Origin of the sequence: Proteus cibi, assembly GCF_003144405.1 — a bacterium.
GTDB classification, from domain to species: domain Bacteria; phylum Pseudomonadota; class Gammaproteobacteria; order Enterobacterales; family Enterobacteriaceae; genus Proteus; species Proteus cibi.
In genome coordinates this window covers 1-115,343 of the sequence record NZ_PENW01000008.1, presented here as the reverse complement: position 1 = coordinate 115,343, position 115,343 = coordinate 1, and the positions used below count along the sequence as shown (strand labels likewise).

The window sequence follows — 115,343 nt, the reverse complement described above, 5'->3', positions numbered from 1 at the left end:
TCAAAATGGTTTTCAATTGAGTTTTTAGATGAATGAGTAACAAGCACAATTTCATTAATACCCGCTGCAATACATTCATTCACGACATATTGAATAAGAGGCTTATCAACCACTGGCAACATCTCTTTAGGGATCGCCTTGGTTGCAGGTAGCATTCTTGTTCCTAATCCAGCAACAGGGATCACCGCTTTTCTAACTTTACGTACTGCTGATGACATTATACTTCTCCTGCAATTCGTACCGTTCTACTTTCAGATGTGAATGGGTACAATTAAAAAATAATCGCCAGAGTATACCAGCTAATATCTAAGGATAAACAGAGTCCTACCCGTTAATTGAGATAGTTCTTCATTTATGTTTAATATATGCTCGATATGCTATTTTTATTTAATCTACATTTAACTTTTATAGATAGGGGAAAACATTAATTTAATCTGATTTGTGTTATCCCAAATTTTACATTGCCAATTCGTTCCCTCACATTTTACTTGATTAATATATAAAAGCTGCAATGTACCTAAGGGGATACCGCTATTTAATTCAAATTTTTTACTTTCGGTTTTTATTTCGGCTTTTAAACCTGCTGAAGCTAATAGTATATTTTTTTTCTGAGTATGATAATAACCCAGTGTAATAGGAAATTGTCCTTTCACCCCAATCTCATTAAGCATTTTATTTAATTTATTCAACATATTATACATACTTGGCAAAGATCGTGCTTTTTCTGATGATTTTAATACGTCATTAAAAACAACCCGTAAGAGTAAAGCGACCAAAAGCCCGTTCTCATCATCTCTCGATATATCGACACAATAGAAAATAATTTGATCTTCGGATAAAGCCGCAATATCAAATAACAAACCCATTTTAGCTATATCATTTAATTGACGATAATTAACACAATATCCTGCAACAATCTGTTTAACCTGAGGTTGCATCTGTTTTATGAACGACTGAATATAATGGGTATCTTTTCGTAAGCTATTCCAAAGCGGTTCTAAATGTATACCTTCGATTAATACGGATTCAAAAAAGCCAGGGCATAATACTTCAATGACTTTTTGTTTTAATTTATCAAGATGTGTTATTGGCTTAAGAAAAATCTCTTGTGCTCCTAATCGCAACATATCATCTATTTCAGCCATATTATCTGTACATGAAATAGCAATAACTGGAATAGACAGTTTACGTTGTTCAAGATGACACAAAAAAGTGGGCCCATTCATTACTGGCATACGGATATCACATAAAATCAGATCAGGGAGTAATCCTCCTTCTAATAAAGATAATGCTTGGCTACCATTATCTGTTGTATAAACGCAAGCCTTCTCATGTGAGAAATATTCCGTCAACATTGTACGAAAAACGACCTCGTCATCAATTATTAAGATTTTTTTACCCACTAAGGCTTTGTTCATTGGTGACTCCGGTAACTATCGTTTCACATGCTGATTAATTAGCGCTACATTATTAGTTTAGTTCAACATTGACGTTAATTATTCCCAATCGTTACTTTTTTCAGTCTATGGGGAAATCGTCATACAGATAACGTGAGTTAGGACATTATTTTGTCAAGTTTATGCCCCTGCAATAGTCAATTATTCTATTCTGATTGCTGTGAGCCTTACCATTTAGGTCAAAAAAATGCCGCAACAGCAGAAGCATTGATGCGTTCGCGTTATAGCGCATTCGTTAAACATAATGCTGATTACTTAATAAAAACGTGGCATCCCTCTTGTCGTGTTGCGTCCTTGCATGATGAATTAGTTTCAGGCTTTCCAAATACACAATGGCTTGGACTTAATGTTATTTCATCGCAAGCGAGTACAAATAAAAATGAGGCATTTGTTGAATTCTCGGCTTGCTTTATTGAAAGAAATGCCGATGATAAACAGTACTTACATGAACGCTCTCGTTTTCTAAAAATAGATGGCTGCTGGTTTTATATTGACGGTCTGAAACCGAAAGTGGGACGAAACGATCCCTGCCCTTGTGGTTCAGGACGTAAATACAAAAAATGTTGTGAAAATAACATCAAATAATTGCAAACACAGAAGTAAAAGAAAGGATTTATCCATACATGCAACACCAAAATACTCAAAAAAAAATACTGCGTACTATTTGCCCTGATGCAAAAGGACTTATCGCTAAAATCACGAATATTTGCTACAAACATCAATTAAATATTGTTCAAAATAGTGAGTTTGTTGATCATCGTACTGGTCGTTTTTTTATGCGCACTGAGCTGGAAGGTATCTTTAATGATGAAACCTTTCTTGCTGATTTAGATGATGCCTTACCACAAGGTTCTAAACGTGAATTAAATACTGCAGGCCGTCGTCGCATTGTCATTATGGTGACAAAAGAAGCACACTGCCTGGGTGACTTATTAATGAAAAGCGCATTTGGTGATTTAGATGTTGAAATTGCCGCCGTCATTGGTAACCATGACACGTTACAACATCTAGTCGAACAATTTGGTATTCCTTTCCATCTTGTTAGCCATGAAGGCTTAACCCGCGATCAACATGATGAAAAGTTAATTGCACAAATTAATCAATACAAACCTGATTATGTTGTACTCGCAAAATACATGCGTGTATTAACACCGGCATTTGTACAAAACTTCCCAAATCAAATTATCAATATTCATCACTCCTTCTTACCTGCCTTTATTGGTGCACGTCCTTACCATCAGGCTTATGAGCGTGGCGTGAAGATCATTGGTGCAACAGCACACTACGTAAATGATAATTTAGATGAAGGCCCAATCATCACGCAAAATGTGATTAATGTTGACCATACATTTTCTGCTGAAGATATGATGAGAGCCGGTCGAGATGTTGAAAAGAACGTTCTTAGCCATGCTTTATATTGGGTACTTTCACAACGTGTCTTCGTTTACGGCAACAGAACAATCATTTTATAAGCTTTCTGTCACTAATAACGAAAACATTATGACTATCTAAAAATAAACCGCGATATAAAACCTATCGCGGTTTATTTTTTATTTCTGATTAACAGAGATGATATTGCTTAAAATCAATACGATAGCGCATAAATCTTGAACGATGCGCACATTTTTACAGCAGTCAGTCTTATTTTAGTAAAATAGCACTTTACAGATTTCCGGTATTTGGTATTATTGCGCCCGCTGTCACGGACAGCAAAACAATTTAATGTTGGTGGGATACCCAAGCGGCCAAAGGGAGCAGACTGTAAATCTGCCGTCACAGACTTCGAAGGTTCGAATCCTTCTCCCACCACCATCTCCTCTTAGTTCTACTTTCTGAAAATTCTTTTTATTCCATTTTATCAATCAAGTCCAAAAATCGATTCAAAACGCTTGAATGATACTTAGATTTATAGATATAACAGCTATATCGTATTTCAGGTTGAGTTAATGGTATAAAGCATAAACCTGTTTCACACTCATTTTTCAATGGGTTTTCATCTGTTAATAAAATAGAATGATGCGTTTGAATAAAACGTAAACAGCAATTAAGATCATCCATTATTCTGACACACACCGTCTTTCCCCTATCCCCGATGTCACTCTCTAATTTCTTTATCTTAGCTGTCTTGTATAATGCAGGATCACATAACCAAATATTTTCACTTAACAGTCTATCAAGATTATTATTCACATTATTCACAAGTGTTTTTTGACAACAAATACCTAAGTGTTTATTTTCTATTTTATGAAGAAGACTAAATTTCTCACTAATAATTTTTTCAGAACTTAATATTAATGTATTACCATCATAGTCAGGTATTTCTTCAAAGTTCTCTCTTGAAAATCGCATTATATTTATATGGGAACAATTTTTATTTGCTGCTTGATAAAACTGAGTTAAATACTGACCTTTTCCCCAATCATAATAAACATGAATGTTATTGTTTATAATTCCCGAAATATGTTTTTTCGTTATCTCTTTCTCCTGAAGATAGAGCGATTTCAAATCATTATAAAGCTCAAGCCCCTCTTGAGTTAAACTCATCCCAAATTTCTCTCGCTTAAATAAACGCTTTCCTAACACGGCTTCAAAGTCTTTGATAGACTTAGCGACAGGAGGCGTCGTGCGATTCATCACTCGCGCGGCTTTACTTAACGAGCCATTTTCGACTACAGCCATAAAGGCTTCTAACTTACGAGAAAAAAACATAATTCACCATTCCTTTGCTGTGTAGAATAAAATAATTTCATTGATTCATTTAATGAAAATAAAATAGTGATTAATTAATTTTAAAATTAATTTTATATAAACGCAGTATTATATAAATATTCCTTTCCTCCTTTTAATGAATACAAATTATAACTACAATATTATTTTTATTATGCCATCACTCTTCACATATAAAGAATAATAATACTTATATTCTTCTATCAAAGATTAGTTTATGTTTCTAGTTTGTTTAATTAATATTTTTTGTTATACAATTAATTATTTTTATTAAATTAGCGCACTTTATTTAATCGCCTTTATTTTTATCTGATTTTATCTTTCTCTTGATAAGCTGTGCCATCATTTCAGTGATTCACTTACATTCATTTTATGATCCTGCTAGTATAAGACATCCTATTATTCAATATATAAATGGTTACAGTCACATGAAATTTGTCTCTTTCAACATTAATGGTTTACGTGCTCGTCCTCACCAACTTGAAGCGATTATAGAAAAACATCAGCCAGATGTTATTGGACTTCAAGAAACGAAAGTTCATGATGATATGTTTCCATTAGATACGGTGGGTGCCTTGGGTTATCATGTTTTCTATCATGGTCAAAAAGGACATTATGGGGTTGCCTTACTCACCAAAGAAAAACCTGTCGCAGTACGTAAAGGTTTTCTTAGCGATGACGATGATGCACAACGTCGAATGATCATGGCAGATATCGAAACTCCAGCGGGCTTATTGACCGTTATGAATGGTTATTTTCCTCAAGGTGAAAGCCGTGATCATGAAACTAAATTTCCAGCAAAAGAAAAATTCTATGCTGACCTTCAAAATTACCTAAACACCAACTTAAAACCCACCTCTCCAGTTCTTATTATGGGTGATTTAAATATTAGCCCAACAGATAAAGATATTGGTATTGGCGAAAATAATATGAAACGCTGGTTAAAAACAGGTAAATGTTCTTTCCTACCAGAAGAGCGAGAATGGCTGGCAACCTTAATGGGCTGGGGATTAACAGATACATTCCGCCAGCAACATCCTGAAGCTGATGATAAATTTTCGTGGTTTGACTATCGTTCTAAAGGATTTGATGATAACCGAGGCTTACGTATTGACTTACTGCTAGCCAGTCGCTGCTTAGCGGATAATTGTATTTCAACAGGAATTGATTACGAGATCCGTGGAATGGAAAAACCCTCCGATCACGCCCCCGTTTGGGCTGAATTTAATATCTAATCAGATGAAATTTTAATTCCGTAAAAGCACTTCCTTAAATCATAGAGGAAGTGCTTTTTATTTGTGCTTAATGATCAGTCGTGGTTTCTTTACTCTGCACTTTATTTTTTGTCGTGCTTGCTTTATGAGTTCCTTTAGTTGCTACCTTGCGCTTTTTATTATGCGCCGGTGCAGGAAGGTTTCTAAACGCTTGAATATTTGGACGACGTTTCGCTTGAGTAATCAACTCACTCAAGGTGTTATTTAATGGCATCATAAAATCTTGATATTTAACTTGCTTCTCACTAATTTGCGTCAATATCGATTCCCAGTGTGCGGTCATATCCGGTAAAGTCGCCATATCTGGCAATACATGAATTAATGCTCTACCGGCGGGTGTTGAATTAATAGCGCGTCCTTTCTTTTGCAAAAAGCCTCGCTTAAATAACAGCTCAATAATTCCCGCTCTGGTCGCTTCAGTACCTAATCCATCCGTCGCTCTTAGGATTTTCTTAAGTTCTTTATCTTGAACAAAGCGCGCAATTCCAGTCATAGCAGAAAGTAATGTTGCATCAGTAAAAGGTCTAGGGGGTTGTGTTTGCTTTTCAACAATCTCGCCCTTTTCACACAGCAATTCATCACCTTTAGCCACGACTGGCAATGCAGAACCATCATTGTCAGCATCTTGCTCTTTCGCACCTAATAATACTCGCCATCCTGCTTGCGCTAAAAAACGGGCTTTAGCGATAAACTTGCCATTCTCAATATCAAGTTCAATGACGCATTTACGATAAACAGCATCCGGCATAAATTGCATGAGATATTGGCGAGCCACAAGATAATAAATATTTTTCTCATTTTCACTTAATGAGATATTACCCGTTTTTGCCGTTGGAATAATCGCATGGTGAGCATCAACTTTTTTATCATCCCAACAACGATTCTTTTTATCAATATCTAGAGTCTCTTGCGGTAATAAGCTTGCGTCATGGGTGCTAATCGCATTAATAACAGCATGGCGACCCGCAAAGTGTTCATCAGGGAGATAACGACTGTCAGAACGCGGATACGTGATTAGCTTATGTGTTTCATATAGGCGTTGGCACGTATCTAACACTTGTTGTGCACTTAAACCAAAACGTTTTGCCGCTTCAATTTGTAATGCGGAAAGTGAAAAAGGAAGTGGTGCTATTTCAGACTCTTGCTTATCTTGATAATCCGTTACATTCGCAGGTTTGCCTTTAATTCTCTCGACAACATGCTCGGCAAGTTTACGATTTAATAACCGCCCTTCCTCATCTTGCCAAGGTTCACAATGCTCACTAGGCTGCCAAATGGCAGTAAAACGCTCATCAGCTGGCGTTACAACATGTGCCTTTACTTCGAAGAAATCTTTAGGAACAAAATTTTCAATTTCTTCATCACGGCGAACGACTAAACCAAGGACCGGTGTTTGTACGCGCCCGACTGATAATACACCTTGATAACCATTGCGCTGACCTAAGAGTGTATACGCTCGGGTCATATTGATACCATAAAGCCAATCTGCTCGTGCTCTCGCTAACGCAGATACACACAATGGAATAAATTCATGGTTATAACGTAGTTTATCAATAGCCCGCGTCACCGCCGCTGGATTTAAGTCATTAATTAAGCAACGACGAGCCTGTTTTCTTTGCTCTTCGCTGATATTTAAATAGTTAAGCACTTCATCGACTAAGAGCTGCCCCTCACGATCGGGGTCACCCGCGTGGATCACTTCTTGAGCCTGCTTAAGTAGTGTTTTGATGGTTTCCAGCTGTTTTTTAACATCAGCTCGAGGCTTGAGTTGCCATTTTTCAGGAATAATCGGCAAATCATCTAACGACCAGCGGGCGTACCGCGGGTCGTATGCATCCGGCTCAGCTTGTTCAAGTAAATGACCGACACACCACGTCACATACTGGTTATCACCACAAAGAATAAAGCCATCGCCCCGTTTATGAGGCTTTGGCAATACATCAGCAATAGCGCGAGCAAGGCTGGGTTTTTCTGCAATAAATAATCTCATTACGTTAGTTAGTCACTTCAATCAACGCTTTTCCAGCTACTGGCGCAGTTAGCTCACCAATAGACGTTAATTCAATATCAAAACGTGAGGCAACGGCTTTCACTTGTTCAACCGCTTCAGGCAATACTGCTAATAATAAGCCACCTGATGTTTGTGGATCACAAAGTAATTTACGTTGCATTTCAGTGATCTCACCAATTAAATGACCATAACTTTCAAAGTTACGATTTGTACCACCCGGAACACAACCTTGTTCAATATAAGACTCTACTTCTGGCAATCTAGGGACTTGTGAGAAGTGAATAGTGGCTTGCACACTAGAGCCATCACAAATTTCGCTTAAGTGCCCTAATAAACCGAACCCTGTTACATCCGTCATTGCCGTGACGCCTTCGATATCAGAAAAATCAGCACCCGCTTTATTCATGCGGCACATAATTTCTGTCGCTAAACCTTGATGTTCTGGTTTTAATAGGCCTTTTTTCTCCGCCGTTGTTAATACACCAATGCCCAAAGGTTTAGTTAAAAAAAGCTGACATCCTGCTTTCGCTTCACTGTTTTTCTTCACTTTGCTCACAGGGACGACACCGGTTACAGCAAGACCAAAAATAGGTTCTGGCGCATCAATGGAGTGTCCACCCGCCAGTGAAATTCCTGCTTCTTGGCAAGCAGCTCGCCCCCCTTCAATTACTTCACGTGCAATTTCTGGTGCCAATTTATTAATTGGCCAGCCTAAAATAGCAATCGCCATAATAGGTTTTCCGCCCATGGCAAAAATATCGCTAATTGCATTCGTTGCAGCGATACGCCCAAAATCATAAGGGTTATCAACAATAGGCATAAAGAAATCAGTGGTGCTGATAATACCGGTACCATTTCCTAAATCATAAACAGCGGCATCGTCTTTGGTTTCATTACCGACAAGTAAATGAGGATCATGAAATTTAGCGTGTTCACTATGCAAAATGGTTTCTAAAACTTTTGGCGAGATTTTACAACCACAACCTGCACCATGACTGTATTGTGTTAAACGAATTGCTTCAGACATAACATGCCATCCTTTTTAAAAATAAGTCACAAAATCAGTTAAGTCAGCAGGAGAAACCGTCATTGGCGCTTTCAGAGCTGGCGTGCCTAAATAAAGGAAACCAATAATCTGGTCGTGTTCACCACAACCTAGTCCTTCTCTTACAACAGCATCATGAGTCCAAGAGCCTGAACGCCAAATCCCCCCAAACCCTTGGGCAACAGCGGCCATTTGCATTGCTTGTACACTACAACCGGCTGCCACAACTTGCTCCCATTCAGGCACTTTAGGATGATCTTTCACTTTCGCAATAACTGTGATGATCAATGGGGCACGAAAAGGTGCATTTTTTGCTTTTTCTTCAACTTCGGGTCCTAAATTACCCACAACCGCGGCTTTATGCAGTAATTGGCTAAAACGTTCAATGCCTTCATTTTGCATCACAACGAAATGCCAAGGCTTCAGTGCACCATGATCAGGCGCACGCATACCGGCTTGTAAAATAGTATTGAGGGCTTCACTATCGGGGGCTGGGGTAGTCAGTCGGGAAGCTGAACGGCGGTTCAAAAGCAGTGTTAATGCATCCATTTTTATTCTCCTGTCAGCATTTTATTTTAGCAAGTTCCCATTCTTATGGGGATGGACAGTTCTTATCAATTCGCAGTATAACAAACTGTTATATTACCACTATCCACAGATTTAGGCGGAAATTTTTCTAAAAATCAGCGATGTGGTTATTTAATCGTAAATTATTGTTCATAAAATGATTAATCTTAGCCTACTCCGTTAATTTATGTTTATTTTGATCTTTAATTCGATGATTTCTTATATTATTTTGATGCCTTTTTGTGTGCATTTATTTAGCTATTTTTACGTAAAATAAATGTTTACTTAATAACACCTTAAGCAAAAAGTTATCATTAGTTGTTTCTTAAAAATCAATGACAGACATTCAATAAGAGCTATATTAGAATATTCTTTCAATGTTATTGCTATTCTCTCTATTGCTAACAACATTCTTTGTTTTAATAGTATGAGATTATGTGGATGTAACCTGCTTACCAATAATTCTAGCATGACTGTTTAGGATTAAATTTTAGCTTTACATGATGTGGAGATAATATGAATAAAATTATGGAGTTAATCGGCGCAATATTAAAATTCAGTTGGCAAGCCATTAACTTTATCAGGAAATTAATCTTAAACGTTATTTTCTTTTTCCTTCTCTTTATGGTCATTGGTATTTTCTTAATTAGCAAAGAAGCACAAAAACCGATGGATTATGAAGGTGCCCTTCTTGTTGATCTTAAAGGTGTGATTGTTGACCAAACGGTAACCCAAAACCCTTTAGGTGAAGTTGGACGTGAGCTTTTAGGGGTTTCTAGTAGCCAGCTTCAAGAAAATTCATTATTTGAAGTCGTCGATACGCTACGCCGAGCGTCTCAAGATCCGAAAATTAAAGGTATGGTACTCAAACTTGACGAATTCGCAGGCGCAGATCAACCTTCATTAAATTATATTGGTAAAGCACTCAATGAATTTAAAAAGGCAGGCAAACCTATTTTTGCGGTGAGTGGTTATTACAGTCAGCCACAATATTATCTCGCTTCTTATGCAGATAAAATTTATCTCACGCCACAAGGTGCGGTGGGTGTTTATGGTTTTGGCTTTAAAAATCTCTATTACAAAACACTGTTAGAAAATTTAAAAGTGAGTACACATATTTTCCGCGTAGGAACGTATAAATCTGCCGTTGAACCATTGATGCGTAATGATATGTCTGAGGAATCGCGGGAAGCTTCATCACGTTTAGTTAATGCATTGTGGTCTACTTATTTAACCCAAGTTGCAGAAAACCGTAGCATTACCACAGAAGATGTTTTCCCAGGTGCGAAAGAGATGATTGCACAGCTACGCAATGCAGATGGAGATAACGCAACGTATGCGCTAAATCGTAAATTAGTAGACTCTGTAAGTTCATACGCTCAATTTGAAGCCGATATGACAGAAACCTTCCAGTGGGATAAAAAGAACCAGCAATTTAATAATATTAGCATTTATGATTATGCTGATACGTTAACTTCATCATTACCTGCAAATGATGAAGGTAATATTGCTGTAGTTGTTGTCCAAGGTGCCATTATTGATGGTGAAAGTATCCCAGGTTCTGCTGGTGGTTCAACTATTGCGAATCAAATTCGCCAAGCACGTTTAGATCCAAATATTAAGGCACTTGTATTACGTGTAAATAGTCCTGGTGGTAGTGTTTCGGCATCAGAGCAAATACGCAGTGAAGTTGCTGCCTTTAAACAACAGAAAAAACATGTGGTTGTTTCAATGGGGGGTTTAGCCGCATCGGGTGGATATTGGATCTCAACCCCTGCAAATAAAATTATTGCTAGCCCATCAACATTAACAGGTTCAATTGGTATTTTTGGCGTTATTAATACTTTTGAAAACAGCCTAGAATCTATTGGTGTTTATACTGATGGTGTCACAACATCACCATTAGCCGGATTATCTGTCACAAATAAACTACCTGAAGAATTTGCAGAGCTTTTACAGCTAAATATCGAAAGTGGTTATAAAACGTTTATTAATTTAGTAGCAGAATCTCGTAAAAAAACACCTGCCCAAGTTGATCGTATTGCTCAAGGGCGAGTGTGGGTAGGAATAGATGCAAAGAATGTGGGTTTAGTTGATGAGTTTGGTGATTTTGATGACGCTATTGATGCGGTTGCTAAAATGGCAAAAATTGAACACCCTATTATTGATTGGATGAAACCCGAATTAAGCCTGTCAGAGCAGATCATTATGAGCTTATCATCTAACGCAAAGGCACTCCTCCCTGATCCGCTACAAGCGTATATACCGGCACCTGTTTTAAAAGAAGTTAAAACACAGACAGAATTTTATCGCAACATGAATGATCCGTTAAATCGCTATACATATTGTTTATCTTGTGGAGATATTCAATAATCTTTTCTACTCATACACCTGTTCACTCTGAATAGGTGTATTTCTCTCTTTTTTCTGATTTTTTATAGAATAATATTCTGATGAATGAGATTTGTTCGTTTGTCTTTATGCTATTTTTAACACAATGATTTAAAGCAAATATTAGTTGTTCTCTATTTTCTTTTTTTAGCATCCTTTCCTTTTTTTATTCTGCAAACTCCCTATAATCAGGTATTTCTCACAGCTTAATAAGAGTGCTTTGTCTGATGCAAAAGAAATCAATCTACGTTGTTTATACTGGCGGTACTATTGGTATGCAACATTCTGAACATGGCTATATTCCTGTATCAGGACATTTACAACGCCAATTAGCTAAAATGCCAGAATTCCACCGTGAGGAGATGCCTGACTTTACAATCAAAGAGCACCTTCCTTTAATTGATTCTTCAAATATCACACCAGAAGATTGGCAATCTATCGCTGATGATATTAATGAAAATTATCACAACTATGATGGATTCGTTATTCTTCATGGTACTGATACCATGGCATTTACCGCATCAGCACTCTCTTTTATGTTTGAGGATCTTAGCAAGCCAATTATCGTTACTGGCTCTCAAATTCCTTTAGAAGCCTTACGATCTGACGGACAAACAAACCTATTAAATGCGCTTTATCTCGCTGCACATCATCCCATTAATGAAGTGGCTCTATTTTTCAATAACACGCTGTATCGCGGAAACCGCACAATAAAAGCACATGCTGATGGTTTTAATGCCTTTGCATCGCCGAATAGCGCACCGCTACTCGAAGCTGGCATTAATATTAAACAATTTAAAATTAATTCTTTTCCAAAAGGAAATGGTGAATTTACTACACATAATATTACGCCTCAGCCTATTGGTGTTGTCACAATTTATCCGGGTCTTTCCGATGAAGTGGTGAAAAATATCCTGATGCAACCAGTGAAAGCCTTAATATTGCGCTCTTATGGTGTTGGTAATGCCCCCTCACACCCTGCTCTACTTTCTACCCTACGTGAAGCAACAGAGCGTGGTATTGTTGTTATCAACCTTACACAATGTATTTCTGGTCGAGTGAATATGGAAGGTTATGCAACAGGTCAAGCATTAGCGGAAGTAGGTGTGATCAGTGGTTTTGATATGACATTTGAAGCAACATTAACTAAACTGCATTATCTCCTTAGCCAACAATATAATTACACTGAAATCTGCCAACTAATGCAACAAAACCTACGCGGTGAAATGACATTAGACGATAACGACTAAGTTTAATCTAAAGGTAAAATTGGTGAAAAATTCTGCGCTGTTATTGGTTGATATACAAAACGATTTTTGTACAGGTGGTGCATTAGCTGTTAATGAAAGCGACATCGTTATACAAACAGCCAACCAACTTATTCATGATTTCAACCAATCTAAAAATCCTATTATTGCCAGTTTAGATTGGCACCCAGCCGATCATCTTAGCTTTGCTGAAAACTCAGGTACTACGGTAGGCGAAATCGGCATACTTAATGGATTACCACAAGTTTGGTGGCCCGTTCATTGCGTACAACATTCTTATGGTGCTGCATTTCATCCTGAATTAAACCAAGCACTCATTAATCACATTATTTATAAAGGGCAAAATCCCCTTATTGATAGTTATAGTGCTTTTTTTGATAACGACCATGAATATCAAACAGGCTTACACACACTTTTACAGACGCTTAATATAAAACATCTTTATATTTTAGGAATTGCTACAGATTACTGTGTCAAATTTACAGTGCTAGATGCGCTGTTATTGGGATATCAAGTCACAGTCATTACAGACGGTTGTCGCGGTGTCAATATTCAAAATGACGATAGCGAAAAAGCACTGGAAGAGATGCAGGCAAAAGGTGCAACATTAATTGATTCAGCGCATTGGCTTAATCGTAACAATCAATAAGTTCGTAATAATTTGACCGTAAAAAAACAGCAATAAATCATTAATTGATTTGTTGCTGTATGACTTTATCCGCAACTTTGCCAAAAAACTGTTTAGTTAAAGAATAGAATGGCGACAGACCATTTTGGTTATCACAAGAAACCAACTCTAAATAACATAACTGCTCAAAATCCCAATTTTTCTCCAAATGCTCTTCATATAATTCGTCTAAATCATCCCAATGTTGTTTTCGTAAATTTATTAAAAAGTGGCAGTTTAGATTCAATAAATTAATTGTATATTCTGCTTTGTCTTTTTTATTTGGATCTAAATTTTTTTGGGAACAATTCTACCATCAGATAAAAAAGCAAAGTAATGCTCACAATCATTCTGATAGCAAGATACAAAACGTGTTATATCAACACTTGTTTGCTTTGCAAGAGTATGCCCACCAAATATGTCCTCTTTTTGTAATTTTTTGAGGCAGTCGCTACTAAATATACTTGCTGCAAGATTTGATTCATCAAATGTGCGAGTTGGATTCTGACTTTTATTTTCAATATGTTCGATATGATATTCCAATCCGAGTTTATCCGCTCTTACCTCACTATAACAACATAATTGACATTGTTGCCTACATAATCTTTGTAAAACTTCCGTTTTATAGCCAAAAGATGACCAGCGGCTTGTTGACTCTGCTTGTATAGTCGGTGGATTTTCATTTGCTTGCGTTAATCCATATACATTCAATGGTGACTGTTTGATGAATCTCATTGCTTCCCTTCTAAATCAGAGAAATGCTTCTGCCTACGAATACTTCTTTGTAGGCGTTGCAGTTGAGGATGGGATTTACCTAAAAGACACGTTAACTCATTCAGCAATGATTGAACTGAGTCAGTATGACTTTCTCCTTGATCGATCAGCTCAGTCAGTTTATTTAACATCTCTTTTTCTTTAATGGGTGGCTGAGGATCAACATGCATAACACTTTCAAGAACTTGATTGCTTGGATTACCATATGTATTAGCAAGTGGTTTTGATGCGATCGCTTCACCTTTATGATCCTCACCAATCACTCGGATACAATCCGAATGAACGGTACTAATAACTTGTGGGCTATGAGTTGTCACAATAAACTGAATATTGGGGAATGCTTCCATTAACGATGATAGTACCGTTTGCTGCCAAGTAGGATGGAGAAACATATCCACTTCATCAATGAGCACGATACCTGAAGTTTTAACTGCCGCCATCTCACCAAGGTGTGGGTTTAATTTAATACAGCGAAATGCAATATCCGAGATCATTGCTACCATATTACGTAAACCATCACTTAATAAAGAAAGCGGTATGTAACCTTGCTCGGGATGCAACATAACAAGTTGTTGCCCCATGCTGGCTCTATATTGTAAATCATGCCAGCCTGTCAGCTTTTGAGTTAACTTATTAATAGAAGTTTGCACAACGTTAATTGCAGCAGAAAAATTTTTTTGGGCGACTTCATCTTGTGGTGTTAATTGGCTCTCTAATTGTGTTATTTGTAGCTCTCTGTGACTACGATAGACCCAACTATACCAAGTCAGAAACTGCTTATAACTTGATGTGGCAGTTAAACAGTTTTGATATCCCCAAAAACGAGAGTGAACACTGTTATCCAGTTTTTTATCTTGTGTTTCTGAACTGTATCGTCCTTGATACCATAATCGCCCAGTCCCTAAATACACGATCAGAGGCAAGTTAGTATTTTCTTGAGTAAGGGACTCTTTAGCAATTTTAGAAGATTTATAAATCTCACTTTGATACTTTTTAGCGATATTAGTCAGGACTGTAGTAAGTTTGTCCCCTTTAGTCCCTGTTTTCGGCGTTACCTTTTCGCGAAACTGTAACCAAGATGCAGGTAATATATCGTCTTTTTGATTAGAAAATGCCTCTATTTCTGAGGGTAAGGCAGGTTCCATGTTTTGATCAAGGCGCCTTAATCGGACATCATCAATTTGTATTGTTGCAGCTTTACCTGTTTGACTGCCTAAATCAAAACCTTTAACAAAAGGCCACAGCGCAATACGAACAGCATCAAGAATTGTTGTTTTTCCAGCACCATTAGGTGCTATAAGGACGGTCATTTGAGGATGAAAAGTGACTTCAAGTTGCTCAAAACAACGAAAGTTTTTTATTATTACTTTATCTATTTTCATTTCATCCCCTCTCAATTTATCGTTTCTTATTCTCCCACAGATAAGAACTATTAAAAATACTCTTACCTATAATATAAAGGTCTACAACAATCTTATTTATACTATAAGAATTTAATCATCATTCATTGGCTTTAGTGTTGCTAAACGTTCAGATTGAAACTGAGCTTTTAATTCTTGTTTGCTCTTCATGGTAATTTGTCCATTAGTGCCTACTGTCATATGCTCAGGCGTGTGGTTATTTTTCGCCTGCCATAATAAAACAATCTGCATGCAATGCTCTTTTTGCTCATCAGTCAATGCAACACCATCAGGCCATTTACCTAGTTCAACTGCCGTTGAAATACGTTGGTAAATTTCAGGGGTTACCATTGAAATAAGTTCATTAACTTCCATTGATTGCTCCATAAGCTAAATAATCACTTGAAATAGCTGAATCGTTTTTTCACTTGTTATTATTTTGTTAATTCAACGGAGTTAACCGACTTGTTTTTCGCCTGTTTCACTATTCGTAAATGAAAGTGATGCTGAATTAACACAATAACGCTCCCCTGTTGGGGCTGGACCATCATTAAAAACATGACCTAAATGTGCATCACATTGCTGGCAACGGATTTCAGTTCTTTTCATATTATGAGAAAAATCATCAATATAGCGAATCGCACTATCACTAACGGGTTGATAAAAGCTAGGCCAACCACATCCTGCATCAAATTTCGTCTCTGAATAAAACAGAGGAGCGGAACAACATAAGCAGTGATAAATTCCTGTTTGGCGATTGTGTAATAATTTACCACTAAACGGAGGTTCTGTGCCTTGCTGTTGAGTCACATAACGTTGCATTTCGTTGAGTGTTGATAAATCAAGGTGATTGTTATTACTTGAAATATTCACTTTCTTTTCATTATCTGCCATATCGACCTCTTGCCCAGAAAAATGCTTTTTAAAACAACAGTGAATAATAACAAAGATTTAACAACAAATCTGAAAAATATAGTCTAAAATCATCAAGAGTAATCTTTAGTTTTTGAAATGTGATGAGTTTCACATAACGGAGCAAAGGTAACTTCATTTATTGGCGTTGATCCCGATAATACACAGCGTAACATTTAGCTAAAACGACCAATCTTTAAGCGAAAAGTGTTTTTTTAATTGATTTTTTGCAATTATTGACACGATTCCGCTTGACGATTGGCGCGGTTTTGGTAACTTTAGAAGCAACTTTTTAATTCACTAAATTAAAGCTGGTGGAATACATATGACTATCAAAGTAGGTATTAATGGTTTTGGTCGTATCGGCCGCATCGTTTTCCGTGCTGCTCAAGAACGTTCAGATATCGAGATCGTAGGTATTAACGATCTGTTAGACGCAGACTACATGGCATACATGCTGAAATACGATTCAACTCATGGCCGTTTCAACGGTACTGTTGAAGTAAAAGATGGCCACCTCGTTGTTAATGGTAAAACCATCCGCGTAACTTCAGAAAGAGATCCAGCAAATCTGAAATGGAACGAAGTCGGTGCTGACGTTGTTGCAGAAGCAACAGGTCTGTTCTTAACTGACGAAACTGCTCGTAAACACATCCAAGCTGGCGCGAAAAAAGTTGTTCTGACTGGTCCTTCAAAAGACAGCACTCCAATGTTCGTTATGGGCGTAAACCATAAATCATACGCAGGCCAAGACATCGTTTCTAACGCATCTTGTACTACTAACTGCTTAGCGCCTTTAGCTAAAGTTATCAACGACAACTTCGGTATCGTTGAAGGTCTGATGACTACTGTTCACGCAACAACTGCAACTCAACGTACTGTTGATGGTCCATCTGCAAAAGACTGGCGTGGTGGTCGTGGTGCTTCTCAAAACATCATCCCATCATCAACTGGTGCTGCTAAAGCTGTAGGTAAAGTTATTCCTGAGCTGAACGGTAAACTGACTGGTATGTCTTTCCGTGTTCCTACTCCTAACGTTTCTGTTGTTGACCTGACTGCACGTCTGGAAAAACCAGCAACTTACGCACAAATCTGTGACGCTATCAAAGCAGCAGCTGAAGGCGAACTGAAAGGCGTTCTGGGTTACACTGAAGATGCAGTTGTTTCAACTGACTTCAACGGCGAAGTTCTGACTTCAGTATTTGATGCTAAAGCAGGTATCGCTCTGAACGACAACTTTGTTAAATTAGTTGCTTGGTACGATAACGAAGTGGGTTATTCAAACAAAGTTCTGGATCTGATTTCTCATATCTCTAAATAATTAGAGTTTAGAAAGTCACGATTTCTTTAGAGCCACCTTTTCGGTGGCTCTTTTATTTTCTAGCCAGTCAGTTTATTGTATTGAAATAGTCAGTGACATAAGGTCATAAGATAATGAATGAGAAAATTTTTTCTTTGCCGATTATTGAACAAATATCACCTTACTTAAGTCGTCGGCAATTAGGCGAACTCCCTATCCTTGTTATTTCACATCCAAAAGTACGCGCAGCAATCAGCCTTCAAGGTGCTCATTTAATTGCTTGGCAACCCGCACAAGAACATCCTGTATTTTGGGTAAGCGAAGCCTCTCTCTTCACTCCTGGCGTTGCTATTCGTGGCGGTATTCCTATTTGCTGGCCTTGGTTTGCTTCAGCAGGTACACCAAGTCATGGATTTGCGCGAATTCTTCCTTGGGAGTTTAGTGCCCATACAGAACAAGATGATGGTGTTCTCATCACCATGACATTAAAAGAGAGCCAACAAACACAAAAATATTGGCCTCATCCCTTTACTGTTATTGCTCGTTTTAAATTAGGAGCAACCTGTGAAGTTGAATTAGAATCTTACGGTGATTATGAAGCGACAGCTGCCCTCCACTCTTATTTTAATGTGAGTGACATTGATAATGTTTCTGTAACAGGCCTAGGAAGCCACTACATTGACACCGTGGCAGATAAAGAGGTTTATACTGATGAAACCTCATTGCGCTTTAATGGGCGTACTGACAGGCTTTATACCGAGCCTGATGATTTTAATCTTATTCATGATGATGGCTGGGATCGTACAATTGAAGTTCATCATTACCATCATAGTGATGTCGTCTGTTGGAACCCCGGTGCAGAACTTGCAAGTTCAATGAAAGATATGAGCACAGGTGGCTATCGTAAAATGGCTTGTGTAGAAACGGCGCGCATTCACCAACCATTAAAACCAGATAACGTTCATCCTGGCCGCTTATCTCTGGTCGTTCGTGTTCGTAAAAATATAGCCGAAAAATAAAGTATTACTGGCATCTTACACAATAAAAAGCTTCGAGTTTAAATCGAAGCTTTTTATTATCGTAGATCTCACTAAATGCCAGTTCGATTTTAGCTAGTTAGAATGTGTAAGTCACACCTGTCCACAAAATTGCAGTCACCGATTTATTCACCATTGGGCTGTCTTTCACTTCACTTGGCAAATGGTCAACACGTCCCATCGCAAAGAAATTCCAGTTTTCAGCAAACTTATAGTTCGCCGACAGCTCTACATACGGTCTCCAGCTATCATTTGGCGTATATTCTGCTAAACCACTGCGTTGTGATTCTGCGTGGCTAATTCCATAAGCATAACGGTTTTGTTTTTTGTTTTCCCAAACAACACCCGCTCCGGGTTGTAAAGACCAGTTACCAAATTTGAAAGGATATAAATAAGCAGCGTCAGCGATAATACCGTTACTTTTTCCTAGCATATCACCCGATACGATTGCTCTTAAGCTCCCCCATGATTCATGGTGTTTATATGTAAAACCCCCCATCATGGTGTCACGACGACGATTCAGTTTCTTCATTTGCTCATCGTCACTATCGCTTGGTTTATAAGCCTGAGGATAATAGTGTAAATCAACAGAGAGTTGATCTTTAGGTGTATTCCACAAGTAATATCCCGCTGCTAACGTTGCAAAATAGAAATTCTCTGACTGGTAGTTAACTTGTGGTACTGGTAATAAATAATCTTTTGATTTAGCGCCTTTATAAGGAGTAACTTGCGCTAAGACTGAACCCCCTATTGACCATTCTCCAGCAAATGCTACTGGTGTGCTTAGCCCAGCGATAACGGCTAAAGAAATGATAATCTTCTTATTACTCACGATGATTTTCCATATTGTCATTAATAAAGTAGTAACCAAAAACCTATTTCAGTTACAAATAACTAAAGTTGGTATTATTTTACCTATAATCATTTTAATTTTGCATTAAATGTGTAGCAATCAGTGCTTGCCCTAATGCAATACCACCGTCTCCGGTAGGTAACATCATAGGAGAGAGTACTTTTTTATTGTTTAATTTTTTCTTAAACAGCTGTTTGAGTAATGTATTATTTAATACACCACCAGTAAGGACAATCGTATCAATCTGATATTTATCAGCATATCGTAATGCAATATTGCCTAAACTTTCAGCTAGTAGATAATGAAATAGCCATGCTTTTTCACTGACATTAAGCTTTACACTTTCCCATTGAGACCAAAAAACAGACAGATCCAGCACGTTGTTTTTTATCGGCATTAAATGCCCATATTGCTTAATAATTTCCGTTTGTTTTTCTTTCTGACACGCTAATGCCGCTGTTTGTAAGTAACATGCGGCTTCCCCTTCCCAGCTTATCTCTTTAGGCGCTAATCCTAATGATGCCGAAACTGCATCAAAAAGACGCCCACAAGAAGAGGCTTTAGGTGAATTTAAGCCACGCTCTACGGCATTATTTAATATCTGCAAATCATTGATAGGTATCATTTGGGTGATAACACTACTTCGCCAATTTTCAGAAAAATTAGCTAAATGTGCGAACCAATTTCGCCAGGGTTGCACAGAGGCAAGATTACCTCCAGGCATCGCAACCGCAGGAAGCCCACCAATTCGCTCTGAATGTTGATAGTCCACCAGCAGACATTCCCCTCCCCATAGCGTGCCATCTTGCCCAAAACCTAATCCATCAAGTGCAATACCAATGACAGCGCCTTGTTGATGTGTATGACCATGTTCAGCAAGACAAGAAACAATATGTGCATGGTGATGAGAGACTTCAATAACAGGAATATTTTGCTCTTGAGCAAATTGCTTACCCAACTGGTGACTGATGTAGTTAGGATGTGCATCTATTGCAATCGCTTTAGGTGAAAAACGATAAATCTGTTGGAAGAGAGCCAACGATTTTACCAACTGTTGCCGCACACTTAAATCATCAAGATCCCCTAGATGAGGTCCCATAATGGCTTGATGCTGACGTAATAAGCAAAATACATTTTTGAGATCCCCTCCCATAGCAAGCACTGAGGGTTGTGACCCAAAATCTTCAGGTAGTGAAATCGCATCAGGAACATAACCACGAGAGCGTCTGATCATAACGCTCTGTTTACCCTCAATGCGAACTAATGAGTCATCAGCTCTTTGTATAATTTCTCTATTATGCATTAAAAATAAATCTGCACTATTTTTCAATTGCATTAAAGCATCTTCGTTATTTAATGCCGGTGTATGACCTGATGCATTTCCGGATGTCATAACAAGAGGAATATTCGTGCCTCGCGCTAATAGATGTTGTAGTGGATTGGCTGGCAACATAACACCTATTTCAGTCAATCCTGGCGCAATAAGATCCGCAAGTTTAGGTGTAACAGTTTTAGGGACTAATACAATTGGGGCAGCCGTACTTTGCAATGTTTGAATAGCTGTTGGAAGAAAATCGGGATCTTGCTTATCTGCTTTAATTTGATCAATTCCCGTGATCATCACCGCTAATGGCTTTGCTGGTCGATATTTGCGTTCACGTAACAATGCAACGCTTTCATTATTGCGTGCATCACACACTAAATGAAAACCACCAATACCTTTAACTGCAATAATCTTTCCCGCAAGTAACGCTTCACAAGCTTGAGTTAATGCAAGCTCTTTTGTTGCTAACTCTTTACCCTGATTATCTGCAAGCCAGATATGAGGTCCACATACAGGACATGCATTAGGTTGAGCATGAAACCGCCTATCCGCAGGATCTTCATATTCATGTTTACATTCAGGGCAGAATGGGAATTCAGACATTGAAGTAAAAGGCCTGTCATAAGGCATTTTTTTTATGATAGTAAAACGAGGGCCACAATGTGTGCAGTTAATAAAAGGATAATGATAACGACGATTGTGTGGATCAAACAATTCATCAATGCAAGCTTGGCAGGTTGTTGCATCGGGCACAACTTGTGTATCCATTTCACCACCACCGCTTTTTACAATAATAAAGTCAGTCGGTGGCTGTTCCCATTGATAAGGTGATTCTTCTATACGTTCAATGTGTGCTAATGGTGGACATTCTTCTTTTAAGGCTTCTATAAAGAGTGCATTTTTAGGTGAAAGCGTTAAATGCACCAACACACCCAAACTATCATTGCTCACTTGCCCTAATAAACCAAAACGATGGGCTAATTGCCAAACAAATGGGCGAAACCCAACGCCTTGAACTTTTCCTTTCACACGCAATGTAATGCCGTTACTCATAGGATCACCAAATCAAAATAAATTTAATCTTATTCTAGTTTAGTGATTATCAACAACTTTCATTTAGATCAGAAAAAGTGGAATTAGGTAAATTAATCATCACCTCGACAGTGACTCTTGGTGCTATTGCACACAATAATTCGTAACCAATAGTGCCACATGCCGTTGCAACATCATCAATAGGAAGTTTTTCCCCCCATAACTCAACTGAGCTACCATAATTGACATCAGGAAAATCCGTAACATCAATGGTTAGCATATCCATAGAAATACGCCCTACCAGTTGTGTTTTATGACCATTCACAATAACAGGTGTGCCATCTGGCGCATGCCTTGGATAACCATCAGCATACCCACAGGCGACAACACCGATCCGCATATCACGCTCAGCAGTATATCGGCTACCATAACCTATCTGCCCACCTTTTTTGACTTGCTGAATAGCTAATATTTCACTATTAAATGTCATTACGGGTTGTAAATCGAAATCGGCAATATCTTGCCAAACACCCGAAGGTGAAACACCATATAAAATGATGCCAGGGCGCACCCAATCTTGGTAAGTTTCAGGATCAAATAACGTTGCCGCTGAATTTGCCAAACACCGAGGTAATTCATTTACCATTGCCTGATTAATGGCCGCCTTTTGTGCATTCATGTTCAAGCCAGTATCCGCATTAGCAAAATGCGACATTTGGATAATAGACCCAATGTTTTTGATACTTTTTGCACGAGCAATTGCTTGTTGATAAGCATCAGGACGATAACCTAAACGGTTCATTCCACTATTAAGCTTAAGATAAATATTGATAGGTCTTTCTAATTGTGCTTTTTCTATCGCTTCAAATTGCCAATCTGAATGCACTGCGGTGGTAAGTGAATAGCGCTCAAGTAAATAGACATCTTCTGGTTTAAAAAAACCTTCAAGCAAAAGGATAGGACCAACCCATCCTTGCTCTCTTAACATAATAGCTTTGTCTAACTCGATTAATGCGAAACCATCAGTATGACTCAATGCAGGCCAAACACAGGATAATCCATGTCCATAAGCATCTGCTTTCACAACAGACCACACTTTGCTACCTTTCACTCTCTCTTTAATAACAGACAGATTATGACTTAATGCATCGAGGTTAATGGTTACTTTTGTGGGTCTGGACATGATTTTTCCTCAATTAATAAGCTGCATCAAGTTTTTGCCCCGGTAAGAGCAATTTAGTATTAAAACCATCGATATACCGAAACACGGATAAATCATCAGCGGCAATAGCCGGTTTATTCCCTGAAATTAAATCAGCCAGCAATTGTCCGGAGCCACACGCCATTGTCCAACCTAATGTGCCGTGCCCTGTATTTAACGATAAATTACGATAAGCTGTAGGTCCTACAATCGGTGTACCATCAGGTGTCATCGGTCTTAAACCTGTCCAAAATGTAGCTTTCTCAATATCACCACCACCTTGATAAAGATCTTGTACAACCATTTTTAATGTTTCACAGCGTGATTTTAAAACATTCAGATTAAAACCAACGACTTCAGCCATTCCACCGACACGAATTCGCTCATCAAAACGTGTTACCGCAATTTTATAAGTTTCATCTAAAATCGTGGATATTGGTGCTCTTGAAGCATCAATAATCGGCATCGTAAGTGAATAACCTTTAAGGGGATAAACAGGAATGGCGACTTTGTTTTTCAAAAACTCTGTTGAATAAGAGCCCATGGCAACAACATAATGATCAGCAGTTAATAATCCATCATGGCATTGAACGCCCGCTACTTTATCACCATCAAATAACAAATGTTTGATTTCTTTGTTAAACAAGAATGTAACACCCGCATCTTCTGCCATTTTAGCGAGTTTTTTCGTGAAAATTTGGCAATCACCGGTTTCATCATTGGGTAAACGTAAACCCCCTGTCAATTTGTGGCTAACATGCTCAAGTGCTGGTTCTGCTAATTTTAGTTGATCTGCCGTTAACAATTCATAAGCAACACCCTCTTGCTTTAATACAGCAATATCATTGGCTGCATTATCAAATTGCTTTTGATCGCGGAAAAGTTGCAGTGTACCACCTTGGCGCCCTTCGTATTCAATGCCCGTGTCTTGGCGTAATTGACGAATGCAATCACGGCTATATTCAGCAATACGCACCATACGGCTTTTATTCATGGTGTAATGTGACGCATCACAATTACGTAACATTTGCCACATCCAACGTAATTGGAAAAGTGAGCCATCAGGTTTAATCGCTAATGGGGCATGCTTTTGGAACATCCATTTCACTGCTTTTAATGGGATACCTGGTGCTCCCCAAGGCGTTGCATATCCCGGAGAGATTTGACCTGCATTACCTGCACTTGTCTCTTCTGCTGCACTATTTTGTCTATCAACAACAATAACTTCATGACCTTGTTGTACAAGATACCACGCACTCGTTACACCAATAACGCCGCCACCTAAGATGATCACTTTCATGGCAAGACTCCAATAATTTACATTGATATAACATAAGAATAATATTCCATACACAAAAAGCCAATATAGAATAATCATCTAGGTCAATAAAAAGACAGATTTTAGAGTTAAGTCACACTTGATTGTTATTTGATAATAAATTTACAAAAAAAATTATTAAATTATTTCACAAAATCAATGAGATATAATTTTTAATGCAAATTATAAAAATATCGATTAATAAATCATTTTAAATTGAAGAGAGTTTAAGGCGTAAGAGAAAGAAATTAGCGTTTTATTAAAATCTAAAAATCAATTTAATTGAAGATGATAATGCTTAAATTAACTCACTTTAGTTACTCTTTTTACTAAAAATAACCGATTTAAAGCATTGCCTAAAAAAATGACCTACTGGGCTTTTTAAATGCATAAAAAAACCAGCATCACAAATTATATGAATACTGGTTTTTTTTGAGATAAAGCAACAAACTTAATTAGCGCTTTACTTCTTCTAGGTCACTCGGTAATGGTGATTGTAAACTTTGCCAGATAATACCACTGTCCTTACCATATTGGCGGACACATTCCATGACATGCTCGACATCTTTTTGTTCGCATAATACAGCCAGTTTTTTATAAAATGCTAACGCGAGTTCTTTGGCTTGAATATTTGAGAAATAATAACGTCCTACACGAGTATAAAGCCCTTTTAAGCCATTTAAGATAAGGCCATAAATTGGGTTACCTGATGCAAACGCCAATCCACGAAAAATGTTGTAATCCAATTCACTAAACTCATCAGCACTATTTTCAGTGGTAAGCTCATGGTTTAAAACTGCAATACATTTTTCAGGGCTATTTCTAAATGCTGTACGTATAAAAATAGCCGAGATATTGGTTCTGACTGCTAATAAATTATCTATTAATTGTGGTACTCGATCATGATCAAGGCGAGCAACTGTTTCAAGGATATTAAGGCCAGAGGTTTCCCAGAAATTGTTTACCTTCGTTGGCTTTCCGTGCTGAATAGTTAACCAACCATCACGAGCAAGGCGTTGTAATACTTCTCTTAATGTGGTTCTTGTAACACCAATTAATTCAGAGAGCTCACGTTCCGCTGGAAGAATAGATCCAGGAGGAAAACGATTATTCCAGATGCTTTCAACAATATACTCTTCCGCAAAACCTGCGGGGCTTTGAGCCTTAATAACCATATTTTTATTTCTTCCGAAGCGATTTTTCTGCTAATAATGGAAAAGATAATATCAGAATGCGTAATTTTGATATAGCTCAACCATCATTAAATAGTGAATGGCATCATAAAACTTGATGTCGTTTTATCAATTTATTATTACTAATGCGCTTAATTTCACAGCGATTAGCGCGTACTATGGTTAGATTGCGCGTCATTGCGCTTAAAATCTCTATTTGGAGGATGAGAAACCTAATGGATATGAGTATAAGACAAGCACTACTAAAGAATTTTATGGGGAATTCCCCAGATTGGTATAAGCTTGCTATTCTTACTTTTTTAATTATCAACCCACTCATTTTTTTCTTTGTTGACCCTTTTGTCGCCGGCTGGCTATTGGTGGTAGAATTTATTTTCACACTCGCTATGGCGCTAAAGTGTTACCCGTTACAACCCGGAGGATTACTGGCTATTGAGGCCGTCATCATTGGTATGACTAGCCCCAAACAGATTGGTCATGAAATTGCCAACAACCTTGAAGTGATTTTGCTTCTTGTTTTTATGGTTGCGGGTATCTATTTTATGAAGCAATTATTACTGTTTGCTTTTACAAAATTGCTGTTATCCATTCGTTCTAAGCGAATGTTATCTATTGCCTTTTGTTTCGCAAGTGCATTTTTATCTGCCTTTTTAGATGCTTTAACCGTTATCGCGGTTGTAATCAGTGTCTCTCTCGGTTTCTACTCTATTTATCATAATTTTGCCTCTAATCAATCAGGGACAGAATTAAATAATGATGGATTTATTGATACCGCAGAAAAAAAACAAACTTTAGAACAATTCCGTGCTTTTTTACGTAGCTTAATGATGCATGCGGGTGTTGGTACTGCATTAGGTGGCGTAATGACCATGGTGGGTGAACCACAAAACCTAATCATTGCAAAACATTTAGAATGGGATTTTGTGACTTTCTTTATCAGAATGTCACCTGTTACTATTCCTGTTTTCTTTGCGGGTCTTGCAGTGTGCTACTTTGTAGAACGCTTTAAGCTCTTTGGTTATGGTGCTGAATTACCTGATTTAGTTCGTAAAGTTCTCACTGAATACGACAAGAAAAACAGTGAAAAACGCACTTCTCAAGAAAAAGCACAACTGATGATCCAAGCATTAATTGGTATTTGGTTGATTGTTGCTTTAGCACTCCATTTAGCAGAAGTCGGTATTATCGGTTTATCTGTTATTATTCTTGCCACGGCATTTTGTGGGATCACTGAAGAACATGCTCTTGGTAAAGCATTTGAAGAAGCCTTGCCTTTCACTGCATTATTAACTGTTTTCTTCTCTATTGTTGCCGTTATTATCGATCAACAATTATTTGGTCCTATTATTCAGTTTGTTCTTCAAGCTTCAGAATCTTCACAACTGTCTCTTTTTTACCTCTTTAATGGTCTATTATCTGCTATTTCAGATAACGTGTTTGTGGGGACAGTTTATATCAGTGAAGCTTTAACTGCATTGCAAGATGGATTAATTAGCCAGTCACAATATGAGCATATTGGTGTTGCTATTAATACAGGTACAAACTTACCTTCTGTTGCAACGCCAAATGGTCAAGCTGCCTTTTTATTCTTATTAACATCTGCACTATCACCACTCATCCGTTTATCATATGGCCGTATGGTGATAATGGCTCTGCCATATACAATTGTAATGACATTACTTGGTTTACTGGCTGTTGAATTTTGGCTTGTTCCTGCAACACATTGGTTCTATGAAATTGGTTTAGTTGCTATTCCATAACAATAGATCCACAGTTACACCACATAAATAGGACTTTTATTTGATAAAAGTCCTATTTTTTTCATTTAAAAAAGCTTGAATGTAAATATTTGTGAAATAACAGGTTTTAACTTTTTTTGCGCTTGATTTTTGGGCAGAATAGACCCTTATTTAATTTAATATTTAAATGGATATTATTATGCTGACTTCTCTTCGTCACTGGTCACAAAGCCGTTTTTCATGGCTATTGCTTGCATTAACAGCAATTGGTCTTGAAGGTGCTGCATTGTATTTTCAGTACGGAATGGAATTAATGCCTTGTGTCATGTGCGTCTATCAACGCATCGCGGTATTAGGGATCTTAGTTGCTGCATTGATTGGGGCATCTGCACCTAAAATGGCACTTATGCGCATGGCGGGTGGTTTTTTATGGATTTATTCTGCATACCGAGGAATTGAACTCTCTTGGGAGCATACACAACTTATTCTAAATCCATCACCTTTTGCAACTTGTGACTTTTTTGTCACTTTACCTTCTTGGTTTGCCTTGCAAGATTGGTTCCCTGCTGTATTCCAAGCAACCGGTGATTGTTCTGTCAGTCAATGGCAATTCTTAACTCTAGAAATGCCACAATGGATGCTTATTATTTTCTCTGCTTATTTTGTTGTCGGTTTATTAGTATTAATGAGCCAAATAACAAGTTCTTTTAAAACAAAAGAATAAAAAAGAAAATAGCCTTTAGCGATAAACTAAAGGCTATTTTTATAATAGAGAAATGATGATTAAACATTCAACCCAAAATAATCTTTAACCAGGAATACAAGCCCCTTCAATTAAAGCTTGTTCACTACAACGTTTACCATTAGCAAATTGGCACACGGGCGTCTGACCACCATGTAATTCATAGTTTAAAGAAGGCACACCACCAGAAAAGACACAGGTTGCCTTGGCTGATTCATCTAAGGGAATATCAAAACCGGTTGTCGGTATTGTTCGACTTTTACTCACCACTTGTGTCGATGAATTTTGTGTCTGCGCTGAATTACTGCATCCTGCAATAAAAGCAAAGCTAGTTAATATAAATAGATAACACGCTGTTTTAATTTTCTTTTGCATCAAAGACACCCTAATTTCTTCCAGTTATTCCTATTAGTGTGAAGCACTTTTTGAAAGTAGATTTATAACTAAAACACCAGCAATAATTAAAGTCATACCAACAATGGCTGGTAAATCGAGTTTTTGTTGATAAAGAAACACCGCTGCAACAGAAACTAAAACTATCCCTAATCCACTCCATATAGCATAAGCAATACCTAATGGCATCACTCTTACCACTTGAGAAAGTGCCCAAAAAGAAAGACAGTAACCGATGACGACAACAATAGATGGATATAATCGGCTAAAACCATCAGAAGCTTTCAACATTGTAGTTGCAATGACTTCAGATATAATTGCCAACATTAAGTAAGTTAATCCATTCATTTTTTCGCCTTAATCCTATACAAAGTCAATTTTGTGAATTCTATCACAAGCTATCCTCATACAGTTTATGCAATCTAAGGCTCAATGCGCTTATTTGAGGATTACTTAGATTTAGCACTAAGTACAATGACTTATTTTGAATGATTTCTATACCCTCATCTATCTAAATTAGGTACACTTTCTAATTATTGTATAATTTAAATTTTCATCTTATAAAAATATTTTTATCTAAATTAAAAACCATGAATTTACAAACATCTTCTAATAATGTATTTAAAATAAAGCCTGAGATTACAAAAATACAGAACATCTTACTCAACCCCCATCTCTCCATCCCTGATTACCAACGCCCTTATAAATGGACAACACAACATGTTGAACAATTTTTTATTGATTTATTTCATCATCAAGATAAGGAGGCTTGGCGAATTGGTACATTAGTAATTCATCGACATTGCTTAAATGAAAAAATAATAGACGATATTGTCGATGGACAGCAAAGAATTATTACTTTAATACTGATAATTAAAGCATTTATCTACGAACGATTAGAGACCAATTTATTCGATGACAACAATGAAATCGATAAAAAACTAAAAAAACAACTTTTAGAATTAGATAAAGTTATTTTTAATCCTATTTTTGATAATAAGATTTCTCAATTTAATATTCAGACTAACTACCAACTTATTTGTCAACATATTAACCGTCCCACCTTTGGTAAAGAACAAATTGTTTTTTTATTGAACAATTGTGAGTTAGTTAAAGTAACTATTGATAATATCTCAGAAGCTTTCCAATTCTTTGATTCACAAAATGCTCGAGGACGAGATCTTGTTCCTCACGATCTTCTAAAGGCATTTCATTTACGTGAATTTAGTACTCAGGATAGTGTATTAAAAGAACATACCGTACATTTATGGGAAAATAGTAATAGTGAAACATTAAGTAACTTATTTGGAGAATACCTTTATCGAATTAAAAAGTGGATAAATGGGGAATCTGCTCGTAAATTTACTAAAAACGATATAGGCTTATTTAAAGGTGTTAATCTAGAAAAAAGTCATGCTTATCCCTGTGTTAAAGCTCTTCAAATGATACATCATGTTGTTGATGATTATAATGCTCACTACACAAGAAAAATTGATCACCAATCGATGATGTACCCATTTCAACTCGAACAAAAAATTATTAATGGTCGTCGTTTTTTTGAAATGGTTAGCTATTATCAAATGCTATTACCTCATTTAAAAAGTACTGCAGTCATGGATGAGGTACATCTTACAGAAAATGCTAGAAATATTTTAACCACGATTAACACTTATAATGCAAGACATCGTATTGGTGATAGTTATGTTCGAACGATGTTTAATTGCCTACTTCTCTACTATTATGACAAATTCGGTATTGAACAAATTTCTGAGGCCATTGAAAAGATCTTTATATGGGCTTACAGCTTACGCTTAAATTATCAAGTATTACAATTGGCCAGTATGGATAATTATGTACTCGAAAATAATCTTTTTAAATTATTGAGAAACTCGATTGAGCCCACAGATTTTTTACAATTTTACTTACCTATTGTAGAAAAAAATTATTCTAGTAAGACAAATTCTATTGAAGAGTTATTTAAAAAAATGAGGTATATGTCGTGAGCCAACCTATTTCTCTTTCTGTTAAAGATCTACTCCAACATGCTCATTACATGATCCCTATGTATCAGCGTAATTACTCTTGGGAAAAAGGTGAAATATCACAATTAATCAATGATATATTAGATTACTTACAACATAAAAATGCTAATTATTATCATATTGGTACTCTTGTTGTTTTTAAGCATGAACAACATAATAAAAAAGAAATCTATGAAGTTATTGATGGTCAACAACGTTTAACGACATTATCACTATTGATGATTTGGATACAAAAAGAATTAAAAAACAAAGACTTTTACTTTTCACCCAATATTGAATTTGAGTGCCGAGAGAGTTCACAAAACACCATTAATAGCCTTTTTAATTTAAATAAAAATAGTGACGATTTAACGTCAGAAAATATTTATCCTATCAATAATGCTATTGTAAATGGTTATAAAATAATTAATGATTCTCTTATTAAAATCCTTAACGAACGGAATTTAAGTTTAGAAAAATTTACTGATTACCTCATCAATAAAGTACAAATTCTTCGAGTTGAAGTGCCTGCACAAACTGATTTAAATCACTATTTTGAAGTGATGAATAATCGAGGAGAACAATTAGAAAAACATGAAATATTAAAAGCTAAGTTATTAAGTATTCTTGATAGAATAAAAAATGAAAAAGATAAAAAATATAGCAAATTAGCATTGGATCTAGTTTGGAATGCTTGTGCTAATATGAATAGTTACATTCAATCTGGTTTTGACTCTACGCAACGCCAACATATATTCGGTGAAAATTGGGATGATTTATTACCATCAGATATAAATTCATTTATTCAATCGTTAGAAAATGCATCGACTGATAATAAGAATAATGAAAAAATCAATGTTAATGATAACACATCAAAAAAATTAAATTTAAATGAATTAATCCAATTACCTTTTATCAAGGAAAATAAACAAAACACTCCTAATAGTGAAGGCTCTGAACGTTTCCATTCTGTTATTTCATTTCCGAATTTTTTAATCCATGTTCTTAATATTGTCACTAAAGATGAAAAAATTGCATTAGATGATAAACGACTTTTAGAATTTTTTGATCAATTTCTTTTGAAACCCTCTGAAATAAATTCAAGCGATGAAAATATCATCCATAATGTAAGAAATTTTATTTGGTCATTATTAAAATGTAAATATCTTTTTGACCAATGGATTATTAAACGAGAATATATTGAAAATAAAGATAGCTGGAGTTTAAAAACTTATCGTAAAAGTAATAGCAAAACGCATTATTATGCTAATACTCATGGTAAAGAAGATCATGATGATATGACCCAGCATTCACTTATAATGATACTTTCTGCACTTCATGTGTCGACCCCTACACAAGCATATAAATATTGGCTCAATGGCGCATTAAATTGGCTTTATAATGCCCATAAGGTACAAGGAGAGCTCTACTTAACTTATTTAGAAAAGATGACAAATAGATTCGTTTTTGATCTTTGGTTAGTACCTAACACACTCTCTTATCAAAAAATAATTTATTCTTCTGAAAGTGAAATAGAAAAGAACATTGATAAGAACAGAGAATATTTCAGCAACCTATGTGAAAATTTGCCCAATAAAGAAATTGAACATCTAGAAAACCGCTTATCTTATGGAAAAATAGCACATAATCTTATATTCAATTACTTAGATTATCTATTATGGAAAAAATATTATAATAGCGATGACGCCATAAAAAAATTTGAATTTACATTTCGAAGTTCTGTTGAACACTATTACCCACAAACCCCTATGAATGGGTATGAAAAATGGGAAACTAATAAGCTAAATAGTTTCGGCAACTTATGTTTAATTAGTCATAGTAAAAACTCACGATTAAGCAATCTCATGTTTGAAGCAAAACAAAGTTATTATCATAACAATGATATTGACAGTATTAAACAATACTTAATGATGAAAGAAAAAATTTGGAATTATGATAGCTTAGACTCACACTATAACGAAATGAAATCCACGTTAATCTCATCGCTAGATATATAATTTTATTAATAAAAAAGGCACTTTTCCTAATTGAATAAGTGCCTTTATATAGTGGAAATACTTATTTAGTGTTGATGAAGTTGATTCTTCTGGCGAGGGGTCCCCCCCATAGCCACACGATAACGATTAAAAATAAAACCACACCAAACTACTGCAATAATACTTAATATTGTTCCCGCATAGCCAAGGTTAGTCATACCGGCATGTAAAATAACCTGATTACCAATCAATGCTCCAGCACCAATACCGATATTAAAAATACCAGAATAAATAGACATCGCGATATCTGTTGCATCAGGGGCTAAATCAATCACTTTGACTTGCATCCCAAGGCCAATACACATAAAGCCAATTCCCCAGAATATAATCAACACAATAAATGCGGTTAGATCCTGGCTACTGATCATTAATAAACTTAAACAAAAAGTAAGCAATATTAAGGCTAAAAATAAGAATGATGTTGGCATTTTGGTACTATAACGACTAAATAACACACTGCCAATGATACCAGCTCCACCAAAAATCAATAAAACCAAGGTAGCAAAATTTTGGTCTAACTTTGCAATATCAACCACAAAAGGCTCGATATAGCTATAAGCCGTAAAGTGTGCAGTAACTGCGATTACCGTTAGCAGAAAAATACCCATTAATGGACCACGTTTTAATAGCACTGGCACACTTTTTAGTGATCCCGAATGCTCACTCGGCAATAAAGGTAAATAACGCATTAATGCAAACAGAGTAATTAAAGCTAAAACGCCAATTCCCATAAATGTTGCACGCCATCCTAACCACTGCCCAACAACACGACCAATAGGTAAACCTAATACTGTTGCAAGTGCAGTTCCTGTTGCTAATAAACCTAATGCCTGAGCTCGTTTACCAGCTGGCGCCACTCTAATAGCCAGCGATGCCGTAATAGACCAAAATACAGCATGAGAAAAAGCGACACCAATACGCCCTGCTATCAGCGATTTAAAATCCCATGCTACGCCAGAGAGAATATGACTCAAAATAAAAAGCATAAATAAAATAATAAGTAACTTACGTCTCTCTACTTTACTTGTCATAATCATTAAAGGCAGAGACATTAAAGCAACAACCCAAGCATATATCGTGATCATTAAGCCTGTTTCAGCAGGGATCATCCCAAAGCTTTCAGAAATATCACTTAACAATGCAACAGGAACAAATTCTGTTGTATTAAAAACGAAAGCCGCGAATGATAATATTATTACCCTGATCCACGCTGTTTGCCGGCTGACTTCATTTACATTTGATGCTGCGATATTCATAATTAATTGATATTTTCTTAAATTATATTGATATATATGCCATACTTTTTATAAAAGCTTTTATCTGATTTGCTGTGTTTACTTGTGCTAAAATTGATTTATTAGATTGAAAATAAAAAATAGTGTTGTTAAAGACAAAAACTCATCTCATGAAAAACAAAAAATAAACCAAATTATCACAAAATCTCACTGCTAAAGCGAATCAGCTATCAATTTTAGCATATTCATATCGCGACTTTAAATCCCCTTGGCAACTTCTTTTTAACGTTAACATCATCTTAGAAAAGTAAGATTATAGATATAAATAACCTATCACTGCTTTAAGTTGAAGAATAAAAATATACTCTTTTCAAGAAAAAAACATCGCAGATTCATTGAATTAAGTTAAGAGATATTAATTTAATTATCGAAAATGATCTTACTGTGGAATAAAAGATAAATAAAAACAGAGGGGATATTAAGATTACCGGCTCAAATCATTAATAACTTGAAGTGCTCGCTCGCAAGCAATGTTTTTCGTGGGTGATGTTGAACCATCAAACGCATTTTTAATAGTTGAAATTTGTTCTTTTGCTGGTTGTGGTAGCGTCAAATTTCCATTAGAAAGGGCTTTTTCAACATCATTTAGCTTTTCAGCTAACTGCTGACAACTTCCATTATTCTCTTTAGATTGATAAATAGCCATAAGCGTATCACGTTTTGCTTCTACGGTAGAAATGGCTTCACGTACTGTTGATGATGAATTTTCAATCACTTCATAGCTTTCACTCCAAAACTCAGCAGTATTTTCTTTAATGACAGACACTATTAGAATAGCAACAAGAATAGCCAGCATGATAGTCAGTGATAATATTCCTCCTGCAATAATAAGTATCTGTTTCATATTAAACTCCACATATAAATCACATCTGTTTTAATATTTATTTTTTAATATATATAGTTAAAATAAATCAGGTTCAATCTGGATTACGATTCTTTTTATTTTTTACATTTTATTACGGAGGTATACAGTTCTATTTATTCTTATTAATCGAAAAATAAGTATCTGGTTTTACTTATTTAGAATAAAAACTCGAGTTTATAAAGAGAAATAAATTGAATGTTAGTATGTAATTAATTGAATAAAATAAGTTTAAAAAGCTATTTTGTAATTACGTTATTAAAAGTAAAGAACTTTAAATTTTTAATAACATCATTGACCTTCCCCTAGGGGGAATCTTTAGAGTGATAACAATTTCACGATAAATAAAAGGAAACTGTTATGAAAAAGATTTTACCTACTGCTGTTATTTTAATGAGTGCAATCTCTTTTGGTGCGATGGCAAACAATACACATATGAACATGAATATGGATACATCTCATAACAGTTCGCCAATGCAAAAAGAACTCAATGATTCCATGAATAAAATGCATGCCGATATGGCAAAAGGGATGAACACTGATAATGCAGATGTCGCTTTTGCTGATGGTATGATTGCACACCATTTAGGTGCTATTGATATGGCTAAAATTGAGTTGAAATACGGTACTGATCCTGAAATGCGTAAACTAGCTCAAGCTATTATTGATGCACAAGGACCGGAAATAGAACAAATGCAAAAATGGTTAGAAAAAAATAAAGCTGATAAATAATAAATAGCAAAGAATAAATAATAAATTCATAAGGCTGTGATTTATTAGGCACAGCCTATTTTATTTTTAATATTTACTTTCCATATATTTTATTAAAAATAAATCAAATAATTTTCTAATATTCATCTTATACATTATAATTTTAGGATTGCTATAATGTTAATCGCTTTATCCTGTATGGAGTCTATATGAATAAATTAGAAAATATGGCGTTATTAACTCAAAAACTAGCTATCCAGATAGAAAAATGGACTCATGATACTAATCAAATTGAAACTCAAATTCCGGGGTTAATACTCACACATTGGACTTCTCCTACCCCCATTACCAGCCATACTCACAAACCAGGAATATGCCTAATTGCCCAAGGTGAAAAGAGAGTAATTTTAGGAGAAGAAAGCTTTATTTATGATACCAACCATTTTTTAATTTCTTCACTAGAACTCCCAGTGATAGCAAATATTATGAAAGCTAGCAACGATAAACCATTTTTAGGGCTAATGATGGAATTAGATCTGCAAGAACTATCGCAACTCATTGTTGATAGTGAATTAACATTTAACTCTGATTCAAACGATCTAAAAGGAATTGCTGTTGGCGAATTATCAGAACCTTTAGTCAATGCTTTTATTCGCTTACTCACTCTTCTTGATGAGCCGGATAGTATTAAAATACTTGCTCCTGGAATAAAGCGTGAAATTTTTTATCGCCTACTGATTACAGAGCAAGGTGAACGATTAAATCAAATCGTCACTGCGGATAGCCATAGTCATCAAATAGCTAAAGCGATTGATTGGTTAAAGAACAATTATATAAAGCCATTAAATATCAATAAATTAGCCTCGTGCTCTGGAATGAGTAAATCTGCTTTTTATACTCATTTTAAAACAATGACATCAATGACTCCTCTTCAATTCCAAAAAAAATTACGACTCAGTGAAGCCCGTCGATTGATGTTAACTGAAAATTTAGGTGCAATAACAACCACTTTCCGAGTTGGTTATGAAAGCCCTTCACAATTTAGTCGTGAATATAGCCGACTATTCGGTGCTCCACCAGCAACAGATATTAAAATGCTTAAAGAAACGGATCGTATTTAATCGTTATAAACTCTCTTGTTTTCCCTTACCTAATTTATATTATTCACAATCATCATTGTCGTTTTTTGGAAAAATAGGCAAGAGACTAAGAAGATCAGACATTCTTTTCTAAATGCGAAAGCGATAGTATTTTCTACAACAATTAACCTGTTCCTATCTAATTTAAAGTTAAAAGCACAATACACTTTTAATCAGATAGCCTTTAATCTGGCAATAGGATATCAAAATGCAACTCGATTTCTCTTACTATAATCCAACCACCATTCATTTTGGTAAAAATTCTCTTGGTAAATTAAATGATGAATTATCACATTATGGCGAGACTGTTATGCTGATGTATGGCCGTAATGCGATTAAGTCAAATGGGCTCTATGATGAGGTTATAGCCATCCTCCGCCATGCGGGTAAAAACATTGTTGAGTTATCAGGCGTTATGCCAAACCCAACTTATAAAAAAATGATGGAAGGTGCTCAGTTAGTTCGCGAACACAATGTCAGTTTAATATTAGCGGTTGGTGGTGGCTCTGTTATTGATTGTGCGAAAGGCATTTCCATTTCAGCTTATTGTGAAAATGAAGATCCTTTTCAAAAATACTGGGTTGAATATCAAGATGTGACAAATAAAATTATTCCTGTCGCATCAATTCTTACCATGGTAGGCACAGGCTCTGAAATGAATGGGGGTTCAGTCATTACCCATGAAGAGACTAAATATAAAATTGGACGTTTATTTCCTGCCAATGTATTTCCAAAGTTTTCAATCTTAAATCCAGAATATACGTTTACAGTTTCTCAATATCAGATGGTAAGTGGTGTATATGACACAATGTCGCACCTAATGGAACAATACTTTTCTGATCAAGGTGCAAATACAACCGATTATTTAATTGAAAGTTTATTAAAATCTTCTATTGATAACTTACGTATCGCACTGAAAAATCCAACGGATTACGAAGCAAGAAGTAATCTTATGTGGAATGCAACACTTGCATTAAATACCCTCACCGGCTTATCCAAAACGCAAGATTGGCAAGTTCATATGATTGAGCACCAATTAGGGGCTTATACAGATTGTGCACATGGAATGGGACTCGCTGCAATTTCTTTACCTTATTATCGTTTTATCTATAAATTTGGTATTGAAAAATTTGTACGCTTTGCAACTCAGGTATGGGGAGTTTCCCCAGAAGGAAAAACGCAAGATCAAATTGCCCTTGAAGGTATTGATGCACTAGAACGTTTCACAAAGGAATGTGGCATTGTTACATCATTAGAAGCCTTAGGTGCAACAAGAGAGATGCTTCCAGAAATTGCACAATCAACCACAATTATTGGCAAAGGCTATAAAAAGCTAACGACTAAAGATGTACTAGATATTTTAGAAGCGTGTTTTTAATATTTGAATAATATTCAATAAACAAAAAAAACGGACCTCAATGAGGTCCGTTTTTTATATGGTGCCCAGGGCGGGACTTGAACCCGCACAGCCTTACAGCCGAGGGATTTTAAATCCCTTGTGTCTACCGATTTCACCACCTGGGCTAAATTGTATTTATTTGTTGCACTTAGCACTTGTTTATCAAACAAATTAGATAACAAATAAATTTAAAACATTCACTTCTAAAACAGCTAACTTTATTTTTTTCGTTTTCTCTCTCTAACTTGTTGCTAGAGGAAGAAAAACGGACCTCAGTTAAGGTCCGCTATTTATATGGTGCCCAGGGCGGGACTTGAACCCGCACAGCCTTACAGCCGAGGGATTTTAAATCCCTTGTGTCTACCGATTTCACCACCTGGGCTAAATTCTGTGGTGCGTCCGTAACTTCTTTTTAAGAGAGATACTGGTATGGACGACTTATATTTATTTACTTCACAATGCCATTTACAATGGACTTTCTTTTTCGCACCAAACTCTCTATCTAAAAGAGATGGTGCCCAGGGCGGGACTTGAACCCGCACAGCCTTACAGCCGAGGGATTTTAAATCCCTTGTGTCTACCGATTTCACCACCTGGGCATTAATGGAGGCGCGTCCCGGAATCGAACCGAGGTACACGGATTTGCAATCCGCTGCATGACCACTCTGCCAACGCGCCTCAACTGCTCAATCTCATAAGAGATTGGAGCGGGAAACGAGACTCGAACTCGCGACCCCAACCTTGGCAAGGTTGTGCTCTACCAACTGAGCTATTCCCGCTTTACCGAACTTGCTGATTTACTTATTTATTTCCGTAAACCGTTGTGTCTTTCGATGCGTTGCATTCTACTGATTTCCTGAATCTAGTCAACACTATATTTGCATCTTTTTGACTGTTCGGTGAATTTTCAGTCATTTCGATCAACCTTCGCGCAAATCTGACCACGCAGCGCTCAAATATTGAAACATTGACCAGAAAGTCAGCACTGTTGCGATATATAATAAAGCGAATCCAAACCACTCTGCTTCAATAGTAGGTCGCCATAATAACACAACCAGCGATCCCATTTGTGCGGTCGTCTTCACTTTTCCTATCCAAGACACTGCAACACTGTTACGTTTTCCTAATTCAGCCATCCATTCTCTTAATGACGAGATAATAATTTCACGAGCAATCATTGTTGCTGCTGGTAAGGTTATCCACCACTCATGATAATGCTCAGTAATTAAAACAAGTGCTGTTGCAACCATTACTTTATCTGCGACTGGGTCAAGAAAAGCGCCAAAGCGGGTAGTTTGTTTCCATCTGCGTGCTAAAAAACCATCAAACCAGTCTGTTGCAGCTGCTACCATAAAAATAATAGCGCAGACTAATGGAGCATCTTTAAATGGCAAATAAAACACCAAAACAAAGAATGGAATGAGTGCGACACGAAATAGCGTTAGCCAAGTTGGGATATTTAGTTGCATAGCGTTCTACACGACCTAGAAAAGTGAGAGTTATTAATATGGTGCATCAATACACTTAGTGTTTCAACGCATTAAAAATTTTTTCTGCTAATGCAGTCGAAATTGTGGGAACTTTCGCAATTTCTTCAACACTGGCATCTCGTAAAGCTTGTAGTCCTCCCATATATTTCAACAACATTTGACGACGCTTAGGCCCTACACCTTCAATAGACTCCAACGAACTGGTATTTTTTACTTTTGCTCTACGTTGACGATGTCCTGTTATTGCATGACGATGCGATTCATCACGAATATGTTGGATCAAATGTAACGCCGGAGAATCGGAAGGTAATGCCATTCCTTCACCTTCAGGCACAAAAAACAAAGTTTCAAGCCCTGCTTTACGATCACTCCCTTTTGCAACGCCTATTAATTTAGGGTGTGATTTGTCCCAATCAACATTAAGACCATCAAATACTTCTATTGCCTGTGCTAATTGCCCTTTACCACCATCGATAAAGATAATATCAGGAACCTTACTGTCTTCTAATGATTTACCATAACGTCGAGTGAGCACTTGATTCATCGCCGCATAATCATCACCAGGGGTAATACCACTGATATTATAGCGCCTATATTCAGATTTTAATGGGCCATTCATGTCAAATACTACACATGAAGCCACAGTTTGCTCCCCCATAGTGTGACTAATATCAAAACATTCCATTCGTTTTATCTCTTTCATATCAAGAAGAGACATCAAAGAAGTATAACGTTGTGAAATTGTCGATTGCTCGACTTGTTTTGAAGCCAATGCCGTCGCTGCGTTTGTTCTCGCTAATTTCAAATAGCGCGCCCTATCACCACGCGGTTTAGTTTGAATTTGAATTTTTCTTCCTGCAATAGAAGATATCGATTCAGAAAGAATGGCTTTATCTTCTAAATTAAAATCGAGCAAAATTTCAGTTGGCAAAGTACGAATTGCACTACCTTGTAAATAAAACTGACCAATAAAAGTCTGAACAACTTCATCGATTGAGGTATTTGCAGGGACTTTAGGAAAATAACTCCGACTTCCTAACACTTTACCTTGACGGAAAAAGAGAACATAAACACAAGCAATCGCGCCATTAAAAGCAACACTGATCACATCAAGATCATCACCAATATTGGCGACAAATTGTTTTTCAGTCACTTGTCTTACAGCTTGGATTTGGTCACGAATGCGAGCTGCCTCTTCAAAACGTAATTCTTGGCTAGCGTCTTCCATACGCTTAACCAATCCGTTAATAACTTGCGTATCATCACCTGAAAGGAAAAGTCGCACATAATTCACTTGCTGGGCATATTCTTCATCAGACACATAGCCTTTTACACAAGGTGCAAGACAACGGCCTATTTGATATTGCAAACAAGGTCTTGAACGATTGCGATAAACACTGTCTTCACATTGACGAATAGGAAACAATTTTTGCATTAATGCCAATGTCTCTCTTACTGCGAATGAGTTAGGGAAAGGTCCAAAATATTCGCCCTTGGCATGTTTCGCACCACGGTAACTAGCAAGTCGGGGATGTTTATCAGCGCTTAAATAGATATATGGATAGGATTTATCATCTCGTAACAATACATTATAGCGGGGTTGATAACGCTGGATGTAGCTGTGTTCAAGCAATAAAGCTTCCGTTTCTGTATGGGTGATCGTGACATCAATATTTTTGATGCACTTCACTAACGCTTCGGTCTTACGGCTATTTACCTGAGTGCGGAAATAGCTCGAAAGTCTTTTTTTCAGATCTTTAGCTTTGCCGACATAGATTACTGTGTCTGTTGCATCATACATCCGATATACACCGGGTTTATCTGTGACTCGGCTTAAGAATGCTTTGGCGTCAAATTTGTCTTCCACTTTGTAAATGACTCTCTATCTCAATTAACCCATAACGTATTGCTATATGCGTTAATTCTACATCACCTGAGATTTTAAGTTTACTAAACATTCGGTATCGATAGCTATTTACTGTTTTGGTATTAATATTCAGCTCACTTGCAATTTGTGTGATTTTTTTCCCTCTAATGATCATTGACATAATCTGCAATTCTCTTTCAGACAGATGATGTAACGGATTGAGCTCTTGCTGTAATTTTGTTAGTGCGATTTCCATCGCTAACTCTTGGCTTATATATCGTTGACCGATACAAACCTGTCGGATAGCTTGAAGCGTATTTTCACAAGAAGTATCAGCAACAATAAAACCTTCAATACCCAATTGAAGAAGTGTTATTGATAATATAGAGTCTGTTTTTGGTGAAATAACAATAATTTTAATTGATAAGGATGATCGCTTTATTCTTTTTATAGAATCAATTAATGAGACTGAAGGTACTGAGTAAATAATAATAAGATTAACCGAAAACTGTCGGCAATAACGGAATGCATCATTTTCATCATTCACCACTTTTCGGATATTAATTTTTTTAATCTGACTAAGAAGTGTTTTTATTCCCAAACTAAATATTTCAACTCGACTTATTATCAATGTATTTATCAATAACTCTTTCCTTTTAAATTAAAACATAACAAAGAATGTTAAATCAACTGTCCATAAACTTTAACATAATTATGGTACTATAATAAAAAAGGCCCATATAGAAAAGCGCCTTTTAAAAATATAAAAAAATCAATAAATAAAATATTATTGATTAAACATATTCATAATATCTTGTTCTGTTAGCATGGGTGTTTTTTCTACAAAATTATAATAATGAGGTTTGCTATCTATATAAATTTGCATTGTCAGTTTGCTTTCTTTCGCATCAGGAAATAACCCTGCTGACACATAGTAAGTATGGGTTTCTTTTAGATGATAAAAAAGATGAGAACCACAGAGTTTACAAAATGCTCGCTCTCCCCATGAAGATGAATCATAACGTGTTATATTTTCTTCACCTTCAATCTTCAAATCTGATTTGCAATCAATTGAAAAACCTGGACCACCATTCCAACGTAAACACATACTGCAATGACAAACGCTGAGTGCAGAGATATCTTGTGTTGTCGATAGTTTAACTTTACCGCATAAACATTGACCTTTATGCATTATAGCTCTCCTTTCTGTAAAATCATGCATTAATCATTTAAGATTATATGCATGATTTAATGTCTAAAATTAAAAAAATATAAACATAACTCTTACTTACACGTTTATATTGTTACTTTGCTTTTTAGGCGGTAGTGGTGAGAAATACCCAATTAATAGAATCAGTATTGCAACACCAATAAAGGCCAATGCTCGGAGCAACCCACTACTTAATGATGTATCAATTAAGAAGAGTTTAGCAATCACCACCGCCAACAATACACCACCAATAAACCATTGTGAACGTGATTTCCTACGTGTCGCCATTACCATAGTCACTAATGCAGTAATTGCCCAAATAATGGCTAATACTGTTTGGATCACTTTGGAATTAATGATTGCATAACTAGACCAATCGATATCTGTTGCAAAGACTAATCCTCTTAATAAAATACCATTTGCCCACCAAAAAATCATAGCAGGAATAATGTAATTAAATATAGGTAAGTTATTTTTCAATAATAATTGATATTTAGGTGATTGTTTTATTACTGAAATAAATTTATAACCAACCCATATTCCAATAACCCCCATTAGATCCATCAAGTTCAATAATGGAATAAATTTAATTCCACTTTCAGTACCGTCATTAAAGTTTGCAAAGATTAAAGAAAGTGCCAGTAAACCTAAAACAGGTAAAGTGACTACCCAATAAGTATTTTGATACTCCTTTATCCAATTAACTTTCATTGCTAATAGATAGCTTATTACGATAAATAAACTTATAACAAAAATAACGCTTGCAAAATGTAAGCTTACATATAGGTACGTCACATCCATTAACCAAATAATTTCAGCAAATAAGAAGAGACCAATAAAGATAAGATATATGCTGTGGATCAATGCTTTATTGATCCTTTGTTTCGGCAATAATGTATTTACTTTAAGCAAGTAGAAACCACTCGCGAAAATTGCACACCAGAGAATCGCACTTAGCCAATTATTAATCAACGAGTCTGCGAGATAGATGTACACCAACATAATAAGCGCTGACATTGGCCATAATAAAACAGAGCAACTTGCCAACTCAGAAAATTGGGTTTTCTTCCCGACAAAGAACATACCCCAACAACTAATAAGAATAAAAGCAAAGGTAATAGATTTTCCTGCTGGAGAGAACCAATTTTCACCATATTCTTGTAAAAGCAGAACACTATATCCCCAGCTTACAACAGAAATAAACAGTGTGACATATCCAATAGCGCGATTATCAAGATGAGTAAATGGAGCTCGATACCACAATATCCCGACGGCAAATACAACGATGACTTGCGTTACAATCATGAGCCAATCACCTAACGAGATAATAGGCATGTTAAATAATAAAACAAAGGAAACCGCAACTAAAATAGTCCCTGCAATAGCCGGTTTCTTTTGCTGCTGTAAAACAGAAAATGCAAGGATCATCACCCCTTCAATTGCCCATACAATCGATGTCCATTCAGCGGAGAAAGCAAAAGGTACAGCTAAAGTGGCAAAGGTGACAGAGAGCATAAAGAAGGCAATTGCCAGTAATTTACCCTCTTCACGATAACGCTTAAGTGCAAACCAACTTAGTGCAAAATAAGCTAATCCATAAAGTGATGAAGCAATAGCAACACCATATGGCCATTCGGAAGCTAATCGATGTTGGAAGATAAAACCAATTAATGGTGTACCAAATAGTAACGTGGCATCAAAAGGAATGTTAAGTTTCAATTTATTTTTTAGTGTTGAAAGTTCCGTTGCAACACCAAAAATTAACCAATTTGCAATTAAAAATAGCTGGCAAGGTAAATAATCTGCATGAGTGTAATTTGGTATCGCCCATATAAAGCCAATACCAAAAGTAAAAGCAAAACCAATAAGATTTAATAAACGCCAAACTTGCCAATGGCTGATAATAAGAATGCCAATTGAAAGAATAAGATAATAACTAAACAAAGCAATATAATTGCCACTGCCTGTAGACAATAATACAGGCGCTAAATATCCGCCTAATGAGGCTAATACGGCTAAACTAATTGCACGATGAAGAACGGCTAAAATAACACTGACAATGCAAATAAAAACCATAATGGCTAACGCAATGCCAATAGGAATAAAATCATAAATTTTAGTCGCAGCAAAAATGGTAATGTAAATTCCACCAATGCCGCCACCTTGTAAAATTAATGCATATATCAGGTTTTTCTTTCTAAGCCACCAGCCAATACCTAATAAAGCCAAACATCCGGCTCCCGCCATCATTAAACGTGTTGATGCTGAGACAAGTTCATTCTCAATACTGTATTTAAGTAAATAAGACAGACCAAAAAAGAGTAATAACATCCCTATTTTAGCCAGCGGATTTCCTGTTACAACCCAATTCCAAATGAGTCCTAAAATCGATTTCTGTTGACGTTTGGGGCGAGGATTTAAATTAGGTCTATATTGTGATGCTGGTCTATTTACTTGTGGTGTAACATTTCCTAAATCACCTGTTTCAGATCCTGCAAGACTTGCACTTGCCATATTCACTCTATTCTCTACAAGTGGATCTGATGTTGATTCAACATATGTTTGCTTTGCCTCTTTTTGATAATGATGAGCAAAACGACTTGTTGCTACCTTAGGCTGATAAGGCTCAGATCCTTTAGGTGTAGGGACTGTTGATATTTCTGGCTTATTCGGTTGTTTGTTTTCAAGGTTAATCTCATTAACCATAGAAGATTGAACAACTGGATTTTCTTCATTAGGAAAAGCTTTATTAAATACCTTTTCTTGAGATACCTGTGCATGTTGATATGCAGGCATACCTTTATTTTCTGCCTGATTTTGCACCTGTTCTGTTATGTGAGTAGATCCAACTGTTTTAGGTTGATAAGTTGAATCCGTTGGCTGAGGCTCTCTTTTTATATCACGGGATAAATCCTTAACTTCGCTTTTCTGAGCATCAAGCTCTGTGTGGGTATCCACAGCGTTGTTTTTATTTAATAACTTAAATAATTTCTCTTGTTGCTCAGTGAGTTTTTCTTCAAGCTGTTTAATTCGATACAACAATGAATTGCTATTTGTATAAGCGTGGTATTGCCAATACAAAGATACCACGACAAATATTGTTACGATGAGCGTCAAAAAGTCATCCATAAACCTAATCCTTTTGCATTAAGCATTACATGATTTTAATCTCTAACCCTTAGTTATACTTTAATTTTCACAGATTTATCTTAGTTTATTCCTAAATAACCTATTTCAAGAACTCTTGATTTAAACCTAGCACATAATTTCGAAAAAAAGGTATGATCGGTAATCTATCTTAATCTTCCATTTATATCGCAAAACACACTCATAATATGAAATTAAATGATGAATTAACTAATGCTATCGCTTCTGTAACAGAAGCCGCGGCTATTGCAGCAATGCCTTGGATTGGAAAGCAAAATAAAAATGCAGCAGATGATGCAGCAGTCTGCGCCATGCGGGAACGTTTAAATAGCCTGAATATCAATGGCGAAATTGTCATTGGTGAAGGTGAAATAGATGAAGCACCAATGCTCTATATTGGCGAAAAAGTAGGTAATGGGAAAGGCGATAAAATAGAAATTGCAGTTGACCCAATTGACGGTACACGTATGGTCGCTACGGGTGAAAATAATTCCCTAGCTATTTTAGCCGCTGGCTTTGAGGGCAGTTTTTTACAAGCTCCCGACATGTATATGGAAAAATTAGTTGTTGGTCAGCAAGCCGCTGGTGTGATCGATCTTAACCATTGTCTCGAATATAATCTTGATGCTATTGCCCAAACATTAAATAAATCTATTGAACAGTTAACTCTCGCTATTTTAGATAAACCACGTCATCACGATATAATTAAAGATCTACGCGCTAAAGGTATTAATGTTATTACACTACCTGATGGTGATGTTTTAGCTTCTTTATATGCCACAATGCCAAATAACAGTATTGATGTTATGTATGGTATTGGAGGAGCGCCTGAAGGTGTAATTAGTGCAGCTATTGCTAAGGCATTAGGCGGTGATATGCAAGCACGTTTAATTACTCGTGATATTGCAAAAGGAAATAGTGCAGAAAATAGAGAGTATGCTGTTTCTGAAATTGCTCGTTGTCATAAAATGGGTACTGACGTAAATATTAAATTGTCATTAGATACACTAGTGCGTAACCAAGATGTTATGTTTGCTGCAACAGCGATTACCAGAGGTGATTTCTTGTCTGGTGTTAATCAACAAGCTCAATATCTACAAACACATTCTTTAGTCATTAATGGTTCAACACATTCATTACGTTATATTGAGAATTATCATTTACGTTAATGTCTAAATTTGTCTTTTTTCCTTGAGGCATAAAAAAGCGGCACTTTATTAAGATGCCGCTAAATTTACTTCAAGGGGTATATTTATTGTTATTTATTCACTTCAGATTTAAGCCAACAAATTAGCTGGATTCTCAACACATAATTTTTTGATAATCGATTTATCAACGCCACGTTGAGCCAATAATGAAAGGAACACATTAGGAACAAACCCCCAACCATTTCCCCCATTTTTTGCCCACATCTGTTTTAAAAACACATCATGGCTTAATACGATTTGGCTACCATAACCTCTTTCAATTAAGGTTACGACGGCTTCTACCGTATCCATAACACTTGGTGCTGCCCCCTCTTTAGGGAAAGAAATGTCCAGACCAATCATATCAAACTCAAGCCAAACACCGCGATCTAACATTTTGCATTGATAATCAATATCTTTACCGGATGGATCAGAATGTGCCAATGAAATCTTAGCGGGATTACACCCCATTTCTGTTAATAGAATATCTAAAACTTCATCACCACGACGCTGCCAACCCGGCATATGAATATTCATCGAAGCATGAGGATTACTATTTTGTGCAATAGCAGCGGCACGTAAGCTATTTTTCTCACCATCAGTAAAGAATGGCGAAACACCAATTTCACCGATCATACCCGCACGAATATCAGTACCATCAATACCTACATTCAATTCATCATCAATGATTTTTGCCATTGCATCAATATCATCCGCTAATCGCGCTCCTTCAAACTTTTCAATATAAAGTCCTGAAGAAGCGACAACGTTAATGCCGGTTATCTCTGCAACTTGTCTTAGTTTTCTAATATCACGTCCTATTGATGAAGAGCCTGTTGCATCAACAATTGTTCTTCCACCTAACTCTTTGAAGTTATTTAATTCAAAAATAACATCTTCAATTGGTTTCTTATCCATATTATCGCAACAGCAATATGGATCGTATTTAAGTCCCCACTGAATATCTGCGCTTACTTTTTTATCAACTAATACATGCGAGAATTCATAAAAAGGTTCATCAACAACACCTGAGAGATCATTAAAGAGGTGTTCATGGGGCAATGTTAGCCCCATATCTTCTTTTTTCACGGGACCAGTTACAGTTTGAATATAACCTTTCATTACGATACTCCTACGCTTTTGCTGACTTAGTCGCTCTAAATTCAGGGATTGTGGTTACAATCGCACCCACTAACGCAAATAATGTACCGATGATCGTCACTAAATAAACGGTATTGCCTAAAGAAGGTAATAACAAATCAATTAAGACAGAACCTAACAATTGACCTGCTGTTGAAGCAACACCCAACATCAGTAAGCCTAAACCACGCACTAAAATAGCCATTAATGCGATAGACATAAGCCCTAAAGGACCACCTAAATACATCCACCAAGTACCTGGTAATTCAAGAGTGATATGACCTAATGCCATACGAACAATAAGAGCAATCGTTAAAACAGTGAAACCAACAATAAAGTTCCAAGTGATAGACACCATCATAGAACCTGTTGCTTCTGCAACTTTAGCGTTACCAGCTGGCTGCCAACCGGCTAATAAACCAGCAAGGAAAGGCAAGATTGCTAAGTAAATAAATGAGGTTGAGTGCCATTGCGGAGAAACTACAAATAAAGTTGCAACCACCGCTAACACCGCACCTAATACACGATATGGCGTGAAATATTTTTTCTCATCAACACCCACACCAAAGCGATCACATAATAAGCCTGATAATAAGAGTGCTGAAATTAATGCGGTTTGGAAGGTTGCGATCCCTAATGCACTCGCAGAAGCGCCTTCAGAGAAAACAACCATGGCACCACAAAGACCCGCAAACCAGTTCCATAATGGAATTTTTCGCGTTTTAATTAAACTTGGAATTGAAGCAAATTGTTGGCGATACTGTTTTTTCGACATGATGATAAAAAACATTACCACTAAACCACTGGCAAAAGAGATAACTGCACTCGCATTACCATCTTTTAAAACATGCCCTAACTGCCCATTCACCGCAGACTGCATTGGTGATAGCATACCTGCTAACACAGTTGCTAACATCAGCAAGGGTGTTGATAAATTTTTTGTACTCATAAGATGTTCCTTTTGGATTATTGGCTATGAGTGATTTCTTTTTTTATTTTTCAAGTAATCGGTTTTTTATTAGCGCAGAGCGGCAACTCTGCGCTTTTTTACTTTTTATGACAGTTATTCTTAATTCAAATTAACGGGCAATTTGTTTAAGAATGTTGACCCACATATCGGCATAATGAGGCCATGCTAAAAACTCTTTACTCCCCCAGTGAGGAGAACAGTCACTCATAAAGCAACCTGTTTTTCCTTTCTCAAATTGACCAAACACCAGTAATGGATCTTCGCCAATATTTAATACAGTTTCTGTATTCTCTTTAGCTGAAACTTTGTTATAGCCAAGGAACATAGGCCATTCACCAAAACCTTTTACTGATGCATGCTCAGCATTTACCGCACTTGCAAATACACCTTCAGGTGCTTCTACGCGATCGTCACCATCCAACATTTCAACAGGCAGAACTTCTGCAAGTAATGTATTTTTGTAGTTTGCTTTAGCTTCAATACCCATAAATGACAGGTAACCACCAATCATTAATAAGCCACCGCCATTAACGACGAACTCTTTAATTAACCCTAATGCGTTAGGAATAACCTTCATGTTATAGAAAGTATCGTTTTGCAGAAGGAACGTATTTGCACCAATATCACTAATAACAATGACATCGTATTTAGCCAATGCTTCAGCCGTTTGTGGGAATGCAACCTGAACGGTATGAGCAGGCATATAATCAACTTCAACACCCTTTTCTCTTAAGCAACTTAATAAGAACGTTGAACCTTCTTCATATTTGCTGGAAGTGAAACTGTCGTAGCCTTTGGAGTGGATCATATGAATGTGCCATGACTCACCAATAAATAAGATTTTCATTTTTATTCCTCTTTCAAAAAAGATTATTTATTCAGGGGATTGGGTGACAATCTGTGAATATGTTGTTTGATTGATGCGATGCATGACATTAATATCTTCAGGCATTTCTGAAGCATTACTCGTCTCAACAGCTAATGATGAAAAAGCTGATGCATAGCGTAACGCATAAGAAAACTGCTTTCCTTTTGCCAACGAGGCAGCGAGCGCACCATTAAAGGCATCGCCTGCCCCTGCCGTATTTTTTACAACTGCCGGATATGCCGGCGAATAAATATACTTATATCCGTCATAAGCTAACGAACCTTTACTACCCAGCGTAATAACCACCTTATTTACGCCTTGTTGATAAATAGAAACTGCAGCATTTTTTGCAGATTCTAAATCGAGTACTTCTATTCCTGATAATAAACTGGCTTCTGTTTCATTAGGTGTTAATACATCTATCATTGGAAGTAGTTCATTAACTATTTTGTTATAAGGCGCTGGATTAAGAATAATAGGGATATTATTTTCGTTTCCAATAGCAATAATTTCTTTTAATGCTTCAATATTTGTTTCTAATTGAAGTAAAATTATATCTGCATCAATAATTTTATCCTTTTGGATTTTCACTTCATCAGCAGAAATATCCATATTAGAGCCAGAGTAAATAGAAATAATATTTTCCCCACTCTCTTCCGAAACAAAAATAGATGCAGTTCCTGTTTGGTAATTTTCCGTTTGATATATTGTTGATGTTTTTATTCTTGATGACGATATAAAGTTAACTGCATAATCACTAAATTGATCCGTCCCTATCTTCGTAATAAAATGTACCTGTGCATCAGCATAACTCGCTGCCAATGCTTGGTTACAGCCTTTACCTCCTGGTGAGAAGATAAATTTGTTTGATAATAAGGATTCCCCGGCTTCTGGCAATCTTGGAAGATAACTAATCATATCAACATTAAATGAACCCAGTACGCACACCTTATTTATAGCTGTCTTATTTGCTAAATCGTTTTTATCAATTTGATCATTGCATTCTAGAAATTGTATAATTTCTTTTTTAGCCACTTTATCTAAAGTTTCAAATTCTATAAAAGCGCCACCATGGCATCTTTTTATAATTCCTTTTTCTGCTAGTGTATTTAAATCTGATCGTATTGTTTCTTTGGTAACATCAAGTTCTTTAGCTAAAACAGAAACTTTTACTGCACCATTACCTTTAATCAGATTAATTATTTTTTTATGACGTTCTGCTTTCATTTAATGTTACCTCTATGGCAACAACTTTAGTTTATTAGTTGTTATGGGATTGTGATTACAATCATATGTTATTTATTAAAAGCAAAAAAAAGCAGAAATACAAAAATAAAAAACAAAAAGAAACAGAAATAAACAATGATAATAGTAAGATTATTTAATAAGTTAATTTTTGAATTATTCTTTTGTTTAGAAAACAACGAATAAATTTATCATGTTGTTTTACTTTATTAATATAAATAAATTTAATATTGTTTTTTATTTTTATACGGAAAATAATATTATTAATTTACATATAAAAATGAAATTTACTTTTATAAATAAGATATTACAAAAAAATCATTTTGTATCACGATAAACTATCCGTAATAGTGCTTAAATAAAATACAATCCAATTGAATCGAGCAATGCATTAATTATTTTTATCATCTCTGATTTTTAAAACGCATTTACCATAAAGAATTTTTAATCATTAAACACCAAAGAAAACGTTACCTTTTCACTAAAGAACATAAATTACTTAAGTAATGCAAAAGCAATGCTTAAAACACACTCAGTTTTCATCTTTCGTTTTTGTGATCTAAATAACATTTAGTTAAATAAAAACGTCATCATCTTTGTCTATTTAGCTCACCAATGAGTCAATCTTTGAGTTCATATTGTAAATTAAGAAAGATTTTCATCTATTTTTTGTGCTATCTATAAATATGATTTGTTTTTTTAATCACGCCATTCATAGCGATTACGTCCAGGGTAAGAATAAAAGCAGATAATAACACTGATAAATACATGATATTCGATATTTTAAACCAGTTACTTTTGTCAAAAAGTCTTTTTTTAGAAACATTTAGACATACTTATTTCCTCGCACTTTACCCATTTTATACTTAAATTTATTCATACCGTCAGACATAACATAAATCACTGACAAAAAGCACAACGTAAAATAAGGATATATCAATGAAAATAAAATCACTTATCGCAATCTCATTATTAAGCGCTAGCTTTTCTCTTTTTGCTGCAGAGACTTCATCAACTGCTACTAATACTCAAACTCAAGGTGTTATTCAGGCTCAAAAAGAACTTAACAACTATGAGAAAATCATGATAGAAAAAGTGTGGATAACAACTGACGCTATCGATGAAAAAGGAAATAAAACATCTCCAGATAATGCTCAAGTGAGCAACTATTTTGGACTTGCAGAATACTATCCTAATGGCACATTTATTATGTTTACGCCAGAAGGTAAACAAAAGATGCAAGGTGACTGGTCAATGTCAGACGATGGCAAAATACGCACCTTAGTTGCCAAAGATACTGAAGGTAAAACACTGTTCACCCGTGATGTAGAAAATATTACAGTTAAAAGTGATGAGTATACCTATCGTATTTATCCAAATGCTGATGATCGTAATGTCTATTTCGATATTATCCATCATGTTAAAAAGTAATTGAACACGTTGTTTTGCCTGCGAATTAATCCTATTCAATAAATAAAAAAGGGTTACTTATTTTTATAAGTAACCCTCATTTTATTTTATAACCAACTTATTATTTCACTGAAATTAACCAAATAATTAAAATATGGTCTGAGATTGACCTTCAATCCAATAAATCACTTTGTGCGCTTCTTCTGGTGTTGGTACTTCCAATTTACTCAACATACGTTCCATTACTTTAGCTGGCACAGCTTCGTTTCTTGCATTATTTTGCCTTTGCCATTGCGCATAAGGGACTTCAATATATACCAACGTAATTTTTGCATTATAACGATAAAACAAAGAGATAAGTTGATCTCGCATTTTTCTTGTTATATTGGTGGCATTCCAAACAAAAGGTTTATGCTCTCGTAAATAAATACGCGCTTGTTCTTTTGCTTGCTGTGCTATCCAACCATTAGCATCTCTGTTATCAGGTTTAATATTATGCTGACGACGGAGATCATCTAAACTCACAATCGGAAGATCTGCACAATGTTGGCGAATAAAGGTATCTTTTCCCATACCAGGTAATCCACATAACACCGTAACTTCACTTCCTTTTTCAGGATAAGGCTCATAATTACAATCTGTACTATTTTCTGTATAAAAATAGTGAAAGCGAGCATCATCTGATGGAAATGGCGCAGTCTTACGCCAACAATTTAGCTCTTCACAATAAAGTGTAAATAATGCAATCTTATCGAAAAGTGCCTGTGCATCTTCACAATCTCGCCCTAGAACATCGGCTTTAGCTAATAATGCCAACAAATAGCAATCTACTCTTAATGATGCAGCAAGTAGTGCTTTTTTAGGATCAGGTTTATCCATTACCCACAAAGGTAATCCATGAAAGCGGACTAAAGCTGCGATCTGCTCTCTATCAGCAAAGCTTAAAGGGACTTTTTCATACAGAAAAAGACGCGTTGTTAATTCACCTTTACGTGCATGACCCGGTGAAATAATACGCCCCTCTTCTTCCCGTGTTGTAGAACGTTTTTCTACATCATGAAATAGCGCCGAGATCCATAAAATTTGCTGTTCTCTTTCAGTTAACGTCGTATATTCTGGCAATGATTTAACTGAATTGATAACTCTTTGTGTATGTATTGCCACATCACCTTCTGCATGATGAATAGGATCTTGCAGAACACCAGCCATATCACTTATTTCGTCATACAGTTCACAGAGATGTTCCCATGACATTTCAGTGTGTAATTTCTTATGAAGCATCATTGAGACTCCTGTGTTTTTTCCCAAATTAAAGGGGCTCGTCGCCAATTTTTTTTCCAATGAACATCTGTTTTAACATGGTCTTTTCTAACATATTTAAAAACACGATGTGAAAAATCATCTAACGAAAATGACTGTGCATCCCGTGTAACAATTCCTTCCATCGGACTTGGTTTTTGCGTTAAAACATCATGCGATTGAAAAAAACTTGCCTGTTTGGCTTGTGAAACAATCCTATTTTCAAAATCAGTTTTATCCTGACATCTAGGCAATTTAATTTCTGGCACAGTTGGAAGATCAAATAAAGAAGCATAAAACTGCACTTCTTCCCAACTTAGCCATTTATCTTTATAACGAACTGCAAACACATAAAAGTATTCTTCTAAGCGCGCATATTCAATAGAATGAATGGCATATAGATTTTCACCGAAAATATCTAACTCACCTAAATCATTTTTCATCATTTGCCAACGTTGACGCAATTGAGATGTCCATGCTGATTGTGTTGGGGTTGCATGAGAGCGAGCAAAAACACCTATTTTATTTAGGCAATTATTTTCTCCATCTAGTTTTTCTGTATGGATAAGTTGTTTTATTTGGCAAATATCCTGCCACCATTGCGCATTTATACGATCGTCGTTTGTTGTGCCAGGTGAGAAAGGATAGTGATAGGTTCTATCATATTTTTGTGATTGATTATTCATTATTTAATACTCATTAAGTAACAGAAGATCGACCAAATTTAAAGAGAAATTCGGTAAGTTAATTTTTCTGTATTTGCACTATTCCTTCAGTGCCTTAATGCGTATTACATAATAACAACCTAAATAATCAAAAGAGAGAGGAAAATAAATTTAGACAGATACTACCTGTAAGTTTTCCAAAGAGCTAGAAAATTAATGCCATTTATTTTTGGGTTAATACTTATTGCAAGATAACGAAAATATACGTTAATGAGGATGTTAGATCAGATTTTCATTGGCTTGTTAATAAATAAAGCAAAAACCATCTCTACTTTAGCTTTTTACTTTCTTTTTAAGCATCAGTATTAATAACATTACAACAATTGAACAAACAAAAAACAATTCTATTTGTTTTCACAATATATTACAGCGTATTATTGCCTAATATTTGGATTATTTGCTTATAACACATTGCAAAAAAATACAAATAAACACTAGAAAAATTGTGATCACATACACCTTTTTGCATCATTAATGCTATTTAAGAGAAATAGAAACTGCTTTTTTATCAACAAATAGGTAATCTAGCAATCTGATTTTGATGACCAAACATGAATAGTTAAAAGGATATTTTATGTTTACTTCACAGCTCATGCTGGTCGGTTATGTGTTGTTGGTAAGTCCTTGTGGAAATGATTCTTGTGATGCAGTTCCTGTTACAGAAACAATTTATACTAAAGATGAATGCGCAACACGACTTAACTACTTAAAACAAAAAAGACCTGACCTTATTATTTTCTGTGGAGAAGTCTTAAGAGATCCTGAAGTTACTGATGAAAACCCTTATCTCACCCCACCAGATAGTGCAGACGACGTTTTCAAAATTAAGTAATTAATCTATTCATAATGTTATGATTAAGATAAAATACAATTTAATTTGTTTTCTTTTTACGATATACTCTTTGTACTTGAATATGTAAGGACACGTATTAGGAGTCACTAATGTCTATTGCGAAACGTACCAAAGATAAACGCATTGCGTTAGGTTTAACACAATCAGAACTTGCTACTTTAGCAAATACAACACAGCAATCCATAGAACAGCTAGAAAGTGGTAAAACTAAGCGTCCCCGTTTTTTACCTGAATTAGCAAAAGCATTAAATTGTGATTTAGCTTGGCTACTTGAAGGTGAAGAACAACCTAACGCGACTTCTGAAATTCCACCAGAGAATGAATGGCAACCTGTGAGTGAATGGGACAGTAATACCCCTTTAGGTGCTGATGAAGTGGAAATTCCCTATTTTAAAAGTATCGAACTCGCAGCGGGTGACGGTTGTTGTACTAACGAAGATCATAATGGATATAAATTGAGATTTTCAAAAAGCACATTACGCCGTTATGGTGCATCTTCTCAGAACGTTATTTGCTTTTCTGTTTATGGCGATAGTATGTCACCTGTTATTCCAAATGGCTCAACAGTCACTGTTGATACAGGTAACACACGTATTGTTGATGGCGGCATTTATGCTATCGAACAAGATGCCTTGTTTAGGATAAAACTACTCTATCGTCAACCGGGCGGTAAATTAATTATACGTAGTTACAATAAAGACGAATTTCCTGATGAAACAGCGGAAACTGATTCTGTAAAAATTATGGGACGTATTATCCATTGGTCAGTAATGGCTTGGTAATCAATAAACAAGATAAAATTTCATAGTATAAAGTTTTCAGTAACAACTTGTCCTTTAGACAATAAAACCGTTTTATCTGCTAGTGCTCTGATTTCACGAGGCTCATGAGTAACCATGATCATCGTTATTTCCTTAGATTTTAAGGAATCAATTAAATCCCAAAGCTGATGACGTGTTTCCCAATCCAAACTCGAAAAAGGTTCATCCAGTAGTAAAAGTTTGGGTTGGCTAATAAGCGCTCTTGCCAATGCGACACGTTGTTGCTCTCCTCCTGAAATTTGATGAGGATAACGCGTAGCAAGGTGCGCAATTCCCATTTGCTCTAATATTGCCTTTTCTCTTTCCTTACTTCGTTTCTGTTTTGCGCCATATTGTGCTAACCATAAATTTTGTATTACTGTCATAAACGGAAATAAATAAAGCCGTTGATTTAAGTATCGACAAGAACGTAACCATACCGGCTGTTCATTTATATTTTTATCTGCAAGGTAGATATCACCAGAGTATGAAATATATCCCGCAATCGCATTTAAAAGCGTTGTTTTACCACTTCCAGATGTACCGCTTATACCTAAACAGGTTCCTTTTTCTATATTCAACGAAACATCTTTTAATATACCCGTTGTTAATGAACGAATTTCTAGCATGATCTTTTCCTTTCTCGCTGTAAGCGATGTAACGCAAATAATAAAGTAATCGCAATGGCGATAAGAACAAGCGCACAGCCTATTGCCAGAGTAAAATCTCCACTAGCAATATTTAAATAAATCGCCATAGGCAACGTTTCTGTTTTTAATCTTGTTGCCCCCGCTAACATTAACGTTGCACCAAATTCACCTAATGCTCTAGAAAATGCGATGATACTTCCACTCATTAAAGCCGACCAACACAGTGGTATTTCAATCAAGAAAAATGTTTTGGTTGGTGTTAATCCTAAATTTTGTGCCGTTTGAATATAAGCGGGATCAACAGACTTAAAAGCAGAGAGGCTATTTCTCATAATAATCGCGCTGGCGACATAAGTTTGAGCAATAATAATACCCAAAGGTGAAAAGAGAGAGCGAGATAACTCAGGAAAAACGCCTGTTAAAGGACCTTGATTTCCTAACAATAATAATAAGCCGATACCGATAACTAATGGGGGAGTGACTAAAGGTAAATCTAATAACGCATCAATAAAACGATGCCCTTTAAACGGAATTCTTGCCATTGCCCATGCGGCAGGTACACCTAGGATAATTGCTAGACATAAAGAAGTTAACGCAGTACTGAGTGACATACCAATAGCAAAATGGAATTCAGGATCGGTAATAACTTGCATCAATTCAACATAAGAAAGTTGGCATATCAGTGCAATTAGCGATCCTAAGATCAGAAATAACAATAAAAAAAGTGGAATTAATGCCCATCGAAACACGTTATTTCCTTTTTTAAGATAGATAGTTATTTTGCTGTAATAATGAAAAAAGCCACCAGTGAGTTGGTGGCGAAAAAACACAATTTATGTGAGAAAAAATCTATGGTTTCGAAATTACAGGAAGAAAACCATAATCAGTAAAAGCCTTTATCCCTTCAGTGCGAGTAAAATAATCAGCAAGTAATTGTGCTTCTTTTGGATTTGCTGATGTTTTTAAAACAGCAAGTGTTGCCACTTCTTCTGGACTACCTTCAGGAACTGGAAGTAACACGAGTTTATCTTGATTTTTCATTGCATCTGCATATCCAATAATAGCGGCATCCACTTCCCCATTTAATAGATACATAAGCAATTGTTTAATGGTTGCAGTACGTACAACAACTTTATCTCGTAATTTATCCCCTTGACCTGATGCATCAATAAGTTGCTCGCCACTTTTTCCTAATGCGATAGCTTTGGCATCACCCATACCTAGTTTTAATGAACTATTAGCAAGATCTTCTAATGTTTTAATATCGCCTACTTTATCTTTACGCACAGCAATAACTGGAATATGACGAACAATAGAATATTGAGTAACGACTTGTCCTTCTTTATCTAACTTTTCCACATAATCTTGTGAACCAGGAAAGAATAAATCTCCCTGCTTAGTTAAATTAAAACGTGTTAATATTTGACCTGAGCCACCATATTCAATAGTAACTTTATTTCCTGTCTCTTTTTCAAATACACTCACAACTTGCTCTACAGGTTGTTTTAATCCCGCACCAGCATAAAGATGAAGCTCGGCTGCAAATGTATTATGACAAATTAATCCTAATGCTAATCCTAAACTAGCAAGCAATTGGCGTTTCATAAAATTGGTGATCCCAACCATCGTTATATAATTTTTTACATAATGAATGATGTCAGTGTTTAAGGCAAGAGGCTCATATTAAAAAAGATAAAAATGTAAGCAACTTATCATTTTTATCTTTTTCTTTATGTGTCAGCTTTACAAAAAAAATTATTCAAAATAAATACGTTATTAGTATCAGAGATAAATAGATCTTAAATCATCATTTGCCAACAAATCCTCGCTTTCACGAGGATTTTATTGCTAATTGTCTAGCTCTAATAATGCCAGCGCAGTCACTTCATCAATCACAATATCAGTGGCATAACCTCCTTTTATTGCCCCTATTGTTGCCTGAATATTTTCCACACCACCAGCAATAAAAAGTCGCTGTGTTATTTGTCTTAACTGAGCAAGGCTTATTCCCATTATCCTCAAGTCAATATCAGACACCAAAGGATTACCTTGCGCATCATAAAAACGTCCACAAATTACACCAACAGCACCCAAATCACGATATTGTGCCATCTCACTGCTCGTTAAAACCCCCGTGGTTACCAAAGGGTTATCATCAAATGTATTACCCACTACAAAAAGGGCTTTATTACACTGATTCAGCGCTGAAAAATTACGCCTAATAATAGGCTCTGCTTGAAGTTCCATTGCTAAACGCGCACTAGAAACCACCGCAGGCACATGCAAATTAATACTGCACCCTGACAACTTGTTTGCAATTAACGCAGCGGCTTCTGTTGTCTTAAAATCGGGTTGTGGCGCTACTGCACCTATCATTTGTAGTACTGTGATATTTTTTAATGACTTGGGTGGAAGATAATTACCCAATTTATAAATTGTTCGTCCCCAAGCAACACCGAGAATATCATCATCATTAATTATCTGAGAAAGATACATAGCCCCTGCTTTCGCTAATCTTTCTCTGTTCATATTTAAAGTATGTTGCGATTTATTCTTTTCTTCATCAGGTAAAATAAGCACATTATTAAGATCGAACTTTGCTTTTATTCTGATGGCATAATCAATCGTAGAAAATACTGATGAATCCAAGTTAATATTTACGAATCCTTTTTCTCTAGCTAGATGCAAATATTTCACGACGGTGACACGAGAAACACCCATAATATTTGCCACTTCACTTTGGCTGAGTCCGTCCTGATAGTAAAGCCACGCAGCATAGAGAACGGGATCATTATCAAATAAACTCGCGTTTTTTAGCGAATTATTATCCATTTTAAACCCCACAAATTTTTATAAATCTTATGACTAATTAGTTTATTTTATATTAGAGATATTATTGAAGATAAAAATGCTTTTAGGCAAATTAAGCCTTATAACACAAATAGATACATTTCATTAATCTACTAATAATATCGGCACCCTGATATTTTTCTTTACTACAAGAACCTTATAATACGTAAAAAGCCCTTAATAATGCCGTAAACAGTTCATATCGAGAAAGTTTTTTTTGAAAATACTGTTTTATTTCGCTAAAAATAAAAATATTAGTTTTAAGTTTTAAAAAGTTTTATTTTGATAAAATTAAAATCACCTATACCTTATTGTTACTATTAAAAATCAAATTAATTTTAAAAGGAAAAACCATGATAATTGCATACTCAACAGCACCAAATGAAACAATCGCTAATGAAATTGCTCACTACCTCATCAATAAAAAACTTGCTGCTTGTGTAAATTTAATACCGCAAGTTAAATCTATTTATCACTGGGATAATAAAATTATTGAAGATAATGAAATACTTATGATGATAAAATCCGAAAAAAGCAAACAACAAAACTTAATTGATACTCTTGTCAAAATACATCCTTATGATACTCCTGAAGTAATTATAATACCGATTAAAAATGGTTTTAAAGGTTATCTTAATTGGGTCCATGCTTCCTTGAATTAAATTAACGTTAAAATTTTAATGAAATCTCTTTTTTGATATTTTTTTCAAAGAAATGATAATTAGTTGTAAATTAGAGCATCTTGCATCATCTCAATTATGAGACAAATAACTTATTGTTAATATTAAACTAAATTTCTTATTTTTAATTATGACAAGTATTTTAAATACACTTTATCGGTGTGAGTTTTTTAAAATATATAAACAAAATAGTCTTTAATACTGAATTAATAAAGTTACTAACATCTTATTCTTTTTATTTTCTGTTATAATAGATAGGCTTTCTCTAAATTACATGAAAAAAGGAGTGAGTTGTGAAAACAAACAGAGTCGCAAGACGTATTTTAGGTTTACCTTATAATTTAAGTCGGTCTAAAAAGAAAGTGCGTTTTTCCATTATTGCCTCTACAAACGCTGAAAATATACCTGCTGAATTAAAAAATACAGCTAAAGTCTGTTTAAAACAGGATTTCAGAAAGAATGCAGAGCACAAGCGTATATATATGAAGTTAACAGATGCTTATCCAGAGTATCTTGCAACTAATTAATAGCTTTATACGCCAACGCTATTAATAAATATTTTCAGATTTAGTCTGTATACTTAAAATATTAAAAATAGCATATCCCTTACATTACGTAAGGGATATTAGTTTTCTGGGCTAATACATTTTCTACTATTTATAGAGCTCTTTTCTTATATTTATAAGAGCACTTTCTGCATATAAAGGCTCAATTTTATCTGGCAATAGACTTAGTTGAAATGAGCTTTTTATAGTCTTAATCAGAATTTCACTGCGCTCTAATAATTCATCATAACTAAACTTCCCTGCTTTAATTGCTAATAATTCATCTCTATTATCACACCAAACCTTCACTTTCCCTTCTTGTGCAATTCCTAATGCAATATAGAGCAATCTAAACGTATGCATCATATTCTTACTATCGTAACTTCTACCATGCTCGATGTTTTGTTGGTAACGAGCATCATTACGTTGTTCAACCCACTGCCAATATTCATGATATTGTTTACGATATGCGCTATAACCTTCTTTATTAAAACTAAGATAACCTTCTAGTTTTGCTGTTTTAGAAATACTACTTAGCAATACATCATTAGCATTCTCTTTTTTTATTATTCCTTGATAAGGCTCTTTATCATCATAATAAATGGTATAAAGATCTTGAGCATGGGTAAGTTTTGTTAACCCAATATGCTCTTGTTTCCAATGTCGATTTTCTAGCCACGTATTGATTAATATTGTTTTCCCATTTTCAATGACATAACAAAAATCGAGGATCGTTTTTAATTTTTTTTCGACTGGATTTACTATTTTTTTGTTTAGTCCTTGAGCTTTCTTAATTTGCCCTTGTGCATAGTGCACAAATGTTTGAACACACGTTTTAGACAAAAACCATTCTGGTTTTATCAATGACATTAAAGGATGCCGATAAATAACCATCTGCTCGGGAGAATTAAGTAACTCTAAAATATTAGGATTGGATGCACACAATAGTTCTATAAACCTTCCAAGTTCATAATAGACTATATCATTGGTTTCATTACTGACTTGTGGTATGTACTCCAACCCATAAAAAAGATCTTTAGGGAGATAAAAGACACCTTTAATATCTGTATCCGATGTTTCTGTCGCAAGATTATGAGAACGACTTCCAGCAATACTTTCAAATAAAAGGTAAGGTTTTATATCTTCAATAGTCAGTTTCATCTAATTTTTTCCTAAACCAATTATTTAAAATCTCATTATCAGGTACGATTCTTTTAGCTAATTGGACATTTGTCTCCTGCCATAAAAAAAATACGAGATGTTGCATCGCCTCTGTTGGAAACCAAGTAAAATGTTCATTTTTATCTGATTTAAATTCTACTAATCCTTTGATCGCTTTTTGTTCTTCAACAGTTAAAACGTTTATCAGCTTATCCAACTCCATAGGCGGAATATCGCCCGTTTTCACTGTCCAATAAGCAGATAAAAGAGAACGTAGCATATAGAACCATTTTTTTAATTTTATGGGCTCTGCACTCATTTCATTTTGAGGGTTATTTTCCGGAGAATAACCACTCACAACTTTAGCAATTCCTCTGTAATGGTGAACAATCACTTTGGGTTGATAATAGCGTTTTGCAAGCTCAAATAACTCTTTTTGAACATTAGGATATTGTTGATAAATGATTGGCGATTGGAGCCATTCTAATAATATACAGTTCGATTTACGTAATAAATGCAGTGCTTTTGTAATATCCCAAGCCCCTACATCAAACCAACTATTTTCTATCCATTCGAAGGTTTCTTTTGGCTTATCTATAGAAAGATAAGCATTGCGAGGACGTATAAAAATACCTCGTACATCATAATCACTATCTGTTGAAGCAAACCCCCAGGCTCGGCTACCACTTTCAGCAACATAAAGTAATTTAACTTGATGCTCTTGCTCTATTTGCGGTAACTTTTTTAATATCTCATTATGCATGATGTCCTTATCTCCTTATTGTTACTTTTTCACTAATTTATATTTTAATGCTAATATTCTATGGTTATAACACAGACATAAGCTAATACAAACTTGACTAATTTTTATTTTATCCATGTGAAATTAGGGCGTTTATAATTTAAGATGATAACCTCACAACAAGCACAAGATATCGTTCTTAATCACTGCCATTCATCACCTTACGATGAGCTATTTACTGTTTATTTTTGTGAGTTATCTCCTAAGCAAGATTTTTGGATAATCCGTTGTAACTCTGAACGTTATGTTATTTATAATCAATTAGAGCATTGTTATGTTGGTATAAATGCCTATTTAGTGGATACCTCTACGGGGAAAATTGATATCGTTGGTAGTGGAGAGAGTGTCGAGGATTTTTTACAAGATAAATATGATTTACAACGTGCTAATGGATATTTTTATGTTCTTTCACCTTCTTTTACCAAAGAGAATAAACAAGCTTTAATCAACTTTAAACAATGGCTAGCATGTGGATATAGCGAAATCATTTTATTACTCTCTTCTGATAAGAATAAATGGTTTACAGGTAGTTACCGAACATTGCAACATATACAAATTCAATTAAAAGCGGTAGAAATTGATACCAAGATTACTTTAATGGAAAAAACCGATGATGCAGTGGTTGTTGAGAGTAATATATGGTTTGAGAAAGACATTAAAGAGAGTTTAAATAAATATATAAATAAAAAACAAGTACTTTAATCCCATTGAGAATATGAACATTCTCTTTTTAATTTAAAAACGTTATGTTTTTTTTACAACTTATAAACCGACATTTATTTTCATCGAAAAATCAACTTATTATTTTTATTTTTATTTTTATTTTTATTTTTATTTTTATTTTTATTGAGTTTATTATTTACAAAAACAACCCAATTACTAAGTAATAAATGTGAAAATATATAAAAAAGCCACCAGTAACTTACTGATGGCTCTTGGTTTTTTAACCTTTATCAACTATTGCTGATAAACGGTAGTTTATTCCCACTCAATTATATTCTAGTAATTTAACTCACTGATAAATATAAATTATATTTAAATTAGATATCAACAACACCGTCACCGATACCGTCATTATGAAATCTGTCTACTTTTTCATCGGTAAGAATTGAGGAGTTTTTCCTTTGCTTCCAGCTCTGAAATACAAAGGTTGAGTGTTCTGGTGTTTTCATCTGCACGCTGAGCTTCACGCCCATATCGTTCAAGTGTTTCTCGTAGTTGTCGAGAAAGTTCACTGGCTTTGGCTTTCTCAATTCGGCAGGTATTGGTGTTATCGGTACTTGCAACTTCTGTTTGCGTGGTACTGGTTGAGAGCTGCATCCTGTCAAAGTGATTAAGAACACGATCAAGCAAAGCATCTGTGCGTATCGTATCATGCTGTTGTGCGTCATGATATATCTCCAACCTATTCTGCTGTTCATTGTCTGCGTGTTTACGCAGTTCAATATTTGTGGCCACATCCTTTTCATCTAATTGATTACCTGCAATCTGTTTATTCATTGCTCGGTTATCAAAATAAATACCGCCAGCAACAAAGCCAGCGGTAAAGGAAACAGCCAAAGCAATTAGCGCTATGACGGTTTTATTCATTAACGAACCCCATTGTGTTCTAATGAAAAATGATTACCGTCAGGACGAGTTTTAAAACGCCCGCCCCAACTTCCGCCCAATGATTCCCAATACTCACCCAGTTCTTTATAGTCGCTGGTGGCTGTAAGGTATTTTCCGTTAGCATCAAATAGGTTGAAATCGACTGCTAAACGTTGAGTATGCAGACTGTTGCTAATACCCGATCCTTTCTTTGCATTTAATTTAGCTTGTTCTTCGGTACGGTAAGCCTCACCAAACGTCAGTTTATATCCCTTCTGCTGAGCAAAAGTGATCAGCTTTGCAACCATACCTGTAAACGTATTTTGTTTATCAACTAATGACATATTCACCCCTTTATAAACTTGATGACATTGCCCTTACTGACCATCAATGTTGTGCAGATCAGGATATTGGCAAAGATGTTGTAGATATCAGCGTGATAACTAGGATCGAAGTAAGCGCGAATAGGTACGCTTGAAGAGTAAGCAAGAATGAGGAAAGCTAACCATCCACCTTTTTTACAGTGTTGTCTGCCGTCACGTTTAAAATAGAACACACGTAGAAATATGACGGTACAGATGATGGCATTAACAATAGTGAGCAATGTTTCGCATTTCATTGTTGCCCTCCTTGTTTCGGTATATCAGCCCTTCCATATGCTTTTACGCTTAACTTAACCACAAGCAAAGCGGAAACAAAAGCACCCACGGCATCGATATGTTCGATTTCGTATTGCTCAGGTTTCACACCGAAAAGACCAGTAACAGAAATAAAGATAGTTGCTGCGGGACTAAAGAATACAAGACCACAAACGAAGCTTAGAAAGGCTAATACCGATCTACGTTTAAAGCTATATTCAGTAGCAGCAGTGGTAAAGAAGATGGCCCCCAACAGTGAACCCATAACAACTTCTGCTGGAAGCCCTGCGAAGTAACCAAGAAAAGCAGTTGTGCCTATCCCAGCTTTTGTGTAGACATCTTCTTGCATGAGTGTAGTACCAGTGATTAATGAATAATCATGATACTACACAATTAATAAAATAAACAAAAATGCATAAAAGACATAAAGATCATGTTTTATGTTTAACATATAAAAATCATGAATATATAATACTGACCTATTTTTACATTAGTGGTAAAATTTCATAAATACTAAACTCAACCTTAGATTACTATGCAAAAAAAGAAATTTAGAACAGATATCAATGGAATGAGAGCAATTGCTGTCCTACTTGTTATCTTGTTTCACTTTGATAATTCACTAGCTCCAGCTGGTTTCATTGGCGTTGATATATTCTTCGTTATATCAGGCTATTTAATGACCTCTATTATTTTGACTGGTATTGAAAATAGCAGTTTTTCAATTGTTAAATTCTATTCAGCACGATGTAAAAGAATAATTCCAGCATTAATGCTTTTAATATTTATATTAGTGCTTCTATCTTATTTTTTGATTGAACCAAATGATTATAAAAAAATAGGTATTCATGCTCGTGACTCATTATTATTCATATCAAATATTACATATTTCAATGAGTCTGGGTATTTTGATGTTGAATCGATGGAGAAATTCTTACTCCATACATGGTCATTATCTGTTGAGTGGCAATTTTATTTAATATATCCATTAATAATATTAGCAATCAGTAAGATAACGACATCAAGTAACACTAGAAAGTCTTTAGTGTTTCTTTTTTTTGTTTCACTAATATTGTCTTCAGTCATAACAAAAATAGATCCAAGCCAAGCATATTACATGATACACACAAGAGCATGGGAAATGATGGCTGGTGGATTAGCATTTGCATATCCTGCAACAAAGGTTTCAGAAAAGAATAAAAAAATATTATTCTTTTTGTGCCTAATTATAATTATATTTGCTTCATATTTTTTTGATAGCAATACACCTTGGCCTAGTTTTTATGCATCAATTCCTGTAGTAGCAACAGCTATAATATTAGCTATAAATTATGAAAAAAATTTCATATTAAGTAATCCTATTTTTCAAAAAATTGGTTTATGGTCTTATTCTATTTATCTATTCCATTGGCCTTTACTTGTCATAACTAAAAAATTAAACTTAGAACTAAGTTTGATAATATACTTAACAATCACTTTTATCTTAGCTATTTCTTCATATTATTTGATAGAGAAAAGAAGACTGAAAATAGTATTTATTATTCCATTCTATATTATTATTCTTATTGCTTGCCAATATATTGCTAAAGATGGAGTAACACAAAGGATCGATAAAAAAACACAAGAATATAGCAAGAATTATAATTTTTACTACAATCCTTGGATGCTATATCGAAAGCAACAAAACGAAGTAATGTCTTTTAATGATAATAAAAATGGTAAGGAATATATCCTTACTGGAGATAGCTTTGCATTCATGTATGTTAATGCTATGAAAGATTATGGTATTAAATTTAATGTGTATGCGAATGAATCTTGTAATACATCAATGATAAACGGAGCATACAAAGGTAGTGATAATTGCCTTAAGATGAAAGGGTTATTAGATGATAGGTTGTCTAATAACAAAAGCTCTGATGTTATTATTTCCCAAAGATGGGATCTGTATTTCAAAAATATGAATTCAGAGAAAATAGAAAATGAAATAAAGTTATTTATGGATGTTTTAGTATCTAAAAACCCCAACAATACATACTATATATTAGGTACTTATCATCAACCTAGTTACAATCCATACACTTGTTTATTAAACACTCAAACAATGAATGATAATTTTTTATCTAGACTACTTAATAAAAATCAATGCGATGAGAGAGAAATTAAGAGTAAAGATGAATTTAAAGCAAGTGAAAATATTGACAAGCTATTACTAAAAGCATCATTGAATTATAAAAACATACATTATATTTCAATGAGAGAGAGCCAGTGTAATGATAAAGATTGCATTATAATCGAAAATGGTAATCCTATTATTGTTAGACCTCACTTAACAAAATTCGGTGCAGAAAAATTCACAAAAATAATAATGAACAACATATTAAGTACATCAAAATAATTTACATACATATAAAACAAACTCTTTATTTATATAACATAGGTAAAGAGTTTAATTAAATAAAAGAGAACATTAATATGCTTTCACGTAATGGAACCAATAATATAAAAGCTATTGCTATAATCTTAGTTATGTTTGGTCATTTAGTAACAACAAAAAGAATTAGTGTTGATTTTGACTTAAGGATGTTTGCAACGTTTAGTGTTGGTGCTTTTCTTGTTCTTTCTGGATATGGATTAACTCTATCTTATATTAAGAATGGGCTAAGTGGATTTATAAAAAAAAGATTACTTACTGTGGTGTACCCTTTCATTGTTATAAATATAATTTTCTATTTCTATTTCTTTGGAAAAATAAATACTTTTGATTTGTTAAAAACAATATTATTTATAAATCCAAAATTAAATATAGACCCTACAATGTGGTATGTATATTTTATTTTAATTTGGTACGTAATTTTCTTTATTATTTTTTCTTTAAAAATTAATATTAAAATTAAAATAGCTTGTTTGTTTTTTACATCAGCATTGATCTATAACATACCAGTAAATAGTGACTTCAAGGCAATTACAACTCAATTTCCATTACATTCATTTAGTTTTTCTTTAGGAGCTTTTCTAGCTTTACTAAAATTTGATGATAAAAATAAAATTAATTTTATTTTGTTATTATCTATTGTTATGTTTTTATTTATGTATAAAAATATAATAACTCCCTATCTAGTGAAAAAACAATTCTTATGCTCGATTTTATTTTCATTATCATTATTTCTATTTTTTATTATTTTTGAAGTAAAAAGTAAAATACTTGCATTTATATCTTCTATTTCGTACGAATCATATTTGATTGAAGGTGTAACATATAAAATAAAGTTTCATAACAATGAGGTGGTGAATTTGTTTGTTTATTTTTTAGTGACATTCTTTCTAGCTTATATAATTTCAATACTAATAAAAAAATCAATAAAATCAATAAAATCAATAAAATCAATAAAATCAATAAATTAAATCACACACAGAAATCTATGTGTGATTTATAATTTATAGCATTGCTATATAATTTATCTTAATTTCAATATCGGACTCCTGACTAATTGGGAGTCCGTCTATAGTCTTAGCTGTAAGCCTGAATTCATTAGCTCTTTTTATATCACAGTATGCTTTTACTTCTTTACCATAAATCATATCTACTGTAGTTATTATGATGTAATATGGCATTAATACTATTGGTGTTTTTATAAACACCTGTTCAGAAGAACTTCCTTTTTTTAAAACTAAAGAAGCCACTCCTGAAAATGAATAATCATATTTATTATTTTCTGACTTTATAACAATCTCTGTTGCATTTTTATTTGGAATCAATCCTGTAATTATTACAGAATCAGCTTGCTTACCTTTTGACGACTCTATCCAAATGGGCCGTTGTCCAGCTTTCTTAATTTGTAGTCCCGTTAAGTTAACCCCCCACCACAAATCAAATGAATCACTCCGTATTTTAATTGCGTGTTCAGTATTTTCACATTCAATTATTGAATTACTAAAATTAATAGTCCCTCCAGATAAGACTTTTGAGTTTAGTTGTGATGATATTGAACCTAAATCAATAACTCCTCTATAATTTAAACTGGGTTTATTAATAGATTTAATATAGATATTAGAAAAACTGAAATCACAACCTGACATTTCTCTAAAACCAATCGTTGGCTCTGATATATTACGTCCATTAGGATCTCCAAGTGACTCAATTATAGAACCAGATTTAATTGAGTTATGATTCCCTCCAGCAGTAACCCCTTGTATTCTACCTTCATATGAGCAATATTCAGCATTACCATGCCAGTCTGCCGCCAACTTTGAGTCTTTGCTAGTAGACAGTATTTCACCAGAAATATCACAGAATCTATTTACAATACTACCATCTTCATGATTACCTGAAATTGATACTCCATGCCTCTCTCCTGAAAACCGCCCTTTAAATGAAATACTTTGGCAATTAGCTATTCCTAAACCACTGTCCAAACCTAATGTTGCTTCACCAAAAATAGCCTGAGAATTATTAATTCCATTACCATAACAATTTACGCATCTACGTAATATAAATGATTGTGATGCTTGCTTTGTTTTTATTGATAAGCCTGAAAAATCAGAGTCATGTAATTGAATACATAATAAACCAACTGATTCTGGAGAATATGTATGCTCACCATCTAATTGAGGAAATTCAATAATAAAATCACCAGATATTTTTTTCTTTTCCATTTTTGGTTTAATTAACTTAGTTCCTGCAGGATATGTATCAAATATTCCACCTGTCAGAATAATTCTAGAGGTGCCAACGTCAGCAATAGTAACAGCCTCACCTTGACGATAATAATATCGATGATTGGAATATGAGAAATCTCGTGGGTTCCATAAAAAAATCACATCTCCTATAAATAGATTTGATGTATCATTTATAGATAAGAATGTTTGCCCTTTTTTTATTTCTACAGATGCTGTATCTAATAAAATACGTTCACTATCACCAATAACAATAGCAGGTGTTGCAGTGTTCATTTTTATTTTCACAGTACCATCAGTCAAAAGCTCATCACATTGAATATTCAGAGTTTCATCTAACACATAACTACCGCTAACAAACACCTTTTTCTCTGCTGGGAATTCCGCCCATTCTTTTAATGTATCAAAATCATCGCTGTATGCTATTTTGTCTAAACGTTCACCAACAAGATGATTTCGCCACTTGATATTATTTGCACCATTTCCTTTTAATAAATCCAGTAACACATCAGAAGCCGATCCACTCTCAGGTAAAACTGTTATTGGTTGACCATTATCATCAAACGCTAAAATTTTATTGGCGCGTTGTTCAGTGTTTGGTAACGCATTAATAGGCTTATCCTTTACCCTTAATGTCTTACTATCAATATCCTTAATACTGTTATCAACATAGTCTTTATTTACTGCATCAGCACCCAACTTAGGCGATGCTAAATTAGCAATACGATTTCCTTTTGCATCATAGTAGTTAGATAGATAGGTAGGTTTGCGTAGACTTAAAGAGAAAGTACCCAGTGCCTTTTGAATTAACATTGTTAGATAATCAAAGGCATCTTCATGTACTTCTGCAAAGAATTTCCCCTGATTGCGTAAGTCAGTTTCTTGTACAACAGGTAAGTCACGCTCTAATAATATCTTCCAGCCTTTAGCTAAAGGTTTATTTAAAACCACCTTACCGCCATGAAAAGAACCGGCTCCCACAATAGTGTAATCAGTACCATTCTTTAATGTTGTTTCATTGCCTTCGCTGTCAGCAACCACAACAATCAAATGTTTGCTTTCAAATATACGGAAACGAAAATCAAAATCCGTTGTTACGCCATTACCTACATACTCTTCATAGCTTAGTTCAGTAGATACCGTCATTGCTCATCTCCTCTGGTGTTAATGAGGACATGATACGTTCAACTATAAAATATATCCATATTTGGAATAATGGTTATCATTATTTGAATTAAATTAATCATTTGGGTGAACAATTCAATTGATTTGCGTTATTATAGTTTGTGTTACCATTTTCATTGTTGAGGATTTTTTTCATGGAAAAAAAATATAACTACCCTGCTCCAAATAATTCAGATGCTATTCACTGCAATAATGAAATAAAAAAATTACTGGCAGGTTCAGGACTATCAACACAGAGTGAATGTTCAAATTCAAGTATTGAAAAATTATTACGGCAAATGATGAATGATGGCCATGAAGTATCAGCACCATTAATTGAATTTATAGCAATGAGAAATTATATTGTTAAGACAATGAGAGGCAATGAAAATATCATTCCATTAATTGAATGTGTTTTAGCTGAACTTAAAAAGTGAAAGATTAAAGCACCGCTCAAGCGGTGCTATTTGTTACTTCATCTGCTCCTCAACTTGATTCAATAATGGTGACAAATAAAACAAGTTTTGGAAAGGTAATAGTTTGAGTAAAAATGGGTTAACATTGTGGTGTAAAAACTACATGGGTCAATCTAAATGAAAACAAAAAAATTTTTAATTTACTCACTTGTATTTGCATTAGGCGCAATTAGCTACCCACTTGTAAACATGGACTGGGAACAGATAAACAAGGATGAAAGCATCTTTCTAACTGATTCAAATGCTAATTTCTTTAAAGAATATGTAATACCACTTCCAGAAGATGAAAAACCGAATAACAATTACGATGTTTTCATCGCTTATAGTGATGATTCTAAAATAGAATTAAGTATTAAACTAAAAATGTTTACCCATGATGAAACAACTAATTTTTTAAAGTTTATCGCTAACAAACCTTCCTTAATGAAGGATTCATTACGTGAAATGTATTGTAAAAAACTAAATGGTGAACCTCTATTTCCAGACTCAACACTGTATCCATTCATAACCGCAAGAGAGAAAAATAAAAATATAATACTTAATTATTATGATAAATCAGGTGAAACGCTTATTTTTGGATTTGGTATATCCCCATTAAATTGTATATAAAAGCCGATACATATCGGCTTTCTAATAAATTTATTTCAGATTTTCTTCAACTTTATTAAGTATCGGAGCAAAGTAAGGCAGATTCTGCCCTGGTATTATTTGTCTTGCTGCTCTGATCGGACCATCATCAAAGTTACCACTTAGAATGCCACTCGATATCTCACGTAAGTTTTCTAATGTACCAAATGTTGGACCTGCAGTGGCACCAACAAGACCACGACTAGCGTAGCGTGATTGCGTACCGGTGCCTAGCGCTGGACCTAACCCTATTGTTCCTTCACTGGCTTTCTCTAATATGTTATTAAATTCCATTAATGGACCTAATATACCTGAGCGATCAACACCCTCAATAATAAGTTTCTCAGGTGACCAATCGACATCCCTGCCAGCTAATGTATTTTTAATCGCATAAGTTAATGAACCCAGCATAATTTGCAGAGCCATTCCGTAATAAAAATGAGCATCTCCAGCCTGTATTCCGCTTATTGTTGCACGATTAAATGAGCCAAAAATAAACGATTTAAATTGGAATATATGTTTTCCAAACAGACCACTAGACCATAATGGAGTATCACCAATACCAGGAGTTATAACTGTATTATTAACGTCTTTCATGACGGCAGATTCAAAAGCACCACGAACAACAGGATCATCCCATTTACTGCTATTACCTATACGCAGTCCATCAACTGTTTCACCATGTTTAGCAAATTGTTGTTGAATACGGCCCAGCATGCTTTCATCAATACCTAGCTTGGCTAGCCTAGCATTAGAAGCCTGAGACCCTAGAATAATATCCGCAGTATTTATACCATTTATTGTCTTATGGAAAGAGTTCCATTGATTCATTAGAGTCAAATTTCCAAATTTACCAGTCATATAATCTAAACCAGACTCTAAAGCACTACGTTGAGCATATCCATCTGTCAAATCGGCTATTGCTCGACTACGGTCTGATAAGTATACATCTAGACCAACGCCCATTTTTCTTAGTTCTTCCTTACCAGCTTTCCACACATCACTACGAGATAACCATTTACCATAAACGTTAAATGTTTTACTAAAGCCATTGACCATAACGGCACGAGCAACATCAGGGATTGCTGAAACAGTCATTCCACCAAGCATAGTTAAGAAATTGAGATTACGCAGAACATTACCAGCTCGAATAAATGCATTTGAAGGGTTATCAGGACGTTTATAGACACCTAAAGCCCTATCTCTCATCGCCATGATGTCTTCTACATCACGTAGCTTCAACTTACTTAAGCGTCTAATTTCACCTGATTTTTCTAGCGCTTGAATAGCTTCTTTTTGTGCTGCATCAAGCTCTTGATTAATAAATTTAAAATACTCCTTTTCTGACATGTTATTTTTCTTATCAGCATATTTAGTTTCAAGTTCTTTTCTTAGTACCGAAGGATTACCTTTCATGAGTTCGTCATATTCATCCTCGATGCTGCGTATTGTTCGCTCCATCGAAGATTCACCAAAAGCACGCGTTAACTCAACATTAGGAGCAGCATCTCGTATATGATGTTGCAAAACATAGCGGACATCATTCTCCAAAAATTCTTCAATTAATTCATCAGGTATCGCTAAAGTTCGAGATTTAGTTGAGCCAGGTAGCTTAACTGAAAAAGCATTGGCATAGTCTTGTGGTCTCATGGCTCCAGTAATTTTGTTAATTACTTCATCAGCAGCAACTTCTAAGTCTTCCAAAACTACCTTTTCGCTTCTTGACCAGTAGTCCGTTAATATTTTTTTAAATTCGCTTCGTCTAGAAAGTATTTCACCTACACGATACAAGCGAGGGAAGTAGCTCATGCCACCTATAAGCTTTAAATCACTTGGTAAAAGACCCACAGCTTGTAATTCAGCCCTCACATTATCTAAAGCAGGTCGCAGTGCACGAGCTGTTTCCTGAACAACAGGGTTTGCACTTGTATCATTTCTACGCATTGCTTTTGTCACTTCAACAGCAAAATTAAAACGTCTGCCTGTTCCACCAGCAGCACGATATTTAGCATAGCCACTATTAGTAGTTATAATGACTGCAGCTTCATTACGTGACCACATTCTAATTTTAGTTTCAACAGCTGCAGGTGTCGCAATTCCTTCAAGATTCTTTGCTGTTGTGAAATTATTTTCAGCTAATAACTGTGCTGTTCTACGAGAGGTAACGGCTGGTGAATCCATTAAACGCCCGATCGGTGTCATTTTCATGACAGAATTAGCCCAATTCGGTCCTTTCATTGCTTCTTGAGCTAATGTTGTTTCTGCTACCCTTTGAGCGCCAACACTACCACCAGAGAGCGATTGAGCCAATGAGTTACCAATTTCATTAGTAGCTCTCTTTTTTACCTCTGCGCTTATCAAGTGGCCAGCACTACCAACCATACCGCCCAAAATAGCACCTGCAGTTGTATGTATTACGCTTTCTTCAAATGTTCTAGTGTATTGTTGCTGATGTAATATAAACTCACTAGCTGCAGTGCTTAGACCAACCGTTGCTGCGGTAGTAGATGCTTTTGCAATAAGCCCTCCTTGCGCACCTGGAATCAACAGGCTTCCTAGTGTTATAGGATCCAATAACCCCGCAGTGAAAGAAGCTAGAGTACCTTGCCAACCTGATTCAGCTAAATGCTGTCTATCCTGATTTTCATTATCTATTTGTTGCTTTATCCATGCGGTTTCTTGAGGAGAACGTGAGTCTGCGAATTTTGTAGCCCACATTCTGTAACCATCTAACTCATTAGGATCATTGTAAGGGTTATAATCATCCTCTCTTTCAAAATCAGGCGCAGGATTAAATAACCCTGAAAGTATATTATACTGCCTAAATGCAGCGCCCATCACTGATGGGCCTTCTTCTTGAGGTTTTGGGTTAATTCCAACTTCATGTTCTGAAATAAAGCCAGCATTAGTTGGGGCTCTAAAGCTACTTTCATAATTATCAGGTGTTGGATAAATTGGCATTATTTGTTACCTCCCCAAGAAAAATAACTACTTAATTGCTCTTTTTGCCTTTCAATACGTTGCTCGTGAGCTTGTTCATACTGCTTATCAAACTCATCATGACGATCATAGAATGCTCTCCTTGCTTGACCTTTAGCATCTTGCTTAATTTCATATTCAGCGGCTTCTGCAAGTAAATCTTGATATGGCTTATAACTCTCTAATTCAGGCTTATATCTTATTTTAGAACCTGATTCATCATAATAAGGCTGTAAAGTTGGTATTCCGTTTTTATCTTCTTTAGAAATAAAGATGGCATAATCACCATTTCTAGGTGTGTTATGATCGACAACTAAAATAATTTCACCATCAACTATGGGTTTAGGTTTATTCTCTGAAGTATCAATTCCTCCTGTTGTGTTATTTACTCTGAATCCTATATCTTGATTATTTTTACGTTCTTCACCATATTTTAATTTCCATTTCTCTTCTTCCCATTGTTTCGCTTGCCATCCATCAGGCCCACCTTTATGCAATGCTTCTGGAGCATATTTCATTAATTCTGCTTTGCCGTTTATTTCGGTGATCGACCATCTGTTTGAAATTTGTTGATGAGTGATTTTTTTTGCTGTATCTGCATTACCGCCTGATTTATCAAAATTGGCATCATAAAGCAGTTTATAATCACGAAGAAATGCCTTAGCCTCAGGAGTTTCATCGCTTGCAGATGGATCAATTCTAAAAATTTCTTTACGTTCATTTATAAAACTTTCCGCCGCATTTAATACTTCTTTCTTATATCCATTTGATTTTTTTTCATCCGCCAATTGAATTTTTACGGCATCGGTTTGATTATAAACTTGATCAAAAGCTATTTTGATAGATTCATCATCACTAGCCCCAGCATCCTTAAATTGTTTAACATTTAAATAAAATGCCTGCTTTTCTTTTGACATACCTGTTATTGCTGTTGGGTTTGTTTCATATAATCGACTAACAAAGTCAGCGGCAGGCAACACTGTTTTTGCATCTTGGGTAACAGCGGCAGCGTTAAGATGGGATAATAATTGCGTAGGAATAATCCCTGTATTTCCAACTAGCTTAAGAACACCTGTTACCTGTTCTTCATTGCTTAAATTAAGGTTAGCAAAATGAGATGCATAATAACTATCGGTGGCTGCTTTATTACTTTTGCTACTTGGATCAAGTGGAATGCCATAATTAATTGCATTTGAAACCATTTGAGCACCTTGATTAGCTTCCCATGCTTTATCAAACTCATTGAACTTAATACGCATCTTTTCATATCTCTGCTGTTGAGCAGCAAAGTTAGGAGCGTTAGGGTCTTTAGGTCTATTCTGTTCTAAAATATCAGAGCGGCTATCAGGGCTAACCTCTCTTGCTGCAGCAATTATGCTTCCATATTTCAATTGTTCTTGCACTTCCGCATAGGCTTTAAGACCTTTATATTCCCCATACGCTCTGGTATAAGCAGCTTCACTAGGAACATTTGTAGGCTGCAACCCTTCATCTGTAGCAGCATAAATATTTTTATTAATTGAAGATATTTCATCAGAATACTGCTTTCTTCTTTCACTTTGCGCAGCTTCACCTTGTTTTCTGATTTGGTATTGCTGCATAGGTGTTAGTAGATTCCACCATGGGCTATTAGTATTAGTAATTTGCCTACTTTGCGTTTGGTATTGTGACGCCTCTGGTTGTGGTAACCTAGTAAACCCTAGTGCAGCTTGAAGACCTGTGTTTACTTGATCGTCTGTAACACTATGCTTTCCTTCCATTTGCATAATAGCTGTTGTGATATTCTTCAACGTTTCGATATTGCTAACATCAATCGGTATATTCGGATCAACACCTAATTTATCTGAGACGAAAGCAATATATTTATCTGTTTTATTGCCATCTTTTTCTGGCGCATAACGGCTAATTATCTGGTTTATCGTAACAATACCGTTATTGCGATAAGTAAGTAGATTTTTACCTAAAGCACGTACACCATGCTCTGGTGTGGCAAAACGAACAAATTCACCATCATCTCCTATTTGCCCTTCCCATTTGTTATCAGAAACTCTGATATTACCCGGATTATTATTTCTTCCATTTCTATCATCAGGATCAGAAGAACTATTTGATGTATTACTTGGAACACGAATAACACCACCAATATCTGATGGTTCACCTATTACATTAAATGTTCCCATAGCATCAGTTGCCATTGCATTCTGTGCAGCAGTCCAAGCAACTTGATTGTTAAAATTATCTACTTTTGCTGAAATTTCTTCCTCGCTAATACCACGAGCACGATTGAATTCAACAATACTATGTTGCCCCAATGTCATAAAACTAATAAAAGCTTGAGGATTATTGAAACTATCAGAAGCATTTTTTGCATAGCCAGTGACAATCCCATCATTCCGACTAGCTTCAAATGATTGAACTTCTTTTAATTCATAAGATTTAGTCTGATTAGCATACTGTCTTTTAATCACATTAAATTGTTTAAGAAAATCTTCTTGTGAACCTTCAGGCAATTGTGACATTAACTCTTGCCCTTTTGATTCTATATTGAAAATTATTTCATCAGATTGACCAACTGCATTTTTACCTTGCTTCGTGTATAAACCCGTTTGAGGATTATTAAACAGATCATCTGCATGGTCTTGGAGTTGCAATAGTGCATCTTGCGCTAGTGCAACATTGGCTCTTTGTTTTACTTCTGCAAATAAACCAACATATTGCTCACCAACACGACCAAAGCCAGCGCCAAAAGTATCAGGTGATGATTGAACAGAAAACCCATTATTTGGTAACTGCTCAGGCATAACCGTTCTATTATCGTATGTAGGTACCTTTGGCATGATTAAAATCCTTTTGGTGCTTTAGCAAATGTCTTACCCGCTTTCGCAGCACCTGAGCCACCACCACCGAATGGACTCCATGTACCACCAGCCAACTGATACGCGCCATAAGCTTGAATAGGTGCTGTTAATAACGTTGTCATTGCACCCATATTGCCTGAGCGTCTTGCCATTTTTGCATTAAGGCGATCATTCTCAGCTTGCATACGATAGCCATACGCTTCACGTGAAGCGTTATTAACCATAGTTAACGCATCGAGCTCACCCATTGCGGCAGTATCACCCAAAATATCTAAAGCACCTGCAGTACTTAAATCAATGCCACTGGCTGACATTGTTGCCGCCTGTGTACCCGCTAATTGGCGAGTGCGTCTACGCTGTTCTTGAGCCTGAGCGTTGCCTTTATTGATCGCATCAAGTGCGGCATCTTCATTAATTTTGGCGTTTTGATTGGCCACTGATGCTTGAAATTTACCATCGGTATATTGTCCGTATGCTTGCAATGCAGAAGTACCAATTACTGCTGCCGCTAATGTTGTTGGTTCACACATTATTTAGCCCTCAATGTAAAACGATGGAAAGGTAACTGAAGTAAACCTGCTGGCTTTGCTTCTTCAATCTGAAACCCCAACCAATGGAGCCAAGCCTTAGCAATATGATTACGTTCATCGACATAATTCATCAGTGTTGGGTATTGCCCTAACATCTGTTTTAAAATGGGTTTACAGCGCCGTAGAAAGGCTTTCTGGTGTTGCTCTAATAAGTCAGTTCCCACCAACCAAGGAACACCTAAACCAGTAAGTAATGAGCCAGAAGCAACACCAAAAATAGTCACCACCTCATCATTAATAATGCCGGCATAAGATTTAGTAGAAACAGATAAGCCATGCCGTAATACCTGTTCAGGTGTTTGCATTGACATAGCGTAGAACTCATCAACATCAGCTTGTCTTACATATGGCAATAAACGAACAATATGTTCATGAGTGGCAGAAATAATTTGTACATGATGTTTTTTCATATTAGAAACCACCAGCATCAATACGCGGAATAACAGAGAGCACCGCTAACGGTAACGGGTCAACCTGTCTAATAAAGACACGTCCGTTTTTGCTCCAATCTGCATCTAAATTAATTTCAACAATACCTGTGGCATCATCAACAGGATTGTCGTAAAACTCGAATTGACGCTGAGGATACTCATATAACCGTTCTTTTTCAGTACCAGCCCAAATACCCCGACTACTATTTACAATTAAGCTGGCAACCTTAATGAGTTTCTTCTTATCAAGTAATGTTTCTTGCCCATTGATATGGATATCAAGCGTTTCTAATTCGCTGGTAATAGGTAATCCGATATGTACTACGGCTGATGGTGTATCAATTTCCACTGCGCCATTGGTGACAATAGCCTGTGGTGAAACATTAGCGTCAGAAAGAATATTAACTGTCTTACCTTCAAGATGATTTAAGCCAGCAAAGCGATAGCGGGAAATACTCCATTCAGTAGTGGGCGTATTTTGTAATGCTGGTGGAATATTGCGATTAGCAGAAATAACCACTTGATTTGCAGATATATATTGAACAATCTTACAGCGAAGCTCTTTGTGCTCATTATCTTCAAAATAAGGAATATTGACGGCACTACCAATATCAGAAGCACTAAAGACCGGATTGCCTGAAATCACTAATTGATAGTTTTCTTGATAGTTCCACTCACCCGCTCCACCAGTGATAGTTGCTGTTTGTGATATATCAGTATTTCTACCGTCATAACTTAAGCCAGAATCCACAAAGAAAGCATCTTCTGTGTGAGTAAATAAACGGCTAGCCAATCGCTCTACATACCGAACCTGTTTACCGTTTACTGTACGCTGAACAATAAAATAAGCAGAGTCTTCATTGCCTTCACTGATCGAACACGTTGACTCAAACTTACCCTCTGTCGATTGTGGCGCCCATGCAAAAACTTGCTGTTCTCTTAAATAGGTTAAAGCTAACATTAACCCATCGTCACGTATGCACCATGCAATAGAGTACGGAACCGTAGTAAATGACCAATCAACAATGCGGTGACGTTGAAATAGGTGATTTGCCAACATAGTTAAGTCAGTGCCTTGATACCCATCAACATCAAAGGAATACGATAAATCACGCACAGCACTACCTTTCTCTTGTATATAAAGCGCAATGTTCGCAACAGAGATTGGCGGTAAATCACTTGAACCGTTAGCACCTTGTGATGACATTGAAAAACTGGAAGGTGTAAGTACTTTGTTCTGATCGCCTGTGATTTGATATTCACCGCCAGAAGTTAAGGCAACCAGTGAACCAACATCAATCAAATGGCGAATTTCATTAACTTGACGACCTGCATACGTATAAATAATGCGATCATCATCTTGAATAGGATTGTTGCGCCCAAAGTCTTTATAGTCACCACTACGACTTGCCCATATCGTTTGTGGATAGGCACGAGAGCCGGAGAAGAATAAACGTTGTTGATAATAAACAACGGTGCTTGGATAACCATCAACATCATTCCACACTGCACGCGCCCATTTATGACTGGCGTTGTCTTCACCAACAGCATTGGATGGAATATAAGAGATCACCTTTCCTGTGGCTGTTTTGCCATCTTCACTAACAGTTTCAATTTTTACGATACCAAAACCACTATGCAGATATTCCCACTGAATACCTGTATCACCCCCCCAACCATCCCAGCTCATTCCTTCCGTGTGTGACGGTCTTAGTGTTCCTGTTTTACCGCCACTATTGGCACGATAGTAGTTACTGTCAGCACGACGTTGATCATTGAGGTTGGTTGTTTTATCTGTTTCCCATACAGGAACCGCATCAATATCACGTTGCTCTAAATAGAACTGTTTACCTATTTGCTCACTACCAAAAATATCATGCGTAGAGGTTAACGTAATTTGCCCCGTGCTTGCACTGGCATAAACTTTCATTGCCTTATCGGTATTTATATCTTCAAAAGGGCCGTTCTTGGTTTCAACGGAGACTAGCTTCCAATCATCATGATCGTAACGCTGTAACTCCATTGGTGGGTAATCAGTATGAACAATCGTCATAACATCGGCTGATTGCGTATACTTCAAATCAAACAAATCAGCTTCTTTATAAGGTGTAGATAATTCAAACACTTCGCCTTTATGTTCACCATCAGCATAGAGAACCTGCCCACCATCTTTAAATACGCGAATATAACGATCACCAAACTCTAACGCATAGGTTTGTACGGTGCTGAATTGGAAAGGAATAAGGCGAGACTTCTTATTTTGATACTTTGTTTCAGCAATAAATCGTGTGCCTGGTCTATTCTCAACGCCACCATATTGACGAACAATAAAGTTATGGCACTTGCGCAGCGCAGTTGAATACTTTGCAAGATCAACACGCCCATATAGGCTTGGTGCAATTTCACCGCCTGAAAAACTAGGTTGAATAAGACTAAATGGCATTATGACAACCTCGCTTGTGTAAACTCATCCATATAATCAGTTGGCTCTGCTGACTCACTTAATGAATGTGCGGCCGCACTTTTAATAACACCTTGATAAATTTGTAATGCCTCACCACCAATACCCGCATTTGATGCCAATGGACGAGCCAATTCAGCCGCTAAACGCCATGCCAGTGCATCTTTAAATAACGCATCAAACATATTGACGTCAGTAATACGTGCAACATATTCAAGCCATGCACTTGGATGATCAGTAAAAATTAATCGACCAGTACCATTTTCATCTGAACCAACATGAAAGTGGATTGCTGTATCTGGTCTACGGTACTTTTGATAAGGTTCGACAATACCAATGGCTTTTAAGCAATCATTAGGATAGCGATAGGCATACGCCCAATTAGGCGGGGGATTATTTGTATTGGCTAATGCCACCTTTTTAGTCGCAAAGTTCCAAGGAAAATCGGCCAGCACACTATCACGGCATTGCGCATAATGAAGATTGCATTGAACGGCTTCTTTGCTGGCTTCAGTCATGCTATTAATTGAACGACTATTACCAATACGACTTAATGCAATATTGCAAATCTCAATTTCAGAGGCCATTACTCACCCCCATCAAAAAGAACATCTGCCGTTGATTTTGTGTCGCCTGCACCTAAAGCCAGATCAGTTATTTGTAACTCTACATATACTGACTTCTTACCTTCACGTTCATTAATAGATTTAGACAGTATTTTGGCAACAGCAGACAGCTCAATACTTTCACCAACATCAGGAATAGAAACCCCTAATTTTTCTATTGTGTCGTTTTCAAGTGAAATACGTAGCCCGTATGGATATTCTTCACGAGTTTCTTTTTCACCTTTGGCATTTTCATAAGTTTCTGTGCTGGTTTTTAGATTGATTAGTTTCATTGGATATCTCTCGGCTCAAGTAGAAAATAAAAAAGGGGCTTTCGCCCCCTTTATCATCGGGGGTTAAACCCCAAGTTCTTTCCGCTTTTCATCTATTGCGGTGCGCATTTTATCTGCGCCCATATTGTGATGAGGTGCTTTACCAAATAGCTGAGTATATTGCTCACGAAGCGCATCAAGGCTTGAGTCAATCGCCACACCTGAACCGCTTACAGCAATATTACTTATGCCTTCATCAGTATTATCACCAGCCCCATCAGCCACGCTATGAGTATTAAGTCGAGCATCAGCGCCACCAATTAACGCTAAGTTATCGCCAGCTATACCGTCGTACTCAACCTCTTCACCGATTTCAAGTAGACGCCCAGCGATAAATGATTTTTTTAAAACCTTATATCGTGACATGTCACACCTTATTGAGTTACAGCATCGTAAATAGGATGAGCATCAACAGTTATGTTAATACCCGCAGTGAACTTACCCGCCGTTAATGGCCCTTCTACAACAACATATTGCAGGCGCAGATACTTCAGAACGCCTTGAGGTACTTTCGCCACAATACGTTTACCTGCATTTAAATCAGCAATTGGCATTGCCACAGATTCAAAGATAGATTTAGCATCAGAGAATTTATCATCTGTCGCGGTTTCTAACTTAATTTGAACAGTCGCTTCACCTGCTGCTTTAGCCTGTTCAGTCACTTGTGCAAACAGCTCTAATGGCTCACCAATACCGATATCACGAAATGCGCCATGCACTGGCGTTAAGTCGATAACTTGCTTACTTACAGCAGATGCAGTAACCGCCTGATCCAGTGAAAAAAGCGTTTCTTTATCTAAAATCATTTTGACTATCTCCAAATAAATGAAAGTTAGCGGAGCCGTTAAACGACACCGCAATAACTTATTTCACCTGATCTTCAGTCGTTAGAATGGCATCAACACGGCGAACAGGAATTTCATCGAATGAAACAACTTTCTTACCGGCAACTTCTGCCATAGAAATATTGACGTTTTTGCTGTTTTTAATTTGACGACGCATCCAGCTACGGATTTGCTGGTTACAATAAAAAACAGGACGCCCCATAGAGAGGTTAGGGATCTTCTCAATTGCTTGAATAAACAAGTCTGGCAAATCGAGTGTGTCCGCTTTTTCTGGATCTTTACCAATTTTGGATAAATCAATATTGGCGATACGGACAACATAACGCCAGTCACGAACTGAGATACCATTTTTCCATTGGAAGTGAGTACGAAAGCCTTGGTATTTACCTTTGTTCTCATCTTCTAAAGTAACTTCACCTAAATGGTTTTGCTCTAAACCTGCTTTAGAACCTTTAGGGAAAATACCGTGGACAGTGTTTTCACCCCATACCACTAACCACACAGAAGTTAAGTTACTGCCAGTACCACCAGCATCAATGATGTTGACTGCATTCTTTGCTTTCATATCGTTAAAGCGTGCAGCTAAACCCGTAAAGCGCTGAGGATGAACCGTAGCATCACCATAAATAACTGTTTCAGCCATTTGCTGGTTCATTGACTCTAAGAATGCAATTGATTCAGACAATAGAAATTCATTCTTTTGCCCGTTCAAGTTAGCTAGGTCTTTATCAACCTCAGAATAGGTTTCAAGCATACCAATCGCATCAGTAACCTGTGCTGTGGTTGATTTGCTTGGTGGTACACCATAGTTAAGCAAGCGCCATGTTGCAGATGGTAAACCGGTACGAACGGTTGTACGGTGACCCGTTGGTAAGTTACCTTCAACGAAAACCATATCATCAAGAATTTCATTAGACTGATTCAGCAATTCGACGATCTTCGCTTGCTTGCTGTCAGGGCCTTGTCGTTTAGCCCAATCAACGAGAGTTAAAGCAGGCATGTTATTTCCTCTTTGTTATCCAAATAAAACATCAGCAGCACTTTTACTGCCGTTACTGTTGCCAGTGACAAGACCGTCCTCTGACATTGCTTTGCCAACACCGGCAAAGATACGAATAAGCTCAGGATGGTTACCTAGTCCTGACTCTTCTAAATACTGTTTCAGTTCAGGTGAACCGAACTTATCCATTGCTTTTTGTGCCGCACCGATAGATTCATCGGAACCAAGCTCTTTATCTGCTTTAACAGTTTCAGCCCATTGCTCTGTCTGTTTTTGCCAACCTTCAGCAAGTTGCTTATTAATCGCTGGCATGATTTTAGAGCCATAAACATCAACCAGTTTTTGCGCTTGTTCGTTGTTTAAATTCAGCTCACGAGCAATCGGCTCAAAGACTTCTAATGCACCCTTATCAAGTTCTTGCCCTTCTTCTGGTGCTTTAAATTCATACTTTTCGGGTGCGCCTACATCTGGTTCATTGGCATCATTTTTCTTATCAGCCGGCTTCCCCTGTTCTCCACCATTCTCTTTTTCAGTGCTTTTCTTAGGATCATCACCGTTTGCTGGTGGCTCATTTTTATCTGTTGCTGATGTTTCCTGAGTAGGTTCCGTTGCTGCACCGCCACCGCCTTCACCTCCCTCGCCGTGTTGCTCGTTATACAAGCGACGCATGATTAATTTCTGCCATAAGTTCATGACTGTTTCTCCCATTCTTTAAATCTTGGTTAAACGCTTGGTGTAGCTGCTTCATTTGCCATTTGCGCATAAAGCTCAGGGCAAACTTCGTGTAATTGATTGAAAACTTTTAACCCATAGTTACGCTCGCCCTCTCTAAATGCCATTGCATAGGGATCGTTAGAAAAAGAGCTACGAAATACGCCAGAGTCAGAAATCAAACGCCAAATAACAGCACGCCCAGCTTCTGTGGACATAACCTCTTTTAGCTGTTGTTCTTCTTTCTCTTGTCTATTTTTTTGTTGAATATCGTATTCAGTGCGAGCAATTCTCTCGTCTTCATACGCATCGAATGGATGTGTCATTGAGCACCTCCACCAGCCATAGCGGACAAGGCACTATCATTATCAAGATTGGTATCACTGAGCGTTTTAGCACCATCAATAGCGGACTGCGCCATTTGCATCTGAGCCATTTGTTGTTGCTGTGCTTGTCGTTGTTGACGTATGGCTTGTACTTGCTCATTGGTTGCAACGATAGTTGGAGAGACGCCAATAGCAGACGCATAATTATCAATAGCATCATCAGCGTTAAGCTTATCGAGAGCTTCTGGCTTAACTCTTGCCAGATTGCCAACAAAGCCAGCAAAGCGTTCGATACTGCCAACGCCAATCGATTTTTGTGCCTGAGCCATTACAGAAATGTACTCAACCTTTAGATCCATTCCCTGCATTTCATCAGGCGCAACGGGAAGTAAATTTTTGTTTACCAAGATTGAGAAAGTACGATTAATCAGCTTGTCGAGTAACTCAGAATCAAGGCGTTGCAGAACGGGCCCTAATTGCAATAGCTTCTCTTCACGCATCTCAACAACGGCTTCAATCGGCATAGAGCGCGTATTCACCATTTGCATCATGCGGAATAAATCGACAAAGTAAGCAGTATCAATCAGTTGACGGGTATCTTGAACATCTTCAAGTAGTGCTTTCAATGCTACGGGTTGAACATCAAAAATCGTTTGAATTTTATTAGTGGGATTTGCTTCATCAAGATAGTTAATGCCTCCGGGTATGGTATTTACTCGTTGGTTTTTTAATGATGCAGGTACTTGTAAAGGTGGATTGGTCAGCTTATCAATCATCTGCGCTTTACGTTTTTGCATTAATTGAAGTGCTTTAGTGCCACCTAACGCCATCATGCCCGGGCATGATGAGCCGTAAACGTCCTCACCATTCACTTCCCAGCGTGGCGCCATAATAGGAAGTTCATCATAGCCAGATTCACGTAACACTTTCTCGTTATCACCCGCCACTTCAAGATAAACAGATTTAAAAGGCTTATGCTTCGCCTCTAACTTTCCTGTTTGTCGTTCAAGGTTTGGATATACGGCATGAACCACTTCAACCCATTGGCTGTACTGGCTTGAATTCCACATTGATTTAACAGTGTCGCTAACGCTATCAATCCCGAACTCCATTACCAACTGGCGAACGGTCATCGTAAATTTGCGATAGCAAACATCAACGCTCAGGCTTGGACTATTCGCAATGTAATAACTGCCAAGGGGGAAATGAACGGTACGGATAATACGCTGACTGTCTTCAACAACCGCCATTGCTGCAGTGCCAAAGGTACCTAAATCCCCATACATCAACGGTAATGACTGATAGAGGTTAGAACGATTAAACACTTCGTTCATGCGTTGCTCGGTGGTTTCTAACCAAAGTTTTACAGGGCCATAATCCATTAAATCAGGATCAGGTGTCGCTAAACGAAACCAAGGACGAGCAGGACTTGTAATACCCGACATCATGCCACTGGAAAGCACCAATGAAGCTAAAGATGCCGTAGGGTCAATGATCTTACTATTACGGCGATCACCTCGATTAACATCAGACGCAGTAAAGCGCGTACTACGAGGACGAGTGAAATCTGACAATTCACGCCAATGCGGTTCAAATGAGCTACGCTCTGTTTCCAACTGATTAAGTTGTTGCAGTAGCTGTTGTTTCAATGGCGTTGACATAGTCACCCCTTATTGACCAAGTAAGGTTTTACCGCTGGTGGATGCTGAACTTGTCGCACCCTGAGCACCTGTTAGTAACGTAGACTTACGACCAGCGGCTGCACGGCGACGACGCATTTCATCATCACGACTACCCGTTACTGCCGCATCTTGTTCTTGAGGTGCTGCCTGAACAGCAGGAGGAGTTGTAATTTTTGGAGTATTGCCAAATGGATTACACATATCGACACACCTTTATAATTAACCAATATTGCATATTAAATTAATAATACATGTTATTTGACAATATTGAAAATTATAACTACCATTTTGGTTATGCAATGCCACTGCATTTTTTCTCGGTATTGTTACCACGACAGCGTGCCTTACCTTAGGACTGTTTGCCCTCTACTCCAGAGGGCTTTTTTTATGCGAATGGATCGTAATCTGAATTGCTGACATTAACGCCAGAATGAGGTGAGGAGTAATTTCTATCTATTTTGGTGACTGGATAAGCGAATGTCAGTACGAATGCATCACCTTTACCCGGCGAACGACCAAGACGTTTTTTAATTTCTGTTTTATCTTCTAGTACAATCTTGCCATCAATAACACGAACTTTGTATTCAGCACATGATAAATCATCTGCGGTTTCTTGATCGTCAAGTGCACCGCCTATTTTTAACCACGTCTTACTGCTGTTATACATTTCACCGCGTTTGTTTAGCATTTGTGGATCTGTTGATGCACCACCAAACTTAACTAAACGCCATACACGACCCCAACTTGTTCCAATGGAGTGAATACCAGTACCATAGCCAAAGTCGATATGAACAGCGTCAGCCTTGTATTGATCTTCAAAGTCAGCAATACGCTTTGCCATAACAACATCGTCAGTTGTTTTAAAGCCCGTCCACAAGCACTTACTGAATAAACCTTGGCGCAGATAAATGACTGCATCATCAATACCTGAATAGGCGGGGTCAACACCAATGATTACAGGCGCATGAGCAACTTCTGCCTGTGTGACAATACGCTTCATGGCTTCATCCGTTAAGCCTGTTGGAATAAACTGTAGTTCTGATGCTGACGGGAACACACCACGAACACGGACTTTAAAAAAGTCGCTATCTTCGCCGTAGTCCTCTTCCCAGTTTTTAATCTGCTCTTTGTTGCTACCTTCAACGGTACGACTATCAATCTGCTTAGTATTCCAACGATGTTTAAACTTACGAAAGCACTCACGAAAGCGCCCTGTGTTACGGGTTGGGTTACCAAATGCTATCCAAATGATTTCGGTACCTTCATCCGTTAACGCCCCTTCTGCGACTTCCCATACCAGATCGGCAATATTAGATGCTTCATCAAACACCAAGATAATACGCTTACCTTTGTTGTGAAGCCCTGCGAATGCCTCCGTATTGTTCTCTGACCACGGTACCGCATCAGCACGCCAAGCATTAGCGTGATTAGGATCGTTTGAGTAGATAGCCGTCTTAGTACAAGTAAACCAATTATTAGTCAGTGATAATCGTTGCCACTTCGCTATTTCTGGCCACGTTTTAGTACGGAGCTGATTTTCGGTATTAGCAGTGACGACTACCTTACAATCTTCGCAGGTATCCATACCCCACTTGATGATCATTGAAATAAATGCCGATTTACCGATACCGTGACCAGAAGCACGAGCAAGTAATAATGGCTGGTGGCGTGTCTTTGGATTACGCAGATGTTCACCGATTTCATTTAATGCTTCGGCTTGCCACTGACGAGGGCCATTATATTCTTCAAGCTCTCCACCAGCTTCACCCCACGGAAATGCGTAATAGGCATAACCTAATGGATCATGCGTAAATGATGCGATATCTTCAATGAGTTGTTCTTCTGGTGACTTCGGCAAATCTTCTGACATTACTCAACGCTCCCTTGCTGAACACGTTTACGAGCAGATGCCAACTTATCAGCCAATGATACATTTACATCGACCTGTACTCTGTCTCTAAAGGCATTGATATCAACGTGCTTACCAATCAGTTCAAGCACCTTGATTTTATCCAGTAACTTTACTTTTTTAATACGTGTATCACCGTCAATATCGATGATATCGAAAGCAGCAACACTTTTACGCCAAATAGGTGACCATTCAGATATTGGTTTAATATCGCCTTTCTCATTAAGAATATCGGCAATATCTGCATCAAGCATATCAACCAAGCGTTTGAGTACATTGTCAGCACTCATCTTGGTTCGCTTATTGCGCTGTTGCATAAGTTGTGCGATACGCTCTTGAATACGGGGATCAGCCATTAGCTGTGATGCGCGTTTGCAAGCACTGCCAGAAGCATATCCAGCAGAGATTGCAGCATCAGTTTGATTATCGGGGGATTTGATATATTCCTGACAGAAACGTTCCATCTTATCGTTGATAGGCGTCGGCTGTCGTGCAGGTTTCTTTCTTGGTCTTTTGATAGTCATAATCATCACCTCTTTGGTTATTATGGCTACCGAAAAGTTAAACTTCAAATCATATACTAGCCAATTAATTTTGAAATAGCAGGAATATATTGTGCAACAAGACTACATACCGAGGCGCTACCACCTGCAATGGTCATTACACTAGCCAATTTATCCATTATTCCTTTTTGGTCTTTAATTTGTTTCATTTCTTCAATTTGTGGAATAACAGTATCAATAGTATCCACATCCTTACCTTGCTCCTTTAATTGAAGCAGTTCAGATAATAAATTATTAATTAATTCATCAGATTGAAGCTGGATATTTTGGTTAAAATTTTCACTAGCATTAGCAATATTAGCGTTGCCATAAATGTGATTGGTAAAAGTCTGAGTAATCGCCTTCTCATCTTCTTTTGACAATTTAATATCCTCTATATTTTCTATTTTTTTTTCTATTTCCAGTAAAAACTTCAGTATTTTATTCTTTATAGAGTCAATGATACTATAACACCCTGTCCTAGGTAATATTTCATACGCTTTCATACAAAAAAGCCCACTATATAAATTTTTAAATTCACACAATACGGACATGGGCATATCTTTTCTAGGATCAGTATCACCAGAATAATGCAATAAACTTTCCAAATATGAAGCAGGATAGTCCATTTTTCCAGAACAAAAAATATCCTTTAAAAAATCAGGTACAAAATGTTTATCTATTATCATTCCTTGAAATGTCCTCCCATGACCATCAGTAAAATCCCCTTTAATCATAGTGCTTTGTATTCTGTAATCAGGAAGAACATCAGAGTTACCGTACCCTCCAAGCTCTAATTCTGCCCACTTGATAAAAACATCATTATTAATTTTATATGCTAATACTAAGCATTTACGCAAAATATCAGTTATGTTCGATTTTGGATTTAAAATATCGGTTTGTATTTCAGAAAAAAGAGATGACATTTTTATGCTCCTATTTTTTCTATTTATTCTACCTTCAACATCATTTCATGCCAGCCCTTTGTTACCCAACATTTGGCATCACCAGATAAACAACATTGCTGAACGGGTAACTGCTCACCACAGCGCTCACACTTGCGCTTAGATAACTCCTCTGCTTGTCGCTTATACTCCGCATCATCTTTACGGATAAGCACCTGCAAGTACTCAACAACGTCATACGGATCACGACCAGGCATACGCAGAACACAATTACGCTGTAACATATCCAGCTCTTGATTATCCACCAGCAATTCAATCTTCGTTATGCCAAGTTCCTTTTGGCGTTTACGTTGTAGTGCCTTACGTTCAGCAGGTGATTTAGCCATTTAATAGCTCCTCAGGCACATCGACTTCACCACCTAACACCACAGCGACAGTAGCGCGACAAATTGCCTCTTGAGGTGTATCGCCATCGTAGTAATCATCTTGTAAGTAATTACAGATAGCAGACCATGCAATTTGATAATGTCCGAAATCGTTACTCAACATCTCATTGATAAGTTCGATAGCGTAAGTCTCAATAAACTCACCACACTTTAACCAGTCGCTAGATGGGCTATATACACAGTTATTAGCATCAACAATAAACTCTTTATAAATACGAACATCAACGCCAACGGCTTTACCTACCGCCCAATCAAGTGCTAATCCTTTTAGTTTTGAAGTTTTAACTTTCATCATTCACCCTCTGGCATTGGTGGGAGTGGCATCCAGTGAGTTATTGGATAATCATCATCTTCATAAAACTCATCGTTATCGCTGATATAATGGCAGTAAGAACGCGACCAGACCCAACCTTCAAAACTTGAATCTGAACGCATGAACACATGCCATACAAACTTGCCATTCCAAAACCATCCAGCGAACACTGGAGTGTCTATTTCAGGCAATGAATCACTACACTTAACCCAATTAGTTCCCTGCATTAAATGCCTCCTCTTAGCGTTTTCCATTCCATCTAAAAATCCTCTTGCGTGACATGTCACGATTGTTTATTTATCTGAATAGACCAAATTCCCAATTCAGGTTATCCAAGCACTCCCTGTCTTGATTGAGGCAGTAATCCCACTGCTCTTGGTCTTTGTGCTCTCTGACCAGCTGCCAGCACCAGCCGCCATTGTGTTTAACCCGTCTTACTTTCCTGATTTCGACATCATCACAATCAAATATAACGCCACCGCCAGAACCTAAATGAGCGCGCAAAACGTCAAGCTCCACACTGACAACCTGGAACAACTTCGGCATCGGTTTAATGCCATTGTGGAAATCATCTATTTTTGGATATTTCATTGTGTTACATCTCCTACATCATCAATGAGATCGCAGCAATGCACCCGACGCCTCACATAATCATTAATAATCCGGTGTTGATACCTCAGAAAAATCGACGCATAACAGCATGATTTTTAACTCATAACTTATTACCGATATCATTCAACGATTAATTAACTCAGTCACTAACTTAACGAATGGTAATAAGTTCATGATTTTCTGTATTTTCAGGTAACGTTACCCCTATCTTTCCCTGTTCACCCCAAAGCTTTGACGCGCTGATATTCCACACCCTACAATCTTCATCAAAGATGGCGTCCATAACGGCTTTAATCAGGTTATCAACATCAGGTAACGTAAAACGGTTAACTCTCATCTCGTCACAAAAAGCGTGGTACTTAACGACAGCGGATCGTTTCTTCCATGCGTCACGTTGTGTCATACGTGGCTTTGGTACAGGATTGATATAATAAATTTGCTGTTTCATGCGCATACCGCCACCAGCATTGCGTTCATACGGTTATGAATATCAGCAATCTTTCCATGCTGTAATGGCGGTATGCTCTTTCTGACGTAGGTTAGTGAGCCTTTCTGACAGATAACATGCTTATCCGTAGGTTTTGCTGGCTTCTTGGTCATTAGAGAGGCTTCTTTTTTGATATCTAAATCACGTAGACGCTCCATGTAATCAGGCGCTAGCGTGTATACATAACCAATTCCGACTACCGCTTTGCGCTCAACAACCGCACATTCAACCAACTTGATCAACGCATAATTGGTCGTTGAGCGATTTTTCTTACCATCCAGCTCTGAGGCAATCTCGGTTATTTCGTTAACTGATAACGGTTTTTTCTTGTCATGTAATATTTCAACAACAAAATCCTGCATAAATTTCATATACGATAACCCTTAAGAGATTAATCATTATGGTTAATATATCCAATCTGGTTATGTTTTCAAGTATAAAAAAACAGAGTTTTTAATTAAACTCATACCTACTTAAAACGCTCTCAAATCGTCTATACGCTGTTTTCACCACTCAGTCACTCAATCGCATACCTACAACAAATAAAACTCACCAGTGTTTATTACGCTAAGGATTTTGATATCCAATAATCCCTATTCGATTTTTAGTTTACGGAATTACTTAACTAAACGCCGATAGCTTTGCCATGTGAAATTTATCGTTGTTGGATTTCCCATTCTGAGTCGATCTATTACTCGCTCATCCAACACTTTTGATAACTGGGTATAGTTTAGGTTTGTAAGCACCCCAACAGGCTTTTTGTTTGCTAGTCTTCGATCCACCACTTGAAATATAATTAATTCCTCATTGAGGTTTCCACGTTGCACACCCACATCATCAAGCACTAGCAAATCAACATCACACAGATCATCTATCAGTTTTGACTCTGTCGTTTTAGCATCCTTTTGATAGGTTTCACGAACCTTCATCATTATGTCAGGCAGTGTAGCGATCAGAATACTTTTCCCTTTTTGGATAATGTGGTTGCCTATGGCTGACGCTAAATGATTTTTTCCAGTACCAGGATTACCACTGAAAATGAACCCACCAAATGATTTACCAAATTGCTCTGCGTATCTCTTAGCTTTGTACAATGCTCTTTGTTGGTCTTCACATGTAACGTCATAATTATCGAATGAACAATTTTGGTGTAATGGGCTAATACCTGATCTACCCATGATTTTATTTAAACGAGCTACGCGGTTTTCATTTGCGATCCTCATTGAATCAATCTCACCCTGCTCTCGTTGCCATGCCATTAATTCAGCAGAGGTAGTAAATTTGGGTTTAATATGCTCAGGCATTATTCGCTTTAGCCTTGCTAAGGTTGATGATGCAGTCATCAGAAGTCCTCCGGTATAAACTCATCGTTCTTTTGAGGTTGAATGATCCGTTGTGGTGGTGAAACGTTTGGTTTGAATAGTCCTTGCCAGCCATTGGTAATGGTTTTGCTAATTATTTCTTCAGGTGAAAAACCTAACTCATAACACTCAGTGAGTAATTTTATTTGTCCACTGAACGTTTGTTTGGATTTTATCGGATGCTTGATTTCCTTTCGGTACTCAATCCACTTCTCCCAAACTTCAGGATTTAGCCAATCAGGTATTTTTTCTTCCAAGATATTAAAACCTCGCTTTTGTACCGACTTTTTTTTCAAGGGGGGTTTAGGGGGTTTTATATCTTGTTCTTGTTCCTGCTCCTGTTCTTGGCTTCCGAGGGGCTTTGAAGCCCCTTCCAAGCCCCTTTCATTTTTTATCGATGATTCTCTTGCAGAACTTAAATTAAAAGCATCTTTGTATTTATCATAAAACATTGATAAGAACTGATTTTTAGGCTGAGACTCATACTCTCTTTGTATGCCAATACATCGGTTGTCAGAAGACTTTAAAGATGATGCTATTTGATATTTTGCCATTTCTATCACCCAAACAACTTCAGCGCCCTCATCATAGTGGCAAAAACCGGCTTCAATGCACCTTTGAAGCCCCTTCGAAGCCCCTTCAAAGCCTAGCCCTGTTTCGTGCGCCATATAGATAATAGGTAGGTAATACATGCCGATCATATTGGCGTGAGGATTGGTTAATAAGTACATAGAGACAATAAGTGCTTCATGCCCTTTTTCTCTTATTTCCTTACCTGTTTTTCCTATCCAAAATTGTGGGGAAACTTTTCCATAGTCACGCATAAAACACCATTCACTTAGCGCTGTTAATTAATTGCTTTAACACAGAGCGATAGACTGTTGAATTTTCAAAGTTGCATGTAACGCAAACACCGTTACAAACGTAACGTTCAGCAACATGACCGTTCTTGCATTTCTTACCTGTGAAAAATTTTCCAAGCCCTTTTGAAGCAGCTTCTTTTCGACTAATAATCTCCATTTCAGCCTCATTTGATTATGTGTATGTGCAAATGCTATCCGTTATTTTAAAATAGATCAACCTAAAAAGACTTATTGGTTATTGATAAGAAGATAAGGACCACCGAAGTGATCCTTATCTATAAACAGCCTTTGAATTATTATCGAATAAAGAAATTGATTAACTGCTCTCTGGTTGCATCTGCACCAAACTCAATACAGACATCATATAACCTATTGAGTTTTCTTAATGAAGGCTTGCGTTTTGCGTATCTTAGCTGATGCGATAGATACAATTGGCTATACCCAACTTTTAGTGAAAACTCTTCTCTTTGCTTAATCGTTAAGCTATTCCAAAATTTTTTAAAGTCGAAAACTTTCATACATTCACCTAATTGATTAACCTAACCATGATAATAATCAACTTGGTACTTTACCAAAAGGGTTATTTATCTATTTAATACACCATAAGTTAATCAAATTTGTATAAAGAATAGACACCAAAGGACTTGGAAATGAAAAGCATTGCTGAAATTAGAAAAGATAATCTGATTTATATTATTGAGCGTTATTACGAAGGTAAGCAAAAATTACTGGCTGATGCTCTTGGTGTAGCACCAAGCATGATCTCTCGTTACCTATCGCCAAAAGATTTAAAAAGTCACCGTGAACTAACTGACCCAATGTCACGTAAAATTGAATACGTAACAAAAATATCTAAATATTGGATGGATGTAGATCATCTAAAAATCGGTCACGTTGAGTCAGAAAATGAAGAATATATTCCAACAGAAATTGGAAAAATAATTTCAGATAATATTACGACATTCATGCTAAAAGACGGTATCAAATCAAGAGTGAAACTCGCCATTGATTCTGGGTTAGCTCAATCAACCGTAAATCGCATTATCAATTGTGAAGCCAGCGCCACCGCTGAAAGCATTGATGCTATTGCAAAAGCAATGGATCGCCAAGCATACGAACTACTAATTCCTAAAAATAACAAAAGCGATATCAATTACGATAGAAAGTTATATGCTAGATTACCTGCAAGCGAACAATCAGCAATTGAAAATTTTATTGAGTTTATTATCAATAAACACCATCCAAAAGACCTTGAGTCATCAGCTGAATAACGCAAAAAACAACCAAAATGGTTAATTTTATATTTTACATTAATTAACCGTTTTGGTAATTTACATTCCCTTATTTATGCGCCATAGTGATTATACATCAGCAAAATCTGATGTCGGGATTGGTCTCCTGTTTAAACATCTTGTCGCATAACCGCGCCTTGCGGTTTTTTTGTTTGTACAGTCACATTTATTCAATGGTGGGCTGTACGGGGGCATCGAGAGATGCGCCGGTTTATGCGTCATGATGTCCGGTAAGACCAACCTCGTACAGTTCACCACCAAACAGATTGGTCTCTGTGGTGGTGTTTGACCTAACCTAACAAGGTAAACATCATGACAAATTTAGATATTTCTATCTCCCATGTATCTCATTTACCATCGATTATTCATAATAATTCACCTGTAGTTACCACAGAATCGCTTGCTAATTTATACGGAACAGAATCAGATTACATCCGCAAAAATTACAGTCGTAATTCTCAGCGATTTGTTGCAGGGAAACACTTCTTTTTACTTGAAAGTACCGAATTACGGGAGTTTAAACACAGCATGTCTTTAAGACCTTCTGTGAAAATAGCTCGCAATGTTCGCTCCCTCATGTTATGGACAGAACGTGGTGCTGCACGCCATGCGAAAATGCTAGATACAGATCGTGCATGGGATGTATTTGAAATTTTAGAAGATAACTACTTCACTAAACATAAACCTAATACTCGTATTGGTAGCTCATTACCAAACAACGCCTCAACAGAAGAATTACTGGCACTTGTCGATCAGTTACAGCGCACCATCCATGAAGGTGAGTTTATTCCGGCTGGGCAAATTGCTAAAGAATATAGTTTTCCTCGCACTCGCAAAAATCGTATCGAATTACTTGATGATTTTATGCACAACCCAAAGAAAGATGTTTTATACAATCTTCTCACCTACCTAAAAAAAGACGGTCACAACGTTGATGAAGCAGAAAGAACATTACGTTGGGTTCGTGAATCACTATTAGAAATGACTCAAACTATCAAAGATATACAGTTACATAGTCAATATATTGAGCATCGATTAAAAGGATTCTAATGGCTTCTTAGGCACCAGTTCATTCTGGTGCCTTTTTGACCTTACTCACATTTTCATATCCATTTTGGTAAATTATTTATTTTTCATGGTTGACAATGGTTAATTTATGGTTATGATTAAAAACAAAGGTTAACCAATTAGGTTAATGGCTCTTTAACAATATGGATAAAAGAGACTGATTTTTTAATGCGCTCAGACATAACCAATTTGGTGATTAGTCATGATCTTTTATATCAAAGACGGTAAGCATGTATTTACCTTATCTGGCTTAAATGAGTCACAGGCATTTGACAATTTTAAAGCTGGTATTGAGTGGGCTTATGTAAGAAAGCTCGCATTACAAACAGAACAATTGGTAGGTAAACAAAATGTCAGACACTAAGCACTTAAATGTGTTGATTGCAAAAGCCCTTTTACTTAACCAAGATATTACTGATAGTGAACAAGTAGATGCGCTAACAGCTCATATCAATGGTGATATTGAAAAAGAAGAGTTTAAGCAATATGACCACTTTATTAATATCACGCTACTTGCACTTTCATTGGTTCCTAATATCAGTAGTGAACTTAGTGAAGAGCAAATCGTTAACGCTATTATGTCATTTATTGATAACCCTGATATGCGTAGCGTTCGTCATAGAGTTAATCACTTTAACTCATTAATAAATCCAAAAACCACCTCAAATGAGGTAGAAAAAAAGGAAGCACCTCAGGAAGAGGTGATTTTTCATGCCAGCACTGATAACCAAAACGGTCAATACAAGGAGGCGGAAGATATTCCAAAGGAAGAAAATGACCAGCCTGCTTATTTTGAACCTGGTCGTTATCCCGATATTCCTAACGAGGTGTATCACAGTTCAAACGGCATCAGTAGTTCGATGCTAAAAGATGCTCGTATTAGTTTGATGTATTACGAGTTACGCCATGTAACAAAAGTCATTGAGCGTGAAAATAAGCATTGTTTCGACTTAGGTAGTGCATTTCACACGTTAACAATGGAACCTGCAAAGTTTGATGCTGAATTCAGTGTTAAGCCAATTATTCCAGAAGATGCCTTTACAACAACGGAAACAATGAAGTCATGGATTGACGAATACAACAATAAGTTGCCTAAGAAGCTCTCACAAGATGAGTTAAAAGCAATTATTGAAGAACATAATGCCACTCTGACACCGCAACTTTCCACCAGCGGAAAAGCCGAAGAGCTAGGTCAGATATACATGCAGTTGCCCGATGAATTTAAAGCCATTCCAGAGGATGGGAAATTCACAGGTGCAGCAATGAAAGCCTGTATCAAAGCCTATAACGATACTTTGCCAATACCATTGAAAACCTCAGGTAATACAGAAGCATTACTTGAGCAGATAAACAGCGTTAACCCTGAGTTATATTTGGCAGAAACAAATAAACCTGAGCCACTTAGAAAACCCGTCAAAAAAGATGATCTCATGCAGGTCATTAAAGAAGTTAACCCTAATGCTATATTTGAGGATGAAATCATTAGCCAATGGCTTAGTGATGATTCAAAAATTCATGTTCAAACCGTTGACTATGGAATGGCAAATAACATGCGTAACGCTGTTATGAACCACAAAGAAGCATCCAGTTTATTAAATCACCCTAACCGTGTATCAGAAGTGAGTTACTACGGCATTGATGAAGATACTGGTCTTGAAATTCGTGTTCGTCCTGATATCGAAATTCAAACAGAAAATAACCGATTAGGTTTTGACCTCAAATCAGTAGCACTTGGTCGATTTAAACAAGATGCCATTGAAGCCATGATCCGCAGAGAAATCATTAATCGCGATTATCACATCAGTGCAGCTATGTATTGTGATGTGGCAATGCTGGATCAGTTCTTCTGGATATTCGTTAACAAAGACGAGCATTACCACTGGGTCGCTATCGTTGAAGCCTCTCCTGAATTACTTGAACTAGGTCGCGTTGAGTACAAAAAGACACTACGTGATATCCGTGAAGCTATGGATACAGGATATTGGCCAGCGCCTATCACCACTACTCTCACTATCGGTATCACTGACTTTGAGCAGAGAAAGTTAGAAGAACTGCAAAACGAAGTCGCTTAATAAAAATGCGCTTGAACAATCAGGCGCACGCTTGGAGTAAATATTATGTCAGAAGTAGCCACTATCGATCAGAGTAACAACCTAGCAGTATTCAACCCAGATAAGTTAAGTAGCCTAATTGAGTTTTCAAAAATAATGGCTAAAGGGAAAATTACGGTACCCGAACATTTGCGTGGTAATGATTCGGATTGTTTAGCCATTACTATGCAAGCCATGCAATGGGATATGAACCCATTTGTTGTGGCTCAAAAAACCTATACCGTTAATGGTGTTCTTGGGTATGAAGCGCAATTAGTAAACGCCTTAGTATCAAGCTCAACGGCTATTCAAGGTCGCTTTCATTATGAATATAGTGAAGCTGGTTGGGAAAAACTAACCAAAAGCAAAGAAATCACAAAACAACGAAACGGCAAAGACTATTCATTTCGTGTTCGTGATTGGACTGATGCAGATGAGCATGGTTTATGGATACGTGTAGGGGCAATTCTTCGCGGTGAAAGTGAAATTACGTGGGGAGAGAAAATTTACCTATCTAGTGTTGTTACTCGCAATTCCCCTCTATGGTCAACAAACCCAAAACAGCAGTTAGCGTATCTCGCTGTAAAATATTGGGCGCGTCTTTATTGTCCAGAAGTTATTTTGGGTGTGTATACGCCAGAAGAACTTGAAGATCGTCCGATTAAAGACATCACTCCACCAAAAGAACGTGTCAGCATTAATGAAATCACCAATCAGCAACAGCCAATCAATGAAGAACCGGTAAAAGAAGCTCAAGGCGAGTTTGTACCTAAGTTCGATGCGCAAGCCTTTAGATTAGCTATTGATGATGTTCAAACTGTCGAAGATGCTAAAAATATTCGCGCAGAAATTGAGAACTTAAAAAATGAAATGGGGATCAACCTGTTTACTGAATTAAAAAATAAAGCAGTACAGGCATACCACCGTATTGATGCACGTAATGCCCTAGAAGCTTCTATCAACTCACTTCCTGAATCTGGCTCACCAGAAGCCACCGAAGCATTTGAAAAAGTAGACAAGCTACTTAAATCAAGCAAAAGAAAACTTGGTGATGAGTTATATGAGACCTTTTCTATCACGCTTGATGATATGCGCCCTGAATACCAGTGATCCTATTTAAAGCGGAGTGACACAGCTCCGCAAGGAGTTTAAATATGAATATTAAATTACCTATCAAACCTATTCGAATGCCTGATGTTTTAAAAAAAACAGGGCTTTCTCGCTCAACTATTCGCACCTTAGAGAAGAAAGGTGATTTCCCAAAGCGTATGTATTTATCGGTGCGCTGTGTTGCCTGGGAAGCTGAAGAAGTTGATGAGTGGTTGAAAAAACGTTCTCAATCAAGAGAGACACCCAAGTGTTACACCGAACGTAAGCGTAATGAAGCTGGGCAGTTTGTGAGTGATTGCTAGAATAGTATGATAGTGGAATAGTCACATGGATGTGAGTATAATTTCTGCTTTAAATAAGGAGGGTTTATGAAGCGGAATATTGATGATTTCGACGGAATGAAAGATTTTATTATTAGCATTATTACCGTACTTGCTTGGGTACTAATTGGAACAATTGTCATTATTGGTTATTTCACCATAGAAACAAAAGGTGAAGGCATAATACTAAGCTATATATCAACAATATTCACTGCAATTTCATCACTAGGAATCGCAGCCACTATAGGCGTTTATTTTTGGCAAAAAAAAGCAGAGGATAATAAGCAACATGACATTAATAAAAAATTACTCCCATATATAATAAAAAAAAGCGAATCAATTATAAATATAATATCATCTATATATAGGCATATTGGTGAGATAGAAACAAATGCTTCAGTATATATACATAATGATAAATTAGCATTATATTGTCTATCAGAAAATAATGGTAACATTAATGAGGTTATTAATCTAAAATGCAATGAACATGATGATTTTATAAATAATAATAAAATAATGATAGATTATAATATATATTTATTTATCATAGAATATGAGTCATGCTATAGTCGCGCATTAAAAGAAATTTATGAATTTGTAAACATCTGGAATAACTATGATGATTATGTTCTTGAGTATGGAGATGTAGCTAACAGTAAAGAAGATCTAATAAATGAACTTAAATCTGCTCTTGTCTCATATGAAATTCATATAACTAAACAAAGAAATTTATTACAACAAAAAAAACACCTGCACTAGCAGGTTTTTTTATACCTAAAATTCAGAGGATACAATGAAACCAATACTTGATATGTGTTGTGGCTCTCGTATGTTTTATTATGATAAACAAGATGACCGTGTTTTATTTAATGATATTAGAGCTGAAGAACATATTTTATGTGACGGGAGAATTTTAAATATAACACCAGATATTATTTCTGATTTTAAAAATCTTCCATTTCCTAATAATACATTTTATCAGGTGCTATTTGATCCACCTCATTTAATTAGAGTTGGTAAAAATAGCTGGATGTTTAAAAAATACGGTTCGTTAAATAAAGACTCATGGAGAGAAGATTTAAGTGAAGGGTTTAGTGAAGCATTTAGAGTGCTTAAGCCTGGAGGAACATTGCTGTTCAAATGGAATGAAACCCAAATACCCGCTAAACAAATTTTAGCACTAACAGACCAAAAACCAACAGCAGTACAGCGTGTAGGGAAAAATGATAAAACACACTGGATAGCATTTTATAAAGGGAACGAATGAAAAAATACGACCTTATCTATTGTGATCCACCGTGGGATTACAAAAATAAAGTTTCAAACGGTGCTGCTAAAAATCATTATCCAACAACCTCCCTCTTCAATTTAACCCATATCCCTATTCATTCTATTGCATCTGATAACGCAGTTCTTGCCATGTGGTATACAGGTAATTTTGTACTCGAGGCTATTAAATTAGCCGAAGCGTGGGGCTTTAAAGTGCGCACAATGAAAGCTTTTACTTGGGTTAAGTTTAACCATTTAGCGTGGCAACGAATTGATAAGGCGATTCAAAACGGCGAGTTATTTGATTATCACGACCTGTTTGAACTATTAGATGCTGAAACAAAAATGAATGGAGGTAACTACACCAGAGCCAATAGTGAAGATGTTTTAATCGCTACTCGAGGCAATGGATTACAACGCATTAGTGCTAGCGTTAAACAAATCGTATTTAGTTGTTTAGGTGAGCACAGCGAAAAGCCGTGGGAAGTAAAAAACCGTCTTGAACAATTGTACGGTGATGTTAATCGCATTGAGCTATTTGCTCGTGACATGTCACAAGGTTGGGATGCATGGGGTAATCAATGTCCTAACAACAGTATCGAACTTATCAATTCTCATTTTATTTGTAAGGAATAAATATGCCTGATATCGCAGATGATGCTAATGACTTAACGGATCTACAAATCAACACCGCATTAGCAAACAGAGAGCCACCAGCAAAAAGCTTAACGGGATTTTGTATCTGGTGTCGTGAAGAGCCTGTAACAGAGAACAGCGCTTACTGCTCTAAAGAGTGTGGTGATGATCACGCTCAGTACAAAAGGAAAAACGGCTAATGATTATTTTACTCACATTATTAGCTGTGTACTTATGGCTTGCTGGATATCTGTTTTCAGAGTCTAAGCACGAAAGCGACAATATAAAAGATATTGTGGCCAGATTGTTTTACTCCACAATCTGGCCTGTTGTTGGTGTGCTTTACCTGTCGTCACTACTTGCTTATAAAACACTTGGCGAAGAATGACTGAGCGTTAATCTTTCTCTTTTATCCATTCATCCACCATATCAGCCCACTCTTGTAACATCTTCCTGCGCTGTTCAGCATATTCAGCCTTGTTATAAACGGCTCTAACGCCATTTTGAACGTGTGCTAAACATTTCTCTATCCAATCTGAGTTATAACCTGCTTCGTGCAATAGCGTGCTTGCCGTGCGTCGTAAATCGTGAACAGTAACAGGTTCGAACTCAATACCTTTTTCATTGATACGTTTTACGGTCCCATCAATCACGTTATTCAATGCAGCATTAGAAAGTGGCTTTTTAATATCATATCGACCAGGCATTAAGTAATTGCTTCCCATCGCACAAACTTTCATACCGGTTAAGATATCCATTGCCTGGTCAGAGAGATAAATAACATGCTCTTTTCTCCCCTTCATTCTCCCTTTGGGGATCACCCATTGTCTATTTTTAAAGTCTATTTCATCCCATGTAGCGTGAATAAACTCAGACTTTCTGACTAATGTCAGCAAGACAAACTTAACAGCCAATTTTAAGGTTGGATAACAACTATAGTTTTCTAGTTCACGAAATAAGATACCGATTTCTTTCGGTGACATTGCCCTTTCTCGTGCTTGAAAAGTCCCTATGGAAGATGCCTTTATTGCATCTGCTGGGTTACTAATTTCATAACCTCTATCTATAGCGTAAGTAAAAACAGAGCCAACAATCTCACGTACTTGTAATGCGGTCGCTTTTGCGCCCCTATCCTTTATCTTTTCACACAATGCTCTAAGCCGTGGTGTGGTGATCTCTTCTAGCTGAAGCTTGCCGATTACAGGATAGATTTCTTTTTCAATAATTGCTTCTTTCATGGCCCTTGTAGAGTCAGCATATTGGGCATCATTAAGAAAATTGACGGTATAGTCTTTGAATACCGTCCCTATTTTTTTACTCTCAATACCGTCACGTTTCTTTGAAGCTGGCGATATTCCTGCATTTAGTAGCCTTTTTGCTTCAATTAATTCCGCTCTTGCTTCTGCAAGCGTGATACCGTCAGCACTGTATCGACCAAAAGTAACCGTTTCTCTCCTTCCATTAAAACGATAATCATATCTAAATGAAATAACACCACTTTTTGTCACTGCAACGTATAAACCATCTCGATCAGACACTTTATAAAGCTTGTCTTGTGGCTTTAAACTTCTTAGTTTTGTATCGGTCAGCATGCTATAACCTCAATGCTGATACCGTCAAATGACAGCAAATTCATGACGGTATCAGTGTCTTAATTTTATAATTTATATTTTGATACCGTCTACTATACCGTCATTTTTTTCGGTTCTTGTCAACCATTACTAACCATAGAAAACAAAAAAGCCACCAGTAACTTACTGATGGCTATTGGTTTTTTAACCTTTATCAACTATTGCTGATAAACGGTAGTTTATTCCCACTCAATAGTTGCTGGTGGTTTACCGCTAATATCATAAACGACGCGGGAGATACCACTAACTTCATTAATAATGCGGTTAGAAACACGGCCCAAGAAGTCATAAGGTAAATGAGCCCAATGCGCTGTCATAAAGTCCACAGTTTCCACTGCACGTAATGAAACGACCCAGTCATATTTACGACCGTCGCCCATAACGCCCACTGAACGCACGGGTAAGAACACGGTAAATGCTTGGCTTACTTTGTTATATAGGTCAGCTTTATGCAATTCTTCAATAAAGATAGCATCAGCACGACGTAATAGATCACAGTACTCTTTCTTGATTTCACCTAATACACGAACCCCTAAACCAGGTCCTGGGAATGGGTGACGATAAAGCATATCGTATGGTAAACCTAACTCTAAACCAATCTTACGCACTTCATCTTTAAACAGTTCTTTTAATGGCTCAACTAAGCCCAGTTTCATATCTTCTGGTAAACCACCCACGTTGTGGTGCGATTTAATCACATGAGCTTTGCCTGTTGCTGATGCCGCTGATTCAATCACATCAGGATAGATAGTACCTTGTGCTAACCATTTAACTTGTGGCTGTTTAACGGCTTCTTCATCAAAGATTTCAATAAATGTATGACCAATGATTTTGCGTTTTTTCTCAGGATCGTTTTCGCCTTTTAACGCAGTTAAGAAACGATTTTCAGCTTCAACATGAATAATATTTAGGTCAAATTTACCTTTAAACATTTCCATGACTTGTTCTGCTTCATTCAGACGCAATAAACCGTTGTCCACAAATACACATGTTAAACGCTTACCAATCGCACGATTTAACAGTAATGCAGTCACTGAAGAGTCAACACCGCCTGATAACGCTAAAATAACGTGATCATCACCAATTTGCTCTTTTAAACGAGCAACAGTGTCTTCAATAATTGCAGCAGAAGTCCACAGAGCATCACAACCACAGATATCTAAAACGAAACGTTTTAAAATAGCTAAACCTTGGTGAGTGTGTGTCACTTCTGGGTGGAATTGAACACCATAAAAGCGTTTCTCTTCATTCGCCATAATAGCAAATGGACAAGTTTCCGTGCTGGCTACAGTGACAAAGTCTGATGGAATAGCGGTAACTTTGTCACCGTGGCTCATCCACACATCTAATAATGGTTTGCCCTCTTCGCTAACTGAATCTTGAATATCATTGAACAGTGCACAAGTTTCACGAATTTCAACTTGTGAATAACCAAATTCACGCTCACCCGAAACTTCGACGTCGCCACCTAATTGCATTGACATCGTTTGCATACCATAACAAATGCCTAATACAGGAACACCTGCATTAAATACGTATTCTGGCGCACGAGGGCTGTTATCTTCAGTCGTACTTTCAGGGCCACCAGACAGAATAATACCATTAGGATTAAATTCACGAATTTGTTCTTCTGTAACATCCCATGCCCAGAGTTCACAATAAACGCCGATTTCACGGATACGACGAGCAATAAGCTGCGTATACTGTGAACCGAAATCAAGGATAAGAATGCGATGATTATGGATATTTGCTGTCATTTGTGGTGAATTCCAAAACAGATAAAGTCATAAAGTTGAAAGGCTTGCTAATTTATCATCCAAACAAGCCTTTCTCGAAATAAATTACATACCTAAGCGATAATTAGGTGATTCTTTTGTGATGGTCACATCATGAACATGGCTTTCTTGAATACCAGCACCACTGATACGGACAAATTCAGCTTTGGTATTCAATTCTTTAATTGTTGCGCAGCCTGTTAAGCCCATGCATGAGCGTAAACCACCCATTTGTTGGTGAACAATCGTTTTCAATAAACCTTTATAAGCAACACGGCCTTCAATACCTTCTGGTACTAATTTGTCTGCTGCATTGTCAGTTTGGAAGTAACGATCTGATGAACCTTTAGACATTGCACCTAATGAACCCATACCACGATAGGATTTATAAGAACGGCCTTGGAACAGTTCGATTTCACCTGGAGATTCTTCAGTACCGGCAAACATTGAACCAACCATAACGCAAGCTGCACCTGCGGCTAATGCTTTTGCGATATCACCAGAGAAACGAATACCACCATCTGCAATAACAGGAATATTGCGATCTTTCAGTGCGTCAACTGCATCTGCAATAGCGGTAATTTGTGGTACACCAACACCTGTTACGATACGTGTTGTACAAATTGAACCAGGACCAATACCAACTTTAACCGCACTCACACCTGCATCAGCCAATGCTAAAGCACCTTCTGCAGTTGCAACGTTGCCACCAATAATAGGGAGATTTGGATATAATGCACGAGTATCACGAATACGCTGTAATACGCCTTCAGAGTGACCATGAGAAGAGTCTATAAGTAAAACGTCAACGCCAGCGGCAACTAATGCTGCTACACGCTCTTCGTTACCCGCACCGGCACCAACAGCAGCACCTACACGTAAACGACCGTGTTCGTCTTTACATGCGTTTGGTTTACGTTCTGCTTTTTTGAAGTCTTTTACAGTGATCATACCTTTCAGGTGGAAGTTGTTATCAACCACTAAGGCTTTCTCTACACGTTTTTCATGCATTCTTTGCATAACAACGTCACGTGCTTCGCCTTCTTGTACAGTCACTAAACGCTCTTTGGGTGTCATTACCGCAGTAACAGGTTGGTCTAAATCAGTAACAAAACGAACATCACGACCAGTAATAATACCCACTAATTCGTTGTCCTTTGTCACAACAGGGTAACCCGCAAAGCCATTGCGTTCAGTCATTGCTTGAACTTCACGTAAAGAAGTTTCTGGTGTTACGGTGATAGGATCAGTGACAACCCCACTTTCATGTTTTTTCACACGACGAACTTCTTCAGCTTGACGTTCGATAGACATGTTTTTGTGGATAAAACCAATTCCACCTTCTTGAGCTAATGCGATAGCTAAAGGCGCTTCAGTCACAGTATCCATTGCAGCAGAAAGCATAGGAACATTTAGGCGGATTGTTTCAGTCAGTTGAGTAGATAAGTCGGCAGTATTAGGAAGAACAGTGGAGTGTGCAGGAACTAACAAAACATCATCAAATGTAAGTGCTTCTTTTTTAATTCGTAACATAGCAATATCTCACCAAGGCGGCTTTTAGGAAATAGAAAATATTGCCGCGGAATTATACACACCGTAATCGGTTGCTTCTAGCTTTTTTTCAAAATTTTTATTGATCCTGCCACTAACTTAGGTAGTATCAATCAATTAAGTCTTTGTTTTAAAATTTGATCTGGCTCACATGACACTACCGATAAACAATAATATTTTTACTGTTAGCCGTCTAAATAAGACCGTTCGCCAGTTATTAGAAATGGAAATGGGTCGCATTTGGATCAGCGCTGAAATTTCCAATTTTACTCAACCCTCTTCTGGTCACTGGTATTTTACGTTAAAAGATACTCATGCCCAAATTAGAGCAGCGATGTTTCGTGGGCAAAATACTAAAGTGACTTTTCGCCCTCAGCATGGTCAGCAAGTCTTAGTTCGCGCAACAATTACCTTGTATGAACCACGAGGCGATTACCAATTGATTGTTGAGAGTATGCAGCCTGCTGGGGACGGACTCTTACAACAACAATTTGAGCTCTTAAAACAAAAACTCAGTGCAGAAGGGTTATTTGATGCTATTCATAAAAAACCCCTGCCATCACCCGCTAAACAAATTGGTGTCATCACGTCATCAACAGGAGCAGCACTACACGACATCTTAAATATTCTTCGGCGTCGTGATCCTTCTTTGCCTGTCCTTATCTATCCAACCGCAGTTCAAGGTGTTGAAGCGCCTATGCAGATTGTTCATGCCATCGAACTTGCTAATCGCCGTAAAGAGTGTGATGTCTTAATTGTTGGTCGTGGTGGCGGTTCGTTAGAAGATCTCTGGGCGTTTAATGATGAGCGTGTTGCTCGTGCTATTTTTGCCAGTGAAATTCCAATTGTAAGTGCCGTTGGTCATGAAACCGATGTGACCATTGCTGATTTTATTGCCGACCTTAGAGCCCCTACTCCCTCTGCTGCAGCAGAACTCATTAGTCGTAACAAACTTGAGCTATTGCGCCAATTACAATCACAACAACAACGCCTCGAAATGGCAATGGATTACTATTTAGCGAAAAAATTACGCGCAATAACACAGCTTCATCATCGTTTGCAGCAACAGCATCCTCATTTACGTCTTGCTCGTCAGCAAAATATATTAGCTTCCACACAACAGCGTTTAGTTACTCGTTTTCAGCAGCTATTGCAAGCCAAGCAACATCAACAAACACAACTACAAAAACGCCTTAATTACCAAGACCCTAGTTCACAAATCCAAGCATTACTTCGCCAACAACAGCAGTTGATTTACCGTATACGAGAAAGTATTTCACAACAGTTATCTCGTCAACGTGAACAATTCGCTATTAGCTGTTCTCGTTTAGAAAGTGTGAGCCCTCTCGCAACGCTTTCTCGCGGTTACAGTATTAGTGAAACAGCGTCTGGAGATGTGCTGAAAAATACCAAACAAGTAAAAGTGGGTGATCCCCTAAAAACCCGTGTTGAAGATGGTTGGATCACCAGTGAAGTGGTTAAAACACAAAAGATAAACGCTAAACGTAAAACAGCCTCTAAAAATGATAATTAGCCCTATCAAATGGCTTTTTAATATAAATACAAAAGAAAACGGCATCAGAATAATGTTGATGCCGTTTTTTATTATTTATACTTTAAGATAATCATTACGTTATATTAAAAACGCACTTCCCCTGCAAATAAGTAACTTCTACCGCGAGCCGTCTGTGTGTTAGCACCTGGATCTTGCATAATTGGTGATGAATTACTTTTATCAAGCGCATTAGAATAATTTTTATTCATTAAATTATGCACAGCAAATTTCAATGAGACATTTTTATTAATTTGATAATTACTGTAAACGTCAATTATCGTTGGGATTTTTTCTTGTTCGACCATAGGTACTATACCTAAATCGTAGTCTATTCCTTCCGGCGCAGATTTACGTGATTTACCTGTTATTTGGATCACCGTGCCTAACTCTAATGACCTGTCATCAAAGAAGCGAACACCAGTATCAATAGTGGCATAATATTTAGGTAATTCGGAGGCCGGTGTTTGCCCAAAATCAGTACTGGCAATTGAAGTCGGTTGAGATGTTCGCTGATCGCTATAAGAAAGGTTCGTGTAAAATACGCCTGCATCATAATTGGCTTGAAGTTCATAACCGCGTAAAGTGACAGGCTTAAGGCTATTAGTATACAGGAAAATATTGCCATCATATTCGATTCCCGCATAATCTTCATTGGTTAAAGAACCATCATTTTTACAACGCACACCACCTTTGCACACAAAATAAGAGTCACTGGAAATATAGTTTTTAATTTTTGTGTGATACCACAATCCTTTAAATCGTAAGCTATCGCCTTCAATAATCAAATCTGGACGATAGCTATTAAAACCCATTTGAACAGTATCGGCTTTTTCACTTTTTAAAAAGGGGTTCATTGAAGCACCACCTTCATTGGCAAAGAAGATCTCTTGTGATGTCGGTGCTCTCATCGTTTGTGCATAGCTTACAAATGGCTGAAATTCTGGAATAATTTCAGCAGACAGTAGCATTCCTGGGTCCCAATTTCTATCATGCCGATTGACATTCATTTCACCTTCAGGGAAACAGGCTGCGGTTGGATCGCAAGCCGGTTTACGTCCTTTAATATGATAATCGACATAATTTAGATTGAGATCCAACGTATAAATATCGTATTCAAATTTCATTTGTGTGAAGAAGCTGGTTAAATCGTTTTTTCCTTGCGGTGCAAACGTATTATATTCAACCATATTTTGTGATTGCCATGGATCAGTAGAGGGGGCAATAACACTACGTTTGTATTCTGTTGACATTAATTTTGAACCAAGCGTTAATGCCATATCCAATTCGCCGTAATGAAAGCGACTGGTATTTTTAGCCACTAATGAATCAGAGATATTTTCTGCATTTGCATTACGCAAACTCATTAAAGAATCGCCCTCAAATTTTTGAGAGGCTTGGCTGTGACTTAAACGAATTTCACTATCAAAAATGTCATTTAATGGCGTATAACGATATTTTGCATAATAATCTTTAGCATCAATTTTACGTCGATTAAATTTATTATTATAAAATCGACCACTTAATTCTAATTCATGAGAATCATTAGGTTTAATATTAATTTTCGCCAATTCTGAATGTGGTTTTTGATTAAAGTGTTTATTAGTGGCAAACTCTTCACTATTAAATCCTGCACCATTCTTATAAGACGATTCTATTTTATGCCCACTTAAAGCAAGCATTGCGCCAACTGAACCATTATCATTAAATAGAGAACGTTGCCCTGCAAAAGCAATCATACCGTTATAGCCTAGACCATTAGTGCCACCAGCAGCTTTACTTCTTATTCCCCATGAATTCCCTTTAAATAAAATATCGTCTACACCAATGGTTTTAAAGTTCGCGCTACCCGCCAACGCATTAATGCTATTTTCACCATCTTGTTGACCGCGCGAAATATCCACTTGAATAATAAAGTTTGGGTCAAGCATGCTATTAAATTGATTGTAGGGTTGACCGCCATGGCTAATTTGACTAGGGGATGTGCTATACATAGTTTGGGTGACACCATCTACCATCATATTCACGCGCCCAAATCCACTAAGCCCGCGAATATTGACACTAACGCCTGGTTGGCTGACGTCCATTTGAGTATACGTTCCTGGCGTTGAGCGTAATGCTTGTTCTACAGATTCAAGATTATTAATTTCACCAATCGCGCTATAAGCTCCAGGTTTTCCCAATGCTTTCTGTTCTGGCGTTTCTTTTTGTGCTGATGAAACTTTTAAGCTACTGAATTGAATTGCTTTATCTGTTTCAGATGCGATAGCAAGATGATTAGCACCTGAGAATAAAATAAGAGTGCTAAGTATTTTCCTTGTAAATTTCATAATAAACCTATTCTTTATTTTTATTTAAATAGGCTCACGTTGCTTTATATAAAGTGATTAAACTAGAAAATATTATTATTGTTATATCCGATTTAAATAATAGCACTGCCTCTCTTAAAGAGAGACAGGCTAATTTATTAAACTTATTTATTATAACTGACTATTCTATTTTATATTCTGAGTTTTAAAATAGACTTCAGGTTGTTCTAACATCAGAATAAAGGCATATTCTTTTGCTGTATCACGTAAGCGATTAAAACGTCCTGATTTACCACCATGCCCTGCACTCATATTAGTATCAAGTAATAGTAGGTTATTATCTGTTTTTAATTCACGCAATTTAGCAACCCATTTTGCAGGCTCCCAATATTGTACTTGTGAATCATGTAATCCTGTTGTGACTAATAAATGAGGATAAGCTTTAGCAACCACATTATCGTATGGGCTATACGATTTTAAGCGAAAATAAACTTCTTTATCCGCAGGATTTCCCCACTCTTCATATTCCCCTGTAGTTAAAGGAATTGAAGCATCAAGCATGGTTGTCACAACATCTACAAATGGCACTTGAGAAACAACACCACGGTATAATTCAGGCGCCATATTCACAACAGCGCCCATTAATAATCCGCCGGCACTGCCCCCCATTGCATAAACGTGTTTAGGTTCACCATAACCGTTCTCAATAAGGGATTTAGTCGCATCAATAAAGTCAGTAAAAGTATTAACTTTATGTTCCATTTTACCTTGGTTATACCAACGCTTACCTAATTCACCACCACCGCGGACATGCACAATCGCATAAACAAAGCCTCTGTCTAACAAACTTAAACGAGGTGAACTAAACGAAGGATCAATACTGCTACCGTAGGAGCCATAGCCATAAATTAAGATAGGGTTTTCACCTTTCTTAAATAAGTCTTTGCGATAAACCAATGATACGGGAACGTCAACACCGTCTTGTGCTTTTACCCAAATACGCTCACTTTCATACAAATCACGTTCAAAGCCTTTTACTTCTTGTTGTTTAAGTAACTGCTTTTGATGCGTTTGCATATTCCATTGATAAGTTGAAGACGGCGTTGTCATGGAAGTATAACCAAAGCGGAGCTCTTCGCTATCCGCTTGCGGGTTAAATCCTAGCCATGCCATATAAACAGGATCGTCAAACGTAACATGCGTTGATTGACCTGTTTTCCAATCAATTTGACGTAATGACACAAGACCTTGTTTTCTTTCTTCAACAACCAACCAGCGATTAAAGAGATCAAAACCTTCTAAATCGACCTCTTTTTGTGGTGCAATGACCGTTTCCCAAGGTTTATCAATTGATGCTGTTTTATAAAGACCAAACAATTCACTCTCATGATTTGAACGAATATAGAATTCGCCATTGAAATGGTCGATATCATATTCACGCCCTTCTTGACGTTCAGAGAAAATGACCATCGGTTTTTCTGGTGCATTTGCGTCAATTAAACGAGATTCTGAGGTTGTTGAGCTTTCAATAGAGACAAGAATGTAATCTTCAGATTTGCTTTTACCCATCCATGTATAAAAACGATCGTCGTTTTCTTCAAAGATTTTGACATCTTGTTTACGGTCAGTGCCATATTGATGGCGATAGATTTGATAAGGCAGTAGCGTTTGCGGATCTTTATCAACATAAAATAGTGTTTTGCTATCATTTGCCCACACTAAGTTTGCTGAGATATTAGTTAACACATTCTCTTTCCATGTGTTATCCGATAAATCTTTATAGGCAACATTATAGTTTCTGCGCCCTTCTTTATCTTCTGCAATAGCAATACGTTTGTTATCTGGGCTGATTGTCAAATCACCTAATTGATAGAATTCATGCCCTTTAGCACGTTCGTTTCCATCAACAAGAACTTCCCATTCACTTTCGCTATTTACGGGTTTACGCTGATAAATAGGGAAATCTTTACCTTCTTGGTAAATAGTACGATAAGTATAACCATTATAAATGTAAGGTACTGACTCATCGTTTTGTGCCATACGGCTTACCATCTCATTGAAGAGTGTTTCTTCAAGGGCTTGACCTTCTTTCATTACTGATTCGGTATAAGCATTTTCCGCATTCAGATAATCAAGCACTTTAGGATCTTTGCGTGAATCATCTCGTAACCAATAATAATTGTCAGTGCGAGTATCTCCATGATCTGTCATCACATGAGGTACTTTATTCGCTTTTGGTGGCATCACTAGGGAGTCCTTCTGATTTTGAGCCAATGCAGGTGTTGCTGAAATTAATAATGCCATGATCGCACTTGTTAATTTCAACGTCATCCGTTTTTTTGTTGCGATTAGCATAACGTTTTATTTCCTTTTGACCTGTCGTTAGAACGTTAGTGTAGAAAACTCAATTGGCATTTCAACCATTATTTTACCTTTCGATAATAACTCTATCGGCGGTATAGGTAAGGGTTCAGCACGTTTGAGCACTCTTTGTGCCTCTCTGTCTAAGGAACGCACACCACTACTAAGAATTAATTCACTCGATATGACATAACCTTGTTCATCAACAATAAAGCGCACTTTAGAGATACCCGTTCTGCCTTTGCTTTTTGCTTCTTCAGGATAGGCTTTATAACGATTAAGGTGCCCTTTTGTTTTAGCTTGCCATAAGGCTAATGCGCTTTCTGAACTATCTGAATCGCTGTCATAATTTGCACTAACATCATTAGATTGCTGTTTCGCCACGGATCGACTGCTTGAAGGTGCTGACTGACTAGACACATTTTCACTCATTGTAGGCGCTGGATTTACAGGAGCGGTAACGGGTGTCACTTTAGCTGATTGCTCTACATTAACCCTTTTTTTAGGTTTTTCGATAAGAATATCGGCATTTTCATTCACAATCAGGTCAGGTTGTTTTTCAGCAACGTCTTGCTCTACTTTTTTTTGGCTGGCGACAGAAAGTTGTTGATCTACGCCTACAACCTGTTTTTCATCACTGAGTGCTTGTACGTTTTCACTTAAGCTCATCATGACCGCTAATTCAGGCTCATGTATAAATACCGTATTCTCTTTATTGAAATAAAAATAAACCACGACAAAAATAGCATGCACACCGATAGCCAAAATAAAGGCTTTAAAACTACAAAGCTGAAATTTTGGTATTTGATCTATACAAGAGGAAATAAGCATATTCGTGTTATCAATAAATTAAGGTAATGCGACAGGTGTTATCCAAAGATAATCGGCATGAATTGAAGTCACATCACTTCCCTCTTCCGTCATTATCACGACCGTCACCTTTTCATTTGGCGCGAGATCCGCAACGTGTAAAGGTACCCCCATCACTTTTGTAGCATGAAAAGAACCCGCGATTAAAAGTGCAGGTGTCGGAGCATCTAATAAACGTTTAGCCATTGCACGATCACGCAATTGCTGAATGATCGTCATTTTTTCTGCTTGTGTTTTATCAAGCTCTCCACCATGAGAAAGCTCGATTGTTTTTTGAATAAGTTGACGAACAGATGCATCAGTTGAATGCACACCATCAATAATAGGAGGGTTTTTATACGCACTAGATATTTCACTGCGATCAATATTTGCCGCTAATAAAGGATAATCAGCGCTTAGCCCTGTTTTAACAATATTGCCATACCATTTCCAAGGCCAACCGGAATTCCATTTTAATGCCGCCATTAATCGCTCATCTCGTAGATATTCAGAGCCGGAATAACGCTGCTTTGTATTATCCACTAATGATTGCTGGCTGGGTGTTAGCATCTCAAGTAAAACCGCGCCTTGAGGGCGTTTTTTAGGTAATTCTGTCATTAACCAATATTCAATATCATGATGATAAGCATTGTCATGTTTTTCACCAATAATCACATGTGATTGGCTTGCTAATCGTGTTAACAGTGTATCTGCTGTGATAGATTGCCCAGTCTGAGTATCAATGATATTAGCCGACTGAATAATAGCCAGATCTACGGTTGATACAGGTTGTTTTTCTATCGAATGACATGCTGAAAGACTGATTAATGAAACGAGTAGTAAAATCCTTTTTGATATTGAGAAAAACATAATCATCCTATTAGTTATATATACCTACTGTAGTTAGACAAATAGGTTAGTATTATTGCTAATAATTATCAATATCATTTTGATATTAATTTGCATTTAATGACTTTATATCTATTAGCGTATAAAAAAAGCGCCTGATAATATGAACTGCACCCCAAAAGTTGGACACCAACTTTGGGGTGTTTTTCTATGGCTAAATATTCTCTTGATTTTAAACTAAAT

General features: G+C 36.6%; 111 protein-coding genes and 6 tRNA genes (1 of these 117 running past the window's edge). 38 read left to right on the top strand and 79 right to left on the bottom strand.

Annotated elements, in window-relative coordinates:
* Positions 1–218, bottom strand: partial view of a UTP--glucose-1-phosphate uridylyltransferase GalU gene (gene galU / locus DK865_RS03195; protein ID WP_109391180.1) — the 5' portion only. 691 nt of this gene lie to the left of the window's left edge; the window shows 218 of its 909 coding nt (coding positions 1–218); its start codon is at positions 216–218; its stop codon lies beyond the left edge, outside the window.
* Between the two features lie 180 nt (positions 219–398).
* A complete protein-coding gene (rssB, locus tag DK865_RS03190) occupies positions 399–1,418 on the bottom strand; it encodes a two-component system response regulator RssB (RefSeq protein WP_023581973.1) in 1,020 nt (339 codons plus the stop codon).
* A 150-nt stretch (positions 1,419–1,568) separates the two neighbouring features.
* Here rssB and DK865_RS03185 point away from each other — a divergent pair, with 150 nt between their 5' ends.
* From DK865_RS03185 to DK865_RS03175, 3 genes are all read left to right on the top strand, one after another.
* Complete coding sequence (locus DK865_RS03185; protein ID WP_109391179.1) at positions 1,569–2,042, top strand: YchJ family protein; 474 nt, start codon at positions 1,569–1,571, stop codon at positions 2,040–2,042.
* Between the two features lie 38 nt (positions 2,043–2,080).
* Positions 2,081–2,929 (top strand): formyltetrahydrofolate deformylase, encoded by an 849-nt coding sequence (gene purU, locus DK865_RS03180; RefSeq protein ID WP_023581971.1) that lies wholly within the window; start codon positions 2,081–2,083, stop codon positions 2,927–2,929.
* Between the two features lie 255 nt (positions 2,930–3,184).
* Positions 3,185–3,269: transfer RNA gene (locus tag DK865_RS03175), tRNA-Tyr, on the top strand.
* A 33-nt stretch (positions 3,270–3,302) separates the two neighbouring features.
* Here DK865_RS03175 and DK865_RS03170 read toward each other — a convergent pair.
* The gene (locus DK865_RS03170; protein WP_023581970.1) at positions 3,303–4,166 is read right to left on the bottom strand and encodes a helix-turn-helix domain-containing protein; all 864 of its coding nucleotides are present in this window, start codon (positions 4,164–4,166) and stop codon (positions 3,303–3,305) included.
* A 446-nt stretch (positions 4,167–4,612) separates the two neighbouring features.
* Here DK865_RS03170 and xthA point away from each other — a divergent pair, with 446 nt between their 5' ends.
* The gene (gene xthA, locus DK865_RS03165) at positions 4,613–5,419 is read left to right on the top strand and encodes an exodeoxyribonuclease III (protein ID WP_109391178.1); all 807 of its coding nucleotides are present in this window, start codon (positions 4,613–4,615) and stop codon (positions 5,417–5,419) included.
* A gap of 67 nt (positions 5,420–5,486) precedes the next feature.
* Here the strand turns inward: xthA and DK865_RS03160 are convergent, their stop codons facing one another.
* From DK865_RS03160 to DK865_RS03150, 3 genes are read right to left on the bottom strand one after another with little or no spacing between them, the layout of a single operon-like run.
* Positions 5,487–7,448: a DNA topoisomerase III gene (locus tag DK865_RS03160; RefSeq protein ID WP_023581968.1), complete on the bottom strand. Its 1,962-nt coding sequence runs from the start codon at positions 7,446–7,448 to the stop codon at positions 5,487–5,489.
* 4 nt (positions 7,449–7,452) lie between these two features.
* Positions 7,453–8,496: a selenide, water dikinase SelD gene (gene selD / locus DK865_RS03155; RefSeq protein WP_023581967.1), complete on the bottom strand. Its 1,044-nt coding sequence runs from the start codon at positions 8,494–8,496 to the stop codon at positions 7,453–7,455.
* Between the two features lie 15 nt (positions 8,497–8,511).
* Positions 8,512–9,063, bottom strand: a complete 552-nt coding sequence (locus DK865_RS03150; protein ID WP_023581966.1) for an NAD(P)H nitroreductase — start codon at positions 9,061–9,063, stop codon at positions 8,512–8,514.
* Between the two features lie 534 nt (positions 9,064–9,597).
* Between DK865_RS03150 and sppA the strand changes: the two genes are divergently transcribed.
* The 3 genes from sppA to pncA all read left to right on the top strand — a co-directional run bounded on the left by sppA (position 9,598) and on the right by pncA (position 13,389).
* Positions 9,598–11,454: a signal peptide peptidase SppA gene (gene sppA, locus DK865_RS03145; RefSeq protein WP_109391177.1), complete on the top strand. Its 1,857-nt coding sequence runs from the start codon at positions 9,598–9,600 to the stop codon at positions 11,452–11,454.
* 245 nt (positions 11,455–11,699) lie between these two features.
* Entirely contained in the window at positions 11,700–12,722 is a 1,023-nt protein-coding gene (gene ansA / locus DK865_RS03140; RefSeq protein WP_109391176.1) for an asparaginase, read from the top strand.
* A gap of 22 nt (positions 12,723–12,744) precedes the next feature.
* Positions 12,745–13,389, top strand: a complete 645-nt coding sequence (gene pncA, locus DK865_RS03135; protein WP_109391175.1) for a bifunctional nicotinamidase/pyrazinamidase — start codon at positions 12,745–12,747, stop codon at positions 13,387–13,389.
* A gap of 306 nt (positions 13,390–13,695) precedes the next feature.
* Here the strand turns inward: pncA and DK865_RS18790 are convergent, their stop codons facing one another.
* The 4 genes from DK865_RS18790 to msrB form a co-directional block, all read right to left on the bottom strand.
* Positions 13,696–14,142 (bottom strand): retron system putative HNH endonuclease, encoded by a 447-nt coding sequence (locus tag DK865_RS18790; RefSeq protein ID WP_228407721.1) that lies wholly within the window; start codon positions 14,140–14,142, stop codon positions 13,696–13,698.
* The gene (locus DK865_RS03125; RefSeq protein WP_109391174.1) at positions 14,139–15,563 is read right to left on the bottom strand and encodes an AAA family ATPase; all 1,425 of its coding nucleotides are present in this window, start codon (positions 15,561–15,563) and stop codon (positions 14,139–14,141) included. The genes DK865_RS18790 and DK865_RS03125 overlap by 4 nt, the downstream gene beginning before the upstream one ends.
* A 111-nt stretch (positions 15,564–15,674) precedes the next feature.
* On the bottom strand, positions 15,675–15,956 hold the full coding sequence (locus DK865_RS03120; RefSeq protein ID WP_109391173.1) for a YeaC family protein: 282 nt from the start codon (positions 15,954–15,956) through the stop codon (positions 15,675–15,677).
* Positions 15,957–16,037: 81 nt separating this feature from the next.
* On the bottom strand, positions 16,038–16,475 hold the full coding sequence (gene msrB / locus DK865_RS03115) for a peptide-methionine (R)-S-oxide reductase MsrB (protein WP_023581960.1): 438 nt from the start codon (positions 16,473–16,475) through the stop codon (positions 16,038–16,040).
* Between the two features lie 343 nt (positions 16,476–16,818).
* Here msrB and gapA point away from each other — a divergent pair, with 343 nt between their 5' ends.
* Both gapA and DK865_RS03100 read left to right on the top strand, forming a co-directional pair.
* Positions 16,819–17,814, top strand: coding sequence for a glyceraldehyde-3-phosphate dehydrogenase (gene gapA, locus DK865_RS03105; RefSeq protein ID WP_023581959.1), 996 nt, complete (start codon positions 16,819–16,821; stop codon positions 17,812–17,814).
* Between the two features lie 113 nt (positions 17,815–17,927).
* Positions 17,928–18,812, top strand: a complete 885-nt coding sequence (locus DK865_RS03100; protein ID WP_109391172.1) for a D-hexose-6-phosphate mutarotase — start codon at positions 17,928–17,930, stop codon at positions 18,810–18,812.
* A gap of 97 nt (positions 18,813–18,909) precedes the next feature.
* On the opposite strand, the gene DK865_RS03095 is transcribed toward DK865_RS03100, so the two are convergent.
* The 5 genes from DK865_RS03095 to fadR all read right to left on the bottom strand — a co-directional run bounded on the left by DK865_RS03095 (position 18,910) and on the right by fadR (position 25,733).
* Positions 18,910–19,662: a MipA/OmpV family protein gene (locus tag DK865_RS03095; RefSeq protein ID WP_036912837.1), complete on the bottom strand. Its 753-nt coding sequence runs from the start codon at positions 19,660–19,662 to the stop codon at positions 18,910–18,912.
* A 94-nt stretch (positions 19,663–19,756) separates the two neighbouring features.
* Positions 19,757–22,060: a carbamoyltransferase HypF gene (gene hypF / locus DK865_RS03090; RefSeq protein WP_109391171.1), complete on the bottom strand. Its 2,304-nt coding sequence runs from the start codon at positions 22,058–22,060 to the stop codon at positions 19,757–19,759.
* A 49-nt stretch (positions 22,061–22,109) separates the two neighbouring features.
* The gene (gene alr, locus DK865_RS03085) at positions 22,110–23,222 is read right to left on the bottom strand and encodes an alanine racemase (RefSeq protein ID WP_109391170.1); all 1,113 of its coding nucleotides are present in this window, start codon (positions 23,220–23,222) and stop codon (positions 22,110–22,112) included.
* Between the two features lie 13 nt (positions 23,223–23,235).
* The gene (locus DK865_RS03080; protein ID WP_036912834.1) at positions 23,236–24,540 is read right to left on the bottom strand and encodes a D-amino acid dehydrogenase; all 1,305 of its coding nucleotides are present in this window, start codon (positions 24,538–24,540) and stop codon (positions 23,236–23,238) included.
* A gap of 473 nt (positions 24,541–25,013) precedes the next feature.
* Positions 25,014–25,733, bottom strand: a complete 720-nt coding sequence (fadR, locus tag DK865_RS03075) for a fatty acid metabolism transcriptional regulator FadR (protein ID WP_023581953.1) — start codon at positions 25,731–25,733, stop codon at positions 25,014–25,016.
* Positions 25,734–25,966: 233 nt separating this feature from the next.
* On the opposite strand from fadR, the gene nhaB reads away from it, so the two are divergent.
* Both nhaB and dsbB read left to right on the top strand, forming a co-directional pair.
* On the top strand, positions 25,967–27,511 hold the full coding sequence (gene nhaB, locus DK865_RS03070) for a sodium/proton antiporter NhaB (RefSeq protein ID WP_109391169.1): 1,545 nt from the start codon (positions 25,967–25,969) through the stop codon (positions 27,509–27,511).
* A 178-nt stretch (positions 27,512–27,689) separates the two neighbouring features.
* Positions 27,690–28,214: a disulfide bond formation protein DsbB gene (gene dsbB, locus DK865_RS03065; protein ID WP_036912828.1), complete on the top strand. Its 525-nt coding sequence runs from the start codon at positions 27,690–27,692 to the stop codon at positions 28,212–28,214.
* 84 nt (positions 28,215–28,298) lie between these two features.
* On the opposite strand, the gene DK865_RS03060 is transcribed toward dsbB, so the two are convergent.
* On the bottom strand, positions 28,299–28,607 hold the full coding sequence (locus tag DK865_RS03060; RefSeq protein ID WP_109391168.1) for a putative hemolysin: 309 nt from the start codon (positions 28,605–28,607) through the stop codon (positions 28,299–28,301).
* A 33-nt stretch (positions 28,608–28,640) separates the two neighbouring features.
* Positions 28,641–28,973: an SMR family transporter gene (locus DK865_RS03055; protein WP_023581949.1), complete on the bottom strand. Its 333-nt coding sequence runs from the start codon at positions 28,971–28,973 to the stop codon at positions 28,641–28,643.
* 242 nt (positions 28,974–29,215) lie between these two features.
* Between DK865_RS03055 and DK865_RS03050 the strand changes: the two genes are divergently transcribed.
* Entirely contained in the window at positions 29,216–30,628 is a 1,413-nt protein-coding gene (locus DK865_RS03050) for a DUF262 domain-containing protein (RefSeq protein WP_109391234.1), read from the top strand.
* Positions 30,625–32,664, top strand: coding sequence for a DUF262 domain-containing protein (locus DK865_RS03045; protein WP_228407720.1), 2,040 nt, complete (start codon positions 30,625–30,627; stop codon positions 32,662–32,664). The genes DK865_RS03050 and DK865_RS03045 overlap by 4 nt, the downstream gene beginning before the upstream one ends.
* A gap of 65 nt (positions 32,665–32,729) precedes the next feature.
* Here the strand turns inward: DK865_RS03045 and DK865_RS03040 are convergent, their stop codons facing one another.
* Positions 32,730–33,959, bottom strand: a complete 1,230-nt coding sequence (locus DK865_RS03040) for a sugar transporter (protein ID WP_109391167.1) — start codon at positions 33,957–33,959, stop codon at positions 32,730–32,732.
* 463 nt (positions 33,960–34,422) lie between these two features.
* Positions 34,423–34,842, bottom strand: a complete 420-nt coding sequence (locus DK865_RS03035; RefSeq protein WP_109391166.1) for a hypothetical protein — start codon at positions 34,840–34,842, stop codon at positions 34,423–34,425.
* A 378-nt stretch (positions 34,843–35,220) separates the two neighbouring features.
* Between DK865_RS03035 and copM the strand changes: the two genes are divergently transcribed.
* From copM to DK865_RS03020, 3 genes are all read left to right on the top strand, one after another.
* The gene (copM, locus tag DK865_RS03030; RefSeq protein WP_109391165.1) at positions 35,221–35,592 is read left to right on the top strand and encodes a CopM family metallochaperone; all 372 of its coding nucleotides are present in this window, start codon (positions 35,221–35,223) and stop codon (positions 35,590–35,592) included.
* Positions 35,593–35,780: 188 nt separating this feature from the next.
* The gene (locus tag DK865_RS03025; RefSeq protein WP_109391164.1) at positions 35,781–36,692 is read left to right on the top strand and encodes an AraC family transcriptional regulator; all 912 of its coding nucleotides are present in this window, start codon (positions 35,781–35,783) and stop codon (positions 36,690–36,692) included.
* 226 nt (positions 36,693–36,918) lie between these two features.
* Positions 36,919–38,088 (top strand): iron-containing alcohol dehydrogenase, encoded by a 1,170-nt coding sequence (locus tag DK865_RS03020; RefSeq protein ID WP_109391163.1) that lies wholly within the window; start codon positions 36,919–36,921, stop codon positions 38,086–38,088.
* Between the two features lie 59 nt (positions 38,089–38,147).
* Here the strand turns inward: DK865_RS03020 and DK865_RS03015 are convergent.
* The 10 genes from DK865_RS03015 to DK865_RS02970 all read right to left on the bottom strand — a co-directional run bounded on the left by DK865_RS03015 (position 38,148) and on the right by DK865_RS02970 (position 45,805).
* Positions 38,148–38,234, bottom strand: a tRNA-Leu gene (locus DK865_RS03015).
* Between the two features lie 170 nt (positions 38,235–38,404).
* Positions 38,405–38,491 (bottom strand) — tRNA-Leu (locus DK865_RS03010).
* 130 nt (positions 38,492–38,621) lie between these two features.
* Positions 38,622–38,708, bottom strand: a tRNA-Leu gene (locus DK865_RS03005).
* 5 nt (positions 38,709–38,713) lie between these two features.
* Positions 38,714–38,787, bottom strand: a tRNA-Cys gene (locus tag DK865_RS03000).
* 25 nt (positions 38,788–38,812) lie between these two features.
* Positions 38,813–38,888 (bottom strand) — tRNA-Gly (locus tag DK865_RS02995).
* Positions 38,889–39,029: 141 nt separating this feature from the next.
* The gene (gene pgsA / locus DK865_RS02990; protein ID WP_023581943.1) at positions 39,030–39,578 is read right to left on the bottom strand and encodes a CDP-diacylglycerol--glycerol-3-phosphate 3-phosphatidyltransferase; all 549 of its coding nucleotides are present in this window, start codon (positions 39,576–39,578) and stop codon (positions 39,030–39,032) included.
* A gap of 55 nt (positions 39,579–39,633) precedes the next feature.
* Entirely contained in the window at positions 39,634–41,466 is a 1,833-nt protein-coding gene (gene uvrC / locus DK865_RS02985; protein WP_036912823.1) for an excinuclease ABC subunit UvrC, read from the bottom strand.
* A complete protein-coding gene (locus DK865_RS02980; protein ID WP_109391162.1) occupies positions 41,450–42,109 on the bottom strand; it encodes a LuxR C-terminal-related transcriptional regulator in 660 nt (219 codons plus the stop codon). Before DK865_RS02980 ends, uvrC begins: the two co-directional genes overlap by 17 nt.
* 144 nt (positions 42,110–42,253) lie before the next feature.
* Entirely contained in the window at positions 42,254–42,658 is a 405-nt protein-coding gene (locus DK865_RS02975) for a GFA family protein (protein ID WP_109391161.1), read from the bottom strand.
* Positions 42,659–42,754: 96 nt separating this feature from the next.
* Entirely contained in the window at positions 42,755–45,805 is a 3,051-nt protein-coding gene (locus DK865_RS02970; RefSeq protein ID WP_109391160.1) for a DUF2339 domain-containing protein, read from the bottom strand.
* 206 nt (positions 45,806–46,011) lie between these two features.
* On the opposite strand from DK865_RS02970, the gene glpX reads away from it, so the two are divergent.
* Entirely contained in the window at positions 46,012–46,992 is a 981-nt protein-coding gene (gene glpX / locus DK865_RS02965) for a class II fructose-bisphosphatase (protein WP_109391159.1), read from the top strand.
* A 108-nt stretch (positions 46,993–47,100) separates the two neighbouring features.
* Here the strand turns inward: glpX and DK865_RS02960 are convergent, their stop codons facing one another.
* From DK865_RS02960 to DK865_RS02945, 4 genes are all read right to left on the bottom strand, one after another.
* Positions 47,101–48,132 carry a methylphosphonate esterase gene (locus DK865_RS02960; protein ID WP_109391158.1) on the bottom strand — a complete coding sequence of 344 codons (1,032 nt, stop codon included), beginning with the start codon at positions 48,130–48,132 and terminating at the stop codon, positions 47,101–47,103.
* A 10-nt stretch (positions 48,133–48,142) separates the two neighbouring features.
* Positions 48,143–49,099, bottom strand: coding sequence for a DMT family transporter (locus DK865_RS02955; protein ID WP_036912815.1), 957 nt, complete (start codon positions 49,097–49,099; stop codon positions 48,143–48,145).
* A gap of 130 nt (positions 49,100–49,229) precedes the next feature.
* Positions 49,230–49,967, bottom strand: coding sequence for a glutamine amidotransferase (locus tag DK865_RS02950; protein WP_006532984.1), 738 nt, complete (start codon positions 49,965–49,967; stop codon positions 49,230–49,232).
* Positions 49,968–49,994: 27 nt separating this feature from the next.
* Entirely contained in the window at positions 49,995–51,215 is a 1,221-nt protein-coding gene (locus tag DK865_RS02945; protein WP_023581937.1) for a PfkB family carbohydrate kinase, read from the bottom strand.
* Positions 51,216–52,172: 957 nt separating this feature from the next.
* On the opposite strand from DK865_RS02945, the gene DK865_RS02940 reads away from it, so the two are divergent.
* On the top strand, positions 52,173–52,664 hold the full coding sequence (locus DK865_RS02940) for a DUF4822 domain-containing protein (RefSeq protein WP_109391157.1): 492 nt from the start codon (positions 52,173–52,175) through the stop codon (positions 52,662–52,664).
* 126 nt (positions 52,665–52,790) lie between these two features.
* On the opposite strand, the gene DK865_RS02935 is transcribed toward DK865_RS02940, so the two are convergent.
* Together DK865_RS02935 and DK865_RS02930 are read right to left on the bottom strand one after the other, a co-directional pair.
* Positions 52,791–53,927 (bottom strand): AAA family ATPase, encoded by a 1,137-nt coding sequence (locus DK865_RS02935; protein ID WP_023581934.1) that lies wholly within the window; start codon positions 53,925–53,927, stop codon positions 52,791–52,793.
* Positions 53,924–54,628, bottom strand: a complete 705-nt coding sequence (locus DK865_RS02930) for an RNA ligase family protein (RefSeq protein WP_023581933.1) — start codon at positions 54,626–54,628, stop codon at positions 53,924–53,926. The genes DK865_RS02935 and DK865_RS02930 overlap by 4 nt, the downstream gene beginning before the upstream one ends.
* Before the next feature lie 613 nt (positions 54,629–55,241).
* On the opposite strand from DK865_RS02930, the gene DK865_RS02925 reads away from it, so the two are divergent.
* Positions 55,242–55,499: a hypothetical protein gene (locus DK865_RS02925; RefSeq protein ID WP_109391156.1), complete on the top strand. Its 258-nt coding sequence runs from the start codon at positions 55,242–55,244 to the stop codon at positions 55,497–55,499.
* 110 nt (positions 55,500–55,609) lie between these two features.
* Complete coding sequence (locus DK865_RS02920; RefSeq protein ID WP_023581932.1) at positions 55,610–56,302, top strand: XRE family transcriptional regulator; 693 nt, start codon at positions 55,610–55,612, stop codon at positions 56,300–56,302.
* 20 nt (positions 56,303–56,322) lie between these two features.
* On the opposite strand, the gene DK865_RS02915 is transcribed toward DK865_RS02920, so the two are convergent.
* The 4 genes from DK865_RS02915 to DK865_RS02900 all read right to left on the bottom strand — a co-directional run bounded on the left by DK865_RS02915 (position 56,323) and on the right by DK865_RS02900 (position 59,802).
* A complete protein-coding gene (locus DK865_RS02915; RefSeq protein ID WP_023581931.1) occupies positions 56,323–56,949 on the bottom strand; it encodes an ABC transporter ATP-binding protein in 627 nt (208 codons plus the stop codon).
* Positions 56,943–57,719: an ABC transporter permease gene (locus tag DK865_RS02910; RefSeq protein WP_109391155.1), complete on the bottom strand. Its 777-nt coding sequence runs from the start codon at positions 57,717–57,719 to the stop codon at positions 56,943–56,945. Before DK865_RS02910 ends, DK865_RS02915 begins: the two co-directional genes overlap by 7 nt.
* A 100-nt stretch (positions 57,720–57,819) precedes the next feature.
* Entirely contained in the window at positions 57,820–58,575 is a 756-nt protein-coding gene (gene modA / locus DK865_RS02905; RefSeq protein ID WP_036912808.1) for a molybdate ABC transporter substrate-binding protein, read from the bottom strand.
* 243 nt (positions 58,576–58,818) lie between these two features.
* Positions 58,819–59,802 carry a sugar-binding transcriptional regulator gene (locus DK865_RS02900; protein WP_023581929.1) on the bottom strand — a complete coding sequence of 328 codons (984 nt, stop codon included), beginning with the start codon at positions 59,800–59,802 and terminating at the stop codon, positions 58,819–58,821.
* A 371-nt stretch (positions 59,803–60,173) separates the two neighbouring features.
* Between DK865_RS02900 and cutA the strand changes: the two genes are divergently transcribed.
* Together cutA and sra are read left to right on the top strand one after the other, a co-directional pair.
* Positions 60,174–60,482: a divalent-cation tolerance protein CutA gene (cutA, locus tag DK865_RS02895; RefSeq protein WP_109391154.1), complete on the top strand. Its 309-nt coding sequence runs from the start codon at positions 60,174–60,176 to the stop codon at positions 60,480–60,482.
* 311 nt (positions 60,483–60,793) lie between these two features.
* The gene (gene sra, locus DK865_RS02890) at positions 60,794–61,027 is read left to right on the top strand and encodes a stationary-phase-induced ribosome-associated protein (protein ID WP_036912805.1); all 234 of its coding nucleotides are present in this window, start codon (positions 60,794–60,796) and stop codon (positions 61,025–61,027) included.
* Positions 61,028–61,153: 126 nt separating this feature from the next.
* Here sra and DK865_RS02885 read toward each other — a convergent pair whose 3' ends face one another.
* A complete protein-coding gene (locus tag DK865_RS02885; RefSeq protein ID WP_109391153.1) occupies positions 61,154–62,206 on the bottom strand; it encodes a DNA polymerase beta superfamily protein in 1,053 nt (350 codons plus the stop codon).
* Positions 62,190–62,969 carry a nucleotidyltransferase domain-containing protein gene (locus tag DK865_RS02880; RefSeq protein WP_109391152.1) on the bottom strand — a complete coding sequence of 260 codons (780 nt, stop codon included), beginning with the start codon at positions 62,967–62,969 and terminating at the stop codon, positions 62,190–62,192. The genes DK865_RS02885 and DK865_RS02880 overlap by 17 nt, the downstream gene beginning before the upstream one ends.
* A gap of 144 nt (positions 62,970–63,113) precedes the next feature.
* Here DK865_RS02880 and DK865_RS02875 point away from each other — a divergent pair, with 144 nt between their 5' ends.
* Positions 63,114–63,710, top strand: a complete 597-nt coding sequence (locus tag DK865_RS02875) for a hypothetical protein (RefSeq protein ID WP_023581925.1) — start codon at positions 63,114–63,116, stop codon at positions 63,708–63,710.
* A gap of 393 nt (positions 63,711–64,103) precedes the next feature.
* Here DK865_RS02875 and DK865_RS02870 read toward each other — a convergent pair whose 3' ends face one another.
* The 4 genes from DK865_RS02870 to DK865_RS02855 are packed head-to-tail and all read right to left on the bottom strand — an operon-like array spanning position 64,104 to position 65,585.
* Positions 64,104–64,598, bottom strand: coding sequence for a hypothetical protein (locus DK865_RS02870; protein WP_109391151.1), 495 nt, complete (start codon positions 64,596–64,598; stop codon positions 64,104–64,106).
* Complete coding sequence (locus DK865_RS02865; RefSeq protein ID WP_020945794.1) at positions 64,598–64,942, bottom strand: M15 family metallopeptidase; 345 nt, start codon at positions 64,940–64,942, stop codon at positions 64,598–64,600. Before DK865_RS02865 ends, DK865_RS02870 begins: the two co-directional genes overlap by 1 nt.
* A 2-nt stretch (positions 64,943–64,944) precedes the next feature.
* Positions 64,945–65,217 (bottom strand): phage holin family protein, encoded by a 273-nt coding sequence (locus DK865_RS02860; RefSeq protein WP_109391150.1) that lies wholly within the window; start codon positions 65,215–65,217, stop codon positions 64,945–64,947.
* The gene (locus tag DK865_RS02855; RefSeq protein WP_109391149.1) at positions 65,214–65,585 is read right to left on the bottom strand and encodes a putative holin; all 372 of its coding nucleotides are present in this window, start codon (positions 65,583–65,585) and stop codon (positions 65,214–65,216) included. Before DK865_RS02855 ends, DK865_RS02860 begins: the two co-directional genes overlap by 4 nt.
* A 186-nt stretch (positions 65,586–65,771) precedes the next feature.
* Here DK865_RS02855 and DK865_RS02850 point away from each other — a divergent pair, with 186 nt between their 5' ends.
* Both DK865_RS02850 and DK865_RS02845 read left to right on the top strand, forming a co-directional pair.
* On the top strand, positions 65,772–67,631 hold the full coding sequence (locus DK865_RS02850) for an acyltransferase family protein (protein ID WP_109391148.1): 1,860 nt from the start codon (positions 65,772–65,774) through the stop codon (positions 67,629–67,631).
* Positions 67,632–67,708: 77 nt separating this feature from the next.
* Positions 67,709–68,638 (top strand): acyltransferase family protein, encoded by a 930-nt coding sequence (locus DK865_RS02845; protein WP_109391147.1) that lies wholly within the window; start codon positions 67,709–67,711, stop codon positions 68,636–68,638.
* 33 nt (positions 68,639–68,671) lie between these two features.
* On the opposite strand, the gene DK865_RS02840 is transcribed toward DK865_RS02845, so the two are convergent.
* Positions 68,672–71,056, bottom strand: coding sequence for a hypothetical protein (locus tag DK865_RS02840; RefSeq protein WP_109391146.1), 2,385 nt, complete (start codon positions 71,054–71,056; stop codon positions 68,672–68,674).
* Between the two features lie 173 nt (positions 71,057–71,229).
* Between DK865_RS02840 and DK865_RS02835 the strand changes: the two genes are divergently transcribed.
* Positions 71,230–71,511, top strand: a complete 282-nt coding sequence (locus tag DK865_RS02835) for a hypothetical protein (RefSeq protein ID WP_109391145.1) — start codon at positions 71,230–71,232, stop codon at positions 71,509–71,511.
* A gap of 156 nt (positions 71,512–71,667) precedes the next feature.
* Positions 71,668–72,159 carry a hypothetical protein gene (locus tag DK865_RS02830; RefSeq protein WP_109391144.1) on the top strand — a complete coding sequence of 164 codons (492 nt, stop codon included), beginning with the start codon at positions 71,668–71,670 and terminating at the stop codon, positions 72,157–72,159.
* A gap of 30 nt (positions 72,160–72,189) precedes the next feature.
* Here DK865_RS02830 and DK865_RS02825 read toward each other — a convergent pair whose 3' ends face one another.
* The 26 genes from DK865_RS02825 to DK865_RS02695 form a co-directional block, all read right to left on the bottom strand.
* Entirely contained in the window at positions 72,190–75,138 is a 2,949-nt protein-coding gene (locus tag DK865_RS02825) for a hypothetical protein (RefSeq protein ID WP_109391143.1), read from the bottom strand.
* Positions 75,138–77,993 (bottom strand): hypothetical protein, encoded by a 2,856-nt coding sequence (locus DK865_RS02820; RefSeq protein WP_109391142.1) that lies wholly within the window; start codon positions 77,991–77,993, stop codon positions 75,138–75,140. The genes DK865_RS02825 and DK865_RS02820 overlap by 1 nt, the downstream gene beginning before the upstream one ends.
* 2 nt (positions 77,994–77,995) lie before the next feature.
* The gene (locus DK865_RS02815) at positions 77,996–78,544 is read right to left on the bottom strand and encodes a hypothetical protein (protein WP_004243338.1); all 549 of its coding nucleotides are present in this window, start codon (positions 78,542–78,544) and stop codon (positions 77,996–77,998) included.
* A complete protein-coding gene (locus DK865_RS02810; RefSeq protein ID WP_228407719.1) occupies positions 78,544–79,014 on the bottom strand; it encodes a hypothetical protein in 471 nt (156 codons plus the stop codon). Before DK865_RS02810 ends, DK865_RS02815 begins: the two co-directional genes overlap by 1 nt.
* A gap of 1 nt (position 79,015) precedes the next feature.
* Positions 79,016–81,478, bottom strand: a complete 2,463-nt coding sequence (locus DK865_RS02805; protein WP_109391140.1) for a hypothetical protein — start codon at positions 81,476–81,478, stop codon at positions 79,016–79,018.
* Complete coding sequence (locus DK865_RS02800) at positions 81,478–82,083, bottom strand: hypothetical protein (protein WP_109391139.1); 606 nt, start codon at positions 82,081–82,083, stop codon at positions 81,478–81,480. The genes DK865_RS02805 and DK865_RS02800 overlap by 1 nt, the downstream gene beginning before the upstream one ends.
* Positions 82,083–82,394, bottom strand: coding sequence for a capsid staple protein (gp10, locus tag DK865_RS02795; RefSeq protein ID WP_004243343.1), 312 nt, complete (start codon positions 82,392–82,394; stop codon positions 82,083–82,085). Before gp10 ends, DK865_RS02800 begins: the two co-directional genes overlap by 1 nt.
* 63 nt (positions 82,395–82,457) lie before the next feature.
* On the bottom strand, positions 82,458–82,799 hold the full coding sequence (locus tag DK865_RS02790; protein ID WP_109391138.1) for a hypothetical protein: 342 nt from the start codon (positions 82,797–82,799) through the stop codon (positions 82,458–82,460).
* A gap of 8 nt (positions 82,800–82,807) precedes the next feature.
* Positions 82,808–83,239, bottom strand: a complete 432-nt coding sequence (locus DK865_RS02785; RefSeq protein WP_109391137.1) for a Bbp16 family capsid cement protein — start codon at positions 83,237–83,239, stop codon at positions 82,808–82,810.
* Between the two features lie 58 nt (positions 83,240–83,297).
* The gene (locus DK865_RS02780; protein ID WP_004243350.1) at positions 83,298–84,278 is read right to left on the bottom strand and encodes a major capsid protein; all 981 of its coding nucleotides are present in this window, start codon (positions 84,276–84,278) and stop codon (positions 83,298–83,300) included.
* 15 nt (positions 84,279–84,293) lie between these two features.
* A complete protein-coding gene (locus DK865_RS02775) occupies positions 84,294–84,971 on the bottom strand; it encodes a peptidase (RefSeq protein WP_109391232.1) in 678 nt (225 codons plus the stop codon).
* 29 nt (positions 84,972–85,000) lie between these two features.
* A complete protein-coding gene (locus DK865_RS02770) occupies positions 85,001–85,315 on the bottom strand; it encodes a Bbp19 family protein (protein WP_109391136.1) in 315 nt (104 codons plus the stop codon).
* Positions 85,312–86,976, bottom strand: a complete 1,665-nt coding sequence (locus tag DK865_RS02765; RefSeq protein WP_109391135.1) for a portal protein — start codon at positions 86,974–86,976, stop codon at positions 85,312–85,314. The genes DK865_RS02770 and DK865_RS02765 overlap by 4 nt, the downstream gene beginning before the upstream one ends.
* 9 nt (positions 86,977–86,985) lie before the next feature.
* The gene (locus DK865_RS02760; protein ID WP_004243356.1) at positions 86,986–87,198 is read right to left on the bottom strand and encodes a hypothetical protein; all 213 of its coding nucleotides are present in this window, start codon (positions 87,196–87,198) and stop codon (positions 86,986–86,988) included.
* A 184-nt stretch (positions 87,199–87,382) separates the two neighbouring features.
* Positions 87,383–88,867, bottom strand: a complete 1,485-nt coding sequence (locus DK865_RS02755) for a terminase (protein WP_109391134.1) — start codon at positions 88,865–88,867, stop codon at positions 87,383–87,385.
* Complete coding sequence (locus DK865_RS02750; RefSeq protein ID WP_228407718.1) at positions 88,867–89,430, bottom strand: terminase small subunit; 564 nt, start codon at positions 89,428–89,430, stop codon at positions 88,867–88,869. Before DK865_RS02750 ends, DK865_RS02755 begins: the two co-directional genes overlap by 1 nt.
* Positions 89,431–89,486: 56 nt before the next feature.
* Positions 89,487–90,374, bottom strand: coding sequence for an AbiTii domain-containing protein (locus tag DK865_RS02745; protein ID WP_109391132.1), 888 nt, complete (start codon positions 90,372–90,374; stop codon positions 89,487–89,489).
* A 23-nt stretch (positions 90,375–90,397) separates the two neighbouring features.
* Complete coding sequence (locus DK865_RS02740) at positions 90,398–90,739, bottom strand: hypothetical protein (protein ID WP_109391131.1); 342 nt, start codon at positions 90,737–90,739, stop codon at positions 90,398–90,400.
* Positions 90,732–91,094 carry a phage protein NinX family protein gene (locus DK865_RS02735; RefSeq protein WP_109391130.1) on the bottom strand — a complete coding sequence of 121 codons (363 nt, stop codon included), beginning with the start codon at positions 91,092–91,094 and terminating at the stop codon, positions 90,732–90,734. Before DK865_RS02735 ends, DK865_RS02740 begins: the two co-directional genes overlap by 8 nt.
* On the bottom strand, positions 91,091–91,339 hold the full coding sequence (locus DK865_RS02730; protein ID WP_162556603.1) for a DUF551 domain-containing protein: 249 nt from the start codon (positions 91,337–91,339) through the stop codon (positions 91,091–91,093). The genes DK865_RS02735 and DK865_RS02730 overlap by 4 nt, the downstream gene beginning before the upstream one ends.
* A 70-nt stretch (positions 91,340–91,409) precedes the next feature.
* Entirely contained in the window at positions 91,410–91,703 is a 294-nt protein-coding gene (locus DK865_RS02725; RefSeq protein WP_109391128.1) for a hypothetical protein, read from the bottom strand.
* Between the two features lie 172 nt (positions 91,704–91,875).
* Positions 91,876–92,172: a RusA family crossover junction endodeoxyribonuclease gene (locus DK865_RS02720; RefSeq protein WP_109391127.1), complete on the bottom strand. Its 297-nt coding sequence runs from the start codon at positions 92,170–92,172 to the stop codon at positions 91,876–91,878.
* Entirely contained in the window at positions 92,169–92,582 is a 414-nt protein-coding gene (locus tag DK865_RS02715) for a hypothetical protein (protein ID WP_109391126.1), read from the bottom strand. Before DK865_RS02715 ends, DK865_RS02720 begins: the two co-directional genes overlap by 4 nt.
* 246 nt (positions 92,583–92,828) lie before the next feature.
* Positions 92,829–93,554 (bottom strand): ATP-binding protein, encoded by a 726-nt coding sequence (locus tag DK865_RS02710; RefSeq protein ID WP_004243368.1) that lies wholly within the window; start codon positions 93,552–93,554, stop codon positions 92,829–92,831.
* Positions 93,554–94,396, bottom strand: coding sequence for a hypothetical protein (locus DK865_RS02705; RefSeq protein ID WP_109391125.1), 843 nt, complete (start codon positions 94,394–94,396; stop codon positions 93,554–93,556). Before DK865_RS02705 ends, DK865_RS02710 begins: the two co-directional genes overlap by 1 nt.
* A gap of 335 nt (positions 94,397–94,731) precedes the next feature.
* The gene (locus tag DK865_RS02695; protein WP_109391123.1) at positions 94,732–94,953 is read right to left on the bottom strand and encodes a hypothetical protein; all 222 of its coding nucleotides are present in this window, start codon (positions 94,951–94,953) and stop codon (positions 94,732–94,734) included.
* 132 nt (positions 94,954–95,085) lie between these two features.
* Between DK865_RS02695 and DK865_RS02690 the strand changes: the two genes are divergently transcribed.
* The 10 genes from DK865_RS02690 (at position 95,086) to DK865_RS02650 (ending at position 102,423) form a co-directional block, all read left to right on the top strand.
* Positions 95,086–95,706 carry a helix-turn-helix domain-containing protein gene (locus tag DK865_RS02690; protein WP_069368903.1) on the top strand — a complete coding sequence of 207 codons (621 nt, stop codon included), beginning with the start codon at positions 95,086–95,088 and terminating at the stop codon, positions 95,704–95,706.
* Between the two features lie 333 nt (positions 95,707–96,039).
* The gene (locus tag DK865_RS18780) at positions 96,040–96,777 is read left to right on the top strand and encodes an ORF6N domain-containing protein (RefSeq protein WP_228407717.1); all 738 of its coding nucleotides are present in this window, start codon (positions 96,040–96,042) and stop codon (positions 96,775–96,777) included.
* A 220-nt stretch (positions 96,778–96,997) separates the two neighbouring features.
* Positions 96,998–97,159: a hypothetical protein gene (locus tag DK865_RS18705; protein WP_194295172.1), complete on the top strand. Its 162-nt coding sequence runs from the start codon at positions 96,998–97,000 to the stop codon at positions 97,157–97,159.
* Complete coding sequence (locus DK865_RS02680; RefSeq protein WP_109391122.1) at positions 97,146–98,867, top strand: PD-(D/E)XK nuclease-like domain-containing protein; 1,722 nt, start codon at positions 97,146–97,148, stop codon at positions 98,865–98,867. Before DK865_RS18705 ends, DK865_RS02680 begins: the two co-directional genes overlap by 14 nt.
* Before the next feature lie 45 nt (positions 98,868–98,912).
* On the top strand, positions 98,913–99,995 hold the full coding sequence (locus tag DK865_RS02675) for a RecT family recombinase (protein WP_109391121.1): 1,083 nt from the start codon (positions 98,913–98,915) through the stop codon (positions 99,993–99,995).
* A gap of 44 nt (positions 99,996–100,039) precedes the next feature.
* A complete protein-coding gene (locus tag DK865_RS02670; RefSeq protein ID WP_109391120.1) occupies positions 100,040–100,297 on the top strand; it encodes a helix-turn-helix transcriptional regulator in 258 nt (85 codons plus the stop codon).
* Between the two features lie 66 nt (positions 100,298–100,363).
* Positions 100,364–101,077, top strand: a complete 714-nt coding sequence (locus tag DK865_RS02665) for a hypothetical protein (protein ID WP_109391119.1) — start codon at positions 100,364–100,366, stop codon at positions 101,075–101,077.
* A 34-nt stretch (positions 101,078–101,111) separates the two neighbouring features.
* Complete coding sequence (locus DK865_RS02660; protein WP_109391118.1) at positions 101,112–101,585, top strand: class I SAM-dependent methyltransferase; 474 nt, start codon at positions 101,112–101,114, stop codon at positions 101,583–101,585.
* Positions 101,582–102,223, top strand: a complete 642-nt coding sequence (locus DK865_RS02655) for an MT-A70 family methyltransferase (protein ID WP_109391117.1) — start codon at positions 101,582–101,584, stop codon at positions 102,221–102,223. Before DK865_RS02660 ends, DK865_RS02655 begins: the two co-directional genes overlap by 4 nt.
* Positions 102,224–102,225: 2 nt before the next feature.
* Entirely contained in the window at positions 102,226–102,423 is a 198-nt protein-coding gene (locus DK865_RS02650) for a hypothetical protein (protein WP_004250849.1), read from the top strand.
* 195 nt (positions 102,424–102,618) lie between these two features.
* On the opposite strand, the gene DK865_RS02640 is transcribed toward DK865_RS02650, so the two are convergent.
* The 3 genes from DK865_RS02640 to guaB all read right to left on the bottom strand — a co-directional run bounded on the left by DK865_RS02640 (position 102,619) and on the right by guaB (position 107,162).
* A complete protein-coding gene (locus DK865_RS02640; RefSeq protein WP_109391116.1) occupies positions 102,619–103,815 on the bottom strand; it encodes a tyrosine-type recombinase/integrase in 1,197 nt (398 codons plus the stop codon).
* Positions 103,816–104,033: 218 nt separating this feature from the next.
* A complete protein-coding gene (gene guaA, locus DK865_RS02635) occupies positions 104,034–105,611 on the bottom strand; it encodes a glutamine-hydrolyzing GMP synthase (RefSeq protein WP_109391115.1) in 1,578 nt (525 codons plus the stop codon).
* Positions 105,612–105,695: 84 nt separating this feature from the next.
* Entirely contained in the window at positions 105,696–107,162 is a 1,467-nt protein-coding gene (guaB, locus tag DK865_RS02630) for an IMP dehydrogenase (protein WP_023581923.1), read from the bottom strand.
* A gap of 169 nt (positions 107,163–107,331) precedes the next feature.
* Between guaB and xseA the strand changes: the two genes are divergently transcribed.
* On the top strand, positions 107,332–108,714 hold the full coding sequence (gene xseA / locus DK865_RS02625) for an exodeoxyribonuclease VII large subunit (RefSeq protein ID WP_109391114.1): 1,383 nt from the start codon (positions 107,332–107,334) through the stop codon (positions 108,712–108,714).
* A 104-nt stretch (positions 108,715–108,818) separates the two neighbouring features.
* Here xseA and DK865_RS02620 read toward each other — a convergent pair whose 3' ends face one another.
* The 4 genes from DK865_RS02620 to DK865_RS02605 form a co-directional block, all read right to left on the bottom strand.
* On the bottom strand, positions 108,819–111,062 hold the full coding sequence (locus DK865_RS02620) for a TonB-dependent receptor (RefSeq protein ID WP_109391113.1): 2,244 nt from the start codon (positions 111,060–111,062) through the stop codon (positions 108,819–108,821).
* A gap of 165 nt (positions 111,063–111,227) precedes the next feature.
* Positions 111,228–113,396: a S9 family peptidase gene (locus tag DK865_RS02615; protein ID WP_109391112.1), complete on the bottom strand. Its 2,169-nt coding sequence runs from the start codon at positions 113,394–113,396 to the stop codon at positions 111,228–111,230.
* 27 nt (positions 113,397–113,423) lie between these two features.
* Positions 113,424–114,233, bottom strand: a complete 810-nt coding sequence (locus DK865_RS02610) for an energy transducer TonB family protein (RefSeq protein ID WP_023581919.1) — start codon at positions 114,231–114,233, stop codon at positions 113,424–113,426.
* 18 nt (positions 114,234–114,251) lie between these two features.
* A complete protein-coding gene (locus tag DK865_RS02605) occupies positions 114,252–115,121 on the bottom strand; it encodes a ChaN family lipoprotein (RefSeq protein WP_109391111.1) in 870 nt (289 codons plus the stop codon).
* Positions 115,122–115,343: the final 222 nt, after the last annotated feature.

Excerpts from the sequence above, each read along its gene's own strand:
- rssB (WP_023581973.1), bottom strand. The coding sequence starts at position 1,418 with ATGAACAAAGCCTTAGTGGGTAAAAAAATCTTAATAATTGATGACGAG.
- purU (WP_023581971.1), top strand. The coding sequence starts at position 2,081 with ATGCAACACCAAAATACTCAAAAAAAAATACTGCGTACTATTTGCCCT.
- DK865_RS03170 (WP_023581970.1), bottom strand. The coding sequence starts at position 4,166 with ATGTTTTTTTCTCGTAAGTTAGAAGCCTTTATGGCTGTAGTCGAAAAT.
- xthA (WP_109391178.1), top strand. The coding sequence starts at position 4,613 with ATGAAATTTGTCTCTTTCAACATTAATGGTTTACGTGCTCGTCCTCAC.
- DK865_RS03160 (WP_023581968.1), bottom strand. The coding sequence starts at position 7,448 with ATGAGATTATTTATTGCAGAAAAACCCAGCCTTGCTCGCGCTATTGCT.
- selD (WP_023581967.1), bottom strand. The coding sequence starts at position 8,496 with ATGTCTGAAGCAATTCGTTTAACACAATACAGTCATGGTGCAGGTTGT.
- DK865_RS03150 (WP_023581966.1), bottom strand. The coding sequence starts at position 9,063 with ATGGATGCATTAACACTGCTTTTGAACCGCCGTTCAGCTTCCCGACTG.
- sppA (WP_109391177.1), top strand. The coding sequence starts at position 9,598 with ATGAATAAAATTATGGAGTTAATCGGCGCAATATTAAAATTCAGTTGG.
- ansA (WP_109391176.1), top strand. The coding sequence starts at position 11,700 with ATGCAAAAGAAATCAATCTACGTTGTTTATACTGGCGGTACTATTGGT.
- DK865_RS18790 (WP_228407721.1), bottom strand. The coding sequence starts at position 14,142 with ATGAGATTCATCAAACAGTCACCATTGAATGTATATGGATTAACGCAA.
- DK865_RS03125 (WP_109391174.1), bottom strand. The coding sequence starts at position 15,563 with ATGAAAATAGATAAAGTAATAATAAAAAACTTTCGTTGTTTTGAGCAA.
- DK865_RS03120 (WP_109391173.1), bottom strand. The coding sequence starts at position 15,956 with ATGGAAGTTAATGAACTTATTTCAATGGTAACCCCTGAAATTTACCAA.
- msrB (WP_023581960.1), bottom strand. The coding sequence starts at position 16,475 with ATGGCAGATAATGAAAAGAAAGTGAATATTTCAAGTAATAACAATCAC.
- gapA (WP_023581959.1), top strand. The coding sequence starts at position 16,819 with ATGACTATCAAAGTAGGTATTAATGGTTTTGGTCGTATCGGCCGCATC.
- DK865_RS03100 (WP_109391172.1), top strand. The coding sequence starts at position 17,928 with ATGAATGAGAAAATTTTTTCTTTGCCGATTATTGAACAAATATCACCT.
- hypF (WP_109391171.1), bottom strand. The coding sequence starts at position 22,060 with ATGAGTAACGGCATTACATTGCGTGTGAAAGGAAAAGTTCAAGGCGTT.
- alr (WP_109391170.1), bottom strand. The coding sequence starts at position 23,222 with ATGTCCAGACCCACAAAAGTAACCATTAACCTCGATGCATTAAGTCAT.
- DK865_RS03080 (WP_036912834.1), bottom strand. The coding sequence starts at position 24,540 with ATGAAAGTGATCATCTTAGGTGGCGGCGTTATTGGTGTAACGAGTGCG.
- fadR (WP_023581953.1), bottom strand. The coding sequence starts at position 25,733 with ATGGTTATTAAGGCTCAAAGCCCCGCAGGTTTTGCGGAAGAGTATATT.
- nhaB (WP_109391169.1), top strand. The coding sequence starts at position 25,967 with ATGGATATGAGTATAAGACAAGCACTACTAAAGAATTTTATGGGGAAT.
- dsbB (WP_036912828.1), top strand. The coding sequence starts at position 27,690 with ATGCTGACTTCTCTTCGTCACTGGTCACAAAGCCGTTTTTCATGGCTA.
- DK865_RS03060 (WP_109391168.1), bottom strand. The coding sequence starts at position 28,607 with ATGCAAAAGAAAATTAAAACAGCGTGTTATCTATTTATATTAACTAGC.
- DK865_RS03055 (WP_023581949.1), bottom strand. The coding sequence starts at position 28,973 with ATGAATGGATTAACTTACTTAATGTTGGCAATTATATCTGAAGTCATT.
- DK865_RS03050 (WP_109391234.1), top strand. The coding sequence starts at position 29,216 with ATGAATTTACAAACATCTTCTAATAATGTATTTAAAATAAAGCCTGAG.
- DK865_RS03040 (WP_109391167.1), bottom strand. The coding sequence starts at position 33,959 with ATGAATATCGCAGCATCAAATGTAAATGAAGTCAGCCGGCAAACAGCG.
- DK865_RS03035 (WP_109391166.1), bottom strand. The coding sequence starts at position 34,842 with ATGAAACAGATACTTATTATTGCAGGAGGAATATTATCACTGACTATC.
- copM (WP_109391165.1), top strand. The coding sequence starts at position 35,221 with ATGAAAAAGATTTTACCTACTGCTGTTATTTTAATGAGTGCAATCTCT.
- DK865_RS03025 (WP_109391164.1), top strand. The coding sequence starts at position 35,781 with ATGAATAAATTAGAAAATATGGCGTTATTAACTCAAAAACTAGCTATC.
- DK865_RS03020 (WP_109391163.1), top strand. The coding sequence starts at position 36,919 with ATGCAACTCGATTTCTCTTACTATAATCCAACCACCATTCATTTTGGT.
- pgsA (WP_023581943.1), bottom strand. The coding sequence starts at position 39,578 with ATGCAACTAAATATCCCAACTTGGCTAACGCTATTTCGTGTCGCACTC.
- DK865_RS02975 (WP_109391161.1), bottom strand. The coding sequence starts at position 42,658 with ATGCATAAAGGTCAATGTTTATGCGGTAAAGTTAAACTATCGACAACA.
- DK865_RS02970 (WP_109391160.1), bottom strand. The coding sequence starts at position 45,805 with ATGGATGACTTTTTGACGCTCATCGTAACAATATTTGTCGTGGTATCT.
- glpX (WP_109391159.1), top strand. The coding sequence starts at position 46,012 with ATGAAATTAAATGATGAATTAACTAATGCTATCGCTTCTGTAACAGAA.
- DK865_RS02960 (WP_109391158.1), bottom strand. The coding sequence starts at position 48,132 with ATGAAAGGTTATATTCAAACTGTAACTGGTCCCGTGAAAAAAGAAGAT.
- DK865_RS02955 (WP_036912815.1), bottom strand. The coding sequence starts at position 49,099 with ATGAGTACAAAAAATTTATCAACACCCTTGCTGATGTTAGCAACTGTG.
- DK865_RS02950 (WP_006532984.1), bottom strand. The coding sequence starts at position 49,967 with ATGAAAATCTTATTTATTGGTGAGTCATGGCACATTCATATGATCCAC.
- DK865_RS02945 (WP_023581937.1), bottom strand. The coding sequence starts at position 51,215 with ATGAAAGCAGAACGTCATAAAAAAATAATTAATCTGATTAAAGGTAAT.
- DK865_RS02940 (WP_109391157.1), top strand. The coding sequence starts at position 52,173 with ATGAAAATAAAATCACTTATCGCAATCTCATTATTAAGCGCTAGCTTT.
- DK865_RS02935 (WP_023581934.1), bottom strand. The coding sequence starts at position 53,927 with ATGATGCTTCATAAGAAATTACACACTGAAATGTCATGGGAACATCTC.
- DK865_RS02930 (WP_023581933.1), bottom strand. The coding sequence starts at position 54,628 with ATGAATAATCAATCACAAAAATATGATAGAACCTATCACTATCCTTTC.
- DK865_RS02925 (WP_109391156.1), top strand. The coding sequence starts at position 55,242 with ATGTTTACTTCACAGCTCATGCTGGTCGGTTATGTGTTGTTGGTAAGT.
- DK865_RS02920 (WP_023581932.1), top strand. The coding sequence starts at position 55,610 with ATGTCTATTGCGAAACGTACCAAAGATAAACGCATTGCGTTAGGTTTA.
- DK865_RS02915 (WP_023581931.1), bottom strand. The coding sequence starts at position 56,949 with ATGCTAGAAATTCGTTCATTAACAACGGGTATATTAAAAGATGTTTCG.
- modA (WP_036912808.1), bottom strand. The coding sequence starts at position 58,575 with ATGAAACGCCAATTGCTTGCTAGTTTAGGATTAGCATTAGGATTAATT.
- DK865_RS02900 (WP_023581929.1), bottom strand. The coding sequence starts at position 59,802 with ATGGATAATAATTCGCTAAAAAACGCGAGTTTATTTGATAATGATCCC.
- cutA (WP_109391154.1), top strand. The coding sequence starts at position 60,174 with ATGATAATTGCATACTCAACAGCACCAAATGAAACAATCGCTAATGAA.
- DK865_RS02885 (WP_109391153.1), bottom strand. The coding sequence starts at position 62,206 with ATGAAACTGACTATTGAAGATATAAAACCTTACCTTTTATTTGAAAGT.
- DK865_RS02880 (WP_109391152.1), bottom strand. The coding sequence starts at position 62,969 with ATGCATAATGAGATATTAAAAAAGTTACCGCAAATAGAGCAAGAGCAT.
- DK865_RS02875 (WP_023581925.1), top strand. The coding sequence starts at position 63,114 with ATGATAACCTCACAACAAGCACAAGATATCGTTCTTAATCACTGCCAT.
- DK865_RS02870 (WP_109391151.1), bottom strand. The coding sequence starts at position 64,598 with ATGAATAAAACCGTCATAGCGCTAATTGCTTTGGCTGTTTCCTTTACC.
- DK865_RS02865 (WP_020945794.1), bottom strand. The coding sequence starts at position 64,942 with ATGTCATTAGTTGATAAACAAAATACGTTTACAGGTATGGTTGCAAAG.
- DK865_RS02860 (WP_109391150.1), bottom strand. The coding sequence starts at position 65,217 with ATGAAATGCGAAACATTGCTCACTATTGTTAATGCCATCATCTGTACC.
- DK865_RS02855 (WP_109391149.1), bottom strand. The coding sequence starts at position 65,585 with ATGCAAGAAGATGTCTACACAAAAGCTGGGATAGGCACAACTGCTTTT.
- DK865_RS02850 (WP_109391148.1), top strand. The coding sequence starts at position 65,772 with ATGCAAAAAAAGAAATTTAGAACAGATATCAATGGAATGAGAGCAATT.
- DK865_RS02845 (WP_109391147.1), top strand. The coding sequence starts at position 67,709 with ATGCTTTCACGTAATGGAACCAATAATATAAAAGCTATTGCTATAATC.
- DK865_RS02840 (WP_109391146.1), bottom strand. The coding sequence starts at position 71,056 with ATGACGGTATCTACTGAACTAAGCTATGAAGAGTATGTAGGTAATGGC.
- DK865_RS02835 (WP_109391145.1), top strand. The coding sequence starts at position 71,230 with ATGGAAAAAAAATATAACTACCCTGCTCCAAATAATTCAGATGCTATT.
- DK865_RS02830 (WP_109391144.1), top strand. The coding sequence starts at position 71,668 with ATGAAAACAAAAAAATTTTTAATTTACTCACTTGTATTTGCATTAGGC.
- DK865_RS02825 (WP_109391143.1), bottom strand. The coding sequence starts at position 75,138 with ATGCCAATTTATCCAACACCTGATAATTATGAAAGTAGCTTTAGAGCC.
- DK865_RS02820 (WP_109391142.1), bottom strand. The coding sequence starts at position 77,993 with ATGCCAAAGGTACCTACATACGATAATAGAACGGTTATGCCTGAGCAG.
- DK865_RS02815 (WP_004243338.1), bottom strand. The coding sequence starts at position 78,544 with ATGTGTGAACCAACAACATTAGCGGCAGCAGTAATTGGTACTTCTGCA.
- DK865_RS02810 (WP_228407719.1), bottom strand. The coding sequence starts at position 79,014 with ATGAAAAAACATCATGTACAAATTATTTCTGCCACTCATGAACATATT.
- DK865_RS02805 (WP_109391140.1), bottom strand. The coding sequence starts at position 81,478 with ATGCCATTTAGTCTTATTCAACCTAGTTTTTCAGGCGGTGAAATTGCA.
- DK865_RS02800 (WP_109391139.1), bottom strand. The coding sequence starts at position 82,083 with ATGGCCTCTGAAATTGAGATTTGCAATATTGCATTAAGTCGTATTGGT.
- gp10 (WP_004243343.1), bottom strand. The coding sequence starts at position 82,394 with ATGAAACTAATCAATCTAAAAACCAGCACAGAAACTTATGAAAATGCC.
- DK865_RS02790 (WP_109391138.1), bottom strand. The coding sequence starts at position 82,799 with ATGTCACGATATAAGGTTTTAAAAAAATCATTTATCGCTGGGCGTCTA.
- DK865_RS02785 (WP_109391137.1), bottom strand. The coding sequence starts at position 83,239 with ATGATTTTAGATAAAGAAACGCTTTTTTCACTGGATCAGGCGGTTACT.
- DK865_RS02780 (WP_004243350.1), bottom strand. The coding sequence starts at position 84,278 with ATGCCTGCTTTAACTCTCGTTGATTGGGCTAAACGACAAGGCCCTGAC.
- DK865_RS02775 (WP_109391232.1), bottom strand. The coding sequence starts at position 84,971 with ATGAACTTATGGCAGAAATTAATCATGCGTCGCTTGTATAACGAGCAA.
- DK865_RS02770 (WP_109391136.1), bottom strand. The coding sequence starts at position 85,315 with ATGACACATCCATTCGATGCGTATGAAGACGAGAGAATTGCTCGCACT.
- DK865_RS02765 (WP_109391135.1), bottom strand. The coding sequence starts at position 86,976 with ATGTCAACGCCATTGAAACAACAGCTACTGCAACAACTTAATCAGTTG.
- DK865_RS02760 (WP_004243356.1), bottom strand. The coding sequence starts at position 87,198 with ATGTGTAATCCATTTGGCAATACTCCAAAAATTACAACTCCTCCTGCT.
- DK865_RS02755 (WP_109391134.1), bottom strand. The coding sequence starts at position 88,867 with ATGTCAGAAGATTTGCCGAAGTCACCAGAAGAACAACTCATTGAAGAT.
- DK865_RS02750 (WP_228407718.1), bottom strand. The coding sequence starts at position 89,430 with ATGACTATCAAAAGACCAAGAAAGAAACCTGCACGACAGCCGACGCCT.
- DK865_RS02745 (WP_109391132.1), bottom strand. The coding sequence starts at position 90,374 with ATGTCATCTCTTTTTTCTGAAATACAAACCGATATTTTAAATCCAAAA.
- DK865_RS02740 (WP_109391131.1), bottom strand. The coding sequence starts at position 90,739 with ATGGCTAAATCACCTGCTGAACGTAAGGCACTACAACGTAAACGCCAA.
- DK865_RS02735 (WP_109391130.1), bottom strand. The coding sequence starts at position 91,094 with ATGATGAAAGTTAAAACTTCAAAACTAAAAGGATTAGCACTTGATTGG.
- DK865_RS02730 (WP_162556603.1), bottom strand. The coding sequence starts at position 91,339 with ATGCAGGGAACTAATTGGGTTAAGTGTAGTGATTCATTGCCTGAAATA.
- DK865_RS02725 (WP_109391128.1), bottom strand. The coding sequence starts at position 91,703 with ATGAAATATCCAAAAATAGATGATTTCCACAATGGCATTAAACCGATG.
- DK865_RS02720 (WP_109391127.1), bottom strand. The coding sequence starts at position 92,172 with ATGAAACAGCAAATTTATTATATCAATCCTGTACCAAAGCCACGTATG.
- DK865_RS02715 (WP_109391126.1), bottom strand. The coding sequence starts at position 92,582 with ATGAAATTTATGCAGGATTTTGTTGTTGAAATATTACATGACAAGAAA.
- DK865_RS02710 (WP_004243368.1), bottom strand. The coding sequence starts at position 93,554 with ATGACTGCATCATCAACCTTAGCAAGGCTAAAGCGAATAATGCCTGAG.
- DK865_RS02705 (WP_109391125.1), bottom strand. The coding sequence starts at position 94,396 with ATGCGTGACTATGGAAAAGTTTCCCCACAATTTTGGATAGGAAAAACA.
- DK865_RS02695 (WP_109391123.1), bottom strand. The coding sequence starts at position 94,953 with ATGAAAGTTTTCGACTTTAAAAAATTTTGGAATAGCTTAACGATTAAG.
- DK865_RS02690 (WP_069368903.1), top strand. The coding sequence starts at position 95,086 with ATGAAAAGCATTGCTGAAATTAGAAAAGATAATCTGATTTATATTATT.
- DK865_RS18780 (WP_228407717.1), top strand. The coding sequence starts at position 96,040 with ATGACAAATTTAGATATTTCTATCTCCCATGTATCTCATTTACCATCG.
- DK865_RS18705 (WP_194295172.1), top strand. The coding sequence starts at position 96,998 with ATGATCTTTTATATCAAAGACGGTAAGCATGTATTTACCTTATCTGGC.
- DK865_RS02680 (WP_109391122.1), top strand. The coding sequence starts at position 97,146 with ATGTCAGACACTAAGCACTTAAATGTGTTGATTGCAAAAGCCCTTTTA.
- DK865_RS02675 (WP_109391121.1), top strand. The coding sequence starts at position 98,913 with ATGTCAGAAGTAGCCACTATCGATCAGAGTAACAACCTAGCAGTATTC.
- DK865_RS02670 (WP_109391120.1), top strand. The coding sequence starts at position 100,040 with ATGAATATTAAATTACCTATCAAACCTATTCGAATGCCTGATGTTTTA.
- DK865_RS02665 (WP_109391119.1), top strand. The coding sequence starts at position 100,364 with ATGAAGCGGAATATTGATGATTTCGACGGAATGAAAGATTTTATTATT.
- DK865_RS02660 (WP_109391118.1), top strand. The coding sequence starts at position 101,112 with ATGAAACCAATACTTGATATGTGTTGTGGCTCTCGTATGTTTTATTAT.
- DK865_RS02655 (WP_109391117.1), top strand. The coding sequence starts at position 101,582 with ATGAAAAAATACGACCTTATCTATTGTGATCCACCGTGGGATTACAAA.
- DK865_RS02650 (WP_004250849.1), top strand. The coding sequence starts at position 102,226 with ATGCCTGATATCGCAGATGATGCTAATGACTTAACGGATCTACAAATC.
- DK865_RS02640 (WP_109391116.1), bottom strand. The coding sequence starts at position 103,815 with ATGCTGACCGATACAAAACTAAGAAGTTTAAAGCCACAAGACAAGCTT.
- guaA (WP_109391115.1), bottom strand. The coding sequence starts at position 105,611 with ATGACAGCAAATATCCATAATCATCGCATTCTTATCCTTGATTTCGGT.
- guaB (WP_023581923.1), bottom strand. The coding sequence starts at position 107,162 with ATGTTACGAATTAAAAAAGAAGCACTTACATTTGATGATGTTTTGTTA.
- xseA (WP_109391114.1), top strand. The coding sequence starts at position 107,332 with ATGACACTACCGATAAACAATAATATTTTTACTGTTAGCCGTCTAAAT.
- DK865_RS02620 (WP_109391113.1), bottom strand. The coding sequence starts at position 111,062 with ATGAAATTTACAAGGAAAATACTTAGCACTCTTATTTTATTCTCAGGT.
- DK865_RS02615 (WP_109391112.1), bottom strand. The coding sequence starts at position 113,396 with ATGCTAATCGCAACAAAAAAACGGATGACGTTGAAATTAACAAGTGCG.
- DK865_RS02610 (WP_023581919.1), bottom strand. The coding sequence starts at position 114,233 with ATGCTTATTTCCTCTTGTATAGATCAAATACCAAAATTTCAGCTTTGT.
- DK865_RS02605 (WP_109391111.1), bottom strand. The coding sequence starts at position 115,121 with ATGTTTTTCTCAATATCAAAAAGGATTTTACTACTCGTTTCATTAATC.